Below are 111,522 nucleotides of genomic sequence, written 5' to 3' on the forward strand. Positions count from 1 at the left end.
CGGCGCCGGGTGGAGCGGGAGCGCTTCGGGGTTGTCCGGCCGCCCAGGACGGTGCCGCGCATCCCGGCGGCGTTGATCTCCGCGTCGATGCCCGCGATCGCCTCGTCCCAGTCGGTGGTGTCTTCTCCCGCCTGTTCGGCTTGATCACGCTGGGCCTGCACGTCGGCGCGGAACTCGATCAGCCACCGCTGGTCGGCGGTGGAGGGGTGGGGTTCGGCGATGGGCTCGGCCTCCAGGTGCCAGCCCTCGCGGCATTGGGCTCTGCGGAGTTGCTGGTTGCGTTTGGCGCACGGCGGGCACTTGGCCTCCTGGGTGGTCCCACAGGGGATGTCGAAGGCTTCCGTCGTGCCGGTGTGGGTGTCCAGGCGGCGCATCTCGATGGGCCGGATGCAGACGCCGTTGAGCTTGGCGACCTCGATGGCGACGTCCAGGGCCAGGGGCAGGGTGTCGCGGACGAGGCGGGGAAGCGTGCGGTCGGAGCTGTTCGGTGGGGTGGTGGTCGAGGGGGCTGACGGGTGGACGAGGGGGTCGATCACATGGCCTCCTTCCGGCCGGGGTCGAGGACGTCGGCGTAGAGCCGGTAGGCGTCGCCGTAGGGGTCCTTACGGAGCCGGGCGGAGTCGAGGTCGACGATCACGACTACTTCGGCGAGGTCGGAGCCGTCGAAGGTCCGTAGCCGGCGGAACGGCAGGCCGTCGATCTCGTCGGCGGTGCCGTGAAAGGTGACTCTCATCAGGCCCCCTCGTCCGTCTGCGGCAGGGGCAGGGTGTCGGCGGCGAAGGCGGCGACCATGGCGCGGATGTCGGTATCGGAGACGTAGCCGGCACGGGCACGCGTCGGCTCCGGTGAGGTCTCCAGCCGGGCATAGGCGATGCCCGCGCCGCGCTCGGGATCCGGGGAGATGAGGTCGGCCAGCGCGCCCCGGTCGCGGGCACCGTCGCCGAGGACCATGTCCACCTGTTCGGACTCATCCAACCGGAGTGCGATCTTGTCGGGGAACAGGTTACGGATGCTGAGCACGTCCTTGCGCGGGTCCTGCAGCGCGGCCAGCACGCCGACGCCGACCGCCCGGCCCTGGGTAGTCAGGGTCGCGAGGGCGGCGGAGATGCGGAGCTTGAGGCCCTTGTCGTTCTGGTAGGCGGTCAGGAAGGCGACTTCGTCGACCACGACCAGGACGAACGGGTCATCGACGGTGGGGATGTGGTTGCGCTGGACTCCGGCGAAGCGGCCGGCCCGCTCCTGCATCACCTTGACCGCGGCTTCTAGCAGGTCGGCGCAGGCAGCCGGGTCGGCGGCGTAGTGGTCGAACAGGTCGCGGCCGAAGGACAGTTCCATCAGCTTGGGATCCAGCGCCCAGATCTGCACCAGGCCCGCGCGGACCGCAGGCAGCAGGCCCCGGATGATGGACCAGATGATCGAGCCCTTGCCCGCCCCGGTGGCGCCCGCGACCAGGACATGGGTGCCGTGGACCTTGAGCCGCCAGGGGGTACCGTCCTCCCGTTTGCCGATCTCGACCGGCCCCACCGAGGGCACCCCGGGGATGGGGACGGCGGGCAAGGGCGTGGCCAGTGGGTCGCGGCGGGGGAAGGCCAGCAGCAGCCGGCCTGGCCGGGCGACGGTCACCCGGCAGGAGGTGGCGCCGAACCCGTGCGCGAGGTGCTCGATGCGGTCGGCCCAGTCGGTGACCGCCTGGCCGGTGAGCATCTTCACCGTGACCAGGTCGGCCCACGAGGTGCAGGAGACGCGGACCAGGCGGGGCAGGTAGTCCCTGCCGCGTACATGGCGTCCGAGACCGGAGATGATCATTACGGGCTGCCAGTGCCGCCGGTAGACCCAGACCAGTCGCCACCAGGCCAGCAGCCGCCAGCCCACCCAGCGTAGGAAGGAGGGACGGTCAAGCAGCGCCCAGGCGGTGACGCCGACGAGGGCCAGGGCGACCAGGGCGGCGCTCCACTGCCAGCCGTAGAGAGTCCAGATAACGCCGGGTACGGCGATGACGGTCGAGGCGGTCGGGTGCCGCCACAGCAGGCGTACGGCGCCGGCCAGCAGTCGCCAGGCGAAGATGATGATGGTGATGATGGCCGGGGTCTGGACGACGGCCGGGCGGAAGACGACGGCGGTGTCGGGGGTGGTGGAGACGAGGTGTTGTGCCTCGTCGCCGGGCAGTTTTCTGAACATTAGGCTGGTGCCTTCTTCCTTGATGTGGAGTCGGGGAGAACCGAGGGGCCGCCGGAAGTTGCACCTTCTGGCGGCCCCGCTTGCGTGTCAGGCCGCGATCTCGTCGAGGCCGGGAAGCGGCGGGGTCGCCGCCTGTTCGGCGTGCAGCCGTTCGCAGTCGGCCAGGTAGCGGGCGGCGGCGTCGGCGATCTTCCGGGCGAGGGTCACGTCCTGCTCGGTGACCGGCCCCGCGCCGGTGGTGGTGATCGTCACGGTGGCCTCAGCGGTGAACAGGCTCAGAAACGGCCGCTCGCGCTGAGCGCCCAGCACCGCGACCGACACCTCCGGGGTGTGGAAGGAGACGCTGAGCTGGGTGCCGTGCTCGTCCAGGGACACCGAGGCGTGGGTGTAGGGGATGTGCTCGCTCATGCCGCTGCCTCCTTGGCAACTGCGGTGGTCTGCTTGGCGGGAGTGGTGGCGGTGCGGGGAGCGCGCATCGCCCGTGCTCGGATGGACCAGGCCAGGCGGCCGGTGTTCTGGCCGACGTACGGGGTGACGGTCATGGCGTCGAACTCGACCGGGACGAACGGCAGGCCCGGCAGCGGCGCCGGGGGGACCGGCTGCACCGCCGAGAGGATCTTGACCGACACGGTCTTCTGGCCGGCCTTGACGGTCGGGTCGGCGTCCATGACCGCGACCTGCCACACCGGCTCTCCGGTGGTCTTGTCCTTGGCGTAGACGGTGCGCCCCTTGGCGGAGGCGTCGAAGTCCTTGACCTGCTCGACCTCGCCGACGATGTAACAGCCGTGCGGGAAGACCTGGTCGAAGCTGACGGGGATGGGGCCCTGGATGGCCATGTTCTGTTCTCCTGTCGTACTGTCGCTAACTCGTACTGTCGAGTTAGAAGGTACCCAGGAAACGAACACTCGACAATACGAGTTTCCGAGATTCGCTGTGACTTAGGTCACATCACAATGTGTAGGCTTCTTCCAGCTCATGAAGCATGCCGGGAAGCGCGATGTCGATGACCAGCACCAGGCGGCCCGAAGCATCGAAGATCCGGGTCAGAACACCCAGGACCGCAGCAGACTTGCCCAGCCCCAGTGTCTTGACCTCATAGGGCAGCGGATGACGGGCAGCCAAGCGCTCCACGGCATGATCCAGCCGCAATCCCTTGACTCCCTGCAGGTGCTGGCGGACGCTCACCGTCAGCGGCACCTGACGGCCGAGATCGGTTCCTTCGGCCAGCTCGATCGGGCACCAGAAGGTGACCAACTCGCATGGCTCGTCGGCCTCGCTGAGCAGGATGCGACGCATCACCACGGGCGTCCCCTCGGGCAGTGACAGCATCGCTGCCACGTTCCCGGGCGCCGGCTGCGGTCCCGCCTCGATGACCGCTCCACCTTCGGCGACTTCTACCCGGTCGAGCACGGCACGGCCCGGCCGAGAGGAGTCGTCCTCAGACCCAGGCGGAGGGGTCTTCACATAGGAACCCTTGCCATGCTCACGGTCGATGATCCCGCGTAGCTGCAACACCTGAAGCGCCCGTACGACCGTGGGGCGGCTGACCGCGAACTCGCGAACGAGCTGGGTCTCCGAGGGCAGCTGTGAACCAGCCGGATAGGTGCCGTCCGCGATCCTGCGCCGGATCGCCGTGACGATCTGCGCATACTTCGGGGGGGCGTATTCCTCATCGGAAACGGACATGACAACAACCCAACTACTCGACTTATCGTCAGCATAGAGGGGTGTGTCCGGCTTGCATAGCCGACCCAGCCGATACAGCCGATACATGAGAGTGCGACGGCGCAGGCCGACGTCGAGGCCCCCCTCCTGAGCCTCGCCGACCGCACCGCCGCACCCATCTAAAAAGGCGACCTCCGGATCATGACCATGCCCTCGCGGGGAACCATGGTGATGATCGACGACTGGTTGCCGAACTCGCAGAAGACCCACAGGGTCCGCGTCTCTGCCACTACCGGGAAGCTGCGCCATAGCCGCTCAGCCACCCAGCCGACCTTCCCCCACGCATACTCCTCGGCAGGTTCAACCTGCCCGGGATGCTCTACCTGCACAGGCCGCATCGCGTGCCCAGGCGGGACATCGGCGAGCCCGTATCGGAACGCGAGGTAGTCACCGGCCCTCAGATCATCTGCCGTTCTCAATTCGACGGGGCCGGCCGCTCCCGACACACACCCATCAGCGCGGTCCATGGTCGATCTCCGTCGTCTCAGGCGTGGCGGACGCCGTCTCGACATCACGGAGATCCCTGTAGCGGAACGCGACCCGACGGGCAGCCCGAGCGGGCTCCACCGCCGGATGCCGGGCGTAGAGAGAGCTCCTGCGACGCTCATCCCATCCGACGCGCCACCAGAACCAATCCCCGTCGCACCAGACCACCAGGCCCACCCAGAGCGATAGCAGCGCCAGATCGTACCCATCGTGAACATCGGCGGAGACCCCCTCCCGCTCAAGTTCGGTTTGCAGTGATGTGGCCGCATCAAAGGGCGAGACACCTTCTGCCGTGTTCATGACGACCGCCCCACAGGCCCCGGAATGGATGTTCTCCAGCAGGTTGAGCAGTTGTCGCGCACTCGGAGATAGGGGGTCGTGGTTGCACCGCCGCCTGAGGCCACGAGGCCCCGTCGTAAGGTGACGTACTTCCAGCCCCGTCCGCCGCATGAACCGCACTGTTCAGCCATGGCATGAGGATTTCCCGAGACCGCGTCACGTCTCGACAGCGTTCACGTGTCGTCTGCGATCACCGCGTTTCGCTTTGTCTCTTCTATGTCTCCTCTCGCTCCGCATTCATCGATAATCTGGCACTGAGAGGCCCCTCCTACTCAAGGCGTTGATCATGACTGATCGGCAGATCCTGTTGAAGACGCTTCTGCAGCAACGCCATTGGCAGACATACAAGACTTTCTGCAAGGAATATGACAAAGCTGCCAAGACGGTTGATTCGACATTGCCGGGAAAATGGCCGAGCCGTGCTCAACTTCACCGGTGGCTCTCCGGAGAGCTCAAGGGCCTGCCGTACTCCGATCACTGCCGGGTCCTGGAGACGATGTTCCCCGGCCGGTCCGTCGAAGAGCTGTTCTCCCTGAACGACGGCGAGGTGCCCGCACCCAGGGTCGAGGTCGAGCCGTCGAGGAGCTCCAGTCACACCGCCCAGGTCTGCCCGACGGCGCAGATGGCCGATGTGACGGCCGTGTTCAGCAGCCGGTCGGCGTTCGCCTCCGCCTACCCGCCCTCAGCCCTGTTCGACACCGCCAGAGAGATCAGCGCCGCCGGACTGTCGCTCAACGTGCTCTGCCAGAGCTACCCCGACCACCAGCTCAAACGACTCCTCGAAAACGGCACCAGGATCCGGTGCCTGTTCCTCGATCCCCAGGGAAGCGCGATCCGCGCCCGGGAGGATGAAGAAGGTTACAAGGACAGCACACTCACCACGCTGACCGCGCTCAACATCAGCATGTTGACCCGGCTCAAGGCGAGACTCGCGCCGGAGGCAGCCGAACTGCTGGAGTTGCGCGTCTACGACGAGACGATCCGCTTCAACATCCTCATCGTGGACGGGGCCACATGCGTGGTGCAGCCCTACCTCCCCCAGGCCCGCGGAGTCGACTCGCCTACCATCGTGATCAACGACAACACCGCCGCCGACGGGTTGTTCCCCGTCTTCGACCAGGTGTTCACCTCGATGTGGGAGCGGAGCAGCCCCGTATGACCCTCGACGCCCGCGCACTTCTCCCGATTGCCGAACAGGCCGTCACCATCGCCGGCGACATCGTGAGAACCCGCCTCCCCGGAACCGTCACCGCCAAGGGCGATCGCGACATGGCCACCGAAGTGGACTACGCCGTCGAGCACGCCGTCCGCGACTTCCTCAGCCGTGAGACACCGGAGATCGGCTTCTTCGGCGAGGAGGAGGGAGCCACGGCCCGCGCCGGAGGCAGTCTCACGTGGATGCTCGACCCGGTCGACGGCACCGCCAACTTCCTGCACGGCATCCCCCTGTGCGGGATCTCCCTCGGCCTGGTCGACAAGGACCTGCCGATTCTCGGCGTGATCGATCTCCCCTTCCTCGGCTCCCGCTACAGCGCATCAGAAGGCCACGGAGCACGGGCCAACGGACGACAGATCCGCGCGAGCGAGACCGACGACCTCGGTTCGGCCGTGGTCGCCATCGGCGACTACGCCGTCGGCAGCGACGCCGAGACGAAGAACCGTTTGCGCCTGGCCCTCACCCACGAGCTCGCCGCCCGCGTGCAACGGGTCCGGATGTTCGGATCAGCCGCGGTCGATCTCGCCTGGGTCGCCGAAGGCAAGATCGACGCCAACATCATGATCAGCAACAACCCCTGGGACACCGCAGCAGGAGTGCTCATCGCCCGCGAAGCCGGAGCCACCGTCGTCGACCTGGACGGCAGCCCCCACACCATGAACGCCCAAGCCACCATCGCCGCCGGCCCCAAAATCCTCGCCGATCTCGTCGAACTCATCGCCGAAGCAGCCAAGGACGCCAGACGTAGCGAGTAACTTGCCGAATTGTTCTTATGGGTATCAAGCGGCGGCGCGCCGCGCCGCCGTACCCGGCCCTCCGCCGCCCGCCAGCCGGGCGTGCGGCCTGGGGGCCGGTCCCGGCCGGCGGCGCCCCGGGCCGTAGCCGTACCTCGCACCCGCCGTACCCAACAAACGCGCCGACCACCGGCACGCCGCCGCCAGGCCAACTCGGTACCGCCCAGTCGCTAGGCGGTGCCCGCAGTGTCCTTGAGACCGACACCAGCCGCCGCGCTCTCCGACGATTTCAGCTCAGACGCAGACCGCGCCCTGTACCGCACTGCACCAATCGAGCGACTCAACATCCCCAGCAGGAGAATTCCCAACCAAACGTATATGTGAGACGGGGGCCATGCCCGCCGGTTCTCATCGATGACGAGGACGAAGTAGGCACCTGCAGCGAACCAGCCGATGTTGAGGCACGAGAGAAATACAGCGGCTTTGTGCCAGATCGATCGTCGATACTTCTCCATGGTGCGAACTGTTCCATGAACAGCTTCACCGCAACAGAGGATTCCGCCGGCGGTATGTCGGCTCTGGGACGGTCACAATTGTCGAGTTGCGGATCGAGGCTGCTACCGCCCTCACGATCGCCTTGCGATGGTTGGCCTAAGTGCGTGGCAGGGGCGATCGACGGTCCGGGACTTCGTTCCTCAGCCCCGGCCCACTGAGCATCGAGGCTGAGCAGTCGCCGTGTCGTGCCCGTTGCGTGCCCGTCAGGAGAGTGATCAAGGGGGACTCACGGGGAATCACGGGCAGCCGGAGCGCTCCCCCGCAGGTCAACGTTTCCCCAGCTCAGCATCCAAGATCGTTAGAGGCTTCCCAAGCTGACAGTCCGGTTCGAACTCCTGGCCCCATCGTCCAAGGACGCCCCTGTGGGCTGAGTGCCAGGGAGGCTCGCGTAGGTGGACCTACGGGGCTGCTCTCCCGGCTATGAAGCGATCGACGAGCTGGGACCTCGTTCCTCGGCCTCAGCTCACCGAAAGCCTGCCCTGGCCTTCGCGCCAGGTTCAGCGGAATTCGCCTTCCAGTAGACCCATGATGATCTTGTCGTGCCACTTTCCGTCGTGCCGGAACGTCTCACGCATGCGTCCCTCCGTGACGAAGCCCACCTTCTCGTAGACTCGGCGGGCCGCCGCGTTCTCGGCGACGGTGGTCAGCGAGATCCGGTGTAGCCGCATCTTGTCGAAGCCGTAGCGGCAGATCGTCCGCATCGCGTCGGTGGCGTACCCCTGGCCCCAGACGTCCTTCTCGCCGAGATAGATGTCGAGCTTGGCCTCGCCGATCTCGGGTTCGGCCTCCCGTAGCGCGACGATACCGATCGTTCGGCCGTCGAGTGTCTCGATCATCAGGTTCAGGTTGCCGTAAGAGTCGGGGCTGCGCTCCTCAAGCTGCTTTTTGGTGAGAGCCAGCGACGGCGGATAGGGGGCATCCATCCACCGCATGACCTCGGGGTCGCTGTGCCAGCGCCGCAGAGTCTCGGCGTCCGACGGTTCGACGGCGCGCAGCTGTACGCGATCTCCAGTAACCATGCCGGTTTCCTACCAGAGAGCGGAACAAACGTGCGAGTTGATTAACAAGCAGCGGCTCGGAAACCTTGGCTGTACAGCCACCAATACAGCCAAGAAGGTGAACGAGGGCGGAACTCGGCGAACGTCCGCGGACACCGCACGTGCAGGTCAGTGCCTCAGACCTTGGTCGAACCGACTTCTTTTAATCCGCAGGTAAGACCCGGGCTTTGTTCCTTGGTCCTAGCCCATCAAGCAGCTCACTCAGGAAGGCTCTTTAGCCTGCGCTCCCTCGCACGAGAGCGGTACGCAAGGGCTCGGCCTCCGCCAACAGCGATCGGCCGCCGTCCGCCTCTTCCCACAGTTGCCAGAGCTCGGAATCCTCATCGAGGACGCGATCAAGCGCACGCAGCGCAAGCGGCACGAGATCATCGGGAAGTCCGATCCTGCCCCCCTCCACCAGGAAGTCCGGCGCGTATGCCGAAGTGACCTGCGGACCGCCGCAGCACTCAGCCGCCACGATGGCGATCGCCGCCATCGCTTCACATCCCTCATGTGCATCCAGGTAGTCCTCGGGCTCCACCACGCTGAGCAACGCCTGCCGGACCATGCCCGCCCGGTCTTCCTGATCAGCATCATGCAAGTGCCCGCACCAGTCGGCGGCCGTGTCGTTGTCGAAAGGACCGCTGTCCCAAGCGCCCATGCGGCTTCACTCCTCAGTCAAAGAACTGCGTGCTAACGCGAGCGGCAACATACAGGCCAGGACTGACACCTCGGTGGGGGCACTCCGGCCCCGGGGCGATTGCCGACATCAGGGCAGGGGTCCATAGGTGGCTGGGGTGGAAGGCTGACTACTCGTCTGCCGTCGACCCGGGGCAAGCCGAGCAGACCGGGGAGCTGTGCGCGACGCGCAAAAAGACCGCCCGCAATATCCGCGTGATGATCATGGAGGCGGCGGCCCAGTGAATCCACTTCCCTGCAGGTGGAAGGGGGCACGATAGGTGAAGTACCTACTCCCTGTAAAACCGTCGGCAGTTGGTGCCGCGCTTACGATCGCCCTTCGGTGGCCGGCCGCCGTAGCTGGCTGGGGGCGATCGACGGTCCGGGACTTCGTTCCTCAGCCCCGGCCCACCGGATAGCGTGGCTGGTCACGGTCCATCCTGACGGCATGGCGGAGATGCCGAGGATTGCCGAAAGCTCGGTAGGAGAGCCGGATTCCAAGATCCGGAGTATGCGCGGAACGCCCAGCCTCGAAGAAGACATGGCAGCACCCAAAACGCCAGGTCAGAGCGTCGCGAACGCTAAGAAGCGCCCTCCACTTTTAATCCGTCAGGCGTTGAGGAAAGTCGGCGGATCAGCAGACCGTTAACGGTGTTGGGGCGGCAGTTCGCCCACCGGTGCGACGGTGTGCGTCCCGCCGCCCGTGCAGCGCCACACGGCGATCCCGTCCTCCGGCTCGGCGAGCAGGCCCCGATCGTGCACCGGGCAGACGGGCCACGCCCTCCAGACCACCTCCATGACCACTTCTTGGACGGCGTCGGCCACACACCAGAGTGCCGCGGCCCCGGGGAGGCCGTTGCCCTGGTAGATGCCCTCGAACTCCACCCACGCCATGCCCGTGGGGTCCCAGCCGGGGACGACCATCCGAAGAGTCCCGGGGATCCCCGCGGCGCGGACGTCCCGCTCCACGATCTCCAGCGCCTCCTCCAGCGACACCAACAGGCCCGGCTCCAGAGCGAAACTAGGCATAAAGCCGATCCCGTCCAGAAAGGCCTCGCCCAGCCGGGCCAGATCGGCGGCCGTCAACTCGGTGGCGGGGCGTTCGAGGAGTTCCCGCGTGACGGGAGTGGACACGCCCCACTCCTCCATCAGGCAGGCAGGTTCGACGAGAAGGTCGGCTTCGAGACCACCGCCGTGCAACGCCGTGTAGATGCGGGCGCCCAACTCGTCGACGGCCTGACGGAGCTCATTGGCCTGTTCGTAGGAAGGCATGCCGCAGTGTCTCCTGCCTCGAAGGTCCCGGCAAGCGAGATTTCACCCACCATCGATGAACATCCGACGGCCCCCGACGTCATCATTCCTTCCGCCGGGTGAAGCACGATCCTCGGCCGGAGTTCGACAGCGCATCCGCTGATCTTCACGCAGAATCAGGGGATCAACGGTCCGAAGCCTCACTCCTCGGCTCTTGCCCACCAAGTGCTGGGTTGCACTTCGGGTTGCAATGCAGGGGCGTTCAGAGCCCGTTCAAGACGGACCACACATGCCATCTGACCTGCATTGAACCGTCCGGAACGGCCCGAGGGCGATCTTTTAATCCGTAGGTTCCGGGTTCGAGAGCCTGGCATGATCAGGCCGTGGATCCCCAGGACTCCCCGCTGGGCAAGGCCGTCCGGCTCTATCTCGCCAGCACCCGCGCTGGGGAGGCCGCCATCAGCGCTGTCCATGTCATGGAGCACCTGGAAGCCGACGACTGGGAGACGGCCCTTCTTCTTCTCGAAGATCTCGGTGATACATATCCGCAGCCGCCCGAGTTCTGGGACCTGCTGGCCGAGACCGCCCGTCTGCTGTGGCTCAAGGAGGATGCCGACTGGTACACGTGGCGGGGCAGCGAGACCCGCGCCGGCGCCTTCCGGGTCGAACTTTGCCTCCTGCCCACCGAGGGCGGAGGTCGCTCGATGCCGCTACCTCCCCGCAGAGGGTTTGAGTCCTTGTGGGACATCGGCCATCGCACGCCTGAAGGGGAACTCTCGGTCAGCATCGCCTTCCTCTGGGTCGAGGGGCGCCACCCCTTACAGCCGGGTGGACGCGCACCGGTGAGACTGCTCCCCCTGACCTCCGAGCACTGGAGGCATCTCAAGCCCGGTGATGCGATCACGATGCACGAGGCACGGCCACCCGCTGGAACGGCACGCATCACCGAGATCATGCCGCCCGTGGTGACCGCCCCTTAGTTGCAGCCCTAGTTGCAATCCAGCGCCGTCCCATGCCGTTCCAGATGGACCGGTCGCGCCCATTGGTCCAGGTTGAACCGATCGGGACAGGCAAGATCAGAGCTGCTAATGCGGTTTGGCTTGGGCGTCTGCCGTGCCCGTTGCGTGCCCGTCAGGAGGGTGAACAGGGGGGAATCACGGGGACTCGCGGGCAAGGCGAGACCGCCTCTGACCTGGAACGCAGCAGCTCACAGGGTCGCGTACCGAGGTCTTCCAAACTGGCTACGCGGGTTCGATTCCCGTCGTCCGCTCCAGAGGGCGAAAGGCCAGGCCAACCCGGTTACGGGGGCCTGGCCTTCCGACTTTTCACACCCGTCCACACCCGTCCCACTTCTGTCCGCTCTCCCGACACCTGGGCGCGGAGTATGGACCACGGATGGTGATCGCGTGGACACTGGGTGGAGCCGATCCGTGGAGGCGCACGATGACCGGAGCCACCCGAGTCCTGCTCGACGAGTCCCGCACCCCCCGCACCTGGTACAACATCGTGGCCGACCTCCCCGTGCCGCCACCGCCGCCGCTGCGTCCGGACACCTCGCAGCCCGTCGGGCCGGACGACCTCGCACCGCTGTTCCCGATGGAGCTGATCGCCCAGGAGGTCTCCACCGAGCGGTTCATCGCCATCCCGGAGAGCGTCCGTGACGTCTACCGGCTCTGGCGGCCCACTCCACTGATCCGCGCGCACCGGCTCGAACGCGCCCTCGGCACCCCGGCGAGGATCTACTACAAATACGAGGGCGGCTCGCCCGCCGGCTCGCACAAGCCGAACACCGCCGTCCCGCAGGCCTACTACAACGCGCGCCAGGGGATCAGGCGGCTCACCACGGAGACCGGGGCCGGCCAGTGGGGCACGGCGCTGGCGTTCGCGTGCGCGCAGTACGACATCGAGTGCGAGATCTGGATGGTGCGCGCCTCCTACGACCAGAAGCCGCACCGCAGGAGCCTGATGCGGGTCTACGGCGCGACCGTGCACGCCAGCCCCTCTCCGCTGACCGTGTCGGGCCGGAGCGTCCTGGCCGAGCGGCCCGACTCGCCGGGCAGCCTGGGCATCGCGATCAGCGAGGCCGTCGAGGTGGCCGGATCCGGCCCCGAGGTCCGCTACGCCCTCGGCAGCGTGCTCAACCACGTGTTGCTGCACCAGACGGTGATCGGCGAGGAGGCGATCGAGCAGCTGGCCGCGTTCGGCGAGGCGCCGGATGTGATCGTGGGCTGCACCGGCGGCGGCTCCAACTTCGCCGGGCTGGCCTTCCCCTTCCTGCGGGAGAAGCTGGCCGGGCGGATGGACCCGGTGATCCGGGCGGTGGAGCCGGAGTCCTGCCCGTCGCTCACCCGGGGCGTCTACGCCTACGACTTCGGCGACGCCGCCGGATTCACGCCGCTGCTGAAGATGCACACGCTCGGCCACGCCTTCGTCCCCGATCCGATCCACGCGGGCGGCCTGCGCTACCACGGCATGTCCCCCCTGCTGTCGCACATGTACGAGCTGGGCATGTTCGAGGCGGTGGCCAAGGGCCAGCGCGAGTGCTTCGAGGCGGGGCTGCGTTTCGCCCGGACCGAGGGGATCGTCCCGGCGCCCGAGCCGGCCCACGCGCTGGCCGAGACCATCGCCGAGGCACTGCGGTGCAAGGAGAGCGGCGAGCCGAAGGTCCTGCTGACCGCGCTCTGCGGGCACGGGCACTTCGACCTGAACGCCTACGACCGCCATCTGGCCGGGGAACTGGAGGACCACGCGCTCCCCCAGGACCGGATCGACGCGGCGCTGGCCGGGCTGCCCGTCACGGGGTCGCCCGGATCTTCGGGACAACCTTGACGGCAGCGTCACAGATCGGGACCATGCTATTGAGATCAAGAAATATCCAGAAATCTCCGTCAAACCCGGACCCGAGCGTAGATCGTTCTTTACGATTCTCCTGAATGGCAGTCAAGGCGCAGGAGGAGAACGTGGCGGGGTTCGACGGCGTGATCATCGGTGGCGGTCACAACGGGCTCACGTGCGCCGCCTATCTCGCCAAGGCGGGCCTGTCCGTCGCGGTCGTCGAGCGCAACGACGAGGCCGGCGGCGGCTGCAGCACCCAGGAGCTGACCCTCCCCGGATTCCGGCACAACACCCACAGCAGCTACCACTTCCTGGAAGAGGGCCCGGTCCCGGCCGATCTCGAACTCCAGCGCCACGGCCTGCGCTACGTGTATCCCGAGACCCAGCACTCCACGATCTTCAGGGACGGCCGCGCGGTCACGGTCTACACCGACGCCAAGCGCACCGCCGAGTCCTTCGCCCGCTTCTCCCAGGCCGACGCCGACCGGTGGCTGGAGCTGCACGGGCGCTACGCCGAGGCGGCCAGAGGCCTGATGAACGGTTTCCTGTACTCCAGGCCGCTGCCGCCGCACGTGCTCGCCGAGCGGCTCCAGGGCGACCTGGGCCGGGACCTGCTGAGCTACATGCCCCTGTCGCTGTATGAGGCGGTGGACAGGAATTTCGAGAGCGAGCAGGTCAGGGTGCTGTTCAAGTCCTTCCTGCACGCGATCTCGATCGAGGACGTGCCCGGGACCGGCGGCTTCTTCCCCCGCCTGCTCTCCCGCATCGCCAGGCTCGGCGTGCCGGTGGGCGGCTCGGTGAACGTCGCGAACGCGCTGCGCGCCGTCATCGAGGAGCACGGCGGCACCGTGATCACCGGCGCGCACGCCGACCGGATCCTGGTCGACGACGGCCGGGCCGTCGGGGTCAGGCTGGCCACCGGCGACGTCCTGAACGCGCGGCGGTTCGTGGCCAGCGCGGTGGACGCCCCCCAGACGGTACGGCTGGCGGGCCCGGAGAACTTCGGCTCCGAGATCGCGGCCAAGGTGGAGAACTACAAGTGGGCCGGGCACAGCCTGGTCACCCTGCACCTCGCGCTGGAGGAGGCGCCGCGCTACCGGGCGGCCGAGTTCGAGCCCGATGTGGACCGGGCCTTCCTGGTCGTCCTGGGCGCCGACGACAGCGAGCAGCTCGGCCGTACCTTCGACCAGATCCACCAGGGGCGGCTGCCCGACCGGCTGGCGGGCAACGGCGCCTGCCCCTCGCTGTTCGACCCCTCCTACGCCCCGGACGGCAAGCACGTGGCCTTCTGGTGGCCGTGGGCCCCCTACGACCTCGGCGGCGACCCGGACAACTGGGATCGGCGGCGTGAGGAGATCGGTGAGCGGCTGCTCGCCGAGTGGTCCGAATACGCCCCCAACCTCGCCGGAGGCGCCGTGTTAGGCAAACGGGTCTTCTCCCCGCTCGACATCGAGCGGCACTGCGTCAACATGGTGCGCGGCAGCCACCACGTCGGCGCCTACGAGCCCGCCCAGCTGGGCGGCAACCGGCCGGTCCCCGAGCTCGGGCAGTACCGCACCCCGATCGACGGCCTCTATCTCTGCGGGGCGAGCAGCCACCCCGGCGGCTCGGTCTCGGCAGCCCCCGGCTACAACGGCGCCAACGTCATCGCCGAGGACCTCGAGCTCACGACCTGGTGGACCCCGGTCCCGGCCCCCCGGTGGAGCGAGTGAACCGCCGGTTCGTCGCCAAGGACCCGGCGGCCGCGGCACCCCGGATGAGCAGCCCCGCCACCATGCACGAGCAGCTCTCGCTGCTCAACGCGGCGAGCAAGCGGATCGGCAGCACGCTGGACATGTTCGAGACCGGCAGGGAGCTGATGGACGTCGCCGTACCGCGCTTCGCGGACGCGGCGGGCATCCTCGTGCAGGACCGGCTGATGACCGACGGCGAGTTCCCGCAGCGCAGCACCGACGGCACGGCGCTGGTGCGGCGGATCGCGGTCGGCGTGTCCGACCCGGCGCCCGGCGAGTACGCCAAGGCGTTCCCGGTGGACGAGGTCGCCGTCTACGAGGCGTGGACCCCCTACGCCAGGTGCATGGCCACCGGCAACCCGATCCTCTACCCCCGCCTGGGCCGCCGGACCGCCGAGGAGATCGGGCGGTTCTGGAAGCGCGACTCGGTCTCCAAGGTGCTGGAGGACAGCTCGTTCCTGGTGGTCCCGCTGAAGGCGCGCGGCCGGGTGCTGGGCTTCGTCATCTTCACCCGCAGGCCGGACAGCGACCCCTTCGAGGAGCAGGACATCGCCCTCGCCGAGGAGCTGGCGGCCAGGACCGCGGTCTGCCTGGACAACGCCCGGCTCTACAACCGCGAGCGCCGTACCGCCCTGACCCTGCAGAGCAGCCTGCTCCCCGCCGACCTCTACCAGCCGCTGGGCCTGACGATCGCCTCCCGCTACCTGCCCGCCAGCGACCTGGTGGGGGTGGGCGGCGACTGGTACGACGTGATCCCGCTGCCCGGCTGCCGGGTCGCCCTCGTGGTCGGCGACGTCATGGGGCACGGCATCAGGGCGGCGGCCACGATGGGCCAGCTGCGCACGGCCGCCCGCACGCTGGCCAGCCTCGACCTCAGCCCGGCCGAGGTGCTGTTCCGGCTCAACCGGATGAGCCAGGACCTGGACGCCACCCAGATCGCGACGTGCGTCTACGCCACCTACGACCCGGTCACGCGGACCTGCGCGATCGCCTCGGCGGGACACGTGCCGCCGATCCTGGTACGGCCCGGCGGCAAGCCCGAACTGCTGGAGCTGCCGCCGGGGCTCCCCCTGGGCATCGGCAACGAGCCGGTCGAGATGCGCGAGCTCGTCCTCCCGCACGACGCCGTCCTCGCCTTCTACACCGACGGCCTGGTGGAGAGCCGCGACCGGGACATCGACGAGGGCATCGGCATGGTGTGCGACCTGCTCGCCGGCCGCAACCAGGACCTGGAAGAGGTCTGCGACCTCACGATCGACGCCCAGCGCCCGGGACACGAGCGCGACGACATCGCGCTCCTGCTGGCCAGGGTGCGCGAGCTGGGCGAGGACGACGTCGTCGACATCGCCCTGTCCTCCGACCCCCGCTCGGCCTCCACCGCCCGCCGTTTCGTCCGCGCCACCCTGACCGAGTGGCGGCTGGACGCGATCGCCGACGCCACCGAGCTCATGATCAGCGAGCTGGTCACCAACGCGATCAAGCACGGCTCCGGCACGGTCGGGCTGCGCCTGCTCCGCGGTCCGACGCTGGTGTGCGAGGTGACCGACCGTTCCCTGGCGATGCCGGTCATGCGCGAGGCGGGCAGCGAGGACGACACCGGCCGCGGACTCCACCTCATCAACTGGCTCGCCCATCGCTGGGGCTCCCGCCTGACGCCCAAGGGCAAGGTCGTCTGGGTGGAGCAGAGCCTGCCGTGAGGCGCGGGGTCACCACCGTGAGGCGCGGGGTCAGGAGAAGGCCCTGCGCCTCAGGGCCGGCAGGCGCCGGGCGGCGCGGAGGAAGGTCTTGAAGCCGGCCCGGGCGACGGCGTTGCCGTCCACGAACTGCCTGGCGGCCCTGAGGGAGTCGCGCACGGCCGCGTAGCCGTACTCGCGCATCCGGGCCTCGTGGTCCGCGACGGCCGCGATCCGCTGTCCTGTCACGACCTCACTGTCAACCGAGCGGATGAATCTATCAACCATAAGGTTGATAGATTCATCCATATGGTTGACGGTGTTACGGTGAGGCATGGACAAGTCCCCTCGCCGCGCTCCGGCCGAACGGCAGCGCGACCCCGAGCGCACCCGGGAGCGCATCATCGAGGCCGCCAGGGCCGAGTTCTCCGCCAAGGGGTTCGCCGGGGCCAGGGTCAGCGGGATCGCCGCCCGGGCCGGGGTGAACAAGCAGCTCATCTCCTATTACTTCGGCGGCAAGGAAGGGCTGCTCAAGGCGCTCACCTCCCGGTGGCACAGCCGGGAGAGCGCCTTCGCCGAGGCCTCGCTCCCGCTGACCGAGCTCGTGCGCTGCCACGTCAGGGCGACCGTCAGCGACCGCGACTCCGCCAGGATCCTCATCTGGGAGGGGCTGGAGGAGAGCGGCGGCGAGAGCGCCGCGGTGGCGGAGGACATGCGGCGCGACGTCGAGGACATGCGGCGGCGGCAGCGGGCGGGCGAGTTCCCCGACGATCTCGACCCCGCCCACCTGCTGCTCGTGCTCTTCTCCGCCTCGAGCGCCGGGGCGGTCTTCCCCCAGGTGGCCCGTGCGATCTGCGGCGAGGACCCGGCCTCCGAGGAGTTCGCCGAGCGGTACGGCGAGCAGCTCGCCCGCCTGCTCGGCCACCTCCGAAACGTTCCCACGTCTGACGAAGGGCAAGGTTGAGGCATGGAATTCGACATCATCGTGCTGGGCACGGGTCCGGGCGGCGAGGACGCCGCCGGACGGCTGGCCGAGGCCGGCCTCCAGGTGGCCGCCGTCGAGGCGGCCCTGGTCGGGGGCGAGTGCCCCTACTGGGGGTGCATACCGTCCAAGATGATGATCCGCGCGGCCGACCTGCTCACCGAGGGCAGGCGCGTGCCGGGGCTGGCGGGCGACTCGACGGTCTCACCCGACTGGGCCCAGGTGGCCGAGCGGATCCGCAAGGAGGCCACCGACGGCTGGAACGACCAGGTCGCCGCCGACCGGCTCACCGGCAAGGGCGCCCACCTGGTCAGGGGAGCGGCGAAGATCACCGGTCCTGGCGAGGTCACCGTGGACGGCCGGGTGCTGCGGGCCCGCCGGGGCATCGTGATCGCCACCGGCTCGCAGCCCGCCGTACCGCCGATCGAGGGGCTGCGGGAGACCCCCTACTGGACCAACCACCACGCGATCGAGACCGAGAAGGCACCCGAGTCCCTGATCGTGCTGGGCGGCGGGGCGATCGGGGCCGAGCTCGGCCAGGTGTTCTCCCGGTTCGGCACGGCGGTGACCGTCGTGGAGGGCGCGGACCGGCTGCTGCCGCTGGAGGAGCCGGAGGCGAGCGCGCTGATCACCGAGGTGTTCGAGGCCGAGGGCATCCAGGTGCGGACCGGCGCCCGGGCCCGGCGGGTGAGCCACGACGGCTCGGCGTTCACGCTGGAGGTCGAGGACGGCCCCGCCGTCCGTGCCGAGCGGCTGCTGGTGGCCACCGGGCGCCGCTCGGACCTCAGGGCGCTGGGCGTCGGCGCGGTCGGGCTCGACGAGTCGGCCCGGTCGATCGAGACCGACGGGCGGATGCGCGCGGCCGAGGGGGTCTGGGCACTGGGCGACGTGACGGGCAAGGGCGCCTTCACGCACATGTCGATGTACCAGGCCGACATCGTGGTGCGCGACATCCTCGGCGAGCCCGTCCACGACGCGGAATACCACGCGGTGCCCCGGGTGACCTTCACCGATCCCGAGATCGGCTCGGTCGGGCTGTCGGAGGCCCAGGCCAGGGAGAAGGGCCTGGAGGTGCGGACCGCCCTGACCCGGATCCCGGACTCGACCAGGGGCTGGATCCACCGGGCGGGAAACGAGGGGTTCGTCAAGCTCGTCGCCGCCGACGGCGTCCTGGCCGGCGCGACCAGCGCCGGCCCGGTCGGCGGCGAGGTGCTGAGCATGCTCACCCTGGCCGTGCACGCCGGGATCCCGGTCCGCCGCCTCCGCGAGATGATCTACGCCTATCCGACCTTCCACCGTGCGGTGGAGGCCGCGCTGAAGGAGCTCTGAGCCGGCTCGGTGGAGCGCGCCGGGCGGGCCCGGCCGTCAGGGGCGGCCGGCTGTCCGGCCGCTGACCAGGGGGATGGCCCAGCGCGTCACGGGGTCGGAGTCGAGCAGCAGCGCACGCGCCAGGGCGCTGAGCGGGACCGCCAGGATCGCCCCCAGGGCGCCGAGGGCGTAGGTCCACACGAGCAGGGACAGGATGGTGACCGTGGTGGACAGCCCGGCGGACTCGCCGGTGAACTTGGGCTGGATCAGCGACTGGATGACGAAGTTCAGCACCGAGTAGACGACCACCACGGCCACCATCGCGCCCGGCCCCGAGTCCAGCAGCGCCAGCAGCGCGGGCGGGAGGAGCCCCACGACGAACCCGATGTTGGGGATGTAGTTGGTGATGAGCGCCAGCAGACCCCACAGCAGCGGCAGCGGCACTCCCATGATCCACAGGGCGACGGCGTCGAGCACCGCCACGATCAGCCCGAAGACGGTGGAGACGATCAGATAGTTGCAGGTCCCCCGGGCGAACTCGCCCAGCGCGCCGACCATGTGGGGCCGCGAGGCCCGCAGCGACCTGATCGCGTCGTGCGCCGCGGTGGCGTCCAGGCTCATCCCGAACAGCAGCAGCGTGATCAGGATGAGCGCCGAGCCGACGCCGAACAGGCCGCCCAGGAAACTCTGGACCAGGCCGATGAGCGAGCCGGGGTCGAGCTTGCTCATCGCCGACCTGACCTGCTCCTGGGTGATGCCGAGGTGGTCGATCTCCCGGGCGATCGAGTCGAGCAGCCGCTGGTACTGGCCGGCGTAGGAGGGCAGCAGCGCCACGAGCTGCGCCACCGAGACGACCAGCGCGCCGACCAGCGCGACGAGCAGCAGCAGGACCGTGAGCAGCGGGACCGTGACCAGCACCCACGGCCTGGCGCCCCGGCGGCGCAGCCAGACCCGCAGCGGGCTCACCGCGATGGTGAGGACCAGCGCCAGGAAGGCCGGGCCGGCGATGTCGGCCACCGCCCTGACCCCGGCCAGTGCCACCACCGCGGCGGCCAGCCCGATCACCAGCCTGAAGCCGCGCGAGAATCCAGCCGGTCCGGATGCTTCCCCCATGGATGACACTATGGCGCGGCGCGCTCACGCAGCGCGCCAACCGCGCCGCCGCACCCCCGGAGCACTCCTCCCCGCGCGCGCCGTCCGGTCCTGCCCACGGGCGCGATGACTACGTACGACTCAGGAGTTACGGTCGAAATGACGACTCGGGAGGACATGATGACTATCGACATACGTGAGGCCTACCGACGCACGCTGGACGACTTCGGCGCTCTTGTGCACCAGATCAAGCCCGAGCAGTGGGGGAACAGGACGCCGTGTGTGGACTGGGACGTGCGCGCGCTGGTCAACCATGTGGTCGGGGAGAACCGCTGGGCTCCGGAGCTGCTCGCCGGACGGACCGTCGCCGAGCTCGGCGACGCCTTCGACGGCGACCTGCTCGGTGACGACCCGCTGAAGGCGTTCGACACCTCGGCGGTGGCCGCCGCCCAGGCGGCGGCCGGGGAGGGGTCCCTGACCCGCGTCGTCCACCTGTCGTTCGGCGACGTGGCCGGGGAGGAATACATCACCGAGCTGTTCGCCGACGCCCTCATCCACACCTGGGACCTGGCCCGCGCCATCGGCGCCGACGAGCGGCTCGACCCCGAGCTGGTCGAGACCTGCGCGGTCTGGTTCGCCCGCACGGAGGAGGGCTACCGCCAGGCCGGTGTCATAGGAGAGCAGCAGCCGGTGGCCTCGGACACCGACCCCCAGACCAGGCTGCTCGCCTCGTGGGGCCGCCGCAGCTAGCTAGCGGGCCGTCGGCCGTCGGCCGTGGTTGGCCTTCCGCTTCCTGCGTGCCCGGCTCTTGCGTGCCCGCCTGCCCATGCCGACCGCCCCTCTCCGTAGGGTCCGGCCTTCACATTCCTCCTCGGACGCATGCCGTACAAGGGCTAAGGGACGATTCTCGTGGCGGCGGTGGCCGCGTTCACCTCGATCTTCCTGGTCCGCCCGGCCGGGTCGACCGTCTCCATCGCCCAGACCACCCCGCCGCGTCTGTCCTCCAGCCCCGCGGCGGCGATCCAGCCGCCCGGCACGGCCCCGGCCGCGGCCTCCCGTGCCCCGGCGACGCCGATCTCGTCGCCGGCGACGAGATGCGCCGCCGCACCGGCGGCCTCGGGGTCGGCGGCCTGCCTGTCGACCACCTTCCCGGTGGTCGCGTCCATCCGCAGCTCGGCCAGCACCCCGTCGCCGCCCAGGACCGCCGCCAGCCACACGACCGGCGGCTGCGGGCCGTACAGGTGGAGTCTCGTGACCCGCCCGCCGCGGCCGTCCCTGGCCGCGATGCCGGCGGCCTCGGCGAAGGTGACTGGGGGCGGGGCGAACAGGGCGCTGGGCGTGGGGGCGGGCAGGGGCGACGACGCCGTGCCGCCCCCGTTCCCGCAGGCGGTGACGGTGATCAGGACGAGCAGGACAGAGGTCAGTCGCATGACCGGATCCTCACCGTTCGCGGGGCGGCCGACACGAGCGCTGACCATGGTTTTAGGCTCCCCGCATGAGCGCAGAGCTGATGGACCGCTGGCGGTCCCTGGCCGGGCCCGAGGCCGAGGCCCTCGGGCGGGACCTGATCGCCCGCTACGGTGAGCCGCACCGCAGGTATCACACGGCCGACCACCTGGAGGCCGTGCTGGCCCACATCGACACACTGGCGGGGAACGCGGCCGACCCCGACCTCGTACGGCTCGCGGCCTGGTTCCACGACGCCGTCTACGACCCGCGCCGCAGTGACAACGAGGAGCGCAGCGCCCGGCTGGCCGAGCGCATGCTGCCCGAGATGGGGCTGCCCGCCGGAGCGGTCGCCACGGTGGCCCGGCTGGTCAGGCTCACCGCCACCCACGACCCCGCCCCCGGCGACGCGGACGGCGCCGTGCTGTGCGACGCCGACCTGGCGATCCTGGCCGCTCCGCCGGAAATCTACGCGGCCTACGCGGCGGCCGTGCGCCAGGAGTACTCCTTCGTCCCCGACGACGCCTTCCGGGAGGGCCGGGCGGCGGTGCTGCGCTCGCTGCTCGACCTGCCGGCGATCTTCAAGATCGTCGATCTTGAAGATCCGGCCAGGGCGAACATTCATGCCGAGCTTGAGCGGCTGTGAGCGGCTATTCACCAGAATTCAACACCGATCGCCCAGCTGCTCCGTGATAATTTGGTGGAATCTGTTTGATTAAGGAGTTGGTCAATGCTCGCCCAACAGCGGCAGCAGGCGATTTTGGAGCGGGTGCGCAGCAGCGGCGGGGTCCGGGTCGCCGACCTCGTCCGCGAGCTCGGCGTGTCCGATATGACGATCCGCAGGGATCTCGAGGTGCTGGCCGAGCGCGGCCTGGTGGAGAAGGTCCACGGCGGGGCCACCGTCGCCGGTCCCGGCTCGACCGAGGAGCCCGGCTTCGCCGCCAAGTCGGTGCGCCAGCAACCGGAGAAGGAGGCGATCGCCCGGCACGCGGCCCAGCTCGTCCGGCCCGGCACGGCCATCGCGCTGTCGGCCGGGACCACGACCTGGACGCTGGCCGGTTCCGTGGTCGACGTGCCCGACCTGACGGTGATCACCAACTCGATCCGGATCGCCGACGTCTTCCACCGCTCTCCCCGTCCGGACCGCACCGTGGTGCTGACCGGCGGCGTCCGCACCCCCTCCGACGCGCTGGTCGGGCCGGTGGCCGCGGCGGCGATCCGCGGGCTCCACGTGGACACCCTGTTCCTCGGCGTGCACGGGATGAGCGCCCGCGCCGGGTTCACCACGCCCAACCTGCTGGAGGCGGAGACCAACCGCGAGCTGGTCGCCTCCGCGCACCGCCTGGTGGTGCTCGCCGACCACACCAAGTGGGGGACGGTGGGGATCAGCACGATCGCCGAGCTCTCCCAGGCCCACGTGGTGATCACCGACTCCGGCCTGTCGGAGGAAGCCCGCGACGAGCTCACCGCCCAGGTGGGCGAGCTGATCATCACCGAGCCGCAGCAGGAGAGCGAGGCGCTGAGCCGATGAAGCGCACCATCACCCACCTGGCCGACGGCCGGGAACTGTTCTACTTCGACCGGCACGACGGCGCCGACCGCGGCGCGATCGACCAGCGGGACCTGCCGCCCCGCCCCGTGGCCTCCGAGCTGCGCTACGACCCGCTCACCGAGGAGTGGGTCGCGGTGGCCGGGCACCGCCAGGGCCGCACCTTCCTCCCCCCGGCGAGCGAGTGCCCGCTGTGCCCGTCGACCCCCGGCCACCTGACCGAGGTCCCCTCAGCCTCCTACGACGTGGTCGTCTTCGAGAACCGTTTCCCCTCCTTCTCCTCCCAGATCGGCGAATACCATCAGGTCGGAGGGTTGAGCGAGGTCCGCCCGGGGGCCGGGCGGTGCGAGGTGGTCTGCTTCACCTCCGATCACGACTCCTCCTTCTCCGCGCTCTCGGCCGACCAGGTCGAGCTGGTCATGGAGGCATGGATCGACCGTACGGCGGAGCTGTCGGCGATGCCGGGCGTGGAGCAGGTGTTCTGCTTCGAGAACCGGGGGGCGGAGATCGGGATCACCCTGGCCCACCCCCACGGCCAGATCTACGCCTACCCCTACGTGACCCCGCGCACCAAGCTCTCCCTCGCCGCGGCCGGACGCCACCGGGAGCGGACCGGCCGCAACCTGTTCGCCGACGTGCTGGCCGCCGAGCGGGAGGCCGGGATCCGCGTGGTCGCCTCGAACGAGCACTGGACGGCCTTCGTCCCCGCCGCGGCGCGCTGGCCCGTGGAGGTCCACCTCTACCCGCACCGCCAGGTCCCCGACCTGGGCGCGCTGGAGCCCGCCGAGCGCGCGGCGTTCGGTCCGCTCTACACGGAGGTGCTGCGCCGCCTGGACGGGCTGTACGGCGTGGTCATGCCGTACGTCGCGGCCTGGCACCAGGCGCCGGTGAACGTCGGGCGCGACCTCTCCTATGCGCACCTGGAGCTGTTCAGCATCCGGCGGGCGCCGAACAAGCTGAAGTATCTCGCCGGGTCGGAGTCGGCCATGGGGGCTTTCGTGAACGACGTCCTTCCCGAGGAGGCGGCACGCCTTTTGCGAGAAGTTGTCACAGGATGATCACTTATTAGTCTCAGATTGGGGTCGCGTTACCTGGGGTTTACCACTACTATCCTCACACATCGGACCTAATGTCCGAAATGCCTAATTCCGGGCGCGTCGCCCGGGAGCCGGGGAACCACCGCACTTGGGGTGAACCACTTCGGTGGAAGGGCTTCCTCCAGCCCGAACCCGTCAGCTAACCCGGTAGGCGGATGGAGAGGAGAGTCGTGGCGGCTCTATCCCCCACGTTCCGTCGCCATGCGGCCTTGACCATTTCCGTGGTTTCGGTCCTCGCGTTCACCTCCGGCACGGCGACCGCGGGCAGCGCGGCCCCCAAGCCCAAGACCGCGGGCAGCGCGGCCCCCAAACCCAAGGAGTCCCAGCTCCGCGCCGAACTGGCCGACCTGAACAAGCGGGTCGACACGCTCATCGAGACCTACGCCGCCAAGCGCGAGTCCCTCAGGAAGGCCCAGACCGCGGAGGTGGTCGCCAAGGCGGACCTGCGCAAGGCCGAGACCGCCTACCAGGAGGCCGACAAGCAGGTCGACTCCATCGCCCAGCTCCGCTACCAGAGCAGCACCGGCGACCTGCCGTCCCTGCTGTTCTCCACCAACGTCAACATGGGCGGCGCCGCGATCATGCAGCAGCTCACCGCCCAGCAGAGCGCCTACCTGCAGGGCTTCGCCCGGAGCCGGGATCTGAAGAAACAGGCGGCGGACAGGGCGGCCCGGCTCACCGAGCAGATCGGCCAGGAGGCCGCAGCGGTGGCCACCCAGCGCAAAGAGGCCGAGAAGCTGATCGACGCCATCGAGAAGAAGCTCGACGCGCTCGTCCCCACGGGCTCCGGCCGCCGGGCCGACGGCAGCTGGGCGCCCCAACTGCCCACGGGCACCGACAACATCACCGACCGCACCCGGATCATGCGTGAGGCCATCGAGAAGCGCTTCGCCCTGCCCTACACGGTCGGCTGCTACCGGGCCGTGAACGACGGCGGCGAACACCCGCTCGGCCGCGCCTGCGACTTCATGATGAGCACCGGCGGCTCGATGCCCTCGGCCGCCCACGTCAAGCTCGGCGACGAGATCGCCGCCTGGGCCGTCAAGAACAGGGTCAGTCTCGGCGTCAAATACGTGATCTGGCGCCAGCGCATCAACTCCGGCTCCGGCTGGCGCCCCATGTCCGACCGCGGCGGCGTCACCGCCAACCACTTCGACCACACACACATCTCGATGTACTAGCCTCCTGCCGCTTGGAGAACACCGAAACCCTGGTCCACATCTCCTGAGCCGGCATGAGCGCGGTGGCGCGGGCCCGGAAGTCCCGGAGGCCGCGCCACCGCCCGCGGCCGACCGGATCCGATGACCTCGTAGGGTTGTCTCCGTGACCACTGAACCAGCGCTCGCCGGCCCCGTCGCGGACATGACCTCGCTCCACCTGGCGACCCGGAACGCCGCCACCTTCTGGGGCGCTCTCGCGCAGACCCGCGGGCACGCGCTGGTCCGCCGGCCCGGTTTCGTCGGCGTGGACGGGAGCGAGCGCAGCGGCCTGCGGATCCTGCTGCTCTCGCCGGAGCCGGACGCGGACGATCTCGCCGAGCTGACGGACCTGGCCCGGCGCCGATCCACCGGCGGGGTGGTCGTCGAGGACCCGTTCAGCTCGCTCGACCTGGGCGGTTCGGGGTTGAGCCCCCGGCGGCTGCCCGTCATGATCCGCCGCCCCGGTCCGGTGCCCGCGCCGCCGGCCGTACAGGTCGAGCGGGTGGAGACGGGCGACCAGCTGGAGACGGCGGAGCGGATCGTGGTCCACGGGTTCCCGCTGCCGGCCTTCCAGCCCCATCAGGCGGGCGAGGTGTTCCCCACGGGACTGCTGGGACGCGAGGGGATCGAGCTGTTCCTCGCCACGCGGGACGGGGTGCCCGCCGGGGCCTGCATGACGGTCGCCGACGGCGGGGTGGGCGGGGTCTACTGGGTGACCACCCTGCCCGAGCACCGCTCCCACGGGGTCGGGCGGGCACTCATGCACGCGGTCCTGGGACACCTGGAGGGTCCCGTCACCCTGACCTCCGCGACGGCCGGCAAGCCGCTCTACGACTCCCTCGGATTCGACACCGTCACCCACGCGACGTGGTGGTCGTGACACCCGATTGCGCTCCCACGACAGCCCCCGCCCGCCGGGCGGCGTAGCCGTCTGCGGCACCGGCCCCACCACGACGGCGGGCGCGGAGCCTCCGCGCTCCGTGGCAGTACGGCCCAGGGCCTCCGCGGCACGGCTGGACGACATGACAGCCACCCGGGCGTATGGGCATCATGAGGTCTCATGACTGACAACCGCGTCGATCCCCCCTATATCGCCGACGAGATCCCCATGCTCCAGTCATGGTTGGACTGGCAGCGAGAGACCCTGGCCGTGAAGTGCGCCGGGCTGTCGGAGGAACAGCTCCGCCTGCGCACGGCCGCACCGTCCACGCTCTCCCTGCTGGGTCTGGTCCGCCACATGACCGACGTCGAGCACTACTGGTTCCGCAACATCCTCAACGGCGAGAACACCTCGGGGATCTACTGGTCCGACCCGCGTCCCGACGTGGAGTTCGAGCTGGTGGACACCGCCTCGGCCGAGGAGGCGCTCACCCGCTGGCAGCACGAGATCGACCTCGCCCGCGCGGTCTCCGCGGGGCTTCCCCTGAACACCGTGGGCAAGCGGCAGCGTAGGGGTGAGAACGTCTCGCTGCACTGGATCCTCATCCACATGATCCAGGAGTATGCCCGGCACAACGGTCACGCCGACATCATCCGCGAGCAGCTCGACGGCGTCACCGGAGAGTAGTGGGCTCCTCGATCACCTCGGCGATCACCTGGTCGAGGTTGGCCAGGTCGGCCGGATGGGCCACGGCCGCCTCGGCGAAGCGGGTGATCAGCCGGGCGAAGGCCTCACGGTCCGCCTCGTCCCAGTCGGCGATCAGCCCGTCCAGGTAGGTGCGCCGGTAGTGGACGACCACCTCCAGCACCCGGCGCCCGCGCTCGCTGAGCACCAGCCGGGCCCGCCGGGCGTCGACCTCGGACGCCTCGCGCTCCACGAACCCCGCGCCGATCGCGTCGTTGACCAGCCTGCTGGCCGTGGAGGGGTCGACGTCCAGCTGCTCCGCGACGGCGCCGACGGTCACCTCGGGCACGTCCAGGCTCAGCTTGTGCACGGCGTGCACGACCATCACGTTGGACAGCTGCACCGGCCGCTGCGGATCTCCGAGCTTGCGCGCGCGCAGCGGCCGCGCCCAGATGCGGCGCAGCCGGAACAGTGCCACGTCGATCGCCGCCCCCGGCGTCCCGTCCCTCACGGAACAACCCTAGCGGCGAGCACCGCCACCTCCCAGACCGCCGTGGCCCGACAGGTCAGCCGGCGAGGCGGACCGGGTTCACCAGGTCCGCGTACAGGAGCAGGCCGAACAGGATGATCATCGTGAAGGCCAGCGCGTAGGTCAGCGGGAGCACCTTGGCGATGTCGACGTGCGCCGGCTCGGGCCTGCGGGTCACCCGGGCGAAGGCCCGCTTGAGCCCCTCCCAGAGACCGCCCGCGATGTGGCCGCCGTCGAGCGGGAGCAGGGGGATGAGGTTGAACACGCCGATGGCCAGGTTGAACCCGGCGAGCAGGCTCAGCAGGGCGACGAGCTTGTTCTCGGTGGGGGCGGCGGAGGCGGCGATCTCGCCGCCGATCCGGCCCGCGCCGACCACGCCGACCGGGCCGTTGGGGTCGCGTTCCTCACCGGAGAAGGCGGCGTTCCAGACGCCGATCATCTTCTGCGGCAGGTTGAGCAGCGACTCGGCGACCCTGCCGGTGAGCTCCACCATGTGGCCGACCACGTAGCCGAGGCTCTGCTTCTCCATGACCTGCGTGGGCGCGACACCGAGGAAGCCGACGTTCTTCTCGATCTTCTTCGGGTCGTCGACCGCCGGCCGGTCCTGGGAGATCAGGGTGACGTTCAGCGTCTGCGGCCTGCCGTCGCGCACGATGCCGAGGGTGATGGGCCCGGCCCCGTTGGCCCGGATCTTCTTGGTGGCCTCCTCCCAGGAGGAGACCGGCGCCCCGTTGAACGCGACGATCTCGTCGCCGGGCTTGACGCCCGCCTGCGCCGCCGGCGTGGGCGGGTCGGACTCGGTGCACGTGCGGCCCGGCTTCAGCGACTCGCTGTAGGGGATGACGCACTTGGTCATCCCCGACACGACCGGCTTGAGCACCGGGACGCCGAAGCCCATGATGACGACGGCGAAGAGGATGAACGCCAGCACGAAGTTCATCGCCGGGCCGCCGCTCATGATGATGACCTTCTGCCACCAGGGCTTGCGGTAGAAGACCCGGCCCTCGTCCCCCGGCCGGACCTCCTCCAGCGCGACCTCGCGGGCGTTCTCGATCAGGCCCTGCCACGGCCCGGTGGAGACCGAGCGCACCTTGTTGGGATCGTCGGTGGGCCGGGGCGGCAACATGCCGATCATCCGGATGTAGCCGCCGAGCGGGATCCACTTCACGCCGTATTCGGTCTCGCCCTTGCGCCTCGACCACATGGTCGGACCGAAGCCGATCATGTATTGCGTGACTTTGACGCCGAACAGCTTCGCCGGCACCAGGTGACCGATCTCGTGCAGCCCGATCGACACCATCAACCCCACGAGGAAGACGATGATCCCGATCACGAAGAGCCAGCTCACAGGTTCATACCCCCGGTCACGGATTTACCGACAATGCCCCATAAGAGATTAGCCCAAGTGCCCGGAGCCGGGGCCCTCAAAAGCGGGCCTTCCAGATCGAGCCACTTGCGCATGCTGTGCCGAATGGAGACACTTTGTTAACGTTGAGCGATCATTTGATCACCCTTCGACAATGGGCAGAGGAGAACCTTGATCGGGATCCTGGTGGCCGAGCGCCTTCCCCTGGTCCGGCGCGGCCTGGTGGCGTCGCTGCAGTGTGAGGCAGACCTGAAGGTCGTCTCCGACGTGGGCAGCGGAGAAGAGGTCGTCCCCTCCGCCCTGGAACACGGACCCCAGGTGGCGGTCGTCGATCTGGACCTCCCCGGCGTCGACGGGTTCGCCGCGGCGCTCCGGCTGCACGGCGACGTCCCCGGCTGCCGGGTCCTGCTGCTGTCGCGCCACCCCAACCCCGGCCAGGTCCGCCGGGCCTTCGCCGTCCACGCGCTCGGGTTCATGAGCCTGGACGTGGCGCCCGAGCAGCTCGCCGACGGTGTCCGCCGGGTCGCGGCGGGCCGCCGGGCGGTGGACTCGGAGCTCGCGGTGGCCGCCCTGGAAGCGGCCGAGAACCCGCTGACCCGCCGGGAGCTGGACGTGCTCCGGCTGGCCGCCCAGGGGGCGCGCTCCAACGAGATCGCCGACCAGCTCTTCCTGTCCGTGGGAACGGTCCGGAACCACATGTCGCGGATCATGTGCAAGACCCACGCCCGCAACCGCCTCGACGCCGTGCGGATCGCCAGCGACTCCGGGTGGCTGTGACGCTCCGGACGGCTGACGCTCCGGACCGCTGTGACATCGCGCCGCCCCGGCCGCTCCGGGCGGCGGTGGCGTCTGCGGCGTCGCGCCGCCGTGGCCGTCCCTGATGGCTGCGACATCGGGGCGTGGCGGTCAGGGGCGCCAGATGAGGATCAGGGCGCAGTCGTCGTTGTGCCCCGCCGACATCGAGGTGACCAGGTTGCGGGCGCCGTGGCGGAACCCGGAGGGCAGCAGCCGCTCGGCCTCCCCCAGCAGCCGGTCGAGGCCCGCGTCGATGTCGCGGCCGGGCTGCTCGATCAGCCCGTCGGTGTAGAGCATGAGGGCCTCGCCCTTGCGGAGCGTCCCCCGGTCGGGCTCGCAGTGCAGGTCGGGGACGATGCCCAGGACCACGCCCTTGGCCGGCGAGACCCGCCAGGTGCCGGTGCCCGCCTCGAACTTGACCACCGGCGGATGGCCGGCCGAGGTGATCACGTATTCGCCCGTGGCGAGGTTGAGCCGCACATGGACGGCGGTGACGAAACCCTCGGCCTCGCGCTGGCGGTGCAGGTAGGTGTTGCAGGCGGCCAGGAAGTCGTCGACCGAGCCGAGCAGGCCGCCGAAGGTCCCCGACAGCATCAGGGCCCTGGTGCCCGCGTCGACGCCCTTTCCGGACACGTCGACGAGGGCGAGCTCCACCGTGTCGCCCTCGCGCAGGGAGACCAGGAAGTCGCCGCCGAAGGAGGAGCCGCCGGCCTGCTTGAGCACCACCCGCGAGTCCCAGTCCTTGGGCAGCGCGGGCAGCTCGCTCTGGTTCTTGAGGCGGTCGCGCAGCTCCAGCAGCATCGCGTCGCCGCGCAGGCCCTGCACGCCCAGCTTGCCCCGGGTGCGGGCCATCAGCCCCGCCAGCACGGTGGTGAAGCCGAAGGTGACCAGCAGGCCCGGGCCGATGTGCCCCACCCCTCGCACGATGCCGACGTAGAGCAGGGCGGCGGCCACCGCGCACAGCAGCTTGGCCAGGCTGCGCAGCCGGAGCTGGAGCCCGCCGACGAGGGTGATCGGGATCATGAGCGCCGGGGAGAACCACTCCGTGGAGACCCGGGCGGCCAGGGCGCCGAGCACCAGGGACAGCGCGGTGAGCGTGAGGAGCAGGTTGCGGTCACGGGCCAGCGGCCCACGGCGCAGGAACCGCACAATGGGCACGAGAAGGGGGACCCGCACCAGGAACGCACGGAGCCCCGGAGGGATCAGTGGCACCGGGCGAGAACTCATGATGCGTTTGACTGTATCGGTCTATCCCCCATTTGGGCAGCCCACTTGACCAATGCCTTGATCATTAAGGGCGGATATTGAATAGCCGGAACGGTTTGTCCCCCACTACCGTAGGAAAAATGAGTCTTACCCTGCGCCCGATCACTGAGAACGAGTGGATCGACTGGATCGCCGTCGACGAAGAGGCGTTCGGCAACGCCTTCCCCCCGCACCGGGTGGAGCTGTTCCGGAACAACACCGAGCTGGACCGCTCGCTGGGGGCCTTCGAGGACGGCATGCTCGTGGGCGCCACCGCTGTGTGCAGTTTCACAATGACGGTGCCCGGTGGACCGATCCCGGTCGGCGGCATCACCGCGGTCGGCGTGCTGCCCTCGCACCGCCGCAGAGGGGTCCTGTCCGCGTTGATGACCCGCCAGCTCGCCGACCTGCGCGAGCGGGGCGAGGCGGTCGCCGCGCTCTACGCCTCCGAGGCGGCGATCTACGGCCGCTTCGGGTACGGCAGGGCCGCCGACAACCTTTTCTTCAACATCCCCACACACGGCTCGGCCTTCGGCCGGCACGCCCCGACCGACCCCGCGCTGCGGCTGCGCGTGGTCAAGCCCGCCGAGGCCAGGGCCCTCTTCGAGAAGGTCTTCGAGGCCGTGCTCGACAGCCGTCCGGGACTCTACGCCCGCACTCCCGCGCGCTGGGACGCGATGCTGTCGGACCACGAGGCCGACCAGGGAGGCTCCGGACCGCTGCGCGCGGTGGTCGTCGAGGACGACGGGGGTCCCCGCGGTTACGCGCTCTTCCGGATCAAGCAGAGCGTCACCGAGCATGACGTGCCGGACGGCGAGCTGCGGCTCAAGGAGCTGTTCGGCCTCGATCCGGCCGCCTACGCCCTGCTCTGGCGGCACGTCCTGGACCGCGACCTGGTCGCGCGGGTCAGGGTCGGGCAGCGGCCGGTCGACGACCCGCTGATCCACCTGCTGGCCGAGCCGCGCCACCTCAACGCCGGGTGGCTGGACGACCTGTGGATCCGCCTCGTGGACGTCGAGCGCGCGCTGCCCGCGCGCCGCTACTCGGCGCCCGTGGACGTGGTGATCGAGGTCGAGGACGCGGTCTGCCCGTGGAACGCCCGCCGCTGGCGGTTGTCGGCCGACACCTCCGGCGCCCGCTGCGTGCCGACCGACGACCCTGCGGACCTGGCACTCCCGGTCACCGTGCTGGGCGCGGCCTACCTGGGCGGCCGTCCGCTCGCGGCGCTGCAGGCGGCCGGGGTGGTGCACGAGTTCCGGGCGGGAGCCGTACGGGAGCTGTCGGTGGCCATGTCGTGGGACCCCGCGCCCTGGGCCGGTCTGATCTTCTGAGCGGGGCGGGCACGCCCGCGCCGCGCGGGTTATGGTGACCGCATGGCACTGCAGAGCTTGCAGATCGGCGCGGTCACCGCGATGCGGGCCCGGGATGTCTCCCGGCCCTCCCAGGAGCAGCAGGAGGCCGCCGACCGGCGGCCGCTGCGCGACGAGACGCCGCGCCGGGAGCCCGCGCGCAAGGAGCAGCCGCGCCGCAAGTGAGCGAGCGCGGGTAGCGGGTAGGACCGGACGAGAGACCGCGGGTGACGGATCCGCCCGCCCGTGACGGGCGGGCGGACGCACGCCCGGCCCCCCACGGGCCGGGCGGGCGGGACTACGGCAGCGGCGGGAGCTGGCCGATGGTCTCGTAGGAGGTGAGCTGCGCGATCCGGCGGTTGTGCCGCTCGGCGCCCGAGTAGGCGGTGCCGAGGAAGATCTCGACGAACCGGGTCGCCTCCTCCTCCGTGTGCATCCGCGCGCCGACGCTGACCACGTTGGCGTTGTTGTGCTCGCGGGCGAGCTCGGCGGTCTCCTCGCTCCAGGCCAGGGCGGCGCGGATACCGCGCACCTTGTTGGCCGCGATCTGCTCGCCGTTGCCCGAACCGCCGATGACGACTCCCAGGCTGCCTGGGTCCTCGGCGACACCCTCGGCCGCGCGCAGCACGAACGGCGGGTAGTCGTCCTCCGGGTCGTAGACGGACGGGCCACAGTCCGTGACCTCGTGGCCGTGCTCCTTCAGCCAGGAGACGAGGTGGTTCTTGAGCTCATAGCCGGCATGGTCGGCACCGATGTAGACGCGCACCCGCCCAGTTTCGCAGGTGTATGTGGCCGGCTCGACCCCCACCCCGACTAGAGTAATGACCGCTTAGCCTTCCGAACCCTTACAAGAGAGAGTCCCCATGCGTGACATCCGAGTGGTCGGGGATCCGGTCCTGCGCACGCCCGCCGAGCCGATCGTCGACTTCGACCGCGATCTGCGCCGCCTGATCGACGAGATGTTCGACGCGATGTACGCCGCGCAGGGGGTCGGTCTGGCCGGCCCGCAGATCGGCGTGTCGAAGCGGGTCTTCGTCTATGACTGCAGCAACCGCAAGGGGCACCTGATCAACCCTGTGCTGACGGTCGACGACGACGCGGAGGTCGTCGACGAGGAGGGTTGCCTGTCGGTCCCCGGCCGCGAGACCGGCACCCCCATCTACGCCAAGACCCCCCGGGCCGCCGGGGTCACCGTCCGCGGCTCCGACCGCCTGGGCCGGCCGGTCCAGGTCAGGGCCCGCGGCCTGCTGGCGCGCTGTTTCCAGCACGAGACCGATCACCTCGACGGGATGCTCTACGTCGACCGTCTCGCCAAGGACGCCGCCAGGAAGGTCCTCCTGCAGGCCCCCTGACCGGGTGCGGGCTCCCCGGCCGAGACGGTGGGGCCACACCCTTCAGCCTCCCGCGACCTCCTCGGTCCCCGTGGCCCCGGCGTCCCCCGTTGCGCGGCGGCGGCGGAGCAGGGGCCTGGCCGCCAGGCCGAGGCCGGCCACGAGGAGCAGCACGACCATGATCCACTCATTGGAGCCGCCGGGGCCGTAGACGTGGCCCCGGCGGCCGGTGTCGAAGGCCCGCACCGTCTGGCCGGGGGTGAACGCCTCCCGGTCGGCGCCGTAGAAGGCGATCCCCTGGCGCGCCTGTCCGCCGGCCCGGAAGTCACCCAGCCAGGTGCACTGCTCGTGGCCGGGGTGCTGGACGCACTCGACCCGCTGGGCGGTGAAGGCGCCCCAGGTGCCCTCACCGCGGAGCGCGGCCAGCGCCGGCCCGAGATTCTGCCCGGCGAGCAGCACCAGCACCAGCCCCCCTGCGGCGACCACCAGGTCGAACGCGCTCAGACGCTTGGTGCCCGATCTCATTCGGCGCCTTTCGGAGGGGGCGAGGCCTCCTTGCGGAGGGGCGAGGCTTCCCATAGGACGGGTTTACCCAGAACCTCCGGTAAGGACAACCCTCCCCGGGCGGATAGGCAATCTCGGAGAAGGGGCGTCGGCCTCCGATCAAGGCCGGACCAGGTCAGAGCTGGACCGACTTGATCTCCAGATACTCCTCAAGCCCGAACTCGCCCAGCTCGCGCCCCAGCCCCGACTGCTTGTAGCCCCCGAAGGGGGCGCGGGGGTTGAACTGGCCGCCGTTGACGGACACCTGGCCGGTGCGCAGCCGCCTGGCGACGGCGACCGCGCGCTCCTCCTCGCCCGCCCACACCGCGCCGGCCAGGCCGTACGACGTGCCGTTGGCGATGGTGACGGCCTCGTCCTCGCCGCGGGTGTAGGGAATGATCGTCAGGACCGGGCCGAAGATCTCCTCCTGCTCGATCACCATCCCCGGCTCCACCCCGGCGAACACCGTGGGCTCCACATAGAAGCCCCGGTCCAGGGGCCGGTCGGCGCCTCCGGCGACCAGCCGGGCACCCTCTTCCTGGCCCCGGTTGATGTAGCGGACGACCCGGTCGCGCTGGGCGGCGGAGACCAGCGGGCCGAGGCGGGTGAGCTCGTCGAAGGGGTCGCCGAGGGGGTATTTCCCCGCCGCCTCGACGGCGAGCCGGACGGCGTCGTCGTACTGGTCGCGGTGGACGATCATGCGTGTCCAGGCCGAGCAGGTCTGGCCCGAGTTGAGGAAGGCGTTGGCCACGGTCACCTTGACCGCCGCGGGCAGGTCGGCGTCCGGCAGCACCAGGCTGGCCGACTTGCCGCCGAGCTCCAGGGCCACCCGCTTGACCGTCTCGGCCGCGAGCGAGGCGACCCGCCGCCCCGCCCGGGTGGAGCCGGTGAAGGACACCATGTCCACGTCGGGGTGGGTGACCAGCGCCTCGCCCACCACCGGGCCGTAGCCGCTCACCATGTTGAACACCCCGGCGGGCAGCCCGACCTCGTCGAAGATCCCGGCCAGCGCGAAGGCCGCCAGCGGCGCCACCTCGCTGGGCTTGAGCACCACCGTGCAGCCCGCGGCGAGCGCCGGGGCCACCTTGCACACGATCTGGTGGAGCGGGTAGTTCCACGGCGTGATGGCGGCGACCACGCCGGCCGGCTCCCGGAAGATGCGGGAGTTGCCGACCCTCCCGCCCTCGAAGTCGTAGGTCTCGGCCAGCTGGCCGTAGAAGGCCAGCACCCCGGCGGGCATCAGCGTCTGCACCTTCAGCGCCACGTTGTAGGGCGCGCCCATGTCCGTGGTGATGATCCTGGCTATCTGGTCGGAGCGTTCTCGTATCAGCTCGGCCGCCGCGTTGAGGACCTTGCCCCGTTCGGCCGGGGCCGTGCCCGACCACGCGGGCAGGGCCGCGCGGGCGGCGGCGACAGCGGCCTCGACGTCGGCGGGCGAGCCCGCCGGGACCCTGTCGATCGTCTCCTCTGTCGCGGGGTTGACGACGTCGATGCTCTCGCCCGACGTCGATGCCCGCCAAGCTCCGTTCAGATAAAGGTGACGCATGGCTCTCATCCTTGCGTGTCGACCGTCATAAGGCGAGAGCCCGTAAGGTCACGGAATACCTGCGCAATCGCATGAAGATCGCAATTTGCCGGATGCGATCCACTGCCGCGACGGGCGTCGGATCGCGCTCTGCACGGGCAGAGTACGGCGGGGCGGGTTGTGACCGATGGATTATCGAGATGTATAAAAATTCGCAATATCCGGATAAGCGCGGAGAAGTGATTCTCCGCGCTTATCCGGACGGCCGGGGCACGGTGGCCACGGGCCCGCGGGTCAGTCGAAGATCGGCTCGCGGGTGCGGGAGCGCTTGAGCTCGAAGAAGCCGTCGACGCCGGCCACCAGGCGGACGCCGTCCCAGAGTCTGGCCGCCTCCTCACCCTTGGGCGCGGGCGAGATGACCGGGCCGAAGAAGGAGACGCCCTCCACCGAGATCACCGGGGTGCCGACCTCCTGGCCGACCCGCCCGATGCCGTCGTCGTGCGAGGCGCGCAGGGCCTCGTCGAACTCCTCGGAGTCCATCGCGTCGGCGAACTCCCGGTCCAGGCCCGCGGCCTCCAGCGCCTCCTCGACGGTCTCGCGGAGCCTGTCGAGCTCCTTGAGCCTGCCCTGGTTGTGGAAGCGGGTGCCGAGCTCGGTGTAGAGCCGGCCCACCGTCTCGGAGTCGTACTTCTCCTGTACGGCGGTGACCACGCGGACCGGGCCGATGGCCTTGGCGATCATCTCGCGGTATTTGTCGGGCACGTCCTTGTCCTCGTTGAGCACGTTGAGGCTCATGATGTGCCAGCGCGGCTCGATAGGCCGCAGCTTCTCCACTTCCAACAGCCACCGGGAGGTCATCCACGCGTACGGGCAGAAGGGGTCGAACCACAGGTCGACCGGGGTGCGCTCAGTCATCTCTCAGCTCTCTGATCGGGAAGCCTGTCGTCGGCGACAACCTGTGGAACCGAGTTTCCTATTCCGGGTAGGGATTATTACGTTGACGAGCGGCTTTATCCTCGAACGGAGCGGTCGGCTCGTCCCTCGGCCTCCGGGGCGGCGATCCTCTGCCTCACATGGCAGGATTCAGGCATCCCTTCGCAACGGAGCGGGGGAAGTTGTGACGAGGGAGCGGTAGTGGCAGGCAATCTGACCCGTGACGAGGCCCGCGAGCGCGCGCGTCTGCTCAGCGTGCAGTCATACGCGGTGGAACTCGATCTGACCGAGGGTGAGGAGCGCTTCGAGAGCGTCACCACGGTCCGGTTCACCAGCGCTCAGGCGGGTGCGGAGACGTTCATCGACCTGGCCGGTGCCAAGGTGCGCAAGGCCGTCCTGAACGGCACCGAGCTCGACGTGAGCAGCTACGACCTGGAGACCGGCCGGCTGCCGCTGCCGGGCCTGGCCGAGACCAACGAGCTGCGCGTCGACGCCGACTGCTCCTACACGCGCACCGGCGAGGGCCTGCACCGCTTCGTCGACCCGGTCGACAAGAACGTCTACCTGCACAGCCAGTTCGAGACGGCCGACGCCCACCGGATGTACGCCTGCTTCGACCAGCCCGACCTGAAGGCCACCTTCGAGCTCACCGTGCTCGCGCCCTCCTACTGGGAGGTCATCTCCAACGCGGCGCCCGACTCCGCCGAGGAGCTGGAGGAGCACCACGGCCGCCACGGCGCGCTCCAGGCCGCCAAGCGCTGGCACTTCCCCGCCACGCCGGTGATGTCCACCTACATCACCGCCCTGTGCGCCGGCCCCTACCACAAGGTGACCTCCGAGCACGACGGCATCCCGCTGGGCCTCTACTGCCGGGCCTCGCTCGCCGAGCACCTCGACGCCGACAACCTCTTCGAGATCACCCGGCAGGGGTTCGACTTCTTCCACAAGATCTTCGGCGTCCGCTACCCGTTCGGCAAGTACGACCAGCTCTTCGTGCCCGAGTTCAACGCGGGCGCGATGGAGAACGCCGGCTGCGTGACCTTCCTGGAGGACTACGTCTTCCGCTCCCGCGTCACCGACGCGATCATCGAGCGCCGCGCCGAGACGATCCTGCACGAGATGGCGCACATGTGGTTCGGCGACCTGGTCACCATGCGCTGGTGGGACGACCTGTGGCTGAACGAGTCGTTCGCCACCTACGCCTCGGTGCTCTGCCAGGCCGAGGCCACCCGCTGGGGCCAGGGCGCGTGGACGACCTTCGCCAACGTGGAGAAGGCCTGGGCCTACCGCCAGGACCAGCTGCCCTCGACCCACCCGATCGCCGCCGACATCGTCGACATGCACGCGGTCGAGGTCAACTTCGACGGCATCACCTACGCCAAGGGCGCCTCGGTGCTCAAGCAGCTCGTCGCCTACGTGGGCCTGGACAACTTCCTGGCCGGCGTCCGCGACTACTTCAACGAGCACGCCTGGGGCAACACCACGCTCGCCGACCTGCTCGGCGCGCTGGAGCGCACCTCCGGCCGCGACCTGTCCTCCTGGTCCAAGGAGTGGCTGGAGACCGCCTGGGTCAACACGCTGCGCCCGTCGTTCACCACCGACTCCGAGGGCCGCTTCCTCGAGTTCAACGTCCTGCAGGAGGCCCCGGCCGACTACCCGACGCTGCGCTCGCACCGCGTCGCCATCGGCCTGTACTCCCTGCAGGGCGACGCCCTGGTCCGCACCAAGCGGGTCGAGCTCGACGTGGTCGGGGCCCGTACGGCGGTGGCCGAGCTGGTCGGCGAGGTCCAGCCGGACCTGATCCTGATCAACGACGACGACCTGACCTACGCCAAGGTCCGGCTCGACGAGCGTTCGCTGCAGACGCTGGTGAGCGGCGGCATCGCCAGGTTCACCGAGTCCCTGCCCCGCGCCCTGTGCTGGTCGGCCGCCTGGGACATGACCCGCGACGCCGAGATGTCCACCCGCGACTACGTCGCCCTGGTCATCTCCGGCATCGCGTCGGTCAAGGACATCACCGTCGCGCAGACGGTGCTCCGCCAGGCCCGCCTGGCCGTCCAGCAGTACGCCGACCCGGCCTGGCGGGCCGAGGGCCTGGCCCTGCTGGCCTCCGCCCTGCGTTCCCTGGTCGCCGGGGCCGAGCCGGGCTCCGACCACCAGCTCGCCTACGTCAACGCCCTGTCCGCCGTGGCGACCTCCGCCGAGGACCTGGCGTTCGTCAAGGGCCTGCTGGACGGCTCGGAGGTGCTCGACGGGCTGACCGTGGACACCGACCTGCGCTGGACGCTGATCCAGTCCCTGGTCTCCGGTGGTGTGCTCGGCGAGGAGGACATCGCCGAGGAGCTCCTGCGCGACGCCACCGCCACCGGTGAGCGCTCCGCCGCGCTCTCCCGCGCCGCGATCCCGACGGCGGAGGGCAAGGCGAAGGCCTGGGGCGTCATCACCGAGGGCAAGCTGAGCGGCGCCCTGCTCCGCTCGACGATCCTCGGCTTCATGGACCCGCACCACCCTGACCTGCTTGAGCCGTACGCCACGGAATACTTCAAGGAGATCGGCCGGATCTGGAAGACCTGGACCTTCGACAGCGCCCAGAGCTTCGCCAACGGCTGTTACCCGGCCCTGGCCATCTCCCCGGCGACCGTCGCCCGGACCCAGGACTTCATCTCCGCCGAACAGCCGCCGCACGCCCTCAAGCGCCTGCTCCTGGAGGGCGCCGACGGCGTCAGCCGCGCCCTGCGGGCTCAGGCCAAGGACACCTCGGCGGCCTGACCCGGCCCCGACCCCCGGGCGGACCCCGCCCGGCTCCGGACGCCCTCCGCCGTCACGGCGGGGGGCGTCCGCGCGTCCTGGGTCCGTGCCTACCCGGTGGCCTGCCGTCCCCGGCGGCGCCGTTCCCGGCGGTGCCGTCCGGGCCGGGCGGGCGGGCCGCGGCACCGTGATCGGTGCGCCGATCACCGCCAGTTGATGGTAAAAATGGTCCCTACCTGCAAGAACATGTAAACATCCCGCTATGGCCGGATAAGGTGACCCGGGATCCGCGCCCCGTGAGAAGGTGATCAAGTGGAATCAGCACGCGATCTACTCGTCTCCCTGGCGCGCAGGCACGCCTTCGCCGACCTCGGGGCACTCGCCGTGGACGTCGTCGAGGACGCCGGCGACATCGAGGCGGTGTGCGAGTTCGGGCAGCGGCTGCTCTCCCTCGACGCGGAGGACTTCGCCGCCGAGGCGCGGGCCGTACCCAGCGACCTGAGGCGCCGGGCGCGGGCGTGCACCATGCCGCAGACGCCGCGGGAGCAGCCGCGCGGCGCCCTGGAGTCGCTGCGGCCCGCCTACGGGCTGCTGCTGGAGGTGATCGCGGTCCGGTGGCACCGGCGCGAGCTGAGCCCCATGGTCGCCGCCATCCACATCGCCAGCGAATACCTGCCGCTGCTCGCCTTCGAGCCGCTGCTCGGCAACGCGGGAGACCCGGCGCGCTGGCCGCGCGGGCTCAGCGCGCCGGGCAGCAGGTTCGGCGTGATCGGCGAGCGCGAGTGCGACCACACGAAGTCGGAGCAGTCGGCCACCAACCGGACCCTGCGGGTGGCCGGGGAGCCGGCCGAGGGCTGGCGGGCCTACTTCGACCGGCAGCACAGCCAGGTGGCGGGCGCGCTCGCCACCTGCGTGGCCACCTGCCGCACCCCCTGCACCGCGATGGACTGGGTGGAGCCGGAGCGCCGCGAGGACCTCGGCGTACGCGCCCGCGCCGCGCTGGCCTTCGCCGACACCCCCCTGGTACGGCTGCGCCACGCGGCCCCGGTGGGCCACGGGTTCGGTGTGCCCTCTCCCGAGGAGGTCCTCGACGCCTGGCAGCGCAGCCGGGCGATCCTCGGCAAGAACGCGGTGGGCGAGGAGGCCGCCAGGGACGACGGCTTCCCCCTGCCGGGGCTGCCCAGCCTGTTCTCCGCCGTCGCCGCCGCGCCCCTGACCCCCTCGACCCTGCTGACGGACATCAGCACCTATCTGGTGAAACTGCTGCGGGCCTGACTGTGGGAGGGCCCGTCACAGGTGCCGGACGGGACGCACGGGCCCGCCGCGGGCGTCGGCTGGACGGCGGGGGCCATGGGCCTGCCGAAGAAATCCCACGACGTCATGGCCTGGCCGACCGTCGCCGAGAGCGCGCAGCAGCAGACGGAGATCACCAGCAGGATCACGCCCCTGCGGACGTAGCGTTTCTTGGCGTCGGCGACGGCGCTGAGCCTCCTGATGTCCAGCAGGAGCCGGTCGGCCCGGACCCGGGTGTCCTGGACCGCCGTGCGGGCCCTCAGGTCGGCGAGCGCGCTGCGGGCGAACGCGCCGGCGCGGGAGTCCTCCACCGGGGACTCACCTGCGTGGGGGTCCTCGTCGTGGAGCCGGCCCGCGTAGGAGCGGCGGCGCTCCACCGCCTGCCCGGCGAGCCGCGCACTGCGGGGGTAGAGGGCGCCGGCGAGCATCAGGATCCCCATCGCGCAGAAGAAGACGCCCGCCCACCAGAGCCACTCCACCTGGCTGGGCAGCCCGTCCGGCCCGTAGCGGTTGCCCAGCAGCACGCCGAGGACGGCCGCCGCCGTCAGGACCGCGGCCTTGCGGTCCGCCCTGCCGATGTCGCCGCGCACCTCGGCCATGACCGCCGCGATGTAGGCGACGACCTCGTCCTGCTCCTGCTTCACCGTGCCTCCCCCGGAGACGTGACCCGTCAGCGTGTCGCGCACGATCTTCAGCACTACCCGATTATGCGAGAAGGTCATCTGCGGCGCGAAGCCAGATCCGCCAGCAGCCTCACGCCGGAGACGAGCCCGCCCGCCAGATCTCCCGCGCCGAGGGCGAGCGCCATCGACCTCGCGGCCAGGCGGCACTCCCGGTCCGGGAGCCGCCGGCCGGCGTGGAGACCGGTGACGATCTCCAGAGCCCGTCCTGCGGGGTCCACGAAGACGAGCACGGCCCTGTCGGCCTCCTCGCCCAGCGCGGCGTGCAGCCGTTCGGCGAAGTGGCGGCGCGGGCCGACGGCCGGTCCGAGGTAGGCGGCGAAGCGCAGGCCGCTGCGGCGGTCCGCGGCGCGCAGCGCCTCCCGGAGGTCGTCGGCCTGTGCCGGGCTCAGGGTCGGCAGCACCGTCACCATCGCGCCGACGCCCCGCCGACGTGCCGGCCCGGCTCGGAGAGCTCGGCCAGCGAGACCCAGTCGACCCGCGGCTCCCGGGGAGCCCCCCGGTCCACCAGCACCGGACCGGGGGCGACTCCACCGTGCTCGCCGCCGTGCGGGCCGCCGAACCACACCGCGCCCGCCGAGGTGGTCCGGGCCGCACGCGCGCGCATCCTGCCGGGCAGCATCACCAGCAGGGTGATGAGCAGGAACAGTCCCGCGGAGGCTCCGACGAGAAACCCGAGGACCCGGATCGCGTCCACACGACCAACGGTAGACCCGCGGCGAGATGTCGTCGAGACCTGTTCGAGACCTACCAGACGGCCGGTCTGCGCTCCCCCCAGAAACCGCCGCGGGCCGCCTCGACCTGCGCCGAGAGCGAGATCAGCGTGCCCTCGTCGCCGAACCGTCCGGCCAGCATGACGCCGACCGGCAGGCCGTCCGGCGTCCAGTGGAGCGGGAGGTTGACCGCGGGCTGGCCGCTGACGTTGTAGATGGCGGGGAAGGCGGCGAAGCGCTTCATCCGCTCGAAGGTCTCCTCCGGCTCCGCCACGTCCTCGAACCAGCCCACCGGCCGCGGCGGCTGGGTGACGGTGGGGGTGAGCACCGCGTCGTACTGGTCGGTGACCATCAGCCCGAACCGGGTGGCCAGCTGTAGCGCCGACTGGGCCTGCAGGAAGTCGGGGGCCGGGGTGGCGAAGCCGCGCCCGCGCAGCCAGGCGGTCAGCGGCCGGAGCCGCTCCTGCTTGCTCAGGTCCACCGGGTGCATGCAGGCGAAGGCGTACCAGAGCGTCACGAACTGCGGCACCAGGTCCGGGGTGAACGGCGGCGCGATGTCCACCACCTCGTGCCCGAGCGCGGCCAGCTCCGCCGAGGCGTGCTCGTAGGCGGCGAGCACCTCGGGGTCGACCTCGGCGCCGGGGACGAGCGGTTCGGCGTAGCGGGCGATGCGCAGGCGGCCCGGCTCCCGGCCCACGTACGCCGTGAACGTGCCGAGCTCCGGCGGCGGGGCGTAGTAGAGGTCGCCGGGGTTGTCGTGCGTCATCACGTCGAGCAGCGCGGCGGCGTCGGCCACGGTACGGGTGATCGGGCCGTTGGTGGACAGGCCGGCGAGGTCGGGGATGATCGGCGCGGAGCTGATCCGGCCCCGGGTGGGCTTGATGCCGTACAGCCCGCAGACCGAGGCGGGGATCCGGATCGAGCCCGCGCCGTCACTGCCCTGCGCCGCGGGGGCCAGGCCCGCGGCGACCGCGGCGGCGGCGCCGCCGCTGGAGCCGCCCGCGGAGCGGGAGAGGTCCCACGGGGTGCGGGTGGGCGGGGAGAGCGAGGTCTCGGTGTAGCAGGGCAGTCCGAACTCGGGGGTCGCGGTCTTGCCGAGCATGACCGTCCCGGCGTCCCTGAGCCTCTCGACCACGCTGTCGTCCACCGGCGCGACGAAGTCCTCGTAGGTGGCCGAGCCGAAGTGGATCGGCACGTCCTTGACCAGGTTGAGGTCCTTGATCGGGATCGGCACCCCGAGCAGCGGCGGGAGCTCCTCCCCCGCCAGCACCCTGGCCTCGGCCTTGCCCGCCTGTTCCAGGGCCATCTCGCGGGTGACGGTCACATAGGCGCCGACCTCCGGGTCCAGCCGCGCGATGCGGTCGAGGTAGTGTTCGGCGATCTCGACGGGCGAGATCTCCCCGCTCCGCACGGCCGCCGCCTGCTCAAGGGCGGTAAGATCATGTATGTGGGCCACGTCCCGCACAGTAGGCGCAGACGGCCCGGTTATCTAGAGAGGAAATGAGTAGATACCCGGATCAGGACGGCGCCAAGCGAGTGATGGTGGTCACAAAAGTATGAGATACCCAATACTAGGCACCCCAATGGACGTCAGCTACCGTGAGTTACGTGGATTCCGGTCAGGTACCAGAAGACGGTAACGCTACGTCACCTATTTGGGTCAGTGACCGACCGGCCGAGGACAGGCCGACGTCTCGACCCACCGCGCCCGCGTCAACATACGCGCCCGTTGAGCGCGCTTCCCTGCGCAGCCTGCTCGACCATCCCAAATACCGCCATCTGCGGCGCCGTGCCCTGATCGCGGTCGGCGTGGGAGTGGTCGCGGGCATCCTGCTCGCGAGCTGGCGGCTGGGGGTCACCGCGGCCGTCGTGGCCGCGATCGTCGACACGGTGCTGCACGCCCGGTCCAACTCGACGGTGCCCGCCTGGCGGCGCGCCTCGGTCGCGGAGCGGCGCACGGAGGCCCAGCTCAAACGGCTGGAGCGGGGCGGTTACCGCACCCTGCACGCCCGTGCGATCCCCAACAGCGAGGCCCAGATCGACCACCTGGTCGTGGGCCCCACCGGGATCTACGCCGTCGACTCGGAGAAATGGGACAAGCGCCTGCCGGTCCGCGTCCAGTCGCACCGCAAGCTGTTCCATGGGCCGTTCAACCAGAAGCCCCGCCTCGACGAGGCGCGCTGGGAGGCGTCCCAGGCGGCCGAGCTGATCGGTGAGGCGCTGGGCCACGAGGTCACGATCGTCCCGTCCCTGGCGATCTACGGCCCGGCGATCCCCTGGAAGATTCTCAACGTCCGCGAGGTCGACGTCTTCGACGGCAGCCGTGTCCGCAAATGGATCACCAAGCGCGAACGGTCACTCACCGACACCGAGATCGACGAGATCTACCGGGCCGCCGAGCAGGTCCTGCCCGCGCGCTACCCCGAATCCTGACCTCGGAGGCGCCCCGGCCCCCGGGAGCGACCCTCCGTAACCCCTGACGGGAGTCTCCGGCCGGGCGCCGGCGGCTCCCGTCCTTCATGCCCGCGCCCTCCCCTCGCCCGCGCCCGCGCCCCACGCCCGGGACCAGGCGTCCGCCACGGCCGGGATCCGACGCGACAGCCTCCGTGGCCGAGGCGGTCACCTCCGTGACCCGGCGCGGTCACGGACGGCCGCGGGGCGTCCGGCGCGGGGCGTTCGGTAAGGTCGGTGGCAGGGCCGGGCACACCTCGGCTCCACCGGTCGCCGCCTCAGCGCTTCCGCCGCTCCCGCCGGCGGCCGGAGACGTTCCCGTCGACGTCCGGACACCTTCACGGCACGCCACCGGGGAGCGGCTCGGCGCCGCGACCGCCCACCAGGCGGTCGACGGCCGCGCGTCTCGTGTTGTGGACAGCCGTCTCAAGCACCGGGCGGTAGCCGTACCATTTGAAGACTCGGTTTCGATGATGGGAGAAGCCTCATGCCCGCCCTCAGGTCTCGTACGGTCACTCACGGCAGGAACATGGCCGGAGCCCGGGCCCTGCTCCGGGCGACGGGTGTGGAGGGCGGTGACTTCGGCAAGCCCATCATCGCGGTGGCCAACAGCTTCACCCAGTTCGTCCCCGGGCACGTCCACCTCCGCGAGGTCGGCGACGTGGTGGCCGGGGCGATCCGCGAGGCGGGCGCGATCCCGCGCGAGTTCAACACGATCGCGGTCGACGACGGCATCGCGATGGGCCACGGCGGCATGCTCTACTCGCTGCCCAGCCGCGAGCTGATCGCCGACGCGGTCGAATACATGGTCAACGCGCACTGCGCCGACGCGCTCATCTGCGTCTCCAACTGCGACAAGATCACTCCGGGCATGCTCCTGGCCGCCTTCCGGCTCAACATCCCCACGGTCTTCGTCTCCGGCGGCCCGATGGAGGCCGGCAAGACGCCGGGCCGGAAGCTCGACCTGATCGACCCGATGATCGCCTCGGCCGACGACTCCGTCTCCGACGCCGAGCTGCTGGAGCTAGAGGAGAACGCCTGCCCGACCTGCGGTTCGTGCAGCGGGATGTTCACCGCCAACTCGATGAACTGCCTCGCCGAGGCCATCGGCCTGGCGCTGCCGGGCAACGGCACGATCCTGGCCACGCACAAGGCGCGCAAGAAGCTGTTCCAGGACGCCGGGCGCCAGCTGGTGGAGATCACCCGCCGCTACTACGAGCAGGACGACGAGACGGTCCTGCCGCGCAGCATCGCCACCAAGGACGCCTTCGAGAACGCCATGGCGCTGGACGTGGCGATGGGCGGCTCGACGAACACGATCCTGCACATCCTCGCCGCGGCCCGCGAGGCCCAGGTCGACTTCGGGCTCAAGGAGATCAACGAGATCTCGCTGCGGGTGCCCTGCCTGTGCAAGGTCGCCCCGGCCACCGCGAAATACCACGTCGAGGACGTCCACCGGGCCGGTGGAATCCCGGCCATCCTCGGCGAGCTCGACCGGGCCGGCCTGCTCCACCGTGACGCGCACACCGTCAACGGCGGCACCATGGGCGACTATCTCGACGCCTGGGACCCGCAGTCGGCCGGCGTGCTGCCCGAGGCGTTGGAGTTGTGGCACGCCGCCCCCGGCAACGTCCGCACCGTCAAGCCCTACTCGCAGGAGGCCCGCTGGGACTCGCTGGACCTCGACCGGTCCGAGGGCTGCGTGCGCGACTCCGAGCACGCCTACACCCGTGACGGCGGCCTGGCCGTCCTCTACGGCAACATCGCCACCGAGGGCTGCATCGTCAAGACCGCCGGGGTCGACGAGTCGATCTGGCGCTTCTCCGGGCCCGCCGTGGTCTTCGAGTCCCAGGACGACGCGGTCGAGGGCATCCTGAACAACAAGGTCAAGGCCGGCGACGTCGTGGTGATCCGCTACGAGGGTCCGAAGGGCGGGCCGGGCATGCAGGAGATGCTCTACCCGACCTCGTTCCTGAAGGGCAAGGGCCTGGGCAAGGCCTGCGCGCTGGTCACCGACGGGCGCTTCTCCGGCGGCACGAGCGGGCTGTCCATCGGCCACGCCTCCCCCGAGGCGGCCGAGGGCGGCGCCATCGCCCTGGTCGAGGACGGCGACCTCATCGAGATCGACATCCCCGGCCGGTCGATCGAGCTGAAGGTCTCCGAGGAGGAGCTGTCGGCCCGCCGCGAGCGGCTCGTCGCCGACCTGGGCGGCTACCGGCCACGCGACCGTCACCGCCCGGTGAGCGCGGCGCTCCAGGCCTACGCCGCGATGACCACTTCGGCCTCCACCGGCGCCTCGCGGGACCTGTCCCAGCTCTCCCGCTGACGCCGCCTTACCTGTCGGGTACGGTCCGCCGTACCCGACAAGAAGTTCGAAAAATGTCGGTGCCCGTCCCTATGATCAGGGTATGGCTAACGTCATGAAGCCCTCCGCCAGCCCGCTGACGACCGCCGAGATCGCCGCCCTCGCCCTGTCCCTGGCGCACCTGGGTTCGGGCCCGCAGGCCAACGCCGCCCGCAGCGGCCTGCGCCACGCGTTCGAGCACATGGAGCTCGACGACGAAGTCATCGCCACCACGCTCGCGACCCTCATCGACCCGATGCCCGACCCGGTCGCCGACCGGGCCCGGACCATCGCCAACGCCATCACCTCCCGTCTCGTGGTCCGCCTGCACTACCGGGACGTCACCGGCCGGATCACCGTCCGCGACGTCGACCCGGTGACCTGCATGGTCCACCGCGACTACTGGTATCTCGTGGGCATGTGCCGCCTGCGGCACGGCATCAGGGCCTTCCGGTTCGACCGGATCGTCGCCACCGAGCCCACCTTCCAGCCCGCCCGCCCCTACCTGGCCGACCGCTTCCTGCCCTTCCAGGGCAGGCGGCGCGCCCTGCAGAACGAGCGCGCCGCATAGCCGGACCTTGACCTGTCACTCGGCCGGATCAGGCCGGCCGGGTGACAGACTCCGGCCATGAGGGTTCGGTGGGCCTCCCTCGTCGTCGCCGTGACGACGATCGCCGCCTGTCACGCGTGGACACCGGCCGCCGGGCCGGGGACCGCCCCGGCGCGGAGGGTGTGGCGGGCGCCGCCGCCCCCCGCCGTCGCCACGCCCGGCGGTGGCGCGGCGGTCCCCGGCCCCGCCGAGCGCCGCGACCTCACCAGGGCGCTGGACGGCTATCTGGAGGACCGGCCCGGCCGTGTGGCGGCCGCGGCGTTCGACCTGGTCACCGGGGCCGGCTACACCTACCACGACAGCGCGCCCTTCCTGCTGGCGAGCGTGGCCAAGGCCGGCATCCTGACCGCGCTGCTGCTCAGGGCCCAGGCGGCCGGGCGCCCGCTGACCCGCCACGAGCGTTCCCGCGCCGGGGTGATGATCAGGCGGAGCGACAACCAGGCCGCGAGCGAGCTCTACGCCGCGGTCGGCGGCCGGCGCGGGCTGGCCCGGGTGCTGCACGAGATCGGGGTCACCGCCACCTGGCCGGCCCCGTGGCCCTATTGGGGCGCGACCAGGGGCGGGCCGTCGGAGCAGCTCAGGGTGCTCTGGGCGCTCAGCTCACCGGCCGGGCCGGTCAGCGCGGCCAACCGCCGTTTCGCCACGAGGCTCATGTCGTCGGTCGTCCCCGGCCAGGCGTGGGGGGTGAGCGCCGCGGCGTCCGCCGAGGACCTCGTCTCGCTGAAGAACGGCTGGCTCCCGGCCCGGGTGCACGGCGGCCTGTGGACCGTCAACAGCATCGGCAGACTCCGCTCGGACGGCCACGACCTGCTGGTAGCCGTGCTGTCGGAGCGCAGCCCCGGCAAGGACACGGGGATCGCCACGGTCGAGCGCGTCGCCCGGCTCGTGGTCGGCGCGCTCAGGGGGGACCCGGAGCCCCGGCGGGGGACCTAGCCACAGCAGCCGCCACCGCAGCAGCCGCCACCGCCGCCGCCCGGCCGGGGTGCCGGGGCGCCGGATCCGCCGGTCACGGCGACCGTGGACAGCAGCTTGACGGTGTCGTCGTGGCCCTGCGGGCAGAGCGCGGGCTCACCGGAGCGGGCCATCGGACGGGAGAGCTCGAAGGTGGATCCGCAGGCGCGGCAGCGGAAGTCATAGCGCGGCATGACAGACAGATTACTCACGTGAAGCTGATGGAGGCGTAGTCGGCGACCGGGCGGTAGCCGATCGCCTGGTAGATCGAGTTGGAGGTGGGGTTGGACAGGTCGGTGAACAGCAGCACCTCCGTGGCGCCGGCGGCCAGCGCCACGGCCGTCGCGGCGTGGGCGACCGCCGCGCCGTATCCCCGCCGGCGCAGGTCCGGGGGCGTGTAGACGGGGCCGACCCGGCACATGCCGGCGATGGGCGAGGAGAGCCCGGCGAACGCGACGGGCAGCCCGTCCGCCTCCCACAGCACCAGCTCCTCGCGGTTGATCCTGCTGGCCACCAGCGAGGTCAGGTCAGCGGGCAGGACACCGCCGGCCTCGGCCAGGAAGTCGCCGAACCACCCGACCAGCCGCCCGAGGTCGTCGATGGTGGCCGTGCGGGGGGCTCCCCGGGCCGGCGGCCGCGGCGGGACGGGCGCGTCGAGCCGGTAGAGGCGCTCGGAGCGGCGCCCGGCCTCGGGCCGCCACCAGGCGTCGGCGAACGCCTCGGCCTGCGCGAGCGGCCCGGACACGCCGGGGATCACCCGTTCGTCCTCGATGAGGCGGGCGGCGAGCCCGCGGACGGTCTCCGGGGGGACGTCGGCGAGCAGCAGCGGATGGGGCGGCGTCTGGCTCGCCGCGGCGACGGTCTCGCCGTCGCGCTCCAGCCAGGCCAGCAGCACGTCGTCGCCCCACAGGCCGCTGCGGATGCCGCGCAGGACCGTGAGCGGGACGGTGTTGCGGACCGGGTCCTTCAGCAGCCACGGCTCCGCCGCCCCGGCATACACCTCGGCATCGGAGGTGAACGTCCATCCCATACGTCGATTGTGCCGAACCGGATGGGCCGGGGCGAACGGATATCAGGCCGCGGTCAGGCCGCGCTCTCCGCGAGGTAGGGCGCCCACAGGGGGTCGCCGACGCTGTGCGCGCCGATCAGCCGCCAGTGGACGCCCCGTGGCACCACCGGGACGACGCTCAGCGTCCATCCCAGCTCCTCCAGCATCCGGTCGGCCTTGCGGTGGTTGCACGAGGTGCACGAGGCCACGCAGTTCTCCCACGTGTGCGGGCCGCCCCGCGAGCGCGGGATCACGTGGTCGATGGTCTCGGCCCGCTGGCCGCAGTAGGCGCACCGGTAGTCGTCCCGGCGCATCAGCGCGGTCCGGGTCAGCGGGATCCGTGACCGGTAAGGGATACGGACATATCGGCGAAGCCTGATCACCGACGGGACGTCGAGCGTGCGGCTCGCCGAGCGGAACACGGCGCCCCGCCCGTCGCGGTGCACGACGTCCGCCTTCTCCCTGAGCACGAGCACGACCGCGCGGTGCAGGGAGAGAGTGGTCAGGGGTTCGTAGGTGGCGTTCAACAGCAGGACTTGGCGCATCAGCGGGCCTTTCCCGCTGCACGGCGCGTCAGTTGAGGGGGCACGCCGTCGCGTGCCCCGATTGGCGGCCCCTCCTGGGGCCCTGGTGCTTCCGTCACGAGGACCTCCGCCGGACGGCCCAGCGGATGGTCACCACGGCACCGTCCTCAACCAAGTTTGGCTTCTGCATCATCGTTCCCGCCACTCATAAATGAGCCACCCATAAATGACTGAAGGGACGCCTGGTACGTTTTATGCCCGCATTACTAGTTTTTAACTCCTCCGGCGGCGGATCGAATACGCCTCTCGCGCAATGGGTCCGCGCCGTCGCCGGGAGGTCGTAGGGTTCCTGCCATGACGCGACAGCCATACCCTCCTGCCAGCCGTGACGCGCTCGTCGACGACCTGCACGGCACCCCCGTCCCCGACCCCTACCGATGGCTGGAGGACCCCGACGATCCGGCCACCACGACGTGGCTGGCGGAGGAGGAGAAGCTCTTCGCGGCCGAGATGGGGGCACTCGCCGGACGAGAGGCGTTCAAGACGCGGATCGCCGAGCTGCTCAGGTCCGGCTCGGTCGGCGCACCGGTCTGGCGCGGGGAGCGCCGCTTCTTCATGCGACGGACCCCGGAGCAGGAGCACGCGGTGCTCTACACCGTCGACCCCGACGGCACCGAGCGGGCGCTGCTGGACCCGACGGCGCTCGACCCCACCGGCCTCACCACGCTCGACTCGTGGCAGCCCGACAAGGAGGGGCGCCTGCTCGCCTACCAGATCTCGGTGGGCGGCGACGAGGAGTCGAGCCTCTACCTCATGGACGTCGCGCTGGGCGCCCGGATCGAGGGTCCGATCGACCGGTGCCGCTACTCCCCCGTGGCCTGGCTCCCCGGCGGGAAGGCCTTCTACTACGTGCGCAGGCTCCCCTCCACCGAGGTGCCCGACGGTGAGGAGCAGTTCCACCGCCGCGTATACCTGCACCAGGTCGGCACCTCCACCGAGGACGACGTCCTGATCTTCGGTGCCGGCATGGAGAAGACCAACTACTACGGTGTCGCGGTCTCCCGCGACGGCCGCTGGCTGCAGATCTCCGCCTCCCGCGGCACGGCGCCGCGCAACGACCTGTGGGTGGCCGACCTGTCGGCCTCCTCCCCCGAGTCGCCGGACCTCGTCGTCGTCCAGGAGGACGTCGACGCCCAGACCGCCCTGAGCTTCGGCCGCGACGGCAGGCTCTACGTGTTCACCGACCGCGACGCCCCGCGCGGGCGGATCTGCGTGACCGACCCCACCGCCCCCCAGTACGAACACTGGCGCGACCTGATCCCACAGGACCCGGAGGCCGTGCTGTCGGACTTCGCGATCCTCGACGACCTGGACCGGCCGGTCATGCTGGTCGGCTGGACCCGCCACGCGATCAGCGAGATCTCCGTCCACGACCTGGTCGCCGGCGAGCGCGTGGGACAGGTGCCGACGCCCGGCCTGGGCACCATCGGCGGCATCAGTGAGCGCCCCGAGGGCGGCCACGAGGCGTGGTTCGGCTACACCGACAACACCACGCCGCCGACCATCCAGCGCTATGACGCCCGCACCGGCGAGACCGGCCTCTGGGCCTCCTCCCCGGGAGCCGTCGAGGTGCCCGCCGTCGACACCGAGCAGGTGACCTACCACTCGGCCGACGGCACCGAGGTCCACATGCTGGTGATCTCCAAGCCCGGCGTCGAGGGGCCGCGCCCGACCATCCTGTACGGCTACGGCGGCTTCGGCATCTCGATGACCCCCGGCTACTCGGCGTCGATCCTGACCTGGGTCGAGGCGGGCGGCGCCTACGCCATCGCCCAGCTGCGCGGCGGCGGCGAGCAGGGCGAGGAGTGGCACCGGGCGGGGATGCTCGCCAACAAGCAGAACGTCTACGACGACCTGCACGCGGCGGCCGAGCACCTGATCGCCACCGGCGTCACCACGGCCTCCCAGCTGGCCATCTCCGGCGGCTCCAACGGCGGCCTCCTGGTCGGCGCGGCCCTGACCCAGCGCCCCGACCTGTACGCCGCCGTCGCCTGCTCGGCCCCGCTGCTCGACATGGTCCGCTACGAGCTGTTCGGCCTCGGCGCGACCTGGAACGTCGAGTACGGCTCCGCCGAGAAGCCCGACGAGTTCGCGTGGCTGTACGCCTACTCGCCCTACCACCACGTCCGCGAGGGCGTGTCCTACCCGGCGACGCTGTTCACCGTCTTCCAGTCCGACACCCGGGTCCACCCGCTGCACGCCTGGAAGATGTGCGCCGCCCTCCAGCACGCCCAGTCCTCCGACCGGCCGATCCTGCTCCGCAACGAGACCGAGGTGGGCCACGGCGCCCGCGCGGTGAGCAAGACCGTCGAGCTCGCCGCCGACCAGCTCACCTTCCTCGCCCACCACACGGGCCTGACGGCGTAGTCGCCGCCCGGCGCGCCCCCGCCGGGGGCGCGCCACGGTTACGGCGCCCGGCTAGCGCGGGAAGACGATGGTCCGGTGGCCGTCGAGGAGGACCCGCTGCTCGGCGTGCCACCGTACGGCGCGGGCGAGGGCCTGGCACTCGACATCGCGGCCGATGGCGGCCAGGTCCTCCGCGGAGTGGGTGTGGTTGACCCGGGCGACCTCCTGCTCGATGATCGGCCCCTCGTCGAGGTCGGCGGTCACGTAGTGGGCGGTCGCGCCGATCAGCTTCACCCCGCGGGAGTGGGCCTGGTGATACGGCTTGGCCCCCTTGAACGACGGCAGGAACGAGTGGTGGATGTTGATCACGTTGCCGGCGAGCTTGACGCAGAGGTCCTCCGACAGCACCTGCATGTAGCGTGCGAGCACCACCAGGTCGGCCTGGTAGTGGTCGACCAGGCTCAGGATCTCCGCCTCCTGGCGGGACTTGGTCTCGGGGGTGACCGGCAGGTGGTGATAGTCGATGCCGTAGGACTGGGTCAGCGGGCGCAGGTCGGGGTGGTTGGAGGCCACCCCGACGATCTCGATGTCGAGCAGGCCCGAGCGTGTGCGGTAGAGCAGGTCGTTGAGACAGTGCCCGAACTTGCTGACCAGCACCAGCACGCGCGGCTTGACGGCCAGGTCGCGCAGCTTGAATTCCATGCCGAGCTCGGGGGCGAGCGCGGTGAAGGCCGTGCGGAGATCGGCGTGGGAGAGCGGGGAGACGAACTGCACCCGCATGAAGAAGCGCTCGGCGACGGGGTCCCCGAACTGCTGGCTCTCGGTGATGTTGCAGCCCCGCGCGGCCAGGAGACCGGAGACCGCGGCCACCACGCCGGGCCGGTCCGGGCAGGACAACGTCAGCACATACTGGGCGGCGGAGCTCATGCGGTCTCCCCCTCCGGTGTCCCGGAGCCCGTGCCGGGCCTTCTGACTCGCTCGTTCATGCCTTCACCCTCGAAGAGGTCGGATCGTCCGGTGCCTCCGCACCGACCTGGGCAGAGTACAGCGCGCCGGCCACCTCCACCCGCGCCACGCCCACCTCCGGGTCGGCGGCGCGGGTGCCGCCCTTTCACGAGATGCTCCGGAGCCGGTTCTGCCCCGGCCAGCCGCGCACGCCGGTCCCGGGTCCAACAGAATGAGCTCTTCGTCCATCATCCACCCGACCTCTGGGTAGGTATGTCCTCATCGGGGCACTGGGGACGCTACCCATGGACCACGAGCGAGGGCAGCCGTCATCCGCCTAGGCCGCCATAGCCGGACCGGCCTTGTCCTTCACCTGCCGTTCAGTTGGGATGTGGAAGCGTGAGCCTGGTCGCCCTGACGTCGCTCGCCGGACTCTTCGCGGTCGTCACCGGGGTCAACGACGGCGGCGCGCTCCTGGCGATCGGCCTGAAGATCCCCAGCATCCCGCCGGTGACCGGTGTGATCATGATGATGGTCACGGTCGCGCTGATGCCCCTGGTGACCTACCAGGTCGCCAGGACCTTCACCACCAGGCTGGCGGGCATGGAAGGCCCCTACGGCCAGATCACGCTGACCGTCGCCGTGCTGGCCGCGCTGGCCGTCGTCGCGGCCCTCAACAACCGGGGGCTGCCCACCAGCCTGACCCTCGCCATCGTGGGCGCCCTCACCGGTGCGCGCCTGGGCTGGGATCTGCCCGTCTCGGGCGGCGCCGTGCTGTTCGTGCTCGCGGTCGCGATGGCCGCCCCGTTCGTGGGAGGGCTGCTGGCGATCCTGACGATCCGGCTGCTCGTACGGCTGGCGCGCGGCCGCACGCTGCGGCAGTGGCACCGGGCCGGGTTCACCCTGCAGTGCCTGGCCTACGCGGCCAACGACGGCCAGAAGATGCTGGCCGTCTTCATGCTCACCCTCGGCCTCTCCAGCCCTCCGCTCCCCGTCTGCCTGGCCGTGGCGGCGCTGTTCGGGATCGGCGCCCTGTACGGCCTGCCGCGTGCCGGCCGTACGCTCAGCCGGGGGGTCATCGCCTCGCGCCCGCTGCACGGCGTGACCGCCGAGCTGGCCAGCGGCGCCGCCGTGATCGGCTGCTCGGCGATCGGCGCACCGGTGAGCATGACCCAGACGATCGCCGGCGCCCTCATCGGGGCCGGGATGGCCGAGAGCGCCGGCCGGGTGCGCTGGCACGCCGCAACGAAGATCGTCTTAGCCTGGATGCTGACGCTGCCGGTGAGCGGGCTGCTCGCCGCGGCGGCGGCGCTCATCCTCCGGGGGGTGATCGTGTGAAGCGGCTGCGGCGGGTGCGGGATCTGATGGCGGGCCGCATGGACAGCGTGCTCGTCGAGGCGCTGATCGGGCAGCTGGAGGCCACCAAACAGGGCGCCTGGCTGGCCATGGCCATGATCGGGGGTGACATGGGCCGGACCGACGCCCACGAGCGGATGCGCTCCATCGAGCACCGCGGCGACACCGAACGCGCCCGCCTGGTGGAGGAGCTGTCGGGCTCCCTGGTGACGCCGATCGACCGCGAGGACCTGTTCCGGCTGTCCCGCTCGATCGACGACGTGCTGGACTCCCTGCGCGACTTCGTCCGCGAGTCGCATCTCTACCGCGTCCGGGACCAGCAGCGCTTCGCCCCCATGCTCGACCAGGTGATCGTCGGCATCGAGGCTCTGGAGGCCGCGGTCAACGGCCTGGCGTCCCGCCCCTCGGTGATCACCCATGACGCGCTGGAGGCGAAGAAGGTCGGCGGCACCATCCGGCGCATGTACCAGTACGAGATCGCCCGCATCTTCTCCGACCCGATCAGCGCCGAGACCCTGAAGGAGCGCGAGCTGGTCCGGCGCCTGGAGATCGTCGGCATGGCGATCAGCGAGGCCGCCGACGCCATCGCCGACGGCGCGATGAAACGCTGACCCGCGCGGCACCGCGCCGGCGGCCGGCCGGAGCGCCCCCGGCGCCGGCGGACGGGCCGGACCCGGGCCGCTGGCCGTACGGGGACCCGCGCGGCCGGCGGTCCGGCGGGTCAGGTGACGCGGAGGTCGTCGACGGCCCAGTACCAGTTGTCGTCGGCGTCGTAGTAGCGGAACCGGACGGTCATTTTGGTGGCGCCCGCCGGGACGGCGACGGAGAGGGTCTCGGCCCTGGCGACGGCGTCGGCGGTGTAGGCCTTCACGATCTTGCTGCGGCCACGGTCGAAGGAGACCACGACCTGGGCCTTCTGGCTGCCCTCCTGCCGGTAGTGGGTCACGTACCCGATCCGCGCCGAGGACCGGCCGGCGACGGAGTACGGGGCGCTGACCAGGGTGGAGTTGAAGGTGCCGGTGCCGTGGCGGCGGTCGTCCCACTCGTCGGAGTCGGCCACGGCGAACACGCCGCGGCCACGGACGAACAGCTCCCGCCACTGGTCGCGCTGGGCGCGGGACCAGAACTCGTCCGTCGTGAAGGACCAGCCCCGCCACTCCTCGACACCGCCGGAGGGCAGCCCTCGGTTCTCCACCGACCAGCCGGCCGGCGCGGTGTGGGTGAACCCTCTGACCTCGGCCGGGATGCCCTCCTCGTCGGCCCGTCCGGCCAGGGGCAGTCGGTCGAACGGGTCGGCCGAGCGCAGCGCGACGGATCTGCCGTCCATGTCCGCCGGGAGCGGGAGGCCCAGCTGGCCGAAGACGGTGGCGGCCACGTCCACCGGGCGGGTGTCGGAGGGGGTGACCCCGGCGGCGATGCCCGGCCCGGCGGCGAGGACGAACGTGCGGCGCTCCTCGACGCTGGAGCCGCCGTGGCCGCCGGCGTCGGTGTGGCCGTGGTCGGTGGTGACGATCACCGTCCACCGCTCGTCGCGGTAGGTGGAACGGGAGCGGACCGCGGCGAGGAGACGGCCGACGTAGGCGTCGACCGTGGAGATCGCGTCCAGGTAGGCCCGGCTGCCGGCCCCGCTGCGGTGCCCGATGATGTCGACGCCGCCCAGATAGACGAAGGCGGCGTCCGGGTCGCGCTCACCCAGCACCTTCTCGGAGACCTGGACGATCCGCCCGTCCTCGGCGGGGTATCCGGCCGAGTCTCCGTTGAGGACGATCCGCGCGTCGATGCCGGCGCCGAAGGTGCCCTGGTCGCCGAGGGACTTCCAGTCCATGGCGGCGTAGGTGGAGTAGGACCGGTCGACCCTCTCCAGCCGGGTGAGGAAGTCGGGGTGGAGGTCGTAGCGGCTGCCCGCGAAGACGTTGTTCCTGACCTTGTGCTTGTCCGGCCACGTGCCGGTGGCGACCGTGGACCAGCCGGGGCCGCTGGAGGTGACGGCCATCGGGTGGGTGTAGAGCAGGCTGGTGCCGAAGGTGCCGTGCGCGATCAGCGAGGTGAGGTTCGGCGCGTCGGCCGCGGCGATGCGGTCGTGCCGCAGGCCGTCCACCCCGATCACCAGGACCTTGCCGGCGCTGATGCCGTCCGGGACGTCCGGGACCGGGACGGGGGCGGCCTGGACGGCCATGGTGTTCAGGACCTTCTCGGGGGTGGGGCCCGGGTCGGGGGACACCGGCGTGGGGGTGCCGGATCCGGCCAGGGCCGTCGCCGGGATCAGGACCGTGACCGCGACCGCCGTCGCCACCACCGCGTTGCGTAAGCGCATGGACGTCCTTCCTCACAGGGCCGGAGCACTCCGGCTCTGTGAGGGGACCTCCGGCACGGTTGACCGCGTAAAGGCTGTCAGGTTGGGAGCGTCTCCGCAGGTCATCCCGCTTTTCGGCAGGCGTTGTGGAAGGGTTGGACCCGATAGACGGTGATAACGTCCCGGACTTATGAGCGACTCTCAGGCGGACGGGGACGGCTTGCGGGCGGACGGCTCCCCGGTGAGCGACCGGGCCGCGGCACGGGTGGTCTGCGTGGACGGCGACGGCCGCGTGCTGCTGCTGCACTGGCATGACCCGGTCAGCGGCAGGACCCTGTGGGAACCGCCGGGCGGCGGGATGGACCCGGGCGAGACGCCCTTGGAGGCGGCGCGGCGGGAGCTGACCGAGGAGACCGGGCTGCCGGGCGAGGCGGTGCTGGACCTCTGGGTGCCGGTGCCCCGGGAGTTCGACTGGCTCGGCACCCACTACGCCAAGACCGAGCGGTTCTACCTGGCGAGGTTCGAGGACACTCCCGCGGTGGCCCCCGGCGCGTTCACCGCCGAGGAGGACGACACCTTCCTGGGCTCCGGCTGGTTCTCCCCGGCGGAGCTGGCCGGACTCCCAGACCCGCTGGAGCCGCCGGACCTGGTGGAGGTCGTCTCCCGGATCACCCGGCTGGGCTGACCACGCTCGCCTCCAGCCGCTTCAGCGTGCGCCCGGTGGCCGCGGTCCCGTATGCGTCTCTCCTCTCAGTGGCCGTGGGAGCCGGCGCTGCCGTTGGCGGCGCCGTGGGAGCCGCCGCTGTTGACGGCGCCGTTGGAGCCGCCGCTGCCATTGGCGGCGCCGTTGGCGCTGCCGCCGTCACCCTGAACGGTGACAACGGCCGCGGTGTCGGCGCCGGCGGACTGGGCCGGCGTCGTCGCGGGCGCGATGAGGGCGAAAGCCGCCATCGTTGCGGCCACGAGAGCGTTCCTGAGCTTGATCATGATGGATCACTCCATGCCGGATCGGTCACGTCCCGGGCGATGCCCGGGCCGGTGGAGCACCGGATCGGTACTGCGCAGAACACCGACACGGTGTCTGGATCTCACGCTAGGCGGGGTGCCCTCCAGGAGGGTAGGAGTGTCACTCCCAGGGACGGACCTCGCCGCCGACGGACGCCTCGGAGTGCCGGCGAGGGAGAATGCGCACGCTGCGCGTCGAGGCCGTCGCCGCCTCGGCGGGAGGGACCGGCCCGGGGGGTCGCGGAATACGGCACCTGGTCAACCGGTTTCCGCCACAAAGTGATGAATCCAAGCACACGCTCCACATGGTGATGAAATGGACAATCACAATCTTCTGGGTGAGTTCCTGCGCGCTCGACGCGAGTTCACCGCCCCCGAGCAGGTAGGACTGCCGCACTCCGGTCCCCGCCGGACCCCGGGACTGCGCCGGGAGGAGGTGGCGATGTTCGCCGGGGTCAGCACCGACTACTACATCCGTCTGGAGCAGGGGCGCGAGCGCCATCCGTCCGAGCAGGTGCTCGACGCCCTGGCCCGGGCGCTGGACCTCGACCCAGACGCCGCGGCGCACCTGCACGGACTCGCCCATCCCGGGCCACGGCGCAGGACGGCCGGCGGGACGGAGCGGGTCAGCCCGGACCTGCTGCGGCTGATCCGGAGCTGGCCGTACACCCCGGCGCTGGTGATCAGCCGCCGGATGGACGTGCTGGCCGCCAACCCGCTGGCCACCGCCCTCTACGAGGGGTGGGAACACGCGGACAACCTCCTGCGGATGGTCTTTCTGGCCCCCGCCGCGCGCGAGTTCTACCGCGAGTTCGGCCTGGACTGGGAGCAGGTCGCCCGCTCCAAGGTGGCACACCTGCGCGCCGTCGCGGGAGCGGACCTCGACGATCCTCAGCTGACCGAACTGGTCGACGAGCTCTCCTCCCAGAGCGCGGATTTCCGCCGGTTATGGGCGCGGCACGACGTGTCCCCCGTACCGCACGCGGCCATGCCCCTGCGCCACCGCGAGGCCGGCGACCTGATCCTCACCTGCGAGGTGTTCGACGTCAACAGCGCTCCCGGCCAGCAGCTGGTCACCATTGACGTCGAGCCCGCCGGCCCCGCCGGGCAGGCCCTGGTCCTGCTCGGCGGCGACGTGACGCCGTCCGGCCGGGAAGACCTCGGCCACGCGCTGCAGGCGGCTCACCGCTGATGCGGCCGGGCCCCGTCACTGGGCTGGACATTCGGAAAACACGCGGTCCTTCGCCGGCAAATGTCGTCAACCCCGAATTCATCTGATCGAAGCGGCCCGGTGGACTGGTCGTCGATCGGGTAAGACCGACAAATATCATGATTCAGTGCGTAAATCTCCTAAAAGGGTATTTTCTATGAGAAAACTCCGATTGCGTGCAGCGTCGGCGACCGCGCCGGCCCTGCTCCCCCTCAGCGCCCGCGACGGCTCCGGCACCACCGGCGGCATCGGCCTGATGTGGAGCCTGGTCGTCGGGGCCAAGGGGGCCGTCCCTGCCTGCCGCCGTCGGCGGCACACCCCTGAGCCCGTGGCCGGAGGAGCACTCCCTCCCCCGCCACAGGCGGGCGCCGCCAAGGCCTCCGCCCCGGTGCAAGGCATATCCACCCGGAGGGAAGACAGCACCCCCTCCGGGGGAGGATCCTCCACCGCAAACGGGGAAGGTATGGATAAATCCCCACTTAGGGTAAAAATCAACACCTGAGATTCATGTGGAGGAGAAAAGCCAACCGTGGAGGGGCTGGTCTCTTCTCCGGTGGGGTTTCTGTCCACCTTGCCCCAGTCTCTCCTCACCCAAGCGGCACCACCCCGCCCCCTCCCCCACCCAAGCCACCTCACCCCGCCCCCTTCCCGCCCAAGCTGCCCCACTCCGGCGCGGCCGGCCCCGGCAGCCACAGGCTCATCACCCTGCAGGTCGGCACCACGCTGGAGTCCTCGCTGTTCGGCCTGGAGCGCGCCGCCGTACTGTCGGTGCCGCTCATACTCCTCGCCGCGGGCGCGACCGTAGGGCCCGGACCACCGAACGGGCGGAGGAGATGCTGGAGCTCGTCGGCCTCGCCGAGCAGGGGAACCGGCTGCCCAACCAGCTCTCCGGCGGCCAGCAGCAGCGGGCGGTCGTCGACGTGACGGTCTTCCCGGGCGCCACCACCCGCCTCTACGTCCAGGCCGAGATCGACGGCTGCCCCGCCACCGTCTTCGCCGGCCTCCCCTCACGCGCCGCCGCGCCTCTCTCCCCGGCGACGGGGTACGGCTCAGCGTGGACCCGCTACGACCAGTTCTTCCCGCCTAGAGCCCGAGGGCCTCGCGGATGGCCGGGTCGTCGGGGTCGAGGTCGAGGGCACGGCGCAGATCCTCCCGCGCCGCCTGCCCCCTGCCCAGAGCCTGGAGGGCGGTCGCCCGGTTGAAGTACAGCTCCGGGCTCTCCTCGATCTCGATGGCCCTGGACAGATCGGCCAGCGCGCCCTCGGCGTCGCCGGTCTCGTAGCGGAGGATGCCCCGGTTGGCCCAGGCGGCGCCGAGGGCGGGGGCGCTCTCCAGAGCGGCGTCGAAGGCCCGCGCGGCCTCCTCGAACCGCCCGGACGCGGTGTCGAGCTGCCCCTTCACGGTCAGTAGGTGAGGGTTGCCCGGCATGAGCGCCAGCCCGGCCGCGACGTCGGCCCGCGCCTCGGCCTCCAGTCCGAGCACCGCCCGCACGCCCGCCCGGTTGATGTAGGCGTCCAGGTAGTCCGGGTCCAGCTCCAGCACGTGGTCGAGGTCGGCCCGGCCTCCCTCCAGGTCCCCCAGCGCGAGCCGGAGCTCGGCCCGGTTGTAGTACGCCTCGGGCAGGGGCGGGCTCACCCGGATGGCGGCCTCGTAGTCGGCCAGCGCCTCATCGGTCAGCCCGAGCCGGAACAGGAGGTTGCCCCGCTCCAGATAGTGGTCGGCGAAGAACGGGTCGAGGGCGATCGCCGCCGCGTACTCCTCCAGCGCCTCCTTGGCCCGGCCCAGCTCCGCCAGGAGCCGGCCGCGGTTGGCGTGCAGCACCATCCGGTGCACCGGGTGCCGTCCCGGCGGCAGGCCTTCCCGCGCCAGCTCGATGGCCGACTCGACCAGCGCCAGCGCCTGGCGCGGCCGGCCCAGGCGCGCCTCGACGAGAGCCTGGCCGTTGCGGTCGAACCCCAGCTTGAAGGCGCGCTCGCCCCGGTCGGGCAGCAGGGTGGAGATGGCGACGGCCTGGTTGATCCAGCCCGTCGCGCGCCCCAGGTCCCGCTGGGCCGGGTCGGGGTGGCGGGCGTCGAGCATGGCCGTGCCGTAGGCCGAGGCCGCGTGCACCGCGGGGTCCTGACTGCCGCGGCGGGCACGCTCGTAGAGGTCACGGGCCTCCTCCTGGCGGGACAGGGCCCCCAGGGCGGTGGCCGTGCGCTGGATGAAGCGCCACCACAGGTCCGAGCCGGGCTCGGCCAGCCGCGATCCGCGCCGCCCCAGCTCGGCCACCGCGTCCAGGAAACCCTCCCTGACGCAGTGGTCGACGGCGGTCCAGAGCGCCCCGGCCCCGCGTCCGCGGGGGTCGGAGCCGTGCTCGCGGTGGAAGGGGACGGCGCCCAGGCGCGCGGAGAACTCACCCGCGGCCTCCAGCTCGTCGGCCCGCAGGTCGTGCAGCAGCGCCCGCTCCGCCGGGTCCAGCGCCTCGTAGGCGGTCCGCGACCACTCGTCGGTGCACTCGGAGGCCACGTGGGCGGCGGCGACGGCATCCGGCGGCATCCCGTCCGGGCCCGCGGGCACCCGGGCGGGCACCGGTCCGCCGGCGCCCGCCACCCGGCCGCGGAACCAGGGCGGTGGCGCCTGCCCCGAGCAGAGCACCATCGTCAGCAGCGCGGGATCCAACCGCCTGACCAGCACCGCGAGCAGTTCGAGGTCGGTCGGGTCGGCCTCGTGGACGTCCGTCACGACCAGCGTGCGGGGCCCGCGCAGGCAGGCGCCGAGGAACTCCGCCACCCCGTTGGCGAGCCGCAGGGTGCGGCGGGGTGCGGGCACGAGAATCCGCTCGTCGTCATCGAGGTGCGCGTTCACGCCCTGCCGTCGCGCGGCTACCCGATCCCGGAGATCGGGGGCCACGCTGCGGATCTCGATGTCGTGGGCGGTGACCTGCGCCGGAGCCCTCTCCAGGACCTCGGGGACGACCTCGCGTAGGATCGCGCCGCCGACCGTGTAGGGGCCCCGTGACCGCCGGTGCCCGTGCACCACGAGGGCAGACGGATCCGTGCGGTCACCGGGGAGCGACCCGGTCAGCCAGAGATGCTCCCTCACCCCTTGTGGATGACGCTGGCGGCCCCGCTCAACGTGGCGGTGCCGGGTTTACGGACAATGATCTTTTTCATCGTACCCCCCACGGGAAATGACTACAGGTACGATGAATAAGTATTCTGGCATTTCGCCGGATCGCAATGCTCAGCGTTAAATCAGTCTTAGGTCACTTAAATGGAGCAAGCTGCGACATGACCTCAACGAGATCTTTTTCCCCATAAAGCACGATGCACCCCCCGCGCTCTTCCCGTCTGATCTCCCGCCAGCCATACTTGCGGTAGAGCTCGATGGCAGCCGGCTGGTTCATTGTGGTGTCGCCGCGCAGGCGCACGTAGCCCAGCTCGATCGCCCGCTCCTCCAGCGCCTCGACCATCCGGGCGCCGAGCCCCCGCCGCTGAAACTCCGGATGGACCCGCAGCCGGCACATCTCCACCGTCCGGTCGTCGACACGGCGGAGCCCGCCCATCGCGATGACGCGTCCACCGGGGACCTCACCCACCAGGAACTCCCCCCGGTCGGCGATGTAGATCTCGTTGATCTGCGGGAAGTCGTCCTCGTAGTAGACGCCGTCCCCCGGCGCGAGGCCGACCTGAGCGAGACAGATCTGATGCAGTGCCCAGACGGACTCCAGGTCGGACCAGCGATAGCGCCGGAGCCTCATGTAGCGGCGTCCGCGACGGGGTCCACCGCCGGCGTGGCGCGCAACGTCTCAAGGTAGTCCTTGAGCGCGGGGTGGCCGGGGGCCCTGGCCTCCGCCGCCCTGGCCACCTCGTGGGCGCGCTGCATGAGGATGTCGGGCCGGCAGCCCTCGCCCAGCCCCGCGAGCGCCGTCTTGGCTATCGCCAGCGCCTCCTCCAGCTCGCCTTCGAGAAGCTTGCAGGTGGCCCGGTCGAACTTGATGATCGTGGGATCGAGCCAGTCGCCCGGGCCGTATTTGGTGAGGGCCTGCTCCAGGATGAGATCGGCCTCCATCGCCTGCCCCAGCTTCACCAGCGCGTCACCCTGGTGGAAGTAGAGCTGACGCTCGGTGTAGCCGAAGGTCGCGTCGTCCTGGTCGGCCGCCGTCATCTGGGAGAAGGCCGCCCTGGCCCGCGACAGCGCCCGCTTGGCCTGGTCGACCACGTCCTTCTTGCCCGCCCCCGACATCATCGCCAGCGCGCGGGCCTCGAAGACCGGGGCCATCGCCTGGGCGGCGCACGGCGTCTGACCGGCCAGGTCCCGGCTCTTCCTGGCGAGGTTGAGGGCCTCGCGCGGATCCCCGTAGTAGAGCGGGACCAGGGCCTCCCTGGCCAGGACCCAGGCGCGGAGCGCGCGGTCCCCGGTGTCGTCGGCGGCCGTCCGGCCGGTCCTGAAGAAGGACCGGGCCATCCTGTGGTCGCCGAGGTTCACCATGATCATGCCGCTGAGCCCGGCGAGCTGCGCCGCCATCCGGCACAGCCGTTCCTGCAGGTCAACCGGCTGGCGCCGCTCCATGGCCTTGCGTACGGCGCTGAACTCCAGCAGCACGTCGCACAGCAGCCGCAGCGGCGGTGTGTTCATGTACTGCCGGCCGAAGCCGATGGTGGCTTCCTCCCACTGGTCGAGCATCGCAGGCGAAACGGTGGCCGACACCAGGGTCTCGTCCATCCTCCTGCGGATGTTCTCCACAGATCCAAGCACCTGTCCGTCCAGCGCCACGCCGGTGCCGGCCAGGAGCTGCAAAAGCGTCCTCCGTAGCACGTTCTCGTCCTCCTCGCCCCCGTCCGCGGAAGGGTCGCCACCGGTCGGCTTGATCGACAGCTCGCGCGGACCAGGGGAAGTGTCGGGTCTTCCATCCTGGAGATCACCTCGGCCGGCGCCGGGCATCTTGTGGCCGTGGCCGCAGATGCACGGACCGTCGTATCCGAGGGAGGCCGGCTCGACCCGGTAGGCGGAACACAGGTAGTGGAGGTATTCGGGCCCCGGACGCTTCAGCCCGCTCTCATAGGCGGACAGGAGCGTCTCTCCGATACCCGGCGCCGACTTGCCGTCGCGTTCGAACAGCGCCCGTATCTGTTCGATCACGTCGGCGAGAGCGACACCGTGCGCGAGGCGATGACCCTTGATCCGCGTGGTCCCGAACTGGGGACCGCACCTGTCGTGGATCTCCTCGGCGATCTGAGCCGGCTCGCGCCCCGCCGCCAGACCTCTGGCCCGGATCTGCCGCGCCAACTCCGTCTCCCTGTGCTGCCTGCCGGACATACCGGCCCCTCTCTCGCGGCCAGCTGGGCTGGCTGGCACACTAGTCCCGACCGGTCCTCTCCCGCTGACTCAGTGTGATTCAGTTGTCGCACTGTGCCTACCGAGAATGATGGACCAACTTTGGCTCACCAGGAACGCGCGAATAGAGCCATCGGCTAAGGATCGTCCACCAGCGGACTGCTTCTTTCAACCTACTTGGGAGAAGGCGCATCCTGATCTTGGTTTCCCCTCCGTTGACCCATCGGCCCAGGTGAGTCATCTTTGGCCAACCAGCACTGATTCGCGTAATCAAACGGACACGATCCGGTGCGGGACAGGCGATATGAGGAGGGACGAGGTGGGGGAAGACGACTTCGGACACCTGGAGCGATTGGTGTCAGAACTCGACTCGCGCGGACTTCACGCCCGAGTGGTGCGGACCCAGTCGGGGCGCGCCTTCGTGCGCGTGATCAACCCGAACGCCACCAGCCTGGCGGAGAACGTCACCTGCCGAGCACAGGCCGCCCCCAGCCACCGGGACTGGTACTACTGGTGGTCCTGGGGAGAGCGGATGCACACGGCGAAAGACCCGGCCGGTGCCGCGACCAAGGTCGCACGCGTGCTCGCCGCGGTGGGGGAGTGAGATGAGCGGCGGCCCGGAGGGAGTCGCAGCCCTCCGGTCCGCCGCCCCCACCGCGGCTCGGCGGGGCCGGCGGGGTGACCGGTGCGGAGCGTCCTCGGACGCTGGGCACCCCACCGGCCCCGGAACATCAAACGCAGACTGCCGTCCGGACCCGTCCGGACGGTGATCGGAGGGATCCCCCTCGGAAACGGCACGGGACACGCTTCCGGGTGCGTGCCCCGTCCGAGCCGCCCGTCACCGGAGTGTCCGGCCCCGCCCCCCGCGGCCCCGGGCCCTGACCTCCCGTCTCCCCGGCGTGATGTGACGGCGGCCGGTTCGGTCGGCAATATGGGTAGGCAACGCGAGTTGCCCGTTCTGCCCACCGACCCGATCCGAGAGGGATCTGCTCCGTGTTCTTGCTCGCCCCCACCCCCGCGCCCACCACCGATGCCACCGGCGGACCCGTGGTCGATGACATTCTCAGGATGGGCGCCGGCCTGACCAACGGGTGCGAGAACGGCGGCGGGGTAATCTGCAGCCTCATGCAGTCCGTCCTGCCCGCCGCCTGGGCACCCGTGATCGCGAGCGCGATCGCCATCGTTCTCATCGTCGCCATCGCCCTGCTCCTGCGCAACGTGGCCAACCGGCTGATCACCCGCGTGGTGAAACGCGCGTCCTCGGCCAGCGGCGGCTCGATCGCCGGCCGGCTGCGCGGCAAGCAGACGGTGACATTGGAGGGGCTCGACGCCGTCGCCGCCGAGCGGCGCAGACAGCGCGCGGAGACCATCGGCTCGGTGCTGCGGCCCGTCGCCTCGATCGTCATCCTCGGCACGGCGGCCCTGACCGTCCTGGAACGGCTCTCCGTCCCCATCGCCCCCCTGCTGACCAGCGTCGGCATCGTCGGCGTGGCCGTCGGCTTCGGCGCCCAGGAACTGGTCAAGGACTTCATCGCCGGCATGTTCATGCTCCTGGAGGACCAGTACGGCGTGGGCGACGTGATCGACGCGGGCGCGGCGATCGGCACCGTGGAGGCGGTCACCCTGCGCATCACCCGCCTGCGCGACCTCGACGGCCGGGTCTGGTACGTCCGCAACGGCACCATCACCCGGGTCGGCAACGAGTCCCAGGGCTGGTCCCGCGCGACCGTGGACGTCCCGGTGGCCTACGCCTCCGACATCCCGGCCGTCCGTGACCTGCTCAAGGACGTGGTCGAGGACATGTGGAACGACTCCTCCTACCGCGACAGCATCATGGTCGAGGAGCCCCAGGTCTGGGGGATCGAGCAGATCTCCGACACCGCGCTCGTCTTCCGGATCAGCGCCAAGACGATCCCCTCCCGGCAGGCCGAGGTCGCCCGCGAGCTCCGCATCCGGATCAAGTCCGCCCTCGACCGCGCCTCCATCGCGATCGCCGGCTGACCTCGCCCAGGCATGGGGCCGGCCGGAGTCGCTTAGGCTTGGAGGCGTGTCCGCTATCCCCGAGGAACCTCAGTCCTTCTACGACGCGGTCGGCGGCGAGGAGGCCTTCCGGCGTCTTGTCCACCGCTTCTACCAAGGTGTCGTGGACGACCCGTTGCTACGACCGCTCTATCCCGAGGACGACCTCGCCGGAGCCGAAGACCGGCTCCGGCTCTTCCTGATCCAATACTGGGGTGGGCCCAACACCTACAGCGCCCAGCGGGGGCACCCGCGGCTGCGGATGCGGCACAACCCCTTCGTCATCGGCTCGGCCGAGCGCGACGCCTGGCTCAAGCACATGCACGACGCGGTGCTCTCGCTGGAGCTCCCCGACGACCTGGAGAAGCGCCTGTGGGACTATCTCGTCTACGCAGCGCACAGCATGGTCAACGCCCCTGACGCATAAACCCCACCAGGTGAGGGCAATCCATGCACATGGAGACCCCCTGGTGGCGTGATGCCGTCGTCTACGAGATCTATGTTCGCAGCTTCGCCGACGCCTCAGGAGACGGCGTCGGCGACCTGACCGGTGTCCGGCAGCGCCTGCCCTACCTCGCCGAGCTGGGCGTGGACGCGATCTGGCTGACCCCTTTCTACCGCTCCCCCATGGCCGACGGCGGCTACGACGTGGCCGACTACCGCGACGTCGACCCGCTGTTCGGCACCCTGACGGACTTCGACGCGCTCGTTGCCGACGCCCACGCCCACGGGCTGCGGGTGATCGTGGACATCGTGCCCAACCACAGTTCCTCCGAGCACGAGTGGTTCAAGGCGGCGCTGCGCGGTGAGGGTCGCGAGCGCTATCTGTTCCGGGACGGCGGCGAGCTGCCGCCCAACAACTGGCAGTCGACCTTCAGCGGCCCGGCCTGGACCAGAACGCCCGACGGGCAGTGGTATCTCCACCTGTTCGCCGCCGAACAGCCCGACTTCAACTGGCGTAACCCCGAGGTGCAGGCCGAGTTCCTCGACGTGCTGAGGTTCTGGCTGGACCGGGGGGTGGACGGGTTCAGGATCGACGTGGCGATGGGCCTGCACAAGGCCGAGGGCCTGCCCGACACCCCCGCGGAGGGCCAGGCGTTCAAGGCCGAGTCGCCGATCTGGGGGCGGCCCGAGGTGCACGAGGTCTACCGCGAATGGCGCAAGGTGCTCGACTCCTATCCGGGCGAGCGGATGGCCATCGGCGAGGTGTGGACCGACTCCGCCGAGGACCTCGCCCGCTACGTCCGCCCCGACGAGCTGCACCAGAGCTTCAACTTCGCCTGGCTGGAGGCGCCCTGGTCCGCGACGGCCTTCCGGAAGGTCATCGATGACACCCTGGCCGCCGTGACCGCGCCCACCTGGGTGCTGTCCAACCACGACGTGGTCCGCCACGTCACCCGGTACGGCGAGGGCCTGGACAACTCCACGACGGGCCTGGCCCGCGCCCGGGCGGCGCTGCTGGCCATGCTCGCCCTGCCGGGGTCGGCATACCTGTATCAGGGAGAGGAACTCGGCCTCCCCGAGGTCAAGGACCTTCCCCCGGAGTCGCGCCAGGACCCCATCTTCGCCCGCTCCGAGGGGAAGCTGCCCGGCCGGGACGGCTGCCGGGTCCCCATCCCGTGGTCCGGCGCCGCCGAGCCGTACGGCTTCTCACCCGACGGCGCCCGGCCGTGGCTGCCCCAGCCGGTCGAGTGGGCCGCGCTGAGCGCCGACCGCCAGGCGAGCGACCCGGGGTCGACCCTGAGCTTCTACCGGGAGGCCCTGCGCACCCGCCGCGAGCTGCGCGGCTCGCTCACCGACGAGATCACCTGGCTCGACTCCCCCGAGGGTGCGCTCTTCTTCACCCGTGGCCCCCTGACCTGCGTCATCAACTGCGGATCCGAGGCGGTGCCGCTCCCGGCGCACGACCGGGTCCTGATCGGCAGCGCCCCCGTCGACGGCTACCTGCTCCCGCCGGACACGGCCGCCTGGCTCAGTACCCCCTGAGGGAGCCGTCCCCGGCGCACACGTCCCGGACCGCCGTCGGCGTACCCGCCCCGAACCGCCGACGGCGGGTCCGGCGCGGGTCTCGCCGTACGGCCCGGCGGGAGAGCGTCCCGGGGCCCGCAGCGCACGGCCCCCTCCCCCTCGGGATGCCCGCCCGGGTGGAGGGGACCGCGACCTCCCCTGGGACACCTCGCCGTACGGCCAGCGACGGAAGAGCGTTTCGGGGCCCGGCGGTCAGCGGCGGGGCGGCGAGGTCAGCAGGGCGATGACCATCTCCTGCACGGACGCGGTGAAGCGTCGTGGGTCGTCGCGTGTCAGATGCCTGATCAGATTGCCGTCGAACACCGAGAGCAGCGCGTGGGCGAGGAACTCCGTGTCGAGGTCGGGACGCTCCTCGGCCAGCAGGTCGCGGATGTGGCGGTGCCAGAACCGGTAGCTCGGGTCGGCGTGCTTGTCCTCCGCGCACGCCTGCTCGTGGGCGGTCAGGAGGGCGGCGTTCTGCTCGGCGATGCCTCCCAGCCCGTCGAGGAAGGCCAGCAGGCGCTCTGTCGCGGGCGCCCCCGGGCCCAGCGGCGGAGGCCCCTGGCTGACGGCCTCCCGTAAGGCGAGCGACCGCTCTTCGAGGAGTGCCTGCATGAGGCCGGCGCGGCTGCCGAAGCGGCGGAAAACCGTGCCCTTGCCGACACCGGCGAGAGCCGCGACCCGGTCGAGGGAGACGTGCTCGCCCCCGCCCTCCTCCAGCAGCCGCTCCGCTGCCTGAAGGACCGCTCGCCGGTTCCGTGCCGCGTTGGCGCGCTCATGACGCTGTTCGGCCATCCGTTGTCCTCCACTTAGCGGACCGTCAGTCCGATATGATACAACCACTCCTTAGCGGACCGTTGGTCCGATAACAGCGTCAGGGCAGAGATCCGTCGCCTCACGAGGAGGACCAATGAGCATCCGTGCGCTCGTCGTCGACCCGACCGCCCCCGCGGCCCTGCGGGTGGACGATGCCGCAGAGCCCACACCGCGCCCGTACCAGACAGTGATCGACGTGCGTCACATCTCTCTCAACCACGGAGAGATCGCCTTCGCCCGGCAGCAGGAGCCGGGGACCGTGGCCGGCTACGACGCCTCCGGCATCGTGGCGCGGGCCGCCGCGGACGGCAGCGGCCCGGCCGTCGGGACCCGCGTCGCGGCCTTCGGGCCGGGCGCCTGGGCGCAGCGCATGGTCGTCGACGCCGATTCCGTCGCCGAGGTCCCGGACGGAGTCGACCTGGCCGACGCCGCGGCCCTGCCGATGGCCGGCGTCACCGCGCTGCGCACGCTGCGGGCCGCCCCGATCCTGGGCAGGCGCGTCCTGATCACCGGCGCCTCCGGCGGCGTCGGCCGGCTCGCCGTCCAGCTCGCGGCGCTGGGCGGTGCGCATGTCATCGCGTCGGCCGGCTCGGCGGCACGCGCGGAGGGCCTGGCCGAGCTGGGCGCCCACGAGGTGGTCATCGGCCTGGAGGGCGTGGACCGGCCGGTGGACGTGATCCTGGACAACGTCGGCGGGCCCCAGCTCACCGCCGCGTGGGAGCTGCTCGCTCCCGGCGGGAGCGTCCAGAACATCGGCTGGGCCTCCGGCGAACCGGCCGTCTTCGCGCCGTACTCGTTCTTCTCCCTCGGCCCGTCCAAGTCGATGAACAGCTTCGGCGACACCACCCGGTTCGGCGCCGACCTGTCCACGCTGCTGCGATTCGTCGCCGACGGCAGGCTCCTGCCCGAGGTCGGCTGGCGCGGCCCCTGGGAACGCATCGCCGACGCCGCCCAGGCACTGCTCGACCGGAAGATCCCCGGCAAGGCCGTACTGGACGTCGGCCCTCGGACCGGCGGCTGACCACGGCATCCGGCTCAGGACCAGCTACCGCATCCGGCCACGGACCGGCCACCCCATCCGGCTCCGGCCCTCAGATCCGGTCCGGGCCGCCCGCTCTGGCCCCGGATCGGTCCGGGCCTGCTGTCCGGCCCCGGCCACCGGCCCGACAGGGCAGGGCGCGTCGGCCGCCGGAGCCGGCGCTCCCCCGGCCCGTTACTCGGCGGCGAACCTACGCAGGTAGCTCAGCTCATAGGGGTTCAGCCGCCGGGGGGCGGCCTTCTGCACGTCGTAGGCGACCATCACGGAGCGGGCCCGCACGAAGACCTCTTCGCCGTCGCGGATCTCGTAGTCGAGGGTGAACCGCACCGGCCGGATCTCCGTCACCCACGTCTCCACCCGGACCGGGTCGGCGCGGAAGGTCAGCGGACGTCTGTAGTCGATCTCGTGCCGGGCCACCACGAGCCCCCGGAAGGGGGTCGCCCCCTCCCGGTGGAGGTCGATGTGGAACATCTCCAGGCGGGCGTCTTCGAGGTAGTCGAAGAACCGGACGTTGTTGACATGGCCCAGCGAGTCGATGTCGGCGAACCTGACCGCCCTGGGGAACACATGCCGGTGGGTACGGCTCACGTCGCCGGTCACGCTCTGTCCAGACACATCGGAAACGGTAGCGGGCCTCCGGCCCCCGCCGTACGGCGGGGGCCGGAGGCCGCTTGAGGCCCCGCGTCAGTCGCGGGTGAGCTTACGGTAGGTGACGCGGTGCGGACGGGCCGCGTCGGCTCCCAGTCGCTCGATCTTGTTCTTCTCGTAGTCGGCGAAGTTGCCCTCGAACCAGAACCAGTTCGAGCCCTCCTCCCACGCGAGGATGTGGGTGGCGATGCGGTCGAGGAACCACCGGTCGTGCGAGGTGATGACCGCGCAGCCCGGGAAGTCCAGCAGCGCGTTCTCCAGGCTGGAGAGCGTCTCGGTGTCGAGGTCGTTGGTCGGCTCGTCGAGCAGCAGCACGTTGCCGCCCTGCTTGAGGGTCAGCGCCAGGTTGAGCCGGTTGCGCTCGCCGCCGGACAGGACGCCCGCCTTCTTCTGCTGGTCCGGGCCCTTGAAACCGAACGCCGCGATGTAGGCGCGCGACGGCATCTCGACCTGCCCGACCTTGATGTGGTCGAGCCCGTCGGAGACGACCTCCCAGACGTTCTTCGTCGGGTCGATGCCACCGCGGCTCTGGTCGGCGTAGGAGATCTTCACGGTGTCGCCGACGACGATGCCGCCGTCGTCCGGGGTCTCACTACCGGTGATCATCCGGAACAGCGTGGTCTTGCCGACGCCGTTGGGGCCGATGATGCCGACGATGCCGTTACGCGGCAGGTCGAACGAGAGGCTGTCCATCAGGACGCGGTCCTCGAAGCCCTTGGTGAGCTTCTCGGCCCGGATGACCGTGGTGCCCAGACGCGGGCCCGGCGGGATCTGGATCTCCTCGAAGTCCAGCTTGCGGTGCTTGTCGGCCTCCGCGGCCATCTCCTCGTAGCGCTGCAGACGCGCCCGGCTCTTGGTCTGGCGGGCCCGGGCGTTGGAGCGGACCCACTCCAGCTCCTCCTCCAGGCGCTTCTTGCGCTTGGCGTCCTTCTGGCCCTCCAGCTTGAGCCGCGCCGCCTTGGCCTCCAGGTAGGTGGAGTAGTTGCCTTCGTAGGCGTGGCAGCGGCCGCGGTCGAGCTCCAGGATCCAGCCGGCCACGTTGTCCAGGAAGTAACGGTCGTGGGTGACGGCCAGGACGGTGCCGGGGTATTTCTCCAGGTGCGACTCAAGCCACTGGACGCTCTCGGCGTCCAGGTGGTTGGTGGGCTCGTCGAGCAGGAGGAGATCGGGCTGCTCGAGCAGGAGCTTGCACAGCGCGACCCGGCGCCGCTCACCACCGGAGAGCTGGGTGACCTCGGCGTCCGGCGGCGGACAGCGGAGGGCGTCCATCGCCTGCTCGAGCTGGCTGTCGAGATCCCAGCCGTTACGGTGGTCCAGCGCGTCCTGCAGCTTGCCCATCTCGTCGAGCAGCTCGTCGCTGTAGTCGGTGGCCATCAGCTCGGCGATCTCGTTGAACCGATCGAGCATGGCCTTGGTCTCGGCGACGCCCTCTTCGACGTTGCCGAGCACGGTCTTGGATTCGTTGAGCGGGGGCTCCTGCTGAAGCATGCCGACGGTGAAGCCGGGCATGAGCCGGGCGTCGCCGTTGGACGGCTGCTCCAGACCCGCCATCATCTTCAGCAGCGTCGACTTTCCGGTGCCGTTGGGACCCAGGACGCCGATCTTCGCGCCCGGCAGGAACGACAGCGTCACGTCGTCGAGGACGACCTTGTCGCCGTGCGCCTTGCGCACGCGCTGCAGTGTGTAGATGTACTCCGGCATGCCTTCTAGCTTAGGGCCTGTCAGCCTTAGCTAGGGGCGGCCTCGGGACCCGGCCTGCGGGCCGGGGGCACGGTGGTGACGGGCAGGCAGATCCGGTCGCGGCCGAGCTCCTTGGCGCGGTAAAGGGCCAGGTCAGCAGCGGCGAGCAGCTCGATCAGGTCGTCGCCGTGCATGGTCATGACCGCGACGCCGACCGAGATGGTCACGGTGACCATGTTGTCGTCGGCCGGGACCGCCATCCGCCCGATGCGCGAGCGCAGCCGCTCGGCGACCCGGCGGGCCTCGGTCACGTCCGCCCGGGGCAGCAGGACGACGAACTCCTCGCCGCCGAACCTGCCCACCACGTCGTAGTCACGGAGCTGGCTGCGGATGGTGGCGGCCACCCCGACCAGGACCTGGTCGCCGATCAGGTGGCCGTAGGTGTCGTTGACCCGCTTGAAGTGGTCGATGTCGACGATCAGCAGGGCGAGCGTCTCGCCGGTGCGGCGCGCCCTGACGATCTCGGTGTCGGCCTCGCGCTGCCAGGCCGCGGCGTTGAGCAGTCCGGTCTTGGAGTCGGTGCGGGCCGCGGCCTGCAGCTGGGCGTGGAGCAGGCTGCGCTGGAGCAGGACCACCGGCGGCAGCGCCAGCAGCAGCAGCGCCGGGTTCAGGCCGCAGGTGATGGCGACGAGGACCCCGAGGCAGAGCTCGACCACGTCGAGCAGCAGGCTCTCCCGGTTCCACAGGACCTCCCGCCAGCGGCTGTCGGGGGCGGCGGTGTGCGCGGCGACGGCGATCAGCGCCGTGTTGAGCACGGTGAACAGGACGGCGCAGCCCACGGCGACGAGGATCGGCCCCCCGGCCCCCGCGGTGAGGGCGGTCAGGTCGCCGACGACGGTGTGGAACAGCACCGAGGCCGCGCACCCGGCCAGACCGATCGCGGCCGAGCTGAAGACCCTCCGGTAGACGACCGTCTCGCGCACCCGTTTCTGCAGGAGGAGCTGTAGCGGGATGGGGGCTAAAAGCGCGTAGACGGGGGGCAGGAGCAGCGCGGCGGGCAGCCACCAGGCGGACAGCAGGTCACGGGAGACCCCGGCGGGCATGCCCAGCCTGCGGGTCGCCTCGATGCAGACGGCTCCGCACGCCATCAGCGCGGCGAAGGTGAGCAGGTCCTGCCGGCGGAAATCGCTCGACAGGGCGGAGAACCCGATCGCCACCAGATCCAGCGCCACGATCCCGCAAAGGTAGACGACCAGCGCACGGCGTTGCCCAAGCAAGGGCCACCGATTGGCCAAGGCCGCCACGCCGCCGCGCCGTTTGACCGAGGTGTGAATGGGTGCCGCCATGTCGCCCCCTTCTCCGACTAACGATGTGTAACACGATAGTTGCGGAGTGTGCGCCGCGCGACAGCAACCGCTACCTTTGGCAGAGTGGGTCTCCCATCAGGTGGCCCACGACTGGGAATCGCTCACTCCGCGAGCGGACCGTGTGGGAAAGGAGCAGCCATGCTGCGGGGCGTGACCTGGACCTAACAGGTGCTTCGGGCATCTGACACGGGCAAGACCATCGGCCGTTTCCTCGGCGTCTCCGCGCTTGTCTGGCGGGGCACCGACCGCGCTCGGCCGATGCCCCCTCCTCTTTCGCTCCGGTCCTCTTCCGGGACACACCTCACTTCACTCCTCGTCGGAGATGCGCGGACCGCCGCCGGGAGGCCCCTGCCTCCCGGCCGTTGGGAAGCCTCTGCCCCGCCTGCCGTCAGCGCCCCCGCCGGCGGCGGCCGTCTCGGGCCCCGTACGCGCCCCTCGCCGGCAGTGGCCCGTCCAGGCCGTCATGCCTCAGGCCCCCACCATGCCTCAGGCCGCCATGCGCGCCTCCGTGGGCCACGGCGTCTCGTCCGTGGAATCTCCGTCGGTCATGTCCGCCTCCCTGTCGATCATCTTCTCCTGTTCGGCGCCCGTCTCCCCCTCGGACACGCCGTGATCTTCCGTGTTCGGCCCGGTCTCGGCGGCGCCCGCCCACACCGGGCCTCTCCCCGCCCCGGACCTCTCCCCCTCGTCCGGCCCGTCCTTCACCAGGCTCAGCGCGCCGGAGGCCCCTGCCGCCGCGGGGGCGGCGCCGCCCATGGCCCAGTCGTAGGTCTCACGGTCGAGCTCGATCCGCTCCTCGCGGCCCAGCGAGGGGGCCGCCCCCTGCCGCTGCGGCTTGCTGAAGCTCCCCAGGCCCCAGCGCAGGTCGTGCCCGAGCGAGCCGGCCTCCACCTCGGGCATGAAGCGCCGCTGGCCCTCGTGGGTGAACTCGCGGATCCGCAGCCGCCCCTGGACCACGATCGGCTGGCCCACGTGGACCGACTGGGCGACGTTGTCGGCGAGCCCGCGGAAGCAGCGGACGCCGAAGTAGGTCGTCTCACCGTTGCACCACTGCTGCTTCTCCCTGTCGTAGTAACGGCTCGTCGAGGCGACCTTGAGCGAGGTGACCCGTGAGCCGTCGGGGAAGGTGTGCTGGCGCGGCGGAGCCGCGACGTTGCCGGTCAGCGTGACGTAGATGTCGTTCATCGTGTCTCCCTTGAGAGCGGGCGGACTGCCCGTGGCCTGGAAGACACGATGGCCCGCGCCGTCCCCGGCACGGGCCGCCGAATCACGCTCTGTGGATTACCCCCGGCGCGGGACGGGAGCTGTGGACGGCGCGGGCTCAGCCCTGCACGCCCCGCATGGCGGAGTAGAACTCGTTGTATCGGGCCAGCTCGCGTTCCACCGGCTCGATCACCATGCTCCCGGCGACCCCGCCGACCCTGCGGCGCATCTCCCGCTCCAGCCGGTCGCGCTCGCCGCCCGCGCCGAGCGCGACGAAGTTGCGGCTGGCCACCGCGGTGAGCAGGCCGAGCCCGAGGACCGAGAACACCATCAGCCCGACCCACGGCAGCGAGGCCGCCTCACCGAACACCGCCAGGCCCGCCGGCAGCGTCCCGACGCCGAACACACCGTAGGCGAGAGCCGTACCGCACCAGGCGAGACCCGCGACGAACAGCAGGACCAGCAGGTACTGCCAGATGAGGAGCAGCCGCCACCAGGAGGGGACCCGGTCCAGGCGCGGGGCGACCTCCGACAGCTCCTCCGACAGCACCTGCGGCAGCTGGAGCGAGCGGGAGCGGGCGGCGTCCCTGATCCCGTTGCGCCAGGCCTCGTGCATGCCGGAGGTCAGCCCGTCGACGAGAGCCTGCACCGCGTTGTCCACCTCGGCCGGCTGCGCGCTGACCGAGCCGCCGGTGAGACCCCGGATCTCGTCCCTGAGGTCGCCCAGTCGCAGGCTGTTCAGCGGGTCGGGCCGGAGCTTGGCGGCCCACCGGGTGTACGGCCAGCCGACCCACTCCATGGACCGCACACCGTAGACGTTCTCCATCGCCTCGCCGACCGCCGGCACGCCGACGGCGTCGCAGAGCGCGTCGGTCAGGCCGAGCCGGCGGGCGTCGTCGATGGAGGCGGGGGCGGCCGGGACCTCACCGTCCGGCATGATCTTCGCCAGGCGGAGCGTGAGCCGGTCGAGGTCGGCCTCCAGCCGCTGGACCGCGGCCCGGCGCCTGGCCACGGTCTCGGCGAGGACCGCCTTGAGGCCGTCCACCCCCCTGCCGGTGATCGCCGAGGTGGTGACGATGACGGGATTCTCGACGCCCTCGCGGCGGAGCAGGTCCTCCAGGTCCGCGACGCACTCGGCCAGCTCCTCCGGCTCCAGCCGGTCGGCCTGGTTGAGCACGAAGATCGTCACCGCGTCGTGCCCGGCCAGCTCGGTCACGTAGCGGCGGTGTGTGGAGGCGTCGGCGTACTTCTGCGGGTCGAGCACCCACACGACGAGGTCGGCGACCTGGATCAGCCGGTCGGCCTCGGTGTCGGTGAGCGCCCGGATGGAGTCGTGGTCGGGCAGGTCGAGCAGGATCAGCCCGTGGAGGCGGCCTTCGCCCTTGTCCAGGGCGCTGGCCCGGGCGAAGCGGTGCCGCCACTGGATCTGCAGCCAGTCGAGCAGCGGGCCGGCGCCGTCCAGGCCCCAGACGCAGGCGTGGGTGCGCGCCGTGGTCGGGCGGCGGACGCCGGTGGGCGACAGCTCCAGCCCGGAGACCGAGTTGAACAGGGTGGACTTGCCGCTGCCGGTGCCCCCGGCGAGCGCGACCACGGTGTGGTCGGAGGAGAGCTTGAGCCTGTCACCGGCGCGCAGCAGCAGCTGCCCCGACTCGGCCAGGAGCTTGGGGTCGACTCTGCCCGGCCCCAGCTCCACGATCCGGGCCAGCGCGGCGAGCCGGCTGCCGATCCCCTGGCGCGTCTGGGTGGTGCCAACAGTCGTCATGCTCGCTTACCGTTCCTCTTCCGCTGCGCGGATCGCTCGTATCTCACGGGCCGTCGTGCCGGAGGCACGCTCCGGGAACACTCCGCTCACCACGCCGGGCCCGCTCCCCGCCGCCGGCCGCTCCCCGCTCCCGGCCGGCTCCTCATCGGGCGACCTCAAGGCTGTAGGTCGCCTGGTGAAGGCGGGTGGCGGCGGATCCGTCGGGGATGCCCGCCCCGTCGAGGGCCTGGACGTAGCGCGACATCTCGTCGTCGAACAGCATGCCGATCCGGGCGCGCAGATCGCTGCGGGCCTTGGCGCCGATGTTGCGCAGCGACTCCGCGCCGAGGAGCGCGTGGACCAGCCGTTGCGGCAGCGCGCCGGTGACGGCGTTCTCGCCCTCGGCGGCGCCGTCGCCGAGCAGCCCCACCGCGAAGATCAGCGACAGGGACTCGACGTCGAAGGAGACCAGCCTGGCGACCGCCCGCTTGGTGACGCCCTCGGTGCGGATCAGCTCGATGATGTGCTCCTGCCAGGCCGCGACGGTCCGGCCGGTCCGGCGCAGGAGCTCGTCGGAGGCACGGCCGAGACCCGGGACGGCGGCCAGGCTCTCCCCGGCGCCGGGGCGGTGCAGCCACCGGGCGACGGCCTCCTCCGCGGCGCGCTGCGCCGCCGAGATGACGACGGACTCCACCGCGGCGCGGAGCGCGGACTTCAGCGCGCTGAGCCGCTCGGGGGCCTGGTGACTCGCCTTCCCGGCGAACCGGCCCGGCTTGCGCAGGTGCAGGGTCCTCATGAGATCGCCCGAGCCGGCGAAGTCCTGCCAGCGGGCGAGCACCTCTCCACGCAGCAGCGAGCCGTCCCTGGTCGCCCCCTCGATCTCGGCCAGCGCGCCGGCGTAGGCGGCGTCCACATCCGCGCGCAGCTCGCTACGGAAGACCACCTGGGCCTCCAGCTGCCTGGCCAGGGCCGGGATCCGGGTACGGAAGCTGTCCAGCACCCCGGACAGGGTCGCCTGTACGGCCTGCGCCCGGCGGCGGTCGTCGACCGACAGCTCGGTCAGCCAGAGCCGGAGCTCGGTGACCTCGTGGTCGGGGAGCATGCCACCGGTGACCTTGCTCTCGTCGACGACGAAGCGGTCGACCTCGCCGAGGCCGTACTCGGCGAGCATCCTGAAGAAGTGCTTGGTGACCACCTCCCGGGACCGGGGGGGCACCCGGGACAGCACGATGGCCAGCCGGGCGCCGCGCTCCTTGGCCAGGCGGAGGAGCCGCCAGGCGGGGGCGTCGGCGTAGCGGGCTGCGGTGGTGACGAAGATCCACAGATCGGCCGTGTCGAGCATCCGGTGGGCGATCTCGTGGTGCTCCTCGACGACCGAGTCGATGTCGGGGGTGTCGAGCAGGGCCACGCCCGGGGGGAGACGCTCGGCGGAGGCGAGCACGAGGCTGCCGGGATCCGCCTGGGGGTCGGGCGCGTCCCGCCGCCGCAGGCTGCCGAGCAGATTTCCCCCGGCGAACCACTCGTGGTCGTCGGGGTGGCAGACGAGGACCGGCGTGCCGGTGGTCGGACGGCGCACGCCGGTGGCGCTGACCTTGGCGTTGGCCAGGGTGTTGATGAGCGTGGACTTGCCCGCGCCGGTGGATCCGGCGACCACGACGAGCGCCGGCGCGGTGCTCATGTGGACCCGAGGGATCACGTAGTCGTCGAGCTGGGCCAGGATCTCGCTCTGGGTCCGCCTGGCCTCCTCCGCTCCGGGAAGGTCCAGGCCGAAGCGGAGGTCGGTGACGCTGTTCCGCAGGACGTTGAGCGCGTTGGTCAGGGCCTCCGAGACGACATCGGGCAGCAGCACCTCCCGCACCCGGTCGTCCCACGCCTCCTCGGCCGCGTAGGTGCCGTCGGAGTCATCGTCGACGGAGCCGCCGGGCCCGTCCGGTCCGGAGGAGTCCCCCGGCCCGTCCGGATCGAGGGAGCCTGCGTCGTCCGGGGACGCGTCCGGGGCGGAGAAGCCTGCGCCGTCCAAGGAGGCGTCCGGGACCGAGGAACCTGCGTCGTCGAGACCCGCGCCCGAGGCGAGGAAGGCCGCGCCGTCCAGAGACGCGCCCGGGGCGGAGAAGCCTGCGCCGTCCAGGGAAGCGTCCGGGACCGAGAAGCCTGCGTCGTCCAGGGAAGCGTCCGGGTCCGATCCGGTGTCGGTGGCCTGGTCTCCCGTTCCGGTGTCGGTGCCGGCCGGGACTCCCGCTCCGGCTCCGGGAAGACCTGCCCCGGTCTTTCCGTCCTCTCCGCCCATCCGTTCCGCGCGGAGCGGAGGAGCGTCACGGCCGGCGCGGGAGCCGGCGGGGCCACCGTCCAGAGACGGAGCAGCGGGACTCGCGGCAGGGAGCCCCACGTCGACGCCGGATGCCCGTCCGCTACTCCCCACCTGGGGAGAAGGGCCTTCGGCGTCTGCGCGAAAAGGGGTGAACACCTCGGCCGGCGGCGTGGCACCGGCCTCGCCCGCCGTACGGGAGGCGGCTGTGGCGCCCGGAGGCGAGCCTGCGGCGCCCTGGGGCGAGCCTGTGGTGTTGCTCTCCTCCCGGGGAGCGGGCGTCCCGCCGGTCAGGGACGCGATGGTGGCCTCGGCGGCGGCCGCGGCCGCGCGGAAGGCGGCGAAGGCGTCGTCCGGAGCCGGAACGGCGGCCCCACCCGCCCCAGGGATGACCGCGCCGCCTGGAGACGGCGCGGAGGCGCCACCCGGCTCACCGGGACCGGCCGCATGACCGCTCGGAGCGGGAGCGGTGGCGGAAACGTCGCCACCCCACACGGAACCGGCCCCGCCGGCCGGGGGCGAGGACGGGAGAACGGCCCGCTCACGAGGAGCGACCGCACCACCGGCTGGAGAAGGCGCCGCGGACGCGACACCCCGCTCGCGAGGACCGGCCGCATGACCGCCCGGCGCGGGAGCAGGGGCGCCGTCCCGCTCACGGGGACCGGCCGCACCGCCCGGAGACGGAGCGGGCGCGTCACCGGGCCGGGGAGCGGCGGGCGTCCCGCCGGTCAGGGACGCGATGGTGGCCTCGGCGGCGGCCGCGGCCGCCCGGAAGGCGGCGAAGGCGTCGTCCGGAGCCGGAACGGCGGCCCCACCCGCTTCGGAGGGGACGGCCTCACTGCCCGGGGGCGGGGCGGACACCTCACCTCGCCACGCGGAGCCCGGCCCGCCGCCCGGCGAGGGCGGAGCACCGCCCCGCTCACGGGGGCCGAGCGCGACACCGGCCGGGGCAGCGCCCGCAGTCGTGACATCCCGATCACGCGGACCGGTCGCGTGGCCGCCCGGGGAGGGCGCGGGGGCACCACCGCCGCGCGCGGGACCGGCGACCGGGGGCAGACCGGCTCCGCCGTCCCGCTCACGGGGACCGGCCGCACCGCCCGGAGACGGAGCGGGCGCGTCACCGGGCCGGGGAGCGGCGGGCGTCCCGCCGGTCAGGGACGCGATGGTGGCCTCGGCGGCGGCCGCGGCCGCCCGGAAGGCGGCGAGGGGATCCTCCGGAGTCGGAGGCGGGGCGGCGGGGTGGCCGGTCTCGTGGATGGCCTGCGGGCGGGGGGTGAAGGCGTGGAGGGGCGCCACGTCATCGTCGGGCGGGATGGCGCTGAAGGTGACCGTCTGCTCGCCGGGGGACTCGGCGTCGTCCGACGAGATGTCGTCGGATGACTCCTGAGGGGCGCCGGCGAGGCGGTGGTCGCGCTCGCTCGGATGAGTGGGCCTGTTGGCAGCCGACTTCACGGTACCCGCTCCGCTCGAACCATCTCGACCTCCTGGCCGACCTTCACGACATCGCCGACGATCACGATCGCAGGTGGCCGAATCCCAGCCGCGGTCACGCGCTCGGCCACGGTGGAGAGCGTGGCGTAAAGAGCGCGTTGGGTGGGAAGAGTACCGTCCTGTACCACCATTACGGGAGTTTCTGGCGAACGTCCGTCTCGGATAAGCGTTTCGGCGATTGTTCCGATCCGTTCGACGGCCATCATGAGCACCAGGGTTCCGCCGGATCGCGCCAGATTCGGCCAGTCGACGGTGGATCTGGCATCGCCGGGCGGGACGTGCACGGAGATCACATGGAACTCCTGGCTCACGCCACGGTGCGTCACCGGCACGTTGGCCGCGGCGGGCACCGCGACCGGGCTGGTGATCCCCGGGACGACGAGGACCGGGATGCCCTCACGGGCGCAGGCGAGCATCTCCTCGCCGCCCCGGCCGAAGACGAACGGGTCGCCCCCCTTGAGCCGGACCACGAACTTGCCCTGCTTCGCATGCTCGATCAGCAGCTCGTTGATCTTCTCCTGGGCCATATAGCGGCCGTAGGGGATCTTCGCGGCGTCGATCAGCTCGACGTCCGGGGAGAGCTCGTCGAGCAGGGCCTGTGGGGCGAGGCGGTCGGCGACGACCACGTCGGCCTGGGCGAGCAGCTGCCGCCCCCGGACGGTGATCAGGCCGGGGTCGCCGGGACCGCCGCCGACCAGGGCGACGCCGACCGGCTTGGTGCGGTTGCGCCGGGCGTCGACCGTGCCGTCGCGGAGTGCTCCCACGACGGCGTCCCTGATCCCCGCGGCACGGCGGGGGTCGCCGCCGGCGGTGATCGCCACGCTGATCTCGTCCACCCGGCCGCTGGCGGGGGTCCAGGCCGCCGACGCGTCCTTGTCGTCGGCGCGCACGCACCAGATCCGCTTGGCCTCCGCCTCGGCGGCCACCGCGGTGTTGACCGCGCGGTCGTCGGTGCAGGCCTGGACCAGCCAGGCGCCGTCCACGTCACCGACCTGGTACGGCCTGGCCTCCCAGGTCACGCGGCCGGTCGCGATGAGATCGTCGAGGGCGTGGGTGACGCTCGTCGAGACGATGGTGACCAGGGCACCGGCGTCCAGCAGCGCCGGGACCCGTCGCTGGGCGACGCGTCCTCCGCCCACGACGAGCACCCGCCGCCCGGAAAGTTGCAAACCGAGCAGATAGGGCGACATGGTGACAGATCTCCCGTTCGCGATGAATGGTGAAGCATGGGTGTTAAGAGGTAAACCTACCGGCTAATGGTCTGCTGTTTGCTGCCCCCGTGTTAACAGGGTAAAGAAAGGGCTGACCGCGATTCACCGGTGGTGTCCGGACCGTGCGCAGGTCACGCCTCCTTGTCGGTGACCCCGGCCGAGTCGAAGGTCGCCACCTCGTGCATCACCCTGACGGCCGCGCAGACGATGGGGTGGGCGAGCAGGCCACCGGTGCCCTCCCCGAGCCGGAGTTCCAGCTCGACCAGGGGGCGCAGGCCGAGGTGAGCGAGCGCGGCGGCGTGGCCGGGTTCGGCCGAACGGTGTCCGGCCACGCAGTGGTCCACCACGGCGGGGGCCAGCGCCGCCGCCGCCAGCGCCGCCGATCCCGCGATGACGCCGTCGAGGATGACCGGCACCCGGAGAGCCGCCCCGCCCAGGATGAACCCGGCGATCGCGGCGTGCTCCAGGCCGCCCACCGCGGCCAGGATCTCCAGCGCCGGCACCGCCCGGCCCTCCGCGGACGCGCCGCCCGACCCTGTCGACGGGCCCTCCCCGGACACGTCATCCGACCCTCCCGGCAGGCCCTCCCCGGACACACCGCCCACCCCTCCCGGCAGGCCGTTCACCCGCAGGGCCCGCCGGACCACCTCGACCTTGCGGGCCAGGGTCTCGTCGTCGACCCCGGTGCCCCTGCCGGTCACAGCGGCCGCGTCCCGGCCGGTGAACGCGCAGATCAGCGCGGCCGAGGCGGTGGTGTTGGCGATGCCCATGTCCCCGGTGACCAGGCAGCGGGCGCCCTGCTCCACGAGGTCGCGGGCCACCGCCATCCCGGCCTCCAGCGCCGCGACCACCTGCCCGGCGGTCATCGCCGGCCCGAGGGACAGGTCGGCGGTGCCGTAGGCGATCTTGCTGACCGTCAGGCCCGGCGCGGGGGGCAGGTCGGCGGCCACGCCGACGTCCACCACGGTCACCGAGGCGCCGATCTGGGCCGCGAAGGCGTTGGCCACCGCGCCGCCGGCGAGGAAGTTGCCGACCATCTGCACGGTGACCTCCTGCGGCCACGGGCTCACGCCCTGGGCGTGGACGCCGTGGTCGGCCGCGAAGATCGCCAGAGCCACCGGGACCGGGAGCGGCGGCGGGCTGACGCCGGCGGCCCCCGCCAGCCGTACGGCCACCTCCTCCAGCACGCCCAGGGCACCCCGGGGCTTGGTCAGGCTGTCCTGGTGGGCTCGGGCCCCGGCGAGAGCCGCCGGGTCGGCGGGCCGGATCGCGGCGACGGTCTGCTCAAGGATGGTCATACCGTCTAGTGTCCCCTGGAAACGGGGCCTGCCGGGAGGGTCACCAGGCGATGCCGCTGAGCGCCTCCTCGTAGCGCTCGATGACCACGTCGGCCAGGCCCTCGCAGTCGCCGATGACGTCGGCGCAGCGGACGTCCAGCTCCGGGTGGCCCGCGGCGTAGGCCATGGCCTGGGCCCAGACGCGGTCCAGCACGCCGCCGGCGAACAGCAGGTAGGGCACGACGATCACACGCTTGGCGCCGAGGCGGCGGCAGCGTTCGATGCCGCCGGGGACGCCGGGCGGGGTGAGGGAGACGAAGGCGGTCTCCACCGTCATGTATTCGTGGGCGTGGGTCTCCCAGAACAGGCGGGAGACCCGGTGCACGTCGGCGTTGGAGGCGGGGCTGGTGGAGCCGTCGCCGACCAGGACCACCGCGGTCTCGCCGATCTCGATGTGCTCGGGCTCGTCGTCCAGCGGTCCCGCGGCCGCCGGGACCAGGCGGAGGCTGGCGACCTCGGCCGCGGCGTCGGCCAGGCGCTCGGCGAGCAGTGCCAGGATGCGGGGGTCGGAGCCCAGGGGGCGGCCGTAGTCGCAGGTGAGCATGGGGTGCCGCGCATGCTCGCGGGCCATCGCCGCCGGGATGTCGGCGCCGATCCGGGCGTCTCCGGTGAGGGTCAGCGGCAGCGCCACCATGCGGTGGTGCCCGTGCGCGATCAGCGAGGCGATCGAGTCGCTGAGGCGCGGCCTCGCCCTGGAGACGTATCCGCCGGACACGGCGGCCGCCGTCTGGTCCAGGCGGCAGCGGAGCCGGTGGACGAACCTGCCGAATTCAGCAGATCCGTTGTCGTCGTGTGAGCCCTGCCCGATGAGCAGCAGCGGCGGCTTCATAGAAACGGGACTCCAATGACCTTGACCTGGGAATACGCAACGGCGACTCGCGAGGATATCCGATAACGCCGCGGCATGGACAGGTAACGGATATGTAAAGTCGGCCGGAACGCGGACCGACGCTCCCCGCCGGCGGCGCCGCGGACGGCACCGGCACGACGCGCGCCTGATCAGGCCAGGTCGCTTCTGAGCAGGCCGAACACCACGACGTCGTGCGGGCCGTCGTCCTCCATCTCCGCGGCGCGCAATACGCCCTCCCTGACGAACCCGGCCTTCTCCGCGACCCGGAGGGAGGCGGTGTTGTCCAGGTGGGCGCGGAGCTCGATCCGGCGCAGGGCGGTCGTCTCGAACGCCCAGCGGGTCAGGCCGCGCACGGCCTCGGGGGCGTAGCCGCGCCCCCGGTGCAGCGGGTGCACTCCGTAGCCGATCTCGGTGGTCCCGGCGCCCCACAGGGTCTTGAACAGGCTGATCGCGCCGACGATGAGCCCGTCGGCGTCCATCGCCAGGTGCACGCCCTGGCCGGAGCGGCGCAGTTCGTGCACGCCGTGGGCGAGCCACTGGGCGATGCCGGACGGGTGACCGGGCGCACCCGGCGGTAGGAAGGCGTGACGCGCCCCGATCACGGCGCGGATCCGGCCGGCGTCGGCCGGGGCGAAGGGGCGGAGCGTGAGCCGTCCGGTCCGGACGGACGTGTCGGGTGCTAAGGCGGTCACATGCCCTCCCTGCCACACGGAGCGGGTGTCCCACGGCCCGTCGCCGCCGGGCACGTCTCCCAGCTCACCGCAGCCGGGCGCGCCCGCGCAACCGGATGCCCGCCCGCCGAGGGAGCCGAGGAGGCCGGGGAACGGGTAAAACGAGTAAGGGGCCGGTCCGGACGCGGAGGAACGGTGACGGTCAGCGGGCGATCACGACCTCCAGCGTCCGGGGGCCGTGCACGCCCTCGACCCGGTTCAGCTCGATGTCGCTGGTCGCGGAGGGACCGCTGATCCAGGTCAGCGGCCGTGACGGGTCGAGCCGGCCGACGGCCTCGGGCACGCCCGCGACGATCTGGTCGGCCCGGACCACGCACAGGTGGTAGTCCGGCACCAGGGTCAGCGCCCGCCGCCCCTGCCCGGGGCCGGCGTCCAGCACGATCGTGCCGGTCTCCGCGATCCCCACCGCGCAGGAGGTGACCACGCCGTCGGCCGCGTCCAGCTCCGCCGCGCTCAGTGCGGGCACGTCCCGCATGATCGCGGCCGCTCCGGCCCCGGACGCTCCGGTCCCGGACGTCCCGACCGCGGACGCTCCATGCCCGGGGGGTACGGCTCCCGCCTCGACGGCCGACCGCACGGCCCGCGCCCACTCCTCCGGCAGTCCGTCGGGGACGACCACCCGGCCGGCCGCCCGGCGTCCCAGCGCCGCCGTGATCGCCCCGGCCACCTCGTCCGCGTCCACCACGTGCACGACGGCCCGGTAGTCGGCCACCCGCTCGGCGAACAGCTCCACCGCCCCGGCCCGGTCCGACGACATGCGGTAGGCGCGGGTGATCCCGGGCTCCGGCGCCCCGGCCACCGCCGCGCGGATCCTCGACAGGATCAGCTCCCTGCTCCCCGTGCCGGGGCCGCCCGCGGCCGCCCCCGTGCCGGGTCCCGTCCGGCCGCCCGGGTCCGGGCCCGCCGCGTGCGCCCGCGCCGTCGGGCCTGGTCCGGCTGCTCCACCGCTCATCGGGCGCCTCCGTCGGTACGGTCCCACCAGTCGCGGAACGACTCGGCGGGAATGTCGGGGATGTCACGGGTGTCGGTCCAGCCGGCCAGCGGGCCGGGCAGGCGTCCGGGGACGAACCTGCGCAAGCGTGCGCCGAGCCGCTGGGCGCCGGCCAGCCGTGCCGGGCGGTCGAACACCCATCCGGCCGCGCGCATGCCCAGCCGTTCGGCACGCGGGTGGCGGGCCTTGCCGCGCAGGTGGACCAGGACCTCGGGGATGTCGATCGCCACCGGGCAGGCGTCGAAGCAGGCGCCGCAGAGCGTGGAGGCGTAGGGCAGCGAGGCGTCCAGCGCCGAGCCCATGCCGCGCAGCTGCGGGGTGAGGATCGCGCCGATCGGACCGGGATAGACCGAGCCGTAGGCGTGACCGCCCGCGCGCTCGTAGACCGGGCACACGTTCAGGCACGCCGAGCAGCGGATGCACCGCAGCGCCTGGCGTCCGACCTCGTCGGCGAGGACCCGGGTGCGGCCGTTGTCGAGCAGCACCAGGTGGAACTCCTGACCCTCGACCGCGCCGGTCCAGGTGGAGGTGTAGGGGTTCATCCGCTCGCCGGTGGAGCTCCTGGGCAGGAGCTGGAGGAAGACCTCCAGGTCCTGCCAGCTCGGCAGGAGCTTCTCGATGCCGACCACGCTGATCAGCGTCTCCGGCAGGGTCAGGCACATCCGGCCGTTGCCCTCGGACTCCAGCACCACCAGCGTGCCGGTCTCGGCGATCATGAAGTTGGCGCCGGAGACGGCGACCTTGGTGGACAGGAAGCGTTCCCGCAGGTGGAGCCGGGCGGCCTCGGCGAGGGCGCGGGGCTCGTCGGTCAGCCCCTCGGGGGCCGCGCGGCCGTAGGAGGCCATCTTCTCCTGGAAGATCTCGCGGATCTCCGAGCGGTTGCGGTGGATGGCGGGGACCAGGATGTGTGAGGGCCAGTCGTCCCCGAGCTGCACGATCAGCTCGGCCAGGTCGGTCTCGTAGGCGGTGATGCCCTCCTCCTGGAGGGCCTCGTTGAGGCCGATCTCCTGGGTGGCCATCGACTTGACCTTCACCACGCTGGTCTCGCCGGTCGCCTTGACCAGGTCGGCGACGATCCGGTTGGCCTCCGCGGCGTCGGCCGCCCAGTGGACGTGGCCGCCGGCCGCCGTGACGGCCTCCTCCAGCTGGAGCAGATAGCGGTCCAGGTTGCGCAGGGTGTGGTCCTTGATCTCCTTGCCCGCGGCCCGGAGCTCCGCCCAGTCGGGCACCTCGGCCACCACGGAGGCCCGCTTGCCGCGGATCGTGTGCGTGGCCTTGCGCAGGTTGAACCTGAGCTGCGAGTCCTGTACGGCCGCCGCGGCGTTGCGGGGGAAGGCGGGCATGCCGAGGAAGGTGCCGCCGCTCATCGGGTGGCCTCCGTGGCGGCGAGGATCTCGGCGAGATGCATGATCCGGACGCCGGTGCGCTGGCGCTTGAGCGTGCCGCCGATGTGCATCAGGCAGGAGTTGTCGGCGGCGCAGAGCACCTCGGCGCCGGTGCTCGTGACGTTGCGCACCTTGTCGCCGCACATGGCGGCGGAGACGTCCGGGTTCTTCACCGCAAAGGTGCCGCCGAAGCCGCAGCACTCCTCGGCGCCGGGGAGGGGGACCAGCTCCAGGCCCCTGACCTGCTCCAGCAGGCGGGTGGGACGGTCGCCCAGGCGCAGTCCGCGCAGGGAGTGGCAGGTCGGGTGGTAGGTCACGCGGTGCGGGAAGTAGGCGCCGACGTCGGTGACGCCGAGGACGTCGACCAGGAATTCGGACAGGTCGTGGACCTTCGGCACCGTCTCGGAGACCTCGCCGGCGAAGGAGGCGCCCCCGGTGCGGGCCAGGCGCGGGTACTGCTCGCGCACCATCGCGGCGCACGACCCCGACGGCGCGACGACCGCGTCGTATCCGGCGAAGACGTCCACGAAATGCCGTGCCAGCCGCCTCCCCTCCTCGGGGTATCCGGTGTTGACGTGCATCTGACCGCAGCAGGTCTGCGCCCGGGGGAACTCCACGTCACATCCGAGGCGGCGCAGCAGCGTCACGACCGCCCGCCCGGTGCCGGGGAACAGGGTGTCGTTCACGCAGGTGATGAACAGGGCGACACGCACGGCACTCCTTCCGTTCTATGGTCTGACCACAGTATGGTCTGACCATATTCGGTCACAAGAGGAGGCTCCTTGAGCGGATGGCAGCCCGTCCGGCGCACCCGGGCGTTCGAGGACGTGATCGCCCGGATCGAGGAGCGCATCGCCGACGACGGCCTCACGGTCGGCGACCGTCTGCCGGGCGAGCGCCAGCTCGCCGAGCAGCTCCAGGTCAGCCGGTCGTCGGTGCGCGAGGCGATGCGCGTGCTGGAGACGTTGGGCGTGGTGTCCTCGCAGGTCGGCCGGGGTCCCGACGCGGGGGCCGTGCTCACCTCGCGGCCCGCCGGAGCCCTGACCGACCTGCTCCGGCTCCACCTCGGGCTGGCGAGCCTGTCGCTTGAGGAGGTCATCGACGCCCGGCTGATGATCGAGCAGTGGTCGGCCGCGCGCGCCGCCCGGCAGGGGGCCGACCTGTCGGCCCTGAGCGGCGCGCTGGAGCGGATGGAGCGCGCGGCGACGGCCGAGGATTTCGTCGAGCACGACACCGCCTTCCACGTCGCCATCGCCGAGGCGTCGGGCAACCGCCTGATCGCCGCCATGATGCGCTCCCTGCGCGACTCGGTCCGGCGCTACGCCATCGAGGCGGTCGAGCGCCTCGGTGACACCGGCGGGCTCATGGCCGACCACCGCCTCATCCATCGGGCCATCGCCTCCGGGGACCCCGAGAAGGCATCGGCCGCCGTCGAGACCCACCTGCGGCGCGCCTACCCGGACATCTCACGGGCCACGGTCATCTCAGGGACCGGACCCGAGGACCGGGGTCGGTTCGAGGACCGCCCACGGGCCGAGGACGGGGGGCGGGGCGAGGGCGGGCGGGTCGAGGACCGCGGGCGGTCCGAAGTACGACGAGGGCCCGAAGAACGATGACGGCGCGGTGAACGAGGGCGGCCGGACGGAGTCGGCCGCACGGCAGTTCGCGCCGGAACACGCCGTCAGGGCGTCGAGCTGCCGGTCGAACTGGGTGATCACCGAGGGCGGGACCTTGGCCGCGAGGTTGTGGAGCTGGTAGGGGTCCTTGGCCAGGTCGTAGAGCTGGTACTCACCGGTCGAGTAGCGGACGAAGGTGTTGCGCGCGGTCCGCATGCCCTGGTAGGCGGGGACCGGGGTCTGGCGGGCCGACGCCTGGCTGGTCGGGCGGTAGAACTCGAGCAGGACGTTCTGCCGCCACGGCGCGGGCGTCCGGCCGCGCAGGAGCGGCACCATCGACCTGCCCTCGGCGAAGTCCGGCAGCTGGGCGCCGCCGAGCTCGGCGAAGGTGGGGGCGAGGTCCACGTTGGCGCACAGCTCGCCGACGGCCCCGCCGGCCTGGATGCCGGGTCCCCGGGCCACCAGGGGCACCTTGATCGACTCTTCGAACGGGGTCGTCTTGCCGTGGGCGAGCCGGTGCTGGCCCAGGTGGAACCCGTTATCGGAGCCGAAGAATATGTAGGTATCGTCCAGTTTGCCGGTGGCCCTCAGGGTCCCGATCAGAGCGCCGACCATGTCGTCCACGCCGAGCATGGCCCGCATCCGGCGGCGGTAGCGCTCGTCGATGCCCTCGATCGTCCTGGCGCTGAAGCGCGGGCGCGAGCTGAGCCAGCGGGGCTCGGCGCTCACGTCCGGCTGGTCGAAGGACGGGGGCCGGGGCGCGGTGGCGCCGGCGAAGGCCTCGGCGTGCCGGGGCGCGTAGTTGGCCGGGTTGTGCGGGGCGACCGGGGCGAGGTAAAGGAAGAACGGCTCGGCGCCCTGCCGGGAGACGAACGCTCCGGCCTTCTGGCTGAGCACGTCCGTCAGGTAGTCCTCCGGCGCGGAGCCGTGCGCCGTCAGCAGGCCGTTCTCGTTGAGGGTGTAGTCGTACTCGTCGTAGAGCCGGGTCACCGGCACGGCCCAGTCGTCCCAGCCCGGCGGGACGTAGGTGGCCGCGGCGACGCCACCGGGATAGTGGTTGAGGTATTTGCCCATCAGCCCGGTGCGGTAGCCGGCCGACTTCATCCAGGTTCCGAGCGTGGAACGTTCCAGATCGGAGTCATGGAATTTCGTGAAACCGCCTTCGGGCGCCGTATTGGTCAGCACACCGTGGCTGTGCACGTACTGCGAACGGAGAATCGACGAGCGCGAGGGGCAGCACCAGGAGTTCGTGACGAAGAAATTATCGAAACGCGTACCTCCGCGGACAAGATGGTTCCAGATATTAGGAAACTTCTGCAGGTCCACTGCGTCCAGATCATCTGCGAGGATGAAGATGATGTTCGGCCGTCCGGCCGCCTGCGCTCTCACGGGAGCGATCCCCGAGGCGCCGACGATGAACAGCAACATCAGACACAGAGCCTTGCGGACAGCACTAAGCACAGGTTCAGGTTTCCCGGAAACGGGAATACTGACACCTCGCTCTCGACCGGCCAATCTAGAACGTGTTCTAATCGCGGTGCGCATATCTGCATGGAGGCCCCGATGAGCACCGATCTGGAACTTGGCCTGAATCTCGGTTACTGGCAGCGGAACGCCGACGACGCCACCGAACTCGTCCAGACCGCGGAGCGGCTGGGTTACGGGTCCGTCTGGACCGCGGAGGCCTACGGCAGCGACGCCTTCACCCCCCTGGCCTGGTACGGCGCGCGGACGTCCCGCATCAAACTCGGCACCTCCGTGGTGCAGATCTCGGCCAGGACCCCCGCGGCGACCGCGATGACCGCGATGACGCTGGACCACCTGACCGGCGGGCGGCTGCTCCTGGGTCTCGGCGCCTCCGGGCCGCAGGTGGTCGAGGGCTGGTACGGCAGGCCGTTCCCCCGGCCGCTGGCCCGCACCCGCGAGTACGTCGAGATCATGCGTAAGATCTGGCGCCGCGAGGAGCCGGTGACCAGCGACGGCGAGCACTACCCGCTCCCCTACCCGGGCGGGGCGAACCTCGGCAAGCCGCTGAAGCTGATCACCCATCCGCTGCGCGAGGAGATCCCGCTCTACCTGGGCGCCGAAGGTCCCCGGAACGTGGCGCTCGCCGGTGAGATCGCCGACGGCTGGCTGCCGCTGTTCGTGTTCCCGGAGAAGGTGGAGCAGATGTACGGCCCGTCGCTGGCCGGGGCCGGGCCGGACTTCGACATCGCCGCCATGGTCATGACGCTGATCACCGACGACGTCGGCGCGGCGCTGGACGGCGTGAAGATGATGCTGACCCTCTACATCGGCGGCATGGGGGCCAAGAGCCGCAACTTCCACGCCGACATCATCGGCAGGATGGGCTACGCCGAGGCCGCCGAGGAGATCCAGGCGCTCTATCTGGCCGGCCGCAGGCAGGAGGCGTTCAACGCGATCCCGGACGAGCTGGCCGACGGCATCTCCCTGGTGGGTCCGGCGGGCCGGATCCGCGAGCGTCTGGAGGCCTGGCGCAAGAGCCCGGTCACCAGCCTGCTGGTGATGGGCCCCCGCGACGAGACCTCGCTGAGGACGATCCGCGATCTGGTCCTGGGCTGACCCGGGTCAGGCGACGACCTCTTCCAGCTCGGCCGCCACGATCCGGTTCAGCGACGGCACGACCGCCGCCGCCGGACACCAGCAGCGCGCCGTAGCCGGGACGCGGGGCCGACACGGCCGCGTAGGCGACCGGCAGGCGCGCCGCCTGGGCGGCCAGCGACGAGGTGGACCCGGCGCCGCCGAAGTCGATCACCCCCGCGGCGAGGAGCTCGCCGGTGCGGGCGGCGTCGGCGTAGCGGTGGACCTCGATGCCGTCGAGCAGGTGGTCGAGGCGGGACAGCAGGTGCAGCCAGGGGTGGTGGGCGTGCACCCCGATGCGGATCGCCATCGAATCGCTCCCAGGTCTTCTTTACGGGCCCCGAAGAGGAGCCGCCGGGCGAGGGGGCCTCCTGCCCGCCGGCTCCGTCCTCGTGAGCGGCACCCGTGACCATGAGGTCCGCCCCCGTTCACGGGAACACCCGGCCGGGAGGTCTGCGCCCGCCGCGCGGGTCCGGCCCCGCGACTCCTCCGCCGGCCGGGGTCCCCGTGCTCCTGACGGTAACGATCCGCCTCCACATTTGCAAGTTTCCCTACTGGTTAAATAGGAATCTCTAGTCCGGGCGGGGCGCGGGGTCGGCGGTCACCGAGCGCAGGAGCGGGGCACTCGCCGCTCCGGCCCCGACCACCCCGGCGAACCCGAGCACCACGCAGACCAGCAGGGTGACCACGCCGGTGACGTTCATCGCCGAGATGGCGAACGGGGCGGCGCAGAACATGCCGACCGCGATGGCGCCGCCTCCCATGACCGCCAGCGGGATGAGCGTCTCCGCGCGGCGGGCCCTGTCGAGCACCTCCAGCGGGGTGCCCGCCAGGCGGAGCAGGGCGTAGGTCTGCCTGCGGTCCAGGACCGAGGAGGCCGCGGTGATCCCGGCGCTGGCGATCGCCACCAGGAACGAGACCGCGAGCACGGTCACCGTGCCGGTGCCGATGTCCTCCAGGACCTGGATGCCGGAGCGGTCGTCGTCGGCGGCCGAGGTGGCCACGTGCCCCGGGACCAGGCCGTCGAGCGCGGTCCGCGCCCGGTCCACCGACGCGGCGTCGCGCTCGCGGAGCGAGGCGGTGAGCAGCCTGCTCCCGCCGTCCCCACCGGCCTTGACGGTGGCCGGGACGCCCGCCGCCGACAGCCGCTCGCGGGCCCCGGCGGTGACCTCGGCCACCTGGGCGGCGGGGACCGACAGCCGCAGTTCGGCGGGGTCGGCGTCGCCGAACAGGCCGCTGCCCGGGCTGAGCAGGCCGATGAACCCCGCCACGAACCCGGTCAGGGCGACGCCGCTCACGGTCCGCCAGGCCGCCTTGGGGTCGTCCACCAGGCGGCGCCCGGCCAGCAGCCGGGCCGGGCCGCGGGCCATCCGCGAGACGATCCGGCCCAGCATGCCGACCACCCACGGGCCGGCCAGGTTGATGGCGAGGAAGGCGAGGCCGAGGACCACGGCGACCACCCCGACACCGGCCCCCAGCCCGAGCGCGGGCACCACCGCGAGGATCGCCAGCAGCGCGACGACCCGGACGAAGCGCATCGCCGGAGGCGTCTCCCGCTTGGCCACGCCGAGCGGGCTGACCACGACCCGGCGCAGGCCGACCACCGCCGACAGGCCCACCAGCAGCGGCACGGCCACCAGCACGCCGAGTACGGCGAGCACGCCGGGCCACATGTCGGACAGGAACCAGGAGCCGCCCGCGATCTCGATCCCGGTCAGCAGCGGGACGCCCAGGCCGTACAGCGCCATGCCGAGCACCGCGCCGCCGAACGCGGTGATCACCGCCTCCGCGACGGTCATCGCGACCACCTGGCCGGGGGTCGCGCCCACCAGCCGGAGCGCGGCCAGGCGCTGGTCCCGGCGGGCCACGGTGAGCCGGGCCGCCGCGCCGCCGAACACCAGCAGCGGCACGACCATGAGCACGCTCGCGATCAGCCCGAGCGCCATGTACGCCTGCGCGTCACCCGTCGGCTGCCCGGCGAAGCCGGAGATCCTCACCGGTCCGACGCCGGCACGCGGATCGTCCGACGGCTCGACGGTCATGATCGGGGCGTCCGGGACCTGGCCGCGGACCGCGACGAGCTCGCCGGGGTGGACCAGTGCCTCATCGCCGACCGTCCCGCCGACCTTCTTTGGGAAGCGGCCGGCGAGCTGGCCCGCCGGGAGCTGCCCGGCGAGCTCGGCCAGCGCCGGGGAGAACCAGACCTCGCCGGGCGCGGGGAAGCGCGCCAGGCCCGGCGGCGGGGCCGCCCCCGGCTCCAGCGCCGCCAGGTCCACGACCGTGATCCGCCGGTCCCGCACGTAGTCGGCGTGCACGGCCTCGACCGCCACGGCCTTCCCGGTGGCCGCCACCGGGTTGCGCCACGCCTCCCGGTCGGCCCGTCCCTGGAAGGCCATGTTGACCGCCACGGCGAACAGCAGCAGCGCGGTGGAGACCGCCACCGCCGCCACGGTCAACCCCGCGCCCAGCAGGCCGCGGCGGCCGCCGCCGCGCAGCAGCCGCCAGGTCAGGCCCATCAGCCCGCTCATCCGGTCACCTCGGGCAGGACCTGGGTCGACGGCTCCTGACCGGCGGCCGGCTGCGCGCCGTACCGGCCGGGGAGGATCTGGCCGTCGCGGACCTCGACCGTCCGGTCGCACCATCGGGCCACCTGGGGGTCGTGGGTGACGACCACCAGCGAGGCGCCGTTGTGTTTGGTGGCCTCCACCAGCAGGCGCATCGTGTCGTGGCCGGTGCTCTGGTCGAGCGCGCCGGTCGGCTCGTCGGCGAAGATCACCGCCGGCCGGGTGACCAGCGCGCGGGCGATCGCCACCCGCTGCGCCTGGCCGCCGGAGAGCTCGCCGGGGCGGCGGCCCTCCATGCCGCCGAGGCCGAGCGGGCCGAACCATCCGCGGGCCTGCCGTACGGCGTCGGCCCGGGACACGTTGCCGAGCATGAGAGGCAGCGCGACGTTCTCCTCGGCCGGCAGCTCCGGCAGGAGCTGGCCGAACTGGAAGACGAACCCGAACCGGGTACGGCGCAGGGCGCTGCGCTCGCGCTCCCCCAGCCCGTCGATGCGCCGGCCGAGCAGGTGCACCTCGCCCGCGTCCGGCTTCATGATCCCGGCGAGGCAGTGCAGCAGGGTCGACTTGCCCGACCCGCTCGGCCCCATGATCGCCACAGCCTCGCCGGCACCGACGGCCAGCCCGACGCCGCCCAGCGCCACAGTGGGGCCGAACCGCTTGACCAGACCGGCCCCTTCAAGAACAACACTCATGGCGACGACTCTCCCGCTCAGGGGCACCGCGGCGGATCAGCCGACCGTCCGATTAGCGGGCGGGGCCATCGTCCGAAAGTCCGATGCCACATTTCGAGCTGGCAGAATCCATCAGGTGACGATTCGGGTGCTCATCGCTGACGACCAGGAGCTGGTGCGGACCGGCTTCCAGATGATTCTGGACGCCCAGGAGGACATGGAGGTCGTGGCGACCGCCGGCAACGGCGCCGAGGCGGTCGAGCACGCCAGGAGGCTCCGGCCCGACGTGTGCCTGCTCGACATCCGGATGCCCAAGCTGGACGGCCTGGAGGCCACCCGGATCCTGGCCGGCCCCGGCGTCGCCGACCCCATGCGGGTGGTCATCGTCACGACCTTCGACCTGGACGAATACGTCTACGGGGCGCTGCGCGCGGGCGCGACCGGATTCCTGCTCAAAGACAGCGGGCCGACGCTGCTGATCGAGGCGGTCCGGGCCGCGGCGGCCGGGGACGCGCTGGTGTCGCCGTCGGTGACCGTGCGCCTGCTCGAACACCTGGCCCATCCCCGGGCCGGGACCGCCCGCCCGCTCAGCGAGCCGCTGACCGAGCGCGAGCTGGACGTCGTCCGCCTGGTGGCCAGGGGACGGACCAACCAGGAGGTCGCGGCGGAGCTGTTCGTCTCGCTGTCCACGGTCAAGACGCACCTGGGGAGCATCCAGGCGAAACTCGGCGCCAGGAACCGGGTGGAGATCGCGGCCTGGGCGTGGGAGTCGGGTGTGGTGAGCTGATCCGCCCGGCGCGGACAGGCAGATCAGCGCAGGCGCGGGAGGGGACGGACAGGCAGATTAGCGGAGGCGTGGGAGGGATAGGAAAAGGGGCGAGTCCTTCAGCGCATGGCGGGGGGAGATATACATGCGCTCCGTCCCATCCCTACCTAAAAAGTCTGCTTCAGCCGTATACGCGACCCTCACCGCCCAGGTAGCCGCCACCGCCGCCCTGGTGGTGTTCGAGCAGGCCCGTGGCCGGCGGCTGGCCCGGGAGATCTCGGCACTCGGCGGCGACCCCCATGCCCCCGGCGCGCAGGCCGTCGCCGGCGCGGTCAGCGTCTTCGCCGTCCTCGTCATGCTCACCGCCGCGACGACCGTCGCGGCCGTCGCCGCCTACCTGACCTGGCTGGTCCAGGCCCGCCAGAGCGCCGTCCCCGGGGCGCCGGCGGGCCTGGTGCTGGCCGCCTGGGCCGTGCCGGCGGTCAACCTCATCGCCCCGCCGGTGCTGGTGCACCGCCTCTGGCGTGACTCCCGCCCGCCGGCCGGCCACCACGGCCGCTGGGCGGCGCTGCTGGCCGCCTGGTGGCTGAGCTGGCTGACCCTGCTCGCCCTGGCGCTGACGCGGCCGCCGCTCGGCACCCCGGGTGACAGCGAGCTGACCGGCCTCGGCCCGGCTGAGCTGGCCGCCGTCGCGGTCTCGGCCCTGCTGTGCGCGGCGACCGTCCGGCAGATCACCCGGATCCAGGCCATGGGCACCGGCCGGGCCCCGGCGGGCCCGGCCGCGCCGCAGGTCCTCTCCCGGCTGCTCACCGAGCGGGGCGCGGCGCGGCAGGCCCAGCACTGACCGCGAGGGCACCCCGGGAGGGGCGTGGCGGGCGGGACCGTCAGTCCCACGCCCTCAGCACCGTCAGTCCCACGCCCTCATCAGCAGCCAGCCCTCACCCGCGGTGTCGAAGCGGAGCTCGTAGGTGCCGAGCCTGCTGCCGGGGTCGGCCTCGACCCGCCAGAACCGGCGCTCCCCCGGATCGCTGTCGGAGGTCTTCCACCACTCGCGCGAGACCACCCAGTGGTCCACCACCCGGCGGACGGCGTGCAGCCGGTCACGCCAGACGAACTGGACCGGCCGCCCCTCCCGGGTCCACACCTCGATCGGGTCACCGTAGAGTCTGCTCACGACGCCTCTCCCCCCGTGGATTCCGGATCGGCACCCGGGGGAAGGCGGGGCACGTCTATCGAACATACGTTCTTACAGAGCCGGGCGCAAGTCCCCCACCTGCCGTACCAGCGGATTGGCGTCCACCGAGTTGCGGATGCTGAAGGTCACGCTGCCCGCGCGGTAGCGGTCGTCGGACAGCTCGACCGGGCGGCCCTCGTGGGTGGTGGTGATCCGCCGCTGGCGCAGCAACGGGCTGCCCCGCCGCACGGCCAGCAGCCGGGAGTCCTCGGCCCCCGCCGCGACCGCGTCGATGAGGTGCTCGCCGTAGGCGATGACGAGGCCGACGCCGTCGTAGAGGGCCTGGGTGACCGACTCGCACCCGGGGTCGATCCGCTCGACGGCCGGAGCGATCCATCCGGCGTAGACGGTCCGCTCCAGCAGCACCGGCTCGCCTTCGAGCGAGCGCAGCCGCAGCACCGACAGCACCGGATCGCCCGGCTGGAGCGCGAGCCGGGCCGCCTCGGTGGCGTCCGCGCTCCGGCGCCGCTGCTCCAGCACCCGCCCGCTGACCCGGTAGCCCATCGCCCTGGCCCACTGCGCGAAGCTGTTCAGCTCGGCGAAGCTCTGGCTGCGCTCGCGGCCGAGCACGATCCGCCTGGCCCCCTGCCGGGAGCCGACCAGCCCCTCGGTGGCGAGCACCGCCACCGCCTGGCGGACCGTGCCCCGGGAGGCGGCGAAACGGGCGGCGAGCTCGGCCTCCGAGGGCAGCTGCGCCCCCACGGCGTACTCGCCGCGCACGATCGCCTCCCTCAGCTCGGCCGCGATCCCCACGTAGCGCGCCGTCATGATCGCCTCCACCCGGACGCCCGGCCGGGCATCCGCCGGCCGCGCGATCTCGCCTCGTCCCTCAAACTCCCGCCCTTCACCCGGCCCGCCTCCGGCCCCGCCCGGCGGGAGCTCCTTCGCCGCGCACGCCGGGCGGCCGTCCCGCCTCCACCCTAAACAAGCCGGAAACCCCCATGAATCCCCAGCTCCCGCATTCCACTGAAGTACTCCGGGCGTTCATCGGGAGGAAACCGATTGCCGACCTACTGGGTCTAGCTTGTTTGTACAAGTTCGCTTAATTTCATGGCATATCGCGCGACACCCCCTTGGGAGACAACGTGATCGCATCCCGAGTCCGCTCTGCGGGCCTGACCGCACTTCTGCTCGCAGGCGCCACGGCGTGCGGGGCGGCCCCGACCACCGCCACGCCCGCCGGCAGCGGCTCCGCGGCCGGCGTCGACGCCCGGACCGCCGCCTCCGCGGCCGACTTCGGCGGGCTGGACAAGCTCGTCGAGGCCGCCAAGAAGGAGGGCAAGCTCCACGTCATCGCCCTGCCGCCCGACTGGGCCAACTACGGCAAGATCATCGAGACGTTCACCGCGAAGTACGGCATCGAGATCGAGAGCGAGACCCCCGACGCCGCCAGCGCCGACGAGATCAACGCGGTGAAGACCCGCAAGGGCCAGGACCGCGCCCCCGACGTGCTCGACATCGGCCAGTCCTTCGCCATCAGCGGCGCCGCCGAGGGCCTGTTCGCGCCCTACAAGGTCCAGACGTGGGACAAGATCCCCGGCAACCAGAAGGACCCGGGCGGCCTGTGGTTCAACGACTACGGCGGCTACGTCTCGATCGGCTGCGACGCCAAGAAGATCGCCAAGTGTCCGGAGACCTTCGCCGACCTGCTCAAACCCGAGTACAAGGGCAAGGTCGCGCTGAACGGCAACCCGACCAAGTCCGGCTCGGCGTTCGCGGGCGTCTACGCGGCGGCCCTGGCCAACGGCGGCTCCTTCGACGACATCCAGCCCGGCCTCGACTTCTTCAAGAAGCTGAAGGAGAGCGGCAACTTCAACCCGGTGGAGACCACCCCCGCCACCATCGAGAAGGGCGAGACCCAGATCAGCATCGACTGGGACTACAACAACGCCGCCTACGCCCCCAAGATGGCCGAGAAGGGACTCGACTGGAAGACGGTCATCCCGACCGACGGCAAATACTTCCAGCTCTACGCGCAGGCGATCAACAAGGACGCCCCGCACCCGGCCGCCGCCCGGCTCTGGCAGGAGTTCCTCTACAGCCCCGAGGGCCAGAACCTCTACCTCGGCGGCTTCGCCCGCCCGGTGCTGCTGCCCGCCATGAAGGCCGACGGTTCGGTCGACAAGGCCGCCGAGGCCAACCTGCCCCCGGTCGAGGGCGAGCCCACCTTCCCGACCGAGGCCCAGGTCAACAAGGCCAAGGAAGTCCTGGCCGGCGGCTGGGGCGCCGCCGTCGCCGGCTGACCCGTGACGACGACCGACGCGGGCACGGCCGTGCGGGGCGGCCGCGCCCGGACCGGGAGCTGGCCGGCCGCCCTGCCCCTGCTCGCCTTCATGGCGCTGGCCTTCGGGATCCCGACGCTCGCGCTGCTGCTCGGCGCGTTCACCGTCAGGGACCCGCAGACCAGGCTCTCCTCCTTCAGCACGGCCAACGTGGTCGAGAGCCTGCGGGGCGCCTACCTCACCACCCTCCTCAGCAGCGTGCGGCTGTCGGCGCTGGTCGCGGTGGCCGGCGCGGTCCTGGGCACCTTGCTCGCCCAGGCCGTGGTCACCTCCCGCTTCCGGGCGCTGCGCGAGAGCGTGCTGACCGCCTCGGGCGTGCTGGCCAACTTCGGCGGCGTGCCGCTGGCGTTCATCTGGATCGCCACGCTCGGCAACTCCGGCGTGGTCACCACCACGCTGGGGCTGGGCTCGGGAGTGCTGTACAACTTCTGGGGCCTGGCACTGGTCTACATGTACTTCTCGGTCCCGTTGATGGTCCTGGTCGTGACGCCGGCGCTGGACGGCCTGCGCCCGCAGTGGCGGGAGGCGGCGCACAACAGCGGCGCCACCACCTGGCAGTTCTGGCGGCACGTCGGCGTCCCGGTGCTGACCCCCGCGCTGCTCGGCGGCGTCGTCCTGCTGTTCGGCGGGGCCTTCGCCGCCTACGCCACCGCCGCGGCGATGGTCGGCAGCACGGTCCCGCTGGTCACCCTGCAGATCGCCGACGCGCTCACCGGCGACGTGCTGATCGGCCACGAGAACATCGCGCTCGCCCTCAGCCTCGACATGATCGTCATCGCGGTCCTGGTGATGGCGGTCTACCTGCCCCTGCAGAGAAGGAGCTCCCGATGGCTGCGGTAGCCACCGTGCCGGAGCCCGCCCCCGGCGCCGTCTCCCCGCACCCCCGGCGGGTGCGGTTGTGGCGGGGGGCCGTGCTGGGCGTCGCCGCGCTCTACTTCCTCGTCCCGATGGCCGTCTCGTTCTGGTTCACCGTCCACACCGAGGGGAAGGGCCTCTCCCTCGGCGCCTACGGGCGCATCCTGTCGGCTCCCGGGTTCCTCCCGAGCCTGCTGGTCTCCCTCGGGCTAGCCGCCGCCACGATCGTGACGGTGCTGCTGCTGACGCTCCCGGCGATGCTGGCCGTACGGCTCGGCGCCCCGCGGCTGGGGCCCGTGCTCGAACTGGTCGCCACGCTGCCGCTGGTCGTGCCGCCGATCACCTACGTGGTCGGCATCGGCACGGCGCTGCGCGGCGGCACCGAGGCGCTGGCCGCCACCCCGTTCTGGGCGACGATGATCGCGATCCAGAGCGAGCGGTTCCCGGTCGTGCTGGTCCTGGCCTACGTGGTGCTGACGCTGCCGTTCGTCTACCGTTCGCTGGACGCCGGGCTCCGCGTGATCGACGTGCGGACCCTGGTGGAGGCCGCGCGCAACCTGGGCGCCTCGTGGCCGCACGTGATGCTGCGGGTGGTCGTCCCCAACATCCGCTCCGCCATCGCCGGCGCCTCCTTCCTCACCCTCGCGCTGGTGCTCGGCGAATACACCGTCGCCGCCCTGCTCGGCTACCAGACGTTCCCAGTCTGGATCGTGACCGTCTCCGGCAACGACGGGCAGCTGTCGGTGGCCCTGTCCGTCATCAGCCTGCTGCTCATCTGGCTGCTTCTGCTCACCGTCTCGGGAGCGGGAAGGAAGCGTTCATGACCGTCGAACTCCGGGGGCTGCGCCGCGCGTTCGGCCGCACCGTCGCCCTGGACGGCCTGGACCTCACCGTCGAGCAGGGCGAGCTGATGGCCCTGCTCGGCCCGTCGGGCTGCGGCAAGACCACGGCCCTGCGCTGCGTGGCCGGTTTCGAGCACCCCGACGCCGGGGCGGTGCTGGTGGACGGCCGGGACATCACCCGGGTGCCCGCCAACCGCCGGGACGCGGGCATGGTCTTCCAGTCCTACAGCCTCTTCCCCAACCTCAACGCCCGCGACAACGTGGCGTTCGGGCTCCGGGTCCGCAAGGTGCCCGCCGCCCGGCGGCACGCCCGGGCGGCCGAGCTGCTGGAGCTGGTGGGGCTCCCCGCGCACGCCGACCGCTACCCGCACCAGCTCTCCGGCGGCCAGCAGCAGCGCGTCGCGCTGGCCAGGGCGCTGGCGCTGGAGCCCCGGGTGCTGCTGCTGGACGAGCCGCTGTCGGCGCTGGACGCCAAGGTCCGCGTCACGCTGCGGGAGGAGATCCGGCGGCTCCAGCTCGACCTCGGCATCACCACCGTCTTCGTGACCCACGACCAGGAGGAGGCGCTGTCGGTCGCCGACCGGGTCGCGGTGCTCCGCGACGGGCGGCTGGAGCAGTGCGGGGCCCCGGCCGACGTCTACGACCGGCCCGCCACGCCGTTCGTGGCCGAGTTCGTCGGCACGATGAACCACATCCCCGGCCGCGTGTCCGGCGGCGAGGTCGCGGTCCTGGGCCGCTCGCTCCCGGTGGACGGCCCGTCGCCCGCCTCCCCCGACGTGGACGTGCTGGTCCGCCCGGAGGCGGTGCTCGTCACGCCCGATCCGGAGGGCGGGGCGCTGGTCGTGGCGTCGTCCTTCCGCGGCTCCTCCGCGCGGCTGCGGGTGCGGCTGGGCGAGCTGGAGGTCCTCAGCGACGTGCCCGGCCACGACGCGGTACGGCTGGCCCCCGGCACGCGGGTGGCCCTCGGTCTCGTGCAGCGGCCCGTCCTGGTCGCCGAGCGGGCCGCGGCCGCCACCGGGCGCGCCCCCGCCGGGACGGAGGCTCCCGCCGGTGCCGGCTGAGCTGCGCGCCGTCCTGTTCGACATGGACGGCACACTCGTGGACACCGAGGGGCTGTGGTGGCAGGCGTGCGCGACGGTGGCGGCCGAGCTCGGCCTGGAGCTGGCCGGGGCCGACACCGACCACGTGCTCGGCCGGCCCGTCGAGCACACCGCCGCCCATCTCCTACGGCGCGTCCTCGCCGGGCAGGACCGCACACGGCGGGGCGGCACGCGGCAGGGGCGGCCCCGTCCCGACGGGGTGCCCGCGCGCCCCGGCCCGCCCGCCCCCGGCCCGGCTCCCTCCGGCCCGGCTCCCTCCGGAACGGCCGGTCTCCCCGGAACCGCCGATCCCTCCGGAACGGCCGGCGCGCGGGCCGCCGGGACATCCGCCGAGACCGTCGGCGCGCGGCTCACCGGAGCCTTCGCCGAGCGGATCGCGGGCGGGGTGACGCCGCTGCCCGGCGCGATCCGGCTGCTGGACGAGCTGCGGGCGGCGGGCGTGCCGGCGGCGCTCGTCAGCGCCTCCCCCCGGCGGGTCGTGGACATGGTGCTCCGCACGGTCGGGGCGGAGCGCTTCCGCGTGGTCGTGGCCGCCGAGGACACCGCGCGCGGCAAGCCGTCGCCGGATCCCTACCTGAAGGCGGCCGCGGCGCTGGGGGCCGACCCCGCCGAGTGCGTGGCGGTGGAGGACAGCCCCACCGGGCTGGCCGCCGCCCACGCCGCGGGATGCCGGGTGGTGGCGGTGCCCGGCGACGGGGCGGTGCCGTACGGCGTGCTGGCCGTCGGCAGCCTGGAGAAAGTCGATCTGTCACTGTTGCGGCGGCTGGCCGCCGGGAAGATCTCGGTAAGCTGAGCCACTTCATTGACGGTAAATGCGGTTAGGTATGACGGTGAACAACCTCACTCCGGGCGATCCTCTACAGATCGGTCGATACCGCGTGCTCAGCCGGCTCGGCCGAGGCGGTATGGGCACGGTCTACCTCGGCGAGTCCCCCGAAGGGCAGCAGGTCGCCATCAAGGTGATCAACTCGGAGTACAGCCAGCACGAGCAGTTCAGGATGCGGTTCCGCCGTGAGGCCGACGCGGCCCAACGGGTCCGTCGCTTCTGCACCGCCGCGGTGATCGAGGCCGCGCTCGACGGCGACCAGCTCTACGTCGTCACCGAATACGTGGCCGGCCCGAACCTGGAGGACGCCGTGCAGTCGGGGGGGCCGCTCCGCGGCTCCAGCCTCGACGCGCTCGCGGTCGGCGTGGCGACCGCCCTCACCGCCATCCACGGTGCCGGGGTCGTGCACCGCGACCTCAAGCCGTCCAACGTCCTGCTCTCCCCGGTCGGTCCCCGGGTGATCGACTTCGGCATCGCCCGTGCCCTGGACACCCTCAGCGGCATCACCGGCACCGGCGAGATCGTCGGCACGCCCCGCTACATGGCGCCCGAGGTGCTGCGCGGCGAACCGGTCTCCCCCGCGTGCGACGTGTTCTCCTGGGGCTGCCTGATGGCCTTCGCCGCCAGCGGCCAGGCGCCGTTCGGCGGGGAGGCGGTGGCCGCGGTGGTCTACCAGGTGCTCAACACCGAGCCCTCCCTGGAGGGCATGGATCCCGCGCTGCGCGAGCTGGTGACCTACGCGATCGCCAAGGACCCCCGCAACCGGCCCACCTCCCAGCAGGTCCTCGACCACCTCGTCGGCCGCTCGGCCGCGCCCGAGCAGACCGTCCGATCGGTCCAGACCGTCTGGCAGCAGAGCCCGCCCGCGGTCCACCAGATCCAGCCGACCTGGCAGCAGAACCCGCCCACGCTCCAGCAGAGCCAGCCCACGCTCCAGGGGACCGCCCAGTGGCCGGGATCCGTGCCGCCGGGGCAGCACACCGGCCCCGGCCACACCGGCCCCGGCCACACCACCACGGCCGCGCCCGCCGGGCGCTCCACCGGGCGGAAGAAGCTGATCGCCGGGGCGGCGGTGGCGGCCCTGGTCGCGGTGGGCGGCGGCTCCGCCCTCTATCTCTCGCTCGCCGCCGGCGGGCCGCCCGCCAACCTCGACCTGCTCTACCAGAACGACTTCACCCAGACCGGGAGCGGCTGGAGCGGCGGCACCTACGACGGCAGCGACAGCAGCGGCTACGCCCCCGAGGGCTACTACGCCATCGACGTGGACGGCGACGACTCCGTGCTGCGGGAGAAGGCGCCGGTGCCCTTCGCGACCGCGCCCCCGGCCACCCCCGACCCCTCGGCCAGTCCCACACCGCTGCTCCCCGCCCGCATGCTGCTCGGCGTCGACGTCGGGATCCGCGACGGCAGCACCGGCCTGGGCGAGTACGGCCTGTTCTGCCGGGGCGAGGACACCTACGAGGCGACCCGCTACGAGTTCCTGCTCGACACCGCGGGCAACGCCCGCATCCGCAAGAGCGTCAAGAGCGCCGGAGGGGAGCTCACCAAGCCCGTCCAGGTCACGCTGCCCAAGGGCGGGCCCGTCCATCTCCAGGCCGAGTGCTCGGACACCCCGGACGGCGTGCGGCTGGCCATGTGGGTCGACGGCGACCGGGTCCAGTCGTTCGTGGACTCCAACCCGCTGCCCTCCGGCGAGGTCGGCTTCATCGCCCGGGTCGGCGAGGACGGCAAGGCCAAGCTCCTGACCTCCTTCGACAACTTCACCATGCACGGCGCCAAGGACGAGGCGGCCGCCGGCAAGCCCTGACCCGGAACAACGAGTGATCACCGCGGGGTTGGGGAGGATCGAAGCACTCGACTGAGCGAAGGAGTCCGGCACGATGCGCGCCATAGTCGTCTCCGCCACCGGCGGCCCCGAGGTCCTCACCTGCACCGACCATCCGGACCCCAAGGTGAACCCGGGTGACGTGCTGATCGACGTCGCGGCCGGCGGAGTGAACTTCATCGACGTCTACCACCGGATGGGCCGCTACCCGCTGTCCCTGCCCTTCGTCCCCGGCAACGAGGGCGCGGGCACCGTCGTGGCGGTCGGCGAGGACGTGCGGGACTTCTCCCCCGGCGACACCGTGGCGTGGGCGAACGTGATGGGCAGCTACGCCGAGCGCGCCGTGGTGCCCGCCTCCCGCCTGCTCGCCGTGCCCGACGGCGTCCCGGCCGACGTCGCGGCGGCCATCATGCTCCAGGGGATGACCGCGCACTACCTGACCCACTCCACCTACGAGGTGAAGCCGGGCGACGACGTGCTGGTGCACGCCGCGGCCGGCGGCATGGGCCTGCTGCTCACCCAGGTCGCCAAGCTGCGCGGCGCCCGGGTGATCGGCACGGTCTCCAGTGAGGAGAAGGCGAAGCTGGCCCGCCGGGCGGGCGCCGACGAGGTGCTCCGCTACGACGGCTTCTCCGAGGCGGTCCGTGAGCTGACCGGCTCCGGCGTGCACGTGGTCTACGACGGCGTGGGCGCGGCCACCTTCGACGGGAGCATCGCCTCGCTGCGCCCGCGCGGCATGATGGCCCTGTACGGCCAGGCCAGCGGCCCGGTCCCGCCCGTCGACCCGCAGACCCTCAACGCGCGCGGCTCCCTCTTCCTGACCCGCCCCACCCTCACCCACTACGTCGCCACCCGCGACGAGCTGGTCTGGCGGGCCACCGACCTCTTCGGCTGGGTGGCCTCGGGACAGCTCCAGGTGCACATCTCCCACCGTTATCCCCTCGCCGAGGCCGCCCGCGCCCACGAGGACCTGGAGGCGCGCCGGACCACGGGCAAGATCCTGCTCATCCCCTGATCCCCCGCCTCCCCTGATCCACCCCGCCGGCCCCGGCCGCCGCCCGCACGGCGGCGGCCGGTCTCATTCCGGCCGGTCTCATTCCGGCCGATCTTCTTCCGGCCGGTCCCGCTCCCCGAGCCCGACGGGGAAGGCGTCGAAGTGGACGATGACGCGCGCGGTGTCCGGGACCCCCTCGCCCCTTTCCCGGGCCCTGTCGTGATAGGCGTCGAGGACCTGGGTGACGTCACGCACGAGGTCGGCGAGCTCCTCCCTGGTCAGGTGCACCGCCACGCGGGAGTTGACCCCCGCCTCGATCCACGGCCGCGGGGTGGTCCGTGACTCCTCCAGCCAGTTGGCGAGCTCGGCACGCCGCTGGCGGACCATCTCCGCGAGGAGGAACTCGGCGGCCTCCGCCGTATCGGGGTCACGGCGGAGGCGGTCACCGTCGAAGGCGAAGCTACGGGTGCGCCACCAGCGCTCCTTGCCCTTACCGCGCTCCGGTATGTCCTCGATGAGCCCGTGCCGCTCCAGGCGGCGCAGGTGGTAGCTCGTGGCCCCGGTGTTCTCCCCGGTCAGGGCGGCGAGCTGGGTCGCCGTCGCCGGGCCGTGACGTTCCAGCAGATCCAGCAGGCGGAGGCGGGAGGGGTGGGCAAGCCCCTTGAGCGCCGAAGCGTCAAGGCCGTGGGTCTTGTCATCCATCATGTGCAGCCCTATCTTTGCAAAGAATTGTTTGCACACTTTCCCTTACACGATACCGGAGGCTCGGATGACCGGGCGATCATTCCGCTGGCTGTGGGCCGCGTCCGGCCTGTCGAACGTCGGCGACGGCGTCGCGGTCGTCGGCGTCTCCCTGATCGCGGTGACCCTGACCAGATCGCCGTTCCTGGTGTCCCTGGTCAGCGCTGCGGCGACGCTGCCCTGGCTGCTGCTCTCGCTGCACGCGGGCGCGATCGTCGACCGGCACGACCGGCGCCGGATCATGGTCACCGCGAGCTGGGCCCGGGCCGGCGTGCTCGCGGCCCTGGCCGTGACCGCCTGGCTGGGGGTGCTCAGCCTGCCGGCGCTGCTCGCCGGAGCGCTCCTGATCGGCGTCGCCGAGGTCTTCTCCGACACCTCCGCGCAGTCCGTGCTGCCGATGGCCGTCCCACGCGACCGCCTCGGCAGCGCCAACGGGCAGCTCATCGCCGTGCAGACGGTCGGCAACAACTTCCTCGGCGGCCCGCTGGCCGGGCTCCTGATCGGATCCGGCGCCGCCGCGGTGCTCGGGGTGCCCGCCCTGCTCTACGCCGTGGCGGGACTGGCCCTGACCGGCATGCGCGGGCGGTTCCGGGTCGAGACCCCGTCGACGCGCGCCCTGCGCGCCGACATCGCCGACGGGCTGCGCTACCTGCGCGACCACCGCATCCTGCGCGCGCTCGCCGCCTTCGCCGGCGTGCTCAACTTCGCCAACGCCGCCTACTTCGCGGTCTTCGTGCTGTGGGTCGTCGGCGAGGAGTCACGGGTGGGCCTGCCCGCCGGCGACTACGGCGTCCTCACCGCGGCGCTGGCCGCCGGGGCGGTGACGGGCTCCCTGCTTGCCGGGTGGCTGGCCCGCCGCGTCGGCCAGGTCAGGACGATGCTCACCGCCAACCTCGCCAACGGCTTCCTGCTGCTGGTGCCCGTCCTGCTCCCCACCCCGGTGGCGATCGGCGTCACCGCCGTGTTTCTCGGAGCGACCAACGCCGCCTCCAACGTCATCCTGGTGTCGCTGCGGCAGCGGCTCATCCCCGAGGACCTGATCGGCCGGGTCAACTCGGGCTACCGCCTGATCGGCATGGGGGCCTCGCCCCTCGGCGCGGCGGCCGGCGGGGGCCTCGGCGCCTACGCCGGGCTGCCCACGGTCTTCTGCACCGCCGCCGCGCTGTGCGTCGTCGCCGTCGTCCTCGTCTCACGCGCCGTCTCCACCCGCTCGGTGGCCGCCGCGGAGGCGGCGTCCGACCGGCCCGTCCTTCAGCCGGCATGACCGGGTCACCCGGTAAGCCCGGATCGGCGCGGCACGTGATCGGCGTGGTGGAGGGTCAGCTCAGTGGGTGATCGGCATGGTGGAGGGTCAGCGCAACGGATGGGCCGGCCACTCCAGCAGCCGGGCGCCCAGCACCGCCGTCTCCAGGGTGAACCGCTGCGTGGGATCGTCGGGGGAGAACCCGGTCAGGCGGCGGATCCGCTCCAGTCGGTAGGTCACCGCCCGGGTGCTGACACCGAGCCTGCGCGCGGCGGCGGTCTGGTTGCCCTGGGAGGCGAAGACGGCCTCCAGTGTGCCGAGCAGCGGCTCCGGGCCGCCCCTGGCCTCCAGCAGCGGGCTGAGCACGGTCGTCACCAGATCCTCGATGGCCGCCCTGTCCCGCAGAAGCACCGGGAAGACCAGCAGGTCGGCGGCCTTGAGCACCGATGCCCGCAGCCCCAGCCGGTCACCGAGCTCGATGGCGCCGGCGGCCTCCCGGTAGGAGGTGACCACCCCGCCCGGCCCCCGGTGGGGCCGCCCCAGCCCGACCCGCCAGCCGGGCGCGAACAGCTGTCGCACATGGTGGGTGAACTCCCCCGTCGCCACGGCGAGACTGCCCGGGGCGACGCACACGAGCCCGTCGTCACGGACCGCCACCAGCACGTTGTGCGAGCCGAACCGGGTGACCAGCGACTCCTCGATCCGCCGGGCCAGCGCGTCACCGTCCCGCACCGCCCACACCCCGCCGTCCCTGGAACCGTCCTCCGCCGCGCCGCCGTACCCCCGGCCGTCCCCCGCCGCGCCGCCCCCGGAACCGTCCTCCCCCGGCCCCGCGGGGCGGGCGACCGCGACGACGTAGGTCTCGGCCAGCCGGAGGCCGAAATGCTCGGCCCGCTCGGCGAGCCGGTCGGCCCGCCCCTGGAGCAGGTCGTCGACGAACTCCCTGCGCGCGGCCTCCTCCTGGCGCAGGGCCAGCCGCTGGGCGTCCTCATAGCCTTCCATCAGGGCGGAGACGGCCCGCCGCAGGACCGGCAGCGGGGCCGCGCTCGCGGATTCGGCCATGGCCAGGGCGGCCTCGACCAGCGCGCGCAGCGACACGCCCGACTCGGCGGCCCGCGCGCCCGCGGCGCGGTAGTCGTCCAGCGCGGCGCGGTCGGGCAGCCAGCCGGTCTCGGCCGCGGCCGCCAGAACGCGGAGGTGCCCACCGAGCAGGTCGGCGGGCACCCGCGGGACCTCGTCCATCAGACTCCTACGTCACGCCGATCGAAGGCGAGGACGGCGATCAGGAGCAGTATGACCGTCGCTCCCGCGAGGACCAGGTAATCACCCGGGGGGAAGCCCTGGTAGAGCGGTCTGCCGTCCAGGTAGTAGTGGAAGGGCGACAGCCGGCGGAGCCAGGAGATCGCCTCCACGTTCCGGCCCATGCTCTCGATCACGTAGCCGCCCACCGCGACCACGCCCACCACGGCCATGGCGAGCCCCTTGCGTCCGGTGGCCGCGCCCACCGTGAGAGCCAGCGTGCCGAAGAACAGGCCGAGCAGGAAGACCCCGGTGTGCCCGGCCAGGATCCTGCCCGGGGCCACGTCCAGGCCGGCCGCCGCCGCCAGCCCCCAGACCGCGAGGAACGTCACCGCCGCCACACCCAGCAGACCGAGCGCGAGGGCGGCCGAGCGCTCCAGGACCAGCCTCCTGCGGTCGATCGGCAGTGTGACGGTCAGCTCCAGCGTGCCGGACTCCTCCGGCTGCGCGATGGCCCGGTTGCCGAGGATCACCGCGCAGGCGGCGAACAGCATCGGCCCGAACAGCTGGTAGACGAGACTGTGCAGGTAGCCGACGCCGGTGGTGAAACCCTCCAGGCCCCCCATCAGGTCACGCATGGCGCCGGGGAACTTGGCCAGCGCCATCTGCCCGTAGAGCTGGGGGTTCTTGGCGATGCTGGGATAGAACGACAGATACAGTCCGAAGAACGCGGTGATGCCGACCGTCCAGCCGACCAGCGCCCTGCGGTAGTCCCGCAGGCTCTTAGACACCAGCGCGGGCATGACGCTCCTCCTCTCCCTCTTCGCTGTAGTAGGTGAGGAAGATCTCCTCAAGGTCGGGCTGGGCGCTGACCATGTGCACCACGGTGAACTGGGCCGCCGCCTTCACCAGCGCGTCGGGGCGGCCGTCGATCGTACAGCGGACGCTCGCGCCCTCCACCCGCAGGTCCCGCACGCCCGGCAGGTCCTCGAACGCCTCCCGGGGCACCGGCGCGTCGAAGTGGAACTCCACCCGCCGCACCGCCTTCTCCCGCAGCGCGGAGATGTCCTCCACCGCCACCAGCCGCCCGCCGCGCACGATCCCGACCCGGTCGGAGACGTCCTCGACCTCGGCGAGCACGTGCGAGGACATCAGCACGGTCCGGCCCGCGGCGCGGACCTCGCGGACCATCGCCAGGAACTCCTGCTGCACCAGCGGGTCCAGGCCGCTGGTCGGCTCGTCGAGGATCAGGAACTCCGGCTCGTGCATGAATGCCTGGATGAGGCCGACCTTCTGCCTGTTGCCCTTGGACAGCTTGCCCATGGGCACCGACAGATCGGCTTCCAGCCGCTCGGCCAGCACCTCGATCCGCTCCCGGGACACGCCGCCGCGCACCCCGGCCAGGAAGGCGAGATAGTCACTCGCCCTCTCCCTGCCCTCCAGGGCCAGCTCCCCGGGCAGGTAGCCGATCCGGCCGCGCACCGCCGCGTCACGGGGATCGACGCCCAGCACGCTCATCCGGCCCCTGGTGGGCCGGATCACGTCGAGGAGCAACCGGATGGTGGTCGTCTTGCCGGCACCGTTCGGGCCGAGATACCCGAACACCTCCCCGGGATGGATCTCCAGGTCGAGATCTTCAAGGCCCCGGCGCCTGCCGTAGAACTTGGTGAGTCCCTCGGTCCGCACTACCGCTGTCATGCCCATGATGGTGGCGGCCCGCCCCGGCCCGGACCATGACCGGATCCCCACAGTTGGCCCCGCGTTCGTTGCCCGGATCCGGAACCCGCCCCGGCCCCGGCCGCAGGGCGTCCGGCCCCGGGCTCAGCCCCGTACGGCCCGCCACACCACGGCGGGCCGCATGAGCGCCGAGGGCGGGTCCAGCAGGCCGCTCACCCGGCTGAAGGCGACCGCGACCCGCGGGTCCCGCGCGGCGACCCGCTGCAGCCTGCCGATGTAGGCGTTGAGCAGGCGGACCTGCAGGGTCCGTTCCGCCTCGGCCTCCCGCAGGGCGAGGTCGGCGCCGGTGGACAGCTGCCAGGCGGGGTCGAGGGCTCTGGCGACGGCGGTGAAGTAACGGCGGGCGAGGCCCTCGGCGCCCCCGCGCAGGCACTCGCGCATCGCGAGCGCGTCCAGGGCGCCGATCGACATGCCCTGGCCGTAGATCGGGTTGAAGTTGCAGATCGCGTCCCCGGTGACGAGCAGCCCTTCAGGGAAGCGGCCCAGCCGCTCGTAGCGGCGCCGCACGCTGGTGGGGATCCGGGCCGCGCCGATCTCGCCGAGAGGTTCGGCCGCGCGCACCGCGGCGGCCACGTCGGCGGGGGCCACCTCGTCGAGCCAGGCGAAGAACCCCTCCGGGTCGGTCGGCGGGCGCACCCCGGCGCTGCCGCCCAGCGTCACCAGCCAGCGGTCGCCCTCCACCGCGCAGAGCGCGGCGCCCTTGGGCTGTCCCCGGTAGGTGCCCACGAGGATCATGCGGTCCTCGCCCAGCGCCCCAGCGGCGAGTCTGAGGTACCACGTCGCGTAGGCGACCTCGACCTTGACGGTCTCCTCCTCCGGCCGCTCGTACCCCATGGACTCCAGCCAGGCGAGCGTCCGCCCGCCCCGACCCATCGCGTCGACGACGAGATCGGCGGGCAGCTCCCGCTCGCCGCCGTCTCCGGCGATCCGCGCGCCGGTGACCCTGTCCCCCTCGGCCATGATCCCGGTGACCTGGCTGCGGTCCGCCGTAACCAGGTTCGGCAGCCGTCGTACCCTGCGCAGGATGTGACTCTCCAGGAAGGGACGGGTCGCCGACACCCCCTTCTCACCGGTCGGCATCCGCGCGAACTCGTGGCCTCCCATGATCATCCGGAGCTGCACGATCATCTCGTACGGCACGGCGCCCCCGGCGACCAGCTCCCCGGTCAGGCCGGGGAACAGCTCCTCCAGGATCCGCAGGCCACGCGGGAGCAGGGCGTGCGCGTGGAACCCCTGGGGCACGCCCCTGCGGGGGGTGTCCTCCCCCAGCGCGTCGCGTTCGACGAGGGTCACCCGGTCGTAGTGGTCGGCCAGCACCCGCGCGGCGAGCAGCCCGCTGACTCCTGCCCCCAGGACGATCGCGTGCTCTGTGGCCT

At 71.5% G+C, this 111,522-nt stretch carries 106 protein-coding genes, 1 pseudogene and 1 riboswitch (1 of these 108 only partly in view); of the genes and pseudogenes, 47 read left to right on the forward strand and 60 right to left on the reverse strand.

The features are described 5' to 3' along the window. The 7 genes from ACZ6R6_RS22650 to ACZ6R6_RS22680 all read right to left on the reverse strand — a co-directional run. Window positions 1-536: replication initiator (locus tag ACZ6R6_RS22650; RefSeq protein ID WP_470096237.1), on the reverse strand; the 536-nt coding region annotated here is incomplete at its 3' end. Then, window positions 533-733, reverse strand: a complete 201-nt coding sequence (locus ACZ6R6_RS22655; RefSeq protein ID WP_470096239.1) for a hypothetical protein — start codon at window positions 731-733, stop codon at window positions 533-535. The genes ACZ6R6_RS22655 and ACZ6R6_RS22650, both read right to left, overlap by 4 nt. Next, the gene (locus ACZ6R6_RS22660) at window positions 733-2,178 is read right to left on the reverse strand and encodes an FtsK/SpoIIIE domain-containing protein (RefSeq protein ID WP_470096241.1); all 1,446 of its coding nucleotides are present in this window, start codon (window positions 2,176-2,178) and stop codon (window positions 733-735) included. Before ACZ6R6_RS22660 ends, ACZ6R6_RS22655 begins: the two co-directional genes overlap by 1 nt. Before the next feature lie 87 nt (window positions 2,179-2,265). Then, window positions 2,266-2,586: a hypothetical protein gene (locus ACZ6R6_RS22665; protein ID WP_470096243.1), complete on the reverse strand. Its 321-nt coding sequence runs from the start codon at window positions 2,584-2,586 to the stop codon at window positions 2,266-2,268. Next, on the reverse strand, window positions 2,583-3,014 hold the full coding sequence (locus ACZ6R6_RS22670; protein WP_470096245.1) for a plasmid replication, integration and excision activator: 432 nt from the start codon (window positions 3,012-3,014) through the stop codon (window positions 2,583-2,585). The genes ACZ6R6_RS22665 and ACZ6R6_RS22670 overlap by 4 nt, the downstream gene beginning before the upstream one ends. A 112-nt stretch (window positions 3,015-3,126) precedes the next feature. Continuing rightward, window positions 3,127-3,864, reverse strand: coding sequence for a GntR family transcriptional regulator (locus tag ACZ6R6_RS22675; protein ID WP_470096247.1), 738 nt, complete (start codon window positions 3,862-3,864; stop codon window positions 3,127-3,129). Between the two features lie 492 nt (window positions 3,865-4,356). Beyond that, window positions 4,357-4,689 (reverse strand): hypothetical protein, encoded by a 333-nt coding sequence (locus tag ACZ6R6_RS22680; RefSeq protein ID WP_470096249.1) that lies wholly within the window; start codon window positions 4,687-4,689, stop codon window positions 4,357-4,359. A gap of 325 nt (window positions 4,690-5,014) precedes the next feature. On the opposite strand from ACZ6R6_RS22680, the gene ACZ6R6_RS22685 reads away from it, so the two are divergent. Together ACZ6R6_RS22685 and ACZ6R6_RS22690 are read left to right on the forward strand one after the other, a co-directional pair. Further along, complete coding sequence (locus ACZ6R6_RS22685; RefSeq protein ID WP_470096251.1) at window positions 5,015-5,887, forward strand: DUF5919 domain-containing protein; 873 nt, start codon at window positions 5,015-5,017, stop codon at window positions 5,885-5,887. Further along, a complete protein-coding gene (locus ACZ6R6_RS22690) occupies window positions 5,884-6,699 on the forward strand; it encodes an inositol monophosphatase family protein (protein WP_470096253.1) in 816 nt (271 codons plus the stop codon). The genes ACZ6R6_RS22685 and ACZ6R6_RS22690 overlap by 4 nt, the downstream gene beginning before the upstream one ends. A 1,031-nt stretch (window positions 6,700-7,730) precedes the next feature. Here the strand turns inward: ACZ6R6_RS22690 and ACZ6R6_RS22695 are convergent. From ACZ6R6_RS22695 to ACZ6R6_RS22705, 3 genes are all read right to left on the reverse strand, one after another. Next, window positions 7,731-8,252: a GNAT family N-acetyltransferase gene (locus ACZ6R6_RS22695; RefSeq protein ID WP_470096255.1), complete on the reverse strand. Its 522-nt coding sequence runs from the start codon at window positions 8,250-8,252 to the stop codon at window positions 7,731-7,733. Between the two features lie 253 nt (window positions 8,253-8,505). Further along, entirely contained in the window at window positions 8,506-8,931 is a 426-nt protein-coding gene (locus tag ACZ6R6_RS22700; protein ID WP_470096257.1) for a DUF4259 domain-containing protein, read from the reverse strand. A gap of 662 nt (window positions 8,932-9,593) precedes the next feature. Next, window positions 9,594-10,220, reverse strand: a complete 627-nt coding sequence (locus ACZ6R6_RS22705) for a hypothetical protein (protein WP_470096259.1) — start codon at window positions 10,218-10,220, stop codon at window positions 9,594-9,596. A gap of 362 nt (window positions 10,221-10,582) precedes the next feature. Between ACZ6R6_RS22705 and ACZ6R6_RS22710 the strand changes: the two genes are divergently transcribed. From ACZ6R6_RS22710 to ACZ6R6_RS22725, 4 genes are all read left to right on the forward strand, one after another. Beyond that, window positions 10,583-11,179 carry a hypothetical protein gene (locus ACZ6R6_RS22710; protein ID WP_470096261.1) on the forward strand — a complete coding sequence of 199 codons (597 nt, stop codon included), beginning with the start codon at window positions 10,583-10,585 and terminating at the stop codon, window positions 11,177-11,179. A 463-nt stretch (window positions 11,180-11,642) separates the two neighbouring features. After that, window positions 11,643-13,028 (forward strand): TrpB-like pyridoxal phosphate-dependent enzyme, encoded by a 1,386-nt coding sequence (locus tag ACZ6R6_RS22715; protein ID WP_470096263.1) that lies wholly within the window; start codon window positions 11,643-11,645, stop codon window positions 13,026-13,028. A gap of 104 nt (window positions 13,029-13,132) precedes the next feature. After that, window positions 13,133-14,746: a phytoene desaturase family protein gene (locus ACZ6R6_RS22720; protein ID WP_470096265.1), complete on the forward strand. Its 1,614-nt coding sequence runs from the start codon at window positions 13,133-13,135 to the stop codon at window positions 14,744-14,746. Continuing rightward, entirely contained in the window at window positions 14,743-16,464 is a 1,722-nt protein-coding gene (locus ACZ6R6_RS22725; RefSeq protein ID WP_470096267.1) for an ATP-binding SpoIIE family protein phosphatase, read from the forward strand. The genes ACZ6R6_RS22720 and ACZ6R6_RS22725 overlap by 4 nt, the downstream gene beginning before the upstream one ends. Window positions 16,465-16,494: 30 nt before the next feature. On the opposite strand, the gene ACZ6R6_RS22730 is transcribed toward ACZ6R6_RS22725, so the two are convergent. Then, entirely contained in the window at window positions 16,495-16,689 is a 195-nt protein-coding gene (locus tag ACZ6R6_RS22730) for a hypothetical protein (protein ID WP_470096269.1), read from the reverse strand. A gap of 85 nt (window positions 16,690-16,774) precedes the next feature. Between ACZ6R6_RS22730 and ACZ6R6_RS22735 the strand changes: the two genes are divergently transcribed. Together ACZ6R6_RS22735 and ACZ6R6_RS22740 are read left to right on the forward strand one after the other, a co-directional pair. Next, window positions 16,775-17,404 (forward strand): TetR/AcrR family transcriptional regulator, encoded by a 630-nt coding sequence (locus ACZ6R6_RS22735; protein WP_470096271.1) that lies wholly within the window; start codon window positions 16,775-16,777, stop codon window positions 17,402-17,404. A gap of 3 nt (window positions 17,405-17,407) precedes the next feature. Next, window positions 17,408-18,751 (forward strand): dihydrolipoyl dehydrogenase family protein, encoded by a 1,344-nt coding sequence (locus ACZ6R6_RS22740; RefSeq protein ID WP_470096273.1) that lies wholly within the window; start codon window positions 17,408-17,410, stop codon window positions 18,749-18,751. A gap of 36 nt (window positions 18,752-18,787) precedes the next feature. On the opposite strand, the gene ACZ6R6_RS22745 is transcribed toward ACZ6R6_RS22740, so the two are convergent. Continuing rightward, on the reverse strand, window positions 18,788-19,843 hold the full coding sequence (locus ACZ6R6_RS22745) for an AI-2E family transporter (protein WP_470096275.1): 1,056 nt from the start codon (window positions 19,841-19,843) through the stop codon (window positions 18,788-18,790). A 138-nt stretch (window positions 19,844-19,981) separates the two neighbouring features. Between ACZ6R6_RS22745 and ACZ6R6_RS22750 the strand changes: the two genes are divergently transcribed. Further along, window positions 19,982-20,572 (forward strand): TIGR03086 family metal-binding protein, encoded by a 591-nt coding sequence (locus ACZ6R6_RS22750; protein WP_470096277.1) that lies wholly within the window; start codon window positions 19,982-19,984, stop codon window positions 20,570-20,572. On the opposite strand, the gene ACZ6R6_RS22755 is transcribed toward ACZ6R6_RS22750, so the two are convergent. Continuing rightward, window positions 20,573-20,650, reverse strand: coding sequence for a 50S ribosomal protein bL37 (locus ACZ6R6_RS22755; protein WP_370879797.1), 78 nt, complete (start codon window positions 20,648-20,650; stop codon window positions 20,573-20,575). It abuts the gene before it with no gap. Between the two features lie 65 nt (window positions 20,651-20,715). Next, window positions 20,716-21,252 carry a PepSY domain-containing protein gene (locus ACZ6R6_RS22760; RefSeq protein WP_470096279.1) on the reverse strand — a complete coding sequence of 179 codons (537 nt, stop codon included), beginning with the start codon at window positions 21,250-21,252 and terminating at the stop codon, window positions 20,716-20,718. A gap of 65 nt (window positions 21,253-21,317) precedes the next feature. Between ACZ6R6_RS22760 and ACZ6R6_RS22765 the strand changes: the two genes are divergently transcribed. The 6 genes from ACZ6R6_RS22765 to ACZ6R6_RS22790 all read left to right on the forward strand — a co-directional run bounded on the left by ACZ6R6_RS22765 (window position 21,318) and on the right by ACZ6R6_RS22790 (window position 26,680). Beyond that, window positions 21,318-21,914 (forward strand): HD domain-containing protein, encoded by a 597-nt coding sequence (locus ACZ6R6_RS22765; protein WP_470096281.1) that lies wholly within the window; start codon window positions 21,318-21,320, stop codon window positions 21,912-21,914. A gap of 84 nt (window positions 21,915-21,998) precedes the next feature. After that, window positions 21,999-22,799 (forward strand): DeoR/GlpR family DNA-binding transcription regulator, encoded by an 801-nt coding sequence (locus tag ACZ6R6_RS22770; protein ID WP_470096283.1) that lies wholly within the window; start codon window positions 21,999-22,001, stop codon window positions 22,797-22,799. Beyond that, the gene (galT, locus tag ACZ6R6_RS22775; RefSeq protein WP_470096285.1) at window positions 22,796-23,875 is read left to right on the forward strand and encodes a galactose-1-phosphate uridylyltransferase; all 1,080 of its coding nucleotides are present in this window, start codon (window positions 22,796-22,798) and stop codon (window positions 23,873-23,875) included. Before ACZ6R6_RS22770 ends, galT begins: the two co-directional genes overlap by 4 nt. Window positions 23,876-23,946: 71 nt before the next feature. Then, window positions 23,947-24,082, forward strand: a riboswitch (cyclic di-AMP (ydaO/yuaA leader). Window positions 24,083-24,135: 53 nt separating this feature from the next. Continuing rightward, window positions 24,136-25,095: a coiled-coil domain-containing protein gene (locus ACZ6R6_RS22780; protein WP_470096287.1), complete on the forward strand. Its 960-nt coding sequence runs from the start codon at window positions 24,136-24,138 to the stop codon at window positions 25,093-25,095. A gap of 142 nt (window positions 25,096-25,237) precedes the next feature. Continuing rightward, on the forward strand, window positions 25,238-25,993 hold the full coding sequence (locus tag ACZ6R6_RS22785; protein WP_470096289.1) for a GNAT family N-acetyltransferase: 756 nt from the start codon (window positions 25,238-25,240) through the stop codon (window positions 25,991-25,993). 180 nt (window positions 25,994-26,173) lie between these two features. Next, the gene (locus tag ACZ6R6_RS22790) at window positions 26,174-26,680 is read left to right on the forward strand and encodes a DinB family protein (protein ID WP_470096291.1); all 507 of its coding nucleotides are present in this window, start codon (window positions 26,174-26,176) and stop codon (window positions 26,678-26,680) included. Here the strand turns inward: ACZ6R6_RS22790 and ACZ6R6_RS22795 are convergent. Then, window positions 26,667-27,188 carry a MarR family winged helix-turn-helix transcriptional regulator gene (locus ACZ6R6_RS22795; protein WP_470096293.1) on the reverse strand — a complete coding sequence of 174 codons (522 nt, stop codon included), beginning with the start codon at window positions 27,186-27,188 and terminating at the stop codon, window positions 26,667-26,669. The two genes, ACZ6R6_RS22790 and ACZ6R6_RS22795, sit on opposite strands and share 14 nt — an antisense overlap. A gap of 55 nt (window positions 27,189-27,243) precedes the next feature. Beyond that, window positions 27,244-28,554: a M50 family metallopeptidase gene (locus tag ACZ6R6_RS22800; protein ID WP_470096295.1), complete on the reverse strand. Its 1,311-nt coding sequence runs from the start codon at window positions 28,552-28,554 to the stop codon at window positions 27,244-27,246. Between the two features lie 189 nt (window positions 28,555-28,743). Between ACZ6R6_RS22800 and ACZ6R6_RS22805 the strand changes: the two genes are divergently transcribed. Continuing rightward, a complete protein-coding gene (locus ACZ6R6_RS22805) occupies window positions 28,744-29,349 on the forward strand; it encodes a response regulator transcription factor (RefSeq protein WP_470096297.1) in 606 nt (201 codons plus the stop codon). A 129-nt stretch (window positions 29,350-29,478) separates the two neighbouring features. Here ACZ6R6_RS22805 and ACZ6R6_RS22810 read toward each other — a convergent pair whose 3' ends face one another. Beyond that, the gene (locus ACZ6R6_RS22810; RefSeq protein WP_470096299.1) at window positions 29,479-30,594 is read right to left on the reverse strand and encodes a PP2C family protein-serine/threonine phosphatase; all 1,116 of its coding nucleotides are present in this window, start codon (window positions 30,592-30,594) and stop codon (window positions 29,479-29,481) included. A gap of 119 nt (window positions 30,595-30,713) precedes the next feature. Between ACZ6R6_RS22810 and ACZ6R6_RS22815 the strand changes: the two genes are divergently transcribed. Both ACZ6R6_RS22815 and ACZ6R6_RS22820 read left to right on the forward strand, forming a co-directional pair. Further along, entirely contained in the window at window positions 30,714-31,943 is a 1,230-nt protein-coding gene (locus tag ACZ6R6_RS22815; RefSeq protein ID WP_470096301.1) for a GNAT family N-acetyltransferase, read from the forward strand. A gap of 42 nt (window positions 31,944-31,985) precedes the next feature. Further along, window positions 31,986-32,147 carry a hypothetical protein gene (locus ACZ6R6_RS22820; protein WP_470096303.1) on the forward strand — a complete coding sequence of 54 codons (162 nt, stop codon included), beginning with the start codon at window positions 31,986-31,988 and terminating at the stop codon, window positions 32,145-32,147. 112 nt (window positions 32,148-32,259) lie between these two features. Here ACZ6R6_RS22820 and ACZ6R6_RS22825 read toward each other — a convergent pair whose 3' ends face one another. Next, complete coding sequence (locus tag ACZ6R6_RS22825; protein ID WP_306866304.1) at window positions 32,260-32,727, reverse strand: ribose-5-phosphate isomerase; 468 nt, start codon at window positions 32,725-32,727, stop codon at window positions 32,260-32,262. Between the two features lie 97 nt (window positions 32,728-32,824). On the opposite strand from ACZ6R6_RS22825, the gene def reads away from it, so the two are divergent. Beyond that, a complete protein-coding gene (def, locus tag ACZ6R6_RS22830; protein ID WP_470096306.1) occupies window positions 32,825-33,313 on the forward strand; it encodes a peptide deformylase in 489 nt (162 codons plus the stop codon). Window positions 33,314-33,355: 42 nt separating this feature from the next. Here def and ACZ6R6_RS22835 read toward each other — a convergent pair whose 3' ends face one another. The 3 genes from ACZ6R6_RS22835 to ACZ6R6_RS22845 all read right to left on the reverse strand — a co-directional run bounded on the left by ACZ6R6_RS22835 (window position 33,356) and on the right by ACZ6R6_RS22845 (window position 36,275). After that, the gene (locus tag ACZ6R6_RS22835) at window positions 33,356-33,817 is read right to left on the reverse strand and encodes a hypothetical protein (protein ID WP_470096308.1); all 462 of its coding nucleotides are present in this window, start codon (window positions 33,815-33,817) and stop codon (window positions 33,356-33,358) included. A gap of 154 nt (window positions 33,818-33,971) precedes the next feature. Continuing rightward, on the reverse strand, window positions 33,972-35,381 hold the full coding sequence (locus tag ACZ6R6_RS22840) for an aldehyde dehydrogenase family protein (RefSeq protein WP_470096310.1): 1,410 nt from the start codon (window positions 35,379-35,381) through the stop codon (window positions 33,972-33,974). A 273-nt stretch (window positions 35,382-35,654) separates the two neighbouring features. Next, a complete protein-coding gene (locus ACZ6R6_RS22845) occupies window positions 35,655-36,275 on the reverse strand; it encodes a mycothiol-dependent nitroreductase Rv2466c family protein (protein WP_470096312.1) in 621 nt (206 codons plus the stop codon). A gap of 219 nt (window positions 36,276-36,494) precedes the next feature. Between ACZ6R6_RS22845 and pepN the strand changes: the two genes are divergently transcribed. Next, complete coding sequence (gene pepN / locus ACZ6R6_RS22850; protein WP_470096314.1) at window positions 36,495-39,062, forward strand: aminopeptidase N; 2,568 nt, start codon at window positions 36,495-36,497, stop codon at window positions 39,060-39,062. Window positions 39,063-39,353: 291 nt separating this feature from the next. Next, window positions 39,354-40,316 carry a hypothetical protein gene (locus ACZ6R6_RS22855; RefSeq protein ID WP_470096316.1) on the forward strand — a complete coding sequence of 321 codons (963 nt, stop codon included), beginning with the start codon at window positions 39,354-39,356 and terminating at the stop codon, window positions 40,314-40,316. Here ACZ6R6_RS22855 and ACZ6R6_RS22860 read toward each other — a convergent pair. The 4 genes from ACZ6R6_RS22860 to ACZ6R6_RS22875 are packed head-to-tail and all read right to left on the reverse strand — an operon-like array spanning window position 40,289 to window position 43,183. After that, a complete protein-coding gene (locus tag ACZ6R6_RS22860) occupies window positions 40,289-41,032 on the reverse strand; it encodes a Pycsar system effector family protein (RefSeq protein WP_470096318.1) in 744 nt (247 codons plus the stop codon). The genes ACZ6R6_RS22855 and ACZ6R6_RS22860 overlap by 28 nt on opposite strands. 20 nt (window positions 41,033-41,052) lie before the next feature. Further along, window positions 41,053-41,427, reverse strand: a complete 375-nt coding sequence (locus ACZ6R6_RS22865; RefSeq protein ID WP_470096320.1) for a DUF5130 family protein — start codon at window positions 41,425-41,427, stop codon at window positions 41,053-41,055. Next, a complete protein-coding gene (locus tag ACZ6R6_RS22870; protein WP_470096322.1) occupies window positions 41,421-41,711 on the reverse strand; it encodes a hypothetical protein in 291 nt (96 codons plus the stop codon). Before ACZ6R6_RS22870 ends, ACZ6R6_RS22865 begins: the two co-directional genes overlap by 7 nt. Window positions 41,712-41,761: 50 nt before the next feature. Then, window positions 41,762-43,183: an amidase gene (locus tag ACZ6R6_RS22875; RefSeq protein WP_470096324.1), complete on the reverse strand. Its 1,422-nt coding sequence runs from the start codon at window positions 43,181-43,183 to the stop codon at window positions 41,762-41,764. A gap of 353 nt (window positions 43,184-43,536) precedes the next feature. Here ACZ6R6_RS22875 and ACZ6R6_RS22880 point away from each other — a divergent pair, with 353 nt between their 5' ends. From ACZ6R6_RS22880 to ACZ6R6_RS22895, 4 genes are all read left to right on the forward strand, one after another. Then, window positions 43,537-44,160, forward strand: a complete 624-nt coding sequence (locus tag ACZ6R6_RS22880; RefSeq protein WP_470096326.1) for a nuclease-related domain-containing protein — start codon at window positions 43,537-43,539, stop codon at window positions 44,158-44,160. A gap of 505 nt (window positions 44,161-44,665) precedes the next feature. Further along, window positions 44,666-46,504 (forward strand): dihydroxy-acid dehydratase, encoded by a 1,839-nt coding sequence (gene ilvD / locus ACZ6R6_RS22885; protein WP_470096328.1) that lies wholly within the window; start codon window positions 44,666-44,668, stop codon window positions 46,502-46,504. Between the two features lie 82 nt (window positions 46,505-46,586). Further along, window positions 46,587-47,093 carry a helix-turn-helix transcriptional regulator gene (locus tag ACZ6R6_RS22890; RefSeq protein WP_470096330.1) on the forward strand — a complete coding sequence of 169 codons (507 nt, stop codon included), beginning with the start codon at window positions 46,587-46,589 and terminating at the stop codon, window positions 47,091-47,093. Window positions 47,094-47,150: 57 nt separating this feature from the next. Then, complete coding sequence (locus ACZ6R6_RS22895) at window positions 47,151-48,065, forward strand: serine hydrolase (protein ID WP_470096332.1); 915 nt, start codon at window positions 47,151-47,153, stop codon at window positions 48,063-48,065. Here the strand turns inward: ACZ6R6_RS22895 and ACZ6R6_RS22900 are convergent. From ACZ6R6_RS22900 to ACZ6R6_RS22910, 3 genes are read right to left on the reverse strand one after another with little or no spacing between them, the layout of a single operon-like run. Next, window positions 48,062-48,277: an FmdB family zinc ribbon protein gene (locus tag ACZ6R6_RS22900; RefSeq protein ID WP_306866272.1), complete on the reverse strand. Its 216-nt coding sequence runs from the start codon at window positions 48,275-48,277 to the stop codon at window positions 48,062-48,064. The genes ACZ6R6_RS22895 and ACZ6R6_RS22900 overlap by 4 nt on opposite strands. Window positions 48,278-48,291: 14 nt before the next feature. After that, the gene (locus tag ACZ6R6_RS22905) at window positions 48,292-49,113 is read right to left on the reverse strand and encodes a GNAT family N-acetyltransferase (RefSeq protein WP_470096335.1); all 822 of its coding nucleotides are present in this window, start codon (window positions 49,111-49,113) and stop codon (window positions 48,292-48,294) included. A gap of 53 nt (window positions 49,114-49,166) precedes the next feature. Next, complete coding sequence (locus ACZ6R6_RS22910) at window positions 49,167-49,676, reverse strand: HNH endonuclease (RefSeq protein ID WP_012893753.1); 510 nt, start codon at window positions 49,674-49,676, stop codon at window positions 49,167-49,169. A gap of 333 nt (window positions 49,677-50,009) precedes the next feature. Here ACZ6R6_RS22910 and ACZ6R6_RS22915 point away from each other — a divergent pair, with 333 nt between their 5' ends. Continuing rightward, window positions 50,010-52,082, forward strand: a complete 2,073-nt coding sequence (locus ACZ6R6_RS22915; protein ID WP_470096338.1) for a prolyl oligopeptidase family serine peptidase — start codon at window positions 50,010-50,012, stop codon at window positions 52,080-52,082. 51 nt (window positions 52,083-52,133) lie between these two features. Here ACZ6R6_RS22915 and purU read toward each other — a convergent pair whose 3' ends face one another. Then, window positions 52,134-52,988 carry a formyltetrahydrofolate deformylase gene (gene purU / locus ACZ6R6_RS22920; protein ID WP_470096339.1) on the reverse strand — a complete coding sequence of 285 codons (855 nt, stop codon included), beginning with the start codon at window positions 52,986-52,988 and terminating at the stop codon, window positions 52,134-52,136. Between the two features lie 417 nt (window positions 52,989-53,405). Here purU and ACZ6R6_RS22925 point away from each other — a divergent pair, with 417 nt between their 5' ends. Both ACZ6R6_RS22925 and ACZ6R6_RS22930 read left to right on the forward strand, forming a co-directional pair. Then, entirely contained in the window at window positions 53,406-54,344 is a 939-nt protein-coding gene (locus tag ACZ6R6_RS22925) for an inorganic phosphate transporter (protein ID WP_470096340.1), read from the forward strand. Continuing rightward, the gene (locus ACZ6R6_RS22930) at window positions 54,341-54,973 is read left to right on the forward strand and encodes a DUF47 domain-containing protein (protein WP_470096341.1); all 633 of its coding nucleotides are present in this window, start codon (window positions 54,341-54,343) and stop codon (window positions 54,971-54,973) included. Before ACZ6R6_RS22925 ends, ACZ6R6_RS22930 begins: the two co-directional genes overlap by 4 nt. A gap of 110 nt (window positions 54,974-55,083) precedes the next feature. Here the strand turns inward: ACZ6R6_RS22930 and ACZ6R6_RS22935 are convergent, their stop codons facing one another. Further along, entirely contained in the window at window positions 55,084-56,676 is a 1,593-nt protein-coding gene (locus ACZ6R6_RS22935; RefSeq protein ID WP_470096343.1) for an alkaline phosphatase family protein, read from the reverse strand. Window positions 56,677-56,845: 169 nt separating this feature from the next. On the opposite strand from ACZ6R6_RS22935, the gene ACZ6R6_RS22940 reads away from it, so the two are divergent. Beyond that, window positions 56,846-57,340 carry an NUDIX hydrolase gene (locus ACZ6R6_RS22940; protein WP_470096345.1) on the forward strand — a complete coding sequence of 165 codons (495 nt, stop codon included), beginning with the start codon at window positions 56,846-56,848 and terminating at the stop codon, window positions 57,338-57,340. 65 nt (window positions 57,341-57,405) lie between these two features. Here the strand turns inward: ACZ6R6_RS22940 and ACZ6R6_RS22945 are convergent, their stop codons facing one another. Next, the gene (locus tag ACZ6R6_RS22945) at window positions 57,406-57,642 is read right to left on the reverse strand and encodes a hypothetical protein (RefSeq protein ID WP_470096347.1); all 237 of its coding nucleotides are present in this window, start codon (window positions 57,640-57,642) and stop codon (window positions 57,406-57,408) included. Between the two features lie 334 nt (window positions 57,643-57,976). Between ACZ6R6_RS22945 and ACZ6R6_RS22950 the strand changes: the two genes are divergently transcribed. Continuing rightward, complete coding sequence (locus tag ACZ6R6_RS22950; RefSeq protein ID WP_470096349.1) at window positions 57,977-58,852, forward strand: helix-turn-helix transcriptional regulator; 876 nt, start codon at window positions 57,977-57,979, stop codon at window positions 58,850-58,852. Window positions 58,853-59,502: 650 nt separating this feature from the next. Here ACZ6R6_RS22950 and ACZ6R6_RS22955 read toward each other — a convergent pair. From ACZ6R6_RS22955 to ACZ6R6_RS22970, 4 genes are all read right to left on the reverse strand, one after another. Further along, window positions 59,503-59,649: a hypothetical protein gene (locus ACZ6R6_RS22955; RefSeq protein ID WP_470096351.1), complete on the reverse strand. Its 147-nt coding sequence runs from the start codon at window positions 59,647-59,649 to the stop codon at window positions 59,503-59,505. Between the two features lie 304 nt (window positions 59,650-59,953). Then, window positions 59,954-61,954: a tetratricopeptide repeat protein gene (locus tag ACZ6R6_RS22960; protein ID WP_470096353.1), complete on the reverse strand. Its 2,001-nt coding sequence runs from the start codon at window positions 61,952-61,954 to the stop codon at window positions 59,954-59,956. Between the two features lie 163 nt (window positions 61,955-62,117). Beyond that, window positions 62,118-62,612, reverse strand: a complete 495-nt coding sequence (locus ACZ6R6_RS22965) for a GNAT family N-acetyltransferase (protein ID WP_470096355.1) — start codon at window positions 62,610-62,612, stop codon at window positions 62,118-62,120. Beyond that, window positions 62,609-64,141 carry an XRE family transcriptional regulator gene (locus ACZ6R6_RS22970; RefSeq protein WP_470096357.1) on the reverse strand — a complete coding sequence of 511 codons (1,533 nt, stop codon included), beginning with the start codon at window positions 64,139-64,141 and terminating at the stop codon, window positions 62,609-62,611. Before ACZ6R6_RS22970 ends, ACZ6R6_RS22965 begins: the two co-directional genes overlap by 4 nt. A gap of 367 nt (window positions 64,142-64,508) precedes the next feature. Between ACZ6R6_RS22970 and ACZ6R6_RS22975 the strand changes: the two genes are divergently transcribed. The 4 genes from ACZ6R6_RS22975 to ACZ6R6_RS22990 all read left to right on the forward strand — a co-directional run bounded on the left by ACZ6R6_RS22975 (window position 64,509) and on the right by ACZ6R6_RS22990 (window position 68,194). Beyond that, complete coding sequence (locus ACZ6R6_RS22975) at window positions 64,509-64,793, forward strand: hypothetical protein (protein WP_470096359.1); 285 nt, start codon at window positions 64,509-64,511, stop codon at window positions 64,791-64,793. Between the two features lie 389 nt (window positions 64,794-65,182). Continuing rightward, window positions 65,183-66,190 (forward strand): mechanosensitive ion channel family protein, encoded by a 1,008-nt coding sequence (locus ACZ6R6_RS22980; protein ID WP_470096361.1) that lies wholly within the window; start codon window positions 65,183-65,185, stop codon window positions 66,188-66,190. Window positions 66,191-66,236: 46 nt separating this feature from the next. Beyond that, the gene (locus tag ACZ6R6_RS22985; RefSeq protein ID WP_470096363.1) at window positions 66,237-66,635 is read left to right on the forward strand and encodes a globin; all 399 of its coding nucleotides are present in this window, start codon (window positions 66,237-66,239) and stop codon (window positions 66,633-66,635) included. Between the two features lie 23 nt (window positions 66,636-66,658). After that, complete coding sequence (locus ACZ6R6_RS22990) at window positions 66,659-68,194, forward strand: glycoside hydrolase family 13 protein (protein ID WP_470096365.1); 1,536 nt, start codon at window positions 66,659-66,661, stop codon at window positions 68,192-68,194. Window positions 68,195-68,428: 234 nt separating this feature from the next. Here the strand turns inward: ACZ6R6_RS22990 and ACZ6R6_RS22995 are convergent, their stop codons facing one another. Beyond that, window positions 68,429-69,010 (reverse strand): TetR/AcrR family transcriptional regulator, encoded by a 582-nt coding sequence (locus tag ACZ6R6_RS22995; RefSeq protein WP_470096367.1) that lies wholly within the window; start codon window positions 69,008-69,010, stop codon window positions 68,429-68,431. 115 nt (window positions 69,011-69,125) lie between these two features. On the opposite strand from ACZ6R6_RS22995, the gene ACZ6R6_RS23000 reads away from it, so the two are divergent. Continuing rightward, window positions 69,126-70,052, forward strand: coding sequence for a zinc-binding dehydrogenase (locus tag ACZ6R6_RS23000; RefSeq protein ID WP_470096369.1), 927 nt, complete (start codon window positions 69,126-69,128; stop codon window positions 70,050-70,052). Between the two features lie 192 nt (window positions 70,053-70,244). Here ACZ6R6_RS23000 and ACZ6R6_RS23005 read toward each other — a convergent pair whose 3' ends face one another. The 13 genes from ACZ6R6_RS23005 to ACZ6R6_RS23065 all read right to left on the reverse strand — a co-directional run bounded on the left by ACZ6R6_RS23005 (window position 70,245) and on the right by ACZ6R6_RS23065 (window position 87,723). Continuing rightward, a complete protein-coding gene (locus ACZ6R6_RS23005) occupies window positions 70,245-70,685 on the reverse strand; it encodes an acyl-CoA thioesterase (RefSeq protein WP_470096371.1) in 441 nt (146 codons plus the stop codon). Window positions 70,686-70,754: 69 nt separating this feature from the next. Further along, complete coding sequence (gene ettA, locus ACZ6R6_RS23010; RefSeq protein WP_470096373.1) at window positions 70,755-72,419, reverse strand: energy-dependent translational throttle protein EttA; 1,665 nt, start codon at window positions 72,417-72,419, stop codon at window positions 70,755-70,757. Window positions 72,420-72,445: 26 nt separating this feature from the next. Beyond that, on the reverse strand, window positions 72,446-73,744 hold the full coding sequence (locus ACZ6R6_RS23015) for a GGDEF domain-containing protein (protein WP_470096375.1): 1,299 nt from the start codon (window positions 73,742-73,744) through the stop codon (window positions 72,446-72,448). A gap of 507 nt (window positions 73,745-74,251) precedes the next feature. After that, window positions 74,252-74,950 (reverse strand): single-stranded DNA-binding protein, encoded by a 699-nt coding sequence (locus ACZ6R6_RS23020; protein ID WP_470096377.1) that lies wholly within the window; start codon window positions 74,948-74,950, stop codon window positions 74,252-74,254. Window positions 74,951-75,086: 136 nt separating this feature from the next. Further along, entirely contained in the window at window positions 75,087-76,730 is a 1,644-nt protein-coding gene (locus tag ACZ6R6_RS23025) for a GTP-binding protein (protein ID WP_470096379.1), read from the reverse strand. 142 nt (window positions 76,731-76,872) lie between these two features. Next, window positions 76,873-78,996 carry a GTPase gene (locus tag ACZ6R6_RS23030; RefSeq protein WP_470096381.1) on the reverse strand — a complete coding sequence of 708 codons (2,124 nt, stop codon included), beginning with the start codon at window positions 78,994-78,996 and terminating at the stop codon, window positions 76,873-76,875. A gap of 1,466 nt (window positions 78,997-80,462) precedes the next feature. Continuing rightward, window positions 80,463-81,695: a uroporphyrinogen-III C-methyltransferase gene (gene cobA, locus ACZ6R6_RS23035; protein ID WP_470096383.1), complete on the reverse strand. Its 1,233-nt coding sequence runs from the start codon at window positions 81,693-81,695 to the stop codon at window positions 80,463-80,465. A 152-nt stretch (window positions 81,696-81,847) separates the two neighbouring features. Next, window positions 81,848-83,014, reverse strand: a complete 1,167-nt coding sequence (locus tag ACZ6R6_RS23040; RefSeq protein WP_470096385.1) for a nicotinate-nucleotide--dimethylbenzimidazole phosphoribosyltransferase — start codon at window positions 83,012-83,014, stop codon at window positions 81,848-81,850. Window positions 83,015-83,054: 40 nt separating this feature from the next. Beyond that, a complete protein-coding gene (locus ACZ6R6_RS23045; protein ID WP_470096387.1) occupies window positions 83,055-83,882 on the reverse strand; it encodes a sirohydrochlorin chelatase in 828 nt (275 codons plus the stop codon). A gap of 170 nt (window positions 83,883-84,052) precedes the next feature. Continuing rightward, window positions 84,053-84,595, reverse strand: a complete 543-nt coding sequence (locus tag ACZ6R6_RS23050) for a GNAT family N-acetyltransferase (RefSeq protein WP_306866196.1) — start codon at window positions 84,593-84,595, stop codon at window positions 84,053-84,055. Between the two features lie 181 nt (window positions 84,596-84,776). Further along, window positions 84,777-85,586, reverse strand: a complete 810-nt coding sequence (locus tag ACZ6R6_RS23055; protein ID WP_470096390.1) for a LutC/YkgG family protein — start codon at window positions 85,584-85,586, stop codon at window positions 84,777-84,779. Further along, window positions 85,583-86,992, reverse strand: coding sequence for a lactate utilization protein B (locus tag ACZ6R6_RS23060; protein WP_470096392.1), 1,410 nt, complete (start codon window positions 86,990-86,992; stop codon window positions 85,583-85,585). Before ACZ6R6_RS23060 ends, ACZ6R6_RS23055 begins: the two co-directional genes overlap by 4 nt. Further along, entirely contained in the window at window positions 86,989-87,723 is a 735-nt protein-coding gene (locus tag ACZ6R6_RS23065; RefSeq protein ID WP_470096394.1) for a (Fe-S)-binding protein, read from the reverse strand. The genes ACZ6R6_RS23060 and ACZ6R6_RS23065 overlap by 4 nt, the downstream gene beginning before the upstream one ends. A gap of 114 nt (window positions 87,724-87,837) precedes the next feature. Here ACZ6R6_RS23065 and ACZ6R6_RS23070 point away from each other — a divergent pair. Continuing rightward, a pseudogene (locus ACZ6R6_RS23070) lies at window positions 87,838-88,446 on the forward strand (FadR/GntR family transcriptional regulator); the annotation flags it as partial. 48 nt (window positions 88,447-88,494) lie between these two features. Here the strand turns inward: ACZ6R6_RS23070 and ACZ6R6_RS23075 are convergent. Beyond that, window positions 88,495-90,054 carry a sulfatase family protein gene (locus ACZ6R6_RS23075; protein ID WP_470096396.1) on the reverse strand — a complete coding sequence of 520 codons (1,560 nt, stop codon included), beginning with the start codon at window positions 90,052-90,054 and terminating at the stop codon, window positions 88,495-88,497. A 135-nt stretch (window positions 90,055-90,189) separates the two neighbouring features. On the opposite strand from ACZ6R6_RS23075, the gene ACZ6R6_RS23080 reads away from it, so the two are divergent. Beyond that, on the forward strand, window positions 90,190-91,209 hold the full coding sequence (locus ACZ6R6_RS23080; protein ID WP_470096398.1) for an LLM class F420-dependent oxidoreductase: 1,020 nt from the start codon (window positions 90,190-90,192) through the stop codon (window positions 91,207-91,209). Here the strand turns inward: ACZ6R6_RS23080 and ACZ6R6_RS23085 are convergent. The 3 genes from ACZ6R6_RS23085 to ACZ6R6_RS23095 all read right to left on the reverse strand — a co-directional run bounded on the left by ACZ6R6_RS23085 (window position 91,136) and on the right by ACZ6R6_RS23095 (window position 94,483). Next, window positions 91,136-91,537, reverse strand: a complete 402-nt coding sequence (locus tag ACZ6R6_RS23085) for a hypothetical protein (protein ID WP_470096400.1) — start codon at window positions 91,535-91,537, stop codon at window positions 91,136-91,138. The genes ACZ6R6_RS23080 and ACZ6R6_RS23085 overlap by 74 nt on opposite strands. Window positions 91,538-91,799: 262 nt before the next feature. Beyond that, window positions 91,800-93,755 (reverse strand): FtsX-like permease family protein, encoded by a 1,956-nt coding sequence (locus tag ACZ6R6_RS23090; RefSeq protein ID WP_470096402.1) that lies wholly within the window; start codon window positions 93,753-93,755, stop codon window positions 91,800-91,802. Next, window positions 93,752-94,483 (reverse strand): ABC transporter ATP-binding protein, encoded by a 732-nt coding sequence (locus ACZ6R6_RS23095; RefSeq protein ID WP_470096404.1) that lies wholly within the window; start codon window positions 94,481-94,483, stop codon window positions 93,752-93,754. Before ACZ6R6_RS23095 ends, ACZ6R6_RS23090 begins: the two co-directional genes overlap by 4 nt. Before the next feature lie 115 nt (window positions 94,484-94,598). Between ACZ6R6_RS23095 and ACZ6R6_RS23100 the strand changes: the two genes are divergently transcribed. Both ACZ6R6_RS23100 and ACZ6R6_RS23105 read left to right on the forward strand, forming a co-directional pair. Beyond that, on the forward strand, window positions 94,599-95,249 hold the full coding sequence (locus ACZ6R6_RS23100) for a response regulator (protein WP_470096406.1): 651 nt from the start codon (window positions 94,599-94,601) through the stop codon (window positions 95,247-95,249). Between the two features lie 124 nt (window positions 95,250-95,373). Beyond that, entirely contained in the window at window positions 95,374-96,072 is a 699-nt protein-coding gene (locus ACZ6R6_RS23105) for a DUF4328 domain-containing protein (protein ID WP_470096408.1), read from the forward strand. A 63-nt stretch (window positions 96,073-96,135) separates the two neighbouring features. On the opposite strand, the gene ACZ6R6_RS23110 is transcribed toward ACZ6R6_RS23105, so the two are convergent. Together ACZ6R6_RS23110 and ACZ6R6_RS23115 are read right to left on the reverse strand one after the other, a co-directional pair. Then, a complete protein-coding gene (locus ACZ6R6_RS23110; RefSeq protein WP_470096410.1) occupies window positions 96,136-96,402 on the reverse strand; it encodes a DUF6504 family protein in 267 nt (88 codons plus the stop codon). A gap of 72 nt (window positions 96,403-96,474) precedes the next feature. Continuing rightward, window positions 96,475-97,230 carry a GntR family transcriptional regulator gene (locus tag ACZ6R6_RS23115; protein ID WP_470096412.1) on the reverse strand — a complete coding sequence of 252 codons (756 nt, stop codon included), beginning with the start codon at window positions 97,228-97,230 and terminating at the stop codon, window positions 96,475-96,477. Window positions 97,231-97,547: 317 nt separating this feature from the next. Between ACZ6R6_RS23115 and ACZ6R6_RS23120 the strand changes: the two genes are divergently transcribed. The 7 genes from ACZ6R6_RS23120 to ACZ6R6_RS23150 all read left to right on the forward strand — a co-directional run bounded on the left by ACZ6R6_RS23120 (window position 97,548) and on the right by ACZ6R6_RS23150 (window position 105,207). Further along, a complete protein-coding gene (locus tag ACZ6R6_RS23120; RefSeq protein WP_470096414.1) occupies window positions 97,548-98,705 on the forward strand; it encodes an ABC transporter substrate-binding protein in 1,158 nt (385 codons plus the stop codon). Between the two features lie 3 nt (window positions 98,706-98,708). Then, window positions 98,709-99,584: an ABC transporter permease gene (locus ACZ6R6_RS23125; RefSeq protein ID WP_470096416.1), complete on the forward strand. Its 876-nt coding sequence runs from the start codon at window positions 98,709-98,711 to the stop codon at window positions 99,582-99,584. Continuing rightward, the gene (locus tag ACZ6R6_RS23130; RefSeq protein WP_470096418.1) at window positions 99,572-100,423 is read left to right on the forward strand and encodes an ABC transporter permease; all 852 of its coding nucleotides are present in this window, start codon (window positions 99,572-99,574) and stop codon (window positions 100,421-100,423) included. Before ACZ6R6_RS23125 ends, ACZ6R6_RS23130 begins: the two co-directional genes overlap by 13 nt. Beyond that, a complete protein-coding gene (locus ACZ6R6_RS23135; protein ID WP_470096420.1) occupies window positions 100,420-101,502 on the forward strand; it encodes an ABC transporter ATP-binding protein in 1,083 nt (360 codons plus the stop codon). Before ACZ6R6_RS23130 ends, ACZ6R6_RS23135 begins: the two co-directional genes overlap by 4 nt. Next, window positions 101,492-102,334, forward strand: coding sequence for an HAD family hydrolase (locus ACZ6R6_RS23140; RefSeq protein WP_470096422.1), 843 nt, complete (start codon window positions 101,492-101,494; stop codon window positions 102,332-102,334). Before ACZ6R6_RS23135 ends, ACZ6R6_RS23140 begins: the two co-directional genes overlap by 11 nt. Before the next feature lie 31 nt (window positions 102,335-102,365). Next, window positions 102,366-104,174: a serine/threonine-protein kinase gene (locus ACZ6R6_RS23145; RefSeq protein ID WP_470096423.1), complete on the forward strand. Its 1,809-nt coding sequence runs from the start codon at window positions 102,366-102,368 to the stop codon at window positions 104,172-104,174. A 73-nt stretch (window positions 104,175-104,247) separates the two neighbouring features. Then, entirely contained in the window at window positions 104,248-105,207 is a 960-nt protein-coding gene (locus ACZ6R6_RS23150) for a quinone oxidoreductase family protein (RefSeq protein ID WP_470096425.1), read from the forward strand. Between the two features lie 78 nt (window positions 105,208-105,285). Here ACZ6R6_RS23150 and ACZ6R6_RS23155 read toward each other — a convergent pair whose 3' ends face one another. Further along, a complete protein-coding gene (locus ACZ6R6_RS23155; protein WP_470096427.1) occupies window positions 105,286-105,891 on the reverse strand; it encodes a helix-turn-helix domain-containing protein in 606 nt (201 codons plus the stop codon). A 64-nt stretch (window positions 105,892-105,955) separates the two neighbouring features. Between ACZ6R6_RS23155 and ACZ6R6_RS23160 the strand changes: the two genes are divergently transcribed. Further along, window positions 105,956-107,191, forward strand: coding sequence for an MFS transporter (locus tag ACZ6R6_RS23160; RefSeq protein WP_470096429.1), 1,236 nt, complete (start codon window positions 105,956-105,958; stop codon window positions 107,189-107,191). Between the two features lie 87 nt (window positions 107,192-107,278). Here the strand turns inward: ACZ6R6_RS23160 and ACZ6R6_RS23165 are convergent, their stop codons facing one another. The 4 genes from ACZ6R6_RS23165 to ACZ6R6_RS23180 form a co-directional block, all read right to left on the reverse strand. Continuing rightward, entirely contained in the window at window positions 107,279-108,412 is a 1,134-nt protein-coding gene (locus tag ACZ6R6_RS23165) for a PucR family transcriptional regulator (RefSeq protein WP_470096431.1), read from the reverse strand. After that, window positions 108,412-109,212, reverse strand: a complete 801-nt coding sequence (locus ACZ6R6_RS23170) for an ABC transporter permease subunit (RefSeq protein WP_470096433.1) — start codon at window positions 109,210-109,212, stop codon at window positions 108,412-108,414. The genes ACZ6R6_RS23165 and ACZ6R6_RS23170 overlap by 1 nt, the downstream gene beginning before the upstream one ends. After that, on the reverse strand, window positions 109,193-110,107 hold the full coding sequence (locus ACZ6R6_RS23175) for an ABC transporter ATP-binding protein (RefSeq protein ID WP_470096435.1): 915 nt from the start codon (window positions 110,105-110,107) through the stop codon (window positions 109,193-109,195). The genes ACZ6R6_RS23170 and ACZ6R6_RS23175 overlap by 20 nt, the downstream gene beginning before the upstream one ends. A gap of 123 nt (window positions 110,108-110,230) precedes the next feature. Continuing rightward, on the reverse strand, window positions 110,231-111,522 hold the 3' portion of the coding sequence (locus ACZ6R6_RS23180) for an FAD-dependent oxidoreductase (RefSeq protein ID WP_470096437.1). Its footprint extends 10 nt past the window's final position; the window shows 1,292 of its 1,302 coding nt (coding positions 11-1,302); its start codon lies off the right edge, out of view — the gene reads right to left on this strand; the stop codon is at window positions 110,231-110,233.

Source organism: Streptosporangium sp. NPDC048886, from assembly GCF_055586905.1.

Bases quoted from the DNA above. Each gene is read 5' to 3' on its own strand.
- ACZ6R6_RS23165 (WP_470096431.1), bottom strand. From the start codon at position 108,412: ATGGACGAGGTCCCGCGGGTGCCCGCCGACCTGCTCGGTGGGCACCTC.
- ACZ6R6_RS22745 (WP_470096275.1), bottom strand. From the start codon at position 19,843: ATGGGGGAAGCATCCGGACCGGCTGGATTCTCGCGCGGCTTCAGGCTG.
- ACZ6R6_RS22965 (WP_470096355.1), bottom strand. From the start codon at position 62,612: ATGAGGCTCCGGCGCTATCGCTGGTCCGACCTGGAGTCCGTCTGGGCA.
- ACZ6R6_RS22915 (WP_470096338.1), top strand. From the start codon at position 50,010: ATGACGCGACAGCCATACCCTCCTGCCAGCCGTGACGCGCTCGTCGAC.
- ACZ6R6_RS22990 (WP_470096365.1), top strand. From the start codon at position 66,659: ATGCACATGGAGACCCCCTGGTGGCGTGATGCCGTCGTCTACGAGATC.
- ACZ6R6_RS22740 (WP_470096273.1), top strand. From the start codon at position 17,408: ATGGAATTCGACATCATCGTGCTGGGCACGGGTCCGGGCGGCGAGGAC.
- ACZ6R6_RS23145 (WP_470096423.1), top strand. From the start codon at position 102,366: ATGACGGTGAACAACCTCACTCCGGGCGATCCTCTACAGATCGGTCGA.
- ilvD (WP_470096328.1), top strand. From the start codon at position 44,666: ATGCCCGCCCTCAGGTCTCGTACGGTCACTCACGGCAGGAACATGGCC.
- ACZ6R6_RS22765 (WP_470096281.1), top strand. From the start codon at position 21,318: ATGAGCGCAGAGCTGATGGACCGCTGGCGGTCCCTGGCCGGGCCCGAG.
- ACZ6R6_RS23080 (WP_470096398.1), top strand. From the start codon at position 90,190: ATGAGCACCGATCTGGAACTTGGCCTGAATCTCGGTTACTGGCAGCGG.
- ACZ6R6_RS22910 (WP_012893753.1), bottom strand. From the start codon at position 49,676: ATGCGCCAAGTCCTGCTGTTGAACGCCACCTACGAACCCCTGACCACT.
- ACZ6R6_RS22840 (WP_470096310.1), bottom strand. From the start codon at position 35,381: ATGCGTCACCTTTATCTGAACGGAGCTTGGCGGGCATCGACGTCGGGC.
- ACZ6R6_RS23170 (WP_470096433.1), bottom strand. From the start codon at position 109,212: ATGCCCGCGCTGGTGTCTAAGAGCCTGCGGGACTACCGCAGGGCGCTG.
- ACZ6R6_RS22660 (WP_470096241.1), bottom strand. From the start codon at position 2,178: ATGTTCAGAAAACTGCCCGGCGACGAGGCACAACACCTCGTCTCCACC.
- ACZ6R6_RS22770 (WP_470096283.1), top strand. From the start codon at position 21,999: ATGCTCGCCCAACAGCGGCAGCAGGCGATTTTGGAGCGGGTGCGCAGC.
- ACZ6R6_RS23115 (WP_470096412.1), bottom strand. From the start codon at position 97,230: ATGACGGCGCGCTACGTGGGGATCGCGGCCGAGCTGAGGGAGGCGATC.
- ACZ6R6_RS23055 (WP_470096390.1), bottom strand. From the start codon at position 85,586: ATGAGCGGTGGAGCAGCCGGACCAGGCCCGACGGCGCGGGCGCACGCG.
- ACZ6R6_RS22790 (WP_470096291.1), top strand. From the start codon at position 26,174: ATGACTGACAACCGCGTCGATCCCCCCTATATCGCCGACGAGATCCCC.
- ACZ6R6_RS23040 (WP_470096385.1), bottom strand. From the start codon at position 83,014: ATGACCATCCTTGAGCAGACCGTCGCCGCGATCCGGCCCGCCGACCCG.
- ACZ6R6_RS23155 (WP_470096427.1), bottom strand. From the start codon at position 105,891: ATGATGGATGACAAGACCCACGGCCTTGACGCTTCGGCGCTCAAGGGG.
- ACZ6R6_RS22715 (WP_470096263.1), top strand. From the start codon at position 11,643: ATGACCGGAGCCACCCGAGTCCTGCTCGACGAGTCCCGCACCCCCCGC.
- def (WP_470096306.1), top strand. From the start codon at position 32,825: ATGCGTGACATCCGAGTGGTCGGGGATCCGGTCCTGCGCACGCCCGCC.
- ACZ6R6_RS22760 (WP_470096279.1), bottom strand. From the start codon at position 21,252: ATGCGACTGACCTCTGTCCTGCTCGTCCTGATCACCGTCACCGCCTGC.
- ACZ6R6_RS23135 (WP_470096420.1), top strand. From the start codon at position 100,420: ATGACCGTCGAACTCCGGGGGCTGCGCCGCGCGTTCGGCCGCACCGTC.
- ACZ6R6_RS23105 (WP_470096408.1), top strand. From the start codon at position 95,374: ATGCGCTCCGTCCCATCCCTACCTAAAAAGTCTGCTTCAGCCGTATAC.
- ACZ6R6_RS22845 (WP_470096312.1), bottom strand. From the start codon at position 36,275: ATGACTGAGCGCACCCCGGTCGACCTGTGGTTCGACCCCTTCTGCCCG.
- ACZ6R6_RS23025 (WP_470096379.1), bottom strand. From the start codon at position 76,730: ATGACGACTGTTGGCACCACCCAGACGCGCCAGGGGATCGGCAGCCGG.
- ACZ6R6_RS23090 (WP_470096402.1), bottom strand. From the start codon at position 93,755: ATGAGCGGGCTGATGGGCCTGACCTGGCGGCTGCTGCGCGGCGGCGGC.
- ACZ6R6_RS22755 (WP_370879797.1), bottom strand. From the start codon at position 20,650: ATGGGCAGGCGGGCACGCAAGAGCCGGGCACGCAGGAAGCGGAAGGCC.
- ACZ6R6_RS22815 (WP_470096301.1), top strand. From the start codon at position 30,714: ATGAGTCTTACCCTGCGCCCGATCACTGAGAACGAGTGGATCGACTGG.
- ACZ6R6_RS23015 (WP_470096375.1), bottom strand. From the start codon at position 73,744: ATGGCGGCACCCATTCACACCTCGGTCAAACGGCGCGGCGGCGTGGCG.
- ACZ6R6_RS22900 (WP_306866272.1), bottom strand. From the start codon at position 48,277: ATGCCGCGCTATGACTTCCGCTGCCGCGCCTGCGGATCCACCTTCGAG.
- ACZ6R6_RS22940 (WP_470096345.1), top strand. From the start codon at position 56,846: ATGAGCGACTCTCAGGCGGACGGGGACGGCTTGCGGGCGGACGGCTCC.
- purU (WP_470096339.1), bottom strand. From the start codon at position 52,988: ATGAGCTCCGCCGCCCAGTATGTGCTGACGTTGTCCTGCCCGGACCGG.
- ACZ6R6_RS22690 (WP_470096253.1), top strand. From the start codon at position 5,884: ATGACCCTCGACGCCCGCGCACTTCTCCCGATTGCCGAACAGGCCGTC.
- ACZ6R6_RS23000 (WP_470096369.1), top strand. From the start codon at position 69,126: ATGAGCATCCGTGCGCTCGTCGTCGACCCGACCGCCCCCGCGGCCCTG.
- ACZ6R6_RS22890 (WP_470096330.1), top strand. From the start codon at position 46,587: ATGGCTAACGTCATGAAGCCCTCCGCCAGCCCGCTGACGACCGCCGAG.
- ACZ6R6_RS23175 (WP_470096435.1), bottom strand. From the start codon at position 110,107: ATGACAGCGGTAGTGCGGACCGAGGGACTCACCAAGTTCTACGGCAGG.
- ACZ6R6_RS22820 (WP_470096303.1), top strand. From the start codon at position 31,986: ATGGCACTGCAGAGCTTGCAGATCGGCGCGGTCACCGCGATGCGGGCC.
- ACZ6R6_RS22750 (WP_470096277.1), top strand. From the start codon at position 19,982: ATGACGACTCGGGAGGACATGATGACTATCGACATACGTGAGGCCTAC.
- ACZ6R6_RS22670 (WP_470096245.1), bottom strand. From the start codon at position 3,014: ATGGCCATCCAGGGCCCCATCCCCGTCAGCTTCGACCAGGTCTTCCCG.
- ACZ6R6_RS22955 (WP_470096351.1), bottom strand. From the start codon at position 59,649: ATGAGCGGCACCGACAGTACGGCGGCGCGCTCCAGGCCGAACAGCGAG.
- ACZ6R6_RS22835 (WP_470096308.1), bottom strand. From the start codon at position 33,817: ATGAGATCGGGCACCAAGCGTCTGAGCGCGTTCGACCTGGTGGTCGCC.
- ACZ6R6_RS22705 (WP_470096259.1), bottom strand. From the start codon at position 10,220: ATGCCTTCCTACGAACAGGCCAATGAGCTCCGTCAGGCCGTCGACGAG.
- ACZ6R6_RS22945 (WP_470096347.1), bottom strand. From the start codon at position 57,642: ATGATCAAGCTCAGGAACGCTCTCGTGGCCGCAACGATGGCGGCTTTC.
- galT (WP_470096285.1), top strand. From the start codon at position 22,796: ATGAAGCGCACCATCACCCACCTGGCCGACGGCCGGGAACTGTTCTAC.
- ACZ6R6_RS22665 (WP_470096243.1), bottom strand. From the start codon at position 2,586: ATGAGCGAGCACATCCCCTACACCCACGCCTCGGTGTCCCTGGACGAG.
- ACZ6R6_RS22685 (WP_470096251.1), top strand. From the start codon at position 5,015: ATGACTGATCGGCAGATCCTGTTGAAGACGCTTCTGCAGCAACGCCAT.
- ACZ6R6_RS23060 (WP_470096392.1), bottom strand. From the start codon at position 86,992: ATGAGCGGCGGCACCTTCCTCGGCATGCCCGCCTTCCCCCGCAACGCC.
- ACZ6R6_RS22865 (WP_470096320.1), bottom strand. From the start codon at position 41,427: ATGGTGACGGTGCTGCCGACCCTGAGCCCGGCACAGGCCGACGACCTC.
- ACZ6R6_RS23130 (WP_470096418.1), top strand. From the start codon at position 99,572: ATGGCTGCGGTAGCCACCGTGCCGGAGCCCGCCCCCGGCGCCGTCTCC.
- ACZ6R6_RS22655 (WP_470096239.1), bottom strand. From the start codon at position 733: ATGAGAGTCACCTTTCACGGCACCGCCGACGAGATCGACGGCCTGCCG.
- ACZ6R6_RS23160 (WP_470096429.1), top strand. From the start codon at position 105,956: ATGACCGGGCGATCATTCCGCTGGCTGTGGGCCGCGTCCGGCCTGTCG.
- ACZ6R6_RS22720 (WP_470096265.1), top strand. From the start codon at position 13,133: ATGGCAGTCAAGGCGCAGGAGGAGAACGTGGCGGGGTTCGACGGCGTG.
- ACZ6R6_RS22680 (WP_470096249.1), bottom strand. From the start codon at position 4,689: ATGAACACGGCAGAAGGTGTCTCGCCCTTTGATGCGGCCACATCACTG.
- ACZ6R6_RS22695 (WP_470096255.1), bottom strand. From the start codon at position 8,252: ATGGTTACTGGAGATCGCGTACAGCTGCGCGCCGTCGAACCGTCGGAC.
- ACZ6R6_RS23020 (WP_470096377.1), bottom strand. From the start codon at position 74,950: ATGAACGACATCTACGTCACGCTGACCGGCAACGTCGCGGCTCCGCCG.
- ACZ6R6_RS22895 (WP_470096332.1), top strand. From the start codon at position 47,151: ATGAGGGTTCGGTGGGCCTCCCTCGTCGTCGCCGTGACGACGATCGCC.
- ettA (WP_470096373.1), bottom strand. From the start codon at position 72,419: ATGCCGGAGTACATCTACACACTGCAGCGCGTGCGCAAGGCGCACGGC.
- ACZ6R6_RS22675 (WP_470096247.1), bottom strand. From the start codon at position 3,864: ATGTCCGTTTCCGATGAGGAATACGCCCCCCCGAAGTATGCGCAGATC.
- ACZ6R6_RS23045 (WP_470096387.1), bottom strand. From the start codon at position 83,882: ATGAAGCCGCCGCTGCTGCTCATCGGGCAGGGCTCACACGACGACAAC.
- ACZ6R6_RS22700 (WP_470096257.1), bottom strand. From the start codon at position 8,931: ATGGGCGCTTGGGACAGCGGTCCTTTCGACAACGACACGGCCGCCGAC.
- ACZ6R6_RS22950 (WP_470096349.1), top strand. From the start codon at position 57,977: ATGGACAATCACAATCTTCTGGGTGAGTTCCTGCGCGCTCGACGCGAG.
- ACZ6R6_RS22810 (WP_470096299.1), bottom strand. From the start codon at position 30,594: ATGAGTTCTCGCCCGGTGCCACTGATCCCTCCGGGGCTCCGTGCGTTC.
- ACZ6R6_RS23150 (WP_470096425.1), top strand. From the start codon at position 104,248: ATGCGCGCCATAGTCGTCTCCGCCACCGGCGGCCCCGAGGTCCTCACC.
- ACZ6R6_RS22735 (WP_470096271.1), top strand. From the start codon at position 16,775: ATGGACAAGTCCCCTCGCCGCGCTCCGGCCGAACGGCAGCGCGACCCC.
- ACZ6R6_RS23075 (WP_470096396.1), bottom strand. From the start codon at position 90,054: ATGTTGCTGTTCATCGTCGGCGCCTCGGGGATCGCTCCCGTGAGAGCG.
- ACZ6R6_RS22995 (WP_470096367.1), bottom strand. From the start codon at position 69,010: ATGGCCGAACAGCGTCATGAGCGCGCCAACGCGGCACGGAACCGGCGA.
- ACZ6R6_RS23095 (WP_470096404.1), bottom strand. From the start codon at position 94,483: ATGAGTGTTGTTCTTGAAGGGGCCGGTCTGGTCAAGCGGTTCGGCCCC.
- ACZ6R6_RS23085 (WP_470096400.1), bottom strand. From the start codon at position 91,537: ATGGCGATCCGCATCGGGGTGCACGCCCACCACCCCTGGCTGCACCTG.
- cobA (WP_470096383.1), bottom strand. From the start codon at position 81,695: ATGTCGCCCTATCTGCTCGGTTTGCAACTTTCCGGGCGGCGGGTGCTC.
- ACZ6R6_RS22905 (WP_470096335.1), bottom strand. From the start codon at position 49,113: ATGGGATGGACGTTCACCTCCGATGCCGAGGTGTATGCCGGGGCGGCG.
- ACZ6R6_RS23030 (WP_470096381.1), bottom strand. From the start codon at position 78,996: ATGGGCGGAGAGGACGGAAAGACCGGGGCAGGTCTTCCCGGAGCCGGA.
- ACZ6R6_RS22935 (WP_470096343.1), bottom strand. From the start codon at position 56,676: ATGCGCTTACGCAACGCGGTGGTGGCGACGGCGGTCGCGGTCACGGTC.